General features: G+C 66.0%; 84 protein-coding genes and 4 pseudogenes (2 of these 88 cut by a window edge). 35 read left to right on the top strand and 53 right to left on the bottom strand.

Translation table 11 applies throughout. From position 1 onward, the window contains the following. On the bottom strand, positions 1–398 hold the start of the coding sequence (gene ppsA / locus VEIS_RS10030) for a phosphoenolpyruvate synthase (protein WP_011809806.1). Its footprint begins 2,008 nt before the window's first position; only the first 398 of its 2,406 coding nucleotides appear in the window; it begins with the start codon at positions 396–398; the stop codon falls past the left edge of the window. A 239-nt stretch (positions 399–637) separates the two neighbouring features. Here ppsA and ppsR point away from each other — a divergent pair, with 239 nt between their 5' ends. Further along, a complete protein-coding gene (gene ppsR, locus VEIS_RS10025) occupies positions 638–1,459 on the top strand; it encodes a posphoenolpyruvate synthetase regulatory kinase/phosphorylase PpsR (protein ID WP_011809805.1) in 822 nt (273 codons plus the stop codon). 17 nt (positions 1,460–1,476) lie between these two features. On the opposite strand, the gene VEIS_RS10020 is transcribed toward ppsR, so the two are convergent. From VEIS_RS10020 to VEIS_RS29690, 3 genes are read right to left on the bottom strand one after another with little or no spacing between them, the layout of a single operon-like run. Then, entirely contained in the window at positions 1,477–2,193 is a 717-nt protein-coding gene (locus VEIS_RS10020) for an HAD family hydrolase (RefSeq protein ID WP_011809804.1), read from the bottom strand. Positions 2,194–2,241: 48 nt separating this feature from the next. Next, entirely contained in the window at positions 2,242–4,080 is a 1,839-nt protein-coding gene (dhaL, locus tag VEIS_RS10015; protein ID WP_011809803.1) for a dihydroxyacetone kinase subunit DhaL, read from the bottom strand. A 37-nt stretch (positions 4,081–4,117) separates the two neighbouring features. Then, positions 4,118–4,333 carry a hypothetical protein gene (locus VEIS_RS29690; protein ID WP_198137978.1) on the bottom strand — a complete coding sequence of 72 codons (216 nt, stop codon included), beginning with the start codon at positions 4,331–4,333 and terminating at the stop codon, positions 4,118–4,120. Positions 4,334–4,381: 48 nt separating this feature from the next. Here VEIS_RS29690 and VEIS_RS10010 point away from each other — a divergent pair, with 48 nt between their 5' ends. From VEIS_RS10010 to VEIS_RS09975, 8 genes are all read left to right on the top strand, one after another. Continuing rightward, on the top strand, positions 4,382–5,878 hold the full coding sequence (locus VEIS_RS10010; protein WP_041949947.1) for a sugar ABC transporter ATP-binding protein: 1,497 nt from the start codon (positions 4,382–4,384) through the stop codon (positions 5,876–5,878). A 17-nt stretch (positions 5,879–5,895) separates the two neighbouring features. Continuing rightward, positions 5,896–6,924, top strand: a complete 1,029-nt coding sequence (locus VEIS_RS10005) for an ABC transporter permease (protein WP_011809801.1) — start codon at positions 5,896–5,898, stop codon at positions 6,922–6,924. A 108-nt stretch (positions 6,925–7,032) separates the two neighbouring features. Further along, positions 7,033–8,043, top strand: coding sequence for a substrate-binding domain-containing protein (locus VEIS_RS10000; RefSeq protein WP_041949946.1), 1,011 nt, complete (start codon positions 7,033–7,035; stop codon positions 8,041–8,043). Between the two features lie 42 nt (positions 8,044–8,085). Next, the gene (locus tag VEIS_RS09995) at positions 8,086–8,850 is read left to right on the top strand and encodes an SDR family oxidoreductase (protein ID WP_011809799.1); all 765 of its coding nucleotides are present in this window, start codon (positions 8,086–8,088) and stop codon (positions 8,848–8,850) included. A gap of 8 nt (positions 8,851–8,858) precedes the next feature. Beyond that, positions 8,859–9,326: an RpiB/LacA/LacB family sugar-phosphate isomerase gene (locus VEIS_RS09990; protein WP_041950723.1), complete on the top strand. Its 468-nt coding sequence runs from the start codon at positions 8,859–8,861 to the stop codon at positions 9,324–9,326. A gap of 103 nt (positions 9,327–9,429) precedes the next feature. Next, positions 9,430–10,389 (top strand): sugar-binding transcriptional regulator, encoded by a 960-nt coding sequence (locus tag VEIS_RS09985; RefSeq protein ID WP_041950722.1) that lies wholly within the window; start codon positions 9,430–9,432, stop codon positions 10,387–10,389. 111 nt (positions 10,390–10,500) lie between these two features. After that, on the top strand, positions 10,501–10,755 hold the full coding sequence (locus tag VEIS_RS09980; protein WP_011809796.1) for a type II toxin-antitoxin system Phd/YefM family antitoxin: 255 nt from the start codon (positions 10,501–10,503) through the stop codon (positions 10,753–10,755). Continuing rightward, positions 10,752–11,174, top strand: coding sequence for a type II toxin-antitoxin system VapC family toxin (locus VEIS_RS09975; RefSeq protein ID WP_011809795.1), 423 nt, complete (start codon positions 10,752–10,754; stop codon positions 11,172–11,174). The genes VEIS_RS09980 and VEIS_RS09975 overlap by 4 nt, the downstream gene beginning before the upstream one ends. 595 nt (positions 11,175–11,769) lie before the next feature. Here VEIS_RS09975 and VEIS_RS31800 read toward each other — a convergent pair. The 10 genes and pseudogenes from VEIS_RS31800 to VEIS_RS09930 all read right to left on the bottom strand — a co-directional run. Beyond that, positions 11,770–13,371: pseudogene (locus tag VEIS_RS31800) on the bottom strand (SwmB domain-containing protein); the annotation flags it as partial. Beyond that, positions 13,292–14,158 (bottom strand): Ig-like domain-containing protein, encoded by an 867-nt coding sequence (locus tag VEIS_RS29685; protein WP_232287932.1) that lies wholly within the window; start codon positions 14,156–14,158, stop codon positions 13,292–13,294. The gene VEIS_RS29685 and the pseudogene VEIS_RS31800, both read right to left, overlap by 80 nt. Before the next feature lie 832 nt (positions 14,159–14,990). Continuing rightward, positions 14,991–15,548, bottom strand: a complete 558-nt coding sequence (locus VEIS_RS30445; RefSeq protein WP_232287892.1) for a hypothetical protein — start codon at positions 15,546–15,548, stop codon at positions 14,991–14,993. 145 nt (positions 15,549–15,693) lie between these two features. Next, positions 15,694–17,070 (bottom strand): annotated as a pseudogene (locus VEIS_RS09955) (SwmB domain-containing protein); the annotation flags it as partial. Positions 17,071–17,776: 706 nt separating this feature from the next. Then, on the bottom strand, positions 17,777–18,931 hold the full coding sequence (locus VEIS_RS09950) for a class II aldolase/adducin family protein (RefSeq protein ID WP_011809788.1): 1,155 nt from the start codon (positions 18,929–18,931) through the stop codon (positions 17,777–17,779). A 2-nt stretch (positions 18,932–18,933) separates the two neighbouring features. Beyond that, positions 18,934–19,242 (bottom strand): hypothetical protein, encoded by a 309-nt coding sequence (locus VEIS_RS30440; RefSeq protein ID WP_232287995.1) that lies wholly within the window; start codon positions 19,240–19,242, stop codon positions 18,934–18,936. Then, the gene (locus VEIS_RS30435) at positions 19,143–19,481 is read right to left on the bottom strand and encodes a helix-turn-helix domain-containing protein (protein ID WP_232287931.1); all 339 of its coding nucleotides are present in this window, start codon (positions 19,479–19,481) and stop codon (positions 19,143–19,145) included. The genes VEIS_RS30440 and VEIS_RS30435 overlap by 100 nt, the downstream gene beginning before the upstream one ends. Before the next feature lie 84 nt (positions 19,482–19,565). Beyond that, on the bottom strand, positions 19,566–19,895 hold the full coding sequence (locus VEIS_RS28510) for a hypothetical protein (protein ID WP_011809787.1): 330 nt from the start codon (positions 19,893–19,895) through the stop codon (positions 19,566–19,568). A gap of 2 nt (positions 19,896–19,897) precedes the next feature. Beyond that, positions 19,898–20,833, bottom strand: coding sequence for an aldose 1-epimerase (locus VEIS_RS09935; RefSeq protein WP_011809786.1), 936 nt, complete (start codon positions 20,831–20,833; stop codon positions 19,898–19,900). A 14-nt stretch (positions 20,834–20,847) separates the two neighbouring features. After that, entirely contained in the window at positions 20,848–21,645 is a 798-nt protein-coding gene (locus VEIS_RS09930) for a phytanoyl-CoA dioxygenase family protein (protein WP_041949944.1), read from the bottom strand. Positions 21,646–21,804: 159 nt separating this feature from the next. On the opposite strand from VEIS_RS09930, the gene VEIS_RS09925 reads away from it, so the two are divergent. The 5 genes from VEIS_RS09925 to VEIS_RS09905 all read left to right on the top strand — a co-directional run bounded on the left by VEIS_RS09925 (position 21,805) and on the right by VEIS_RS09905 (position 27,575). Further along, entirely contained in the window at positions 21,805–22,845 is a 1,041-nt protein-coding gene (locus VEIS_RS09925) for a LacI family DNA-binding transcriptional regulator (RefSeq protein ID WP_011809785.1), read from the top strand. A gap of 129 nt (positions 22,846–22,974) precedes the next feature. Continuing rightward, complete coding sequence (locus tag VEIS_RS09920) at positions 22,975–23,937, top strand: ABC transporter substrate-binding protein (RefSeq protein ID WP_011809784.1); 963 nt, start codon at positions 22,975–22,977, stop codon at positions 23,935–23,937. Between the two features lie 49 nt (positions 23,938–23,986). Continuing rightward, positions 23,987–25,516, top strand: coding sequence for a sugar ABC transporter ATP-binding protein (locus tag VEIS_RS09915; RefSeq protein WP_198137977.1), 1,530 nt, complete (start codon positions 23,987–23,989; stop codon positions 25,514–25,516). Continuing rightward, entirely contained in the window at positions 25,509–26,507 is a 999-nt protein-coding gene (locus tag VEIS_RS09910; protein WP_011809782.1) for an ABC transporter permease, read from the top strand. Before VEIS_RS09915 ends, VEIS_RS09910 begins: the two co-directional genes overlap by 8 nt. Before the next feature lie 69 nt (positions 26,508–26,576). After that, positions 26,577–27,575, top strand: coding sequence for an ABC transporter permease (locus VEIS_RS09905; RefSeq protein WP_011809781.1), 999 nt, complete (start codon positions 26,577–26,579; stop codon positions 27,573–27,575). 45 nt (positions 27,576–27,620) lie between these two features. On the opposite strand, the pseudogene VEIS_RS31565 reads toward VEIS_RS09905, so the two are convergent. Then, positions 27,621–27,789, bottom strand: a pseudogene (locus VEIS_RS31565) (tripartite tricarboxylate transporter substrate binding protein); the annotation flags it as partial. Between the two features lie 165 nt (positions 27,790–27,954). On the opposite strand from VEIS_RS31565, the gene VEIS_RS09900 reads away from it, so the two are divergent. Continuing rightward, positions 27,955–29,430, top strand: coding sequence for a Fic family protein (locus tag VEIS_RS09900; protein ID WP_232287890.1), 1,476 nt, complete (start codon positions 27,955–27,957; stop codon positions 29,428–29,430). Positions 29,431–29,542: 112 nt separating this feature from the next. Here VEIS_RS09900 and VEIS_RS31560 read toward each other — a convergent pair. The 14 genes and pseudogenes from VEIS_RS31560 to VEIS_RS09835 all read right to left on the bottom strand — a co-directional run. Continuing rightward, a pseudogene (locus tag VEIS_RS31560) lies at positions 29,543–29,720 on the bottom strand (cysteine hydrolase); the annotation flags it as partial. After that, positions 29,711–30,589 (bottom strand): TIGR01459 family HAD-type hydrolase, encoded by an 879-nt coding sequence (locus VEIS_RS09895; RefSeq protein WP_011809779.1) that lies wholly within the window; start codon positions 30,587–30,589, stop codon positions 29,711–29,713. The pseudogene VEIS_RS31560 and the gene VEIS_RS09895, both read right to left, overlap by 10 nt. Next, positions 30,586–32,073: an FGGY-family carbohydrate kinase gene (locus VEIS_RS09890; protein WP_232287889.1), complete on the bottom strand. Its 1,488-nt coding sequence runs from the start codon at positions 32,071–32,073 to the stop codon at positions 30,586–30,588. Before VEIS_RS09890 ends, VEIS_RS09895 begins: the two co-directional genes overlap by 4 nt. Further along, a complete protein-coding gene (locus tag VEIS_RS09885) occupies positions 32,070–32,780 on the bottom strand; it encodes a class II aldolase/adducin family protein (protein ID WP_011809777.1) in 711 nt (236 codons plus the stop codon). Before VEIS_RS09885 ends, VEIS_RS09890 begins: the two co-directional genes overlap by 4 nt. An 18-nt stretch (positions 32,781–32,798) precedes the next feature. Then, positions 32,799–34,544: a glycerol-3-phosphate dehydrogenase/oxidase gene (locus VEIS_RS09880; protein WP_011809776.1), complete on the bottom strand. Its 1,746-nt coding sequence runs from the start codon at positions 34,542–34,544 to the stop codon at positions 32,799–32,801. A gap of 42 nt (positions 34,545–34,586) precedes the next feature. Continuing rightward, positions 34,587–35,645, bottom strand: coding sequence for a 2-hydroxyacid dehydrogenase (locus VEIS_RS09875; protein ID WP_011809775.1), 1,059 nt, complete (start codon positions 35,643–35,645; stop codon positions 34,587–34,589). Continuing rightward, on the bottom strand, positions 35,642–37,252 hold the full coding sequence (locus tag VEIS_RS09870) for an FGGY-family carbohydrate kinase (protein ID WP_011809774.1): 1,611 nt from the start codon (positions 37,250–37,252) through the stop codon (positions 35,642–35,644). The genes VEIS_RS09875 and VEIS_RS09870 overlap by 4 nt, the downstream gene beginning before the upstream one ends. A 42-nt stretch (positions 37,253–37,294) precedes the next feature. Continuing rightward, entirely contained in the window at positions 37,295–38,482 is a 1,188-nt protein-coding gene (locus tag VEIS_RS09865; protein ID WP_011809773.1) for an ABC transporter ATP-binding protein, read from the bottom strand. A gap of 13 nt (positions 38,483–38,495) precedes the next feature. Further along, entirely contained in the window at positions 38,496–39,584 is a 1,089-nt protein-coding gene (locus VEIS_RS09860) for an ABC transporter ATP-binding protein (RefSeq protein ID WP_011809772.1), read from the bottom strand. A 15-nt stretch (positions 39,585–39,599) separates the two neighbouring features. Next, positions 39,600–40,457, bottom strand: a complete 858-nt coding sequence (locus VEIS_RS09855) for a carbohydrate ABC transporter permease (protein WP_011809771.1) — start codon at positions 40,455–40,457, stop codon at positions 39,600–39,602. Between the two features lie 22 nt (positions 40,458–40,479). Then, positions 40,480–41,412, bottom strand: coding sequence for a carbohydrate ABC transporter permease (locus tag VEIS_RS09850; RefSeq protein ID WP_011809770.1), 933 nt, complete (start codon positions 41,410–41,412; stop codon positions 40,480–40,482). A 115-nt stretch (positions 41,413–41,527) separates the two neighbouring features. Further along, positions 41,528–42,970, bottom strand: coding sequence for an ABC transporter substrate-binding protein (locus VEIS_RS09845; RefSeq protein ID WP_011809769.1), 1,443 nt, complete (start codon positions 42,968–42,970; stop codon positions 41,528–41,530). Beyond that, on the bottom strand, positions 42,963–43,991 hold the full coding sequence (locus VEIS_RS09840; RefSeq protein WP_011809768.1) for a sugar-binding transcriptional regulator: 1,029 nt from the start codon (positions 43,989–43,991) through the stop codon (positions 42,963–42,965). Before VEIS_RS09840 ends, VEIS_RS09845 begins: the two co-directional genes overlap by 8 nt. Before the next feature lie 312 nt (positions 43,992–44,303). Then, positions 44,304–45,089: a citryl-CoA lyase gene (locus VEIS_RS09835; RefSeq protein WP_011809767.1), complete on the bottom strand. Its 786-nt coding sequence runs from the start codon at positions 45,087–45,089 to the stop codon at positions 44,304–44,306. Between the two features lie 207 nt (positions 45,090–45,296). Here VEIS_RS09835 and VEIS_RS09830 point away from each other — a divergent pair, with 207 nt between their 5' ends. The 3 genes from VEIS_RS09830 (at position 45,297) to VEIS_RS09820 (ending at position 50,317) form a co-directional block, all read left to right on the top strand. Beyond that, positions 45,297–47,798: an acyl-CoA dehydrogenase gene (locus tag VEIS_RS09830; protein WP_011809766.1), complete on the top strand. Its 2,502-nt coding sequence runs from the start codon at positions 45,297–45,299 to the stop codon at positions 47,796–47,798. A 137-nt stretch (positions 47,799–47,935) separates the two neighbouring features. Beyond that, entirely contained in the window at positions 47,936–49,132 is a 1,197-nt protein-coding gene (locus VEIS_RS09825; RefSeq protein WP_011809765.1) for an MFS transporter, read from the top strand. 147 nt (positions 49,133–49,279) lie between these two features. Continuing rightward, on the top strand, positions 49,280–50,317 hold the full coding sequence (locus VEIS_RS09820; RefSeq protein ID WP_011809764.1) for a Bug family tripartite tricarboxylate transporter substrate binding protein: 1,038 nt from the start codon (positions 49,280–49,282) through the stop codon (positions 50,315–50,317). A gap of 40 nt (positions 50,318–50,357) precedes the next feature. Here the strand turns inward: VEIS_RS09820 and VEIS_RS28505 are convergent, their stop codons facing one another. From VEIS_RS28505 to VEIS_RS25940, 11 genes are all read right to left on the bottom strand, one after another. After that, entirely contained in the window at positions 50,358–50,600 is a 243-nt protein-coding gene (locus VEIS_RS28505; protein ID WP_157048455.1) for a hypothetical protein, read from the bottom strand. A gap of 7 nt (positions 50,601–50,607) precedes the next feature. Beyond that, the gene (locus VEIS_RS28500) at positions 50,608–50,814 is read right to left on the bottom strand and encodes a hypothetical protein (RefSeq protein WP_157048454.1); all 207 of its coding nucleotides are present in this window, start codon (positions 50,812–50,814) and stop codon (positions 50,608–50,610) included. After that, a complete protein-coding gene (locus VEIS_RS09810; protein WP_011809763.1) occupies positions 50,811–52,469 on the bottom strand; it encodes a dipeptide ABC transporter ATP-binding protein in 1,659 nt (552 codons plus the stop codon). Before VEIS_RS09810 ends, VEIS_RS28500 begins: the two co-directional genes overlap by 4 nt. Positions 52,470–52,471: 2 nt before the next feature. Next, on the bottom strand, positions 52,472–53,368 hold the full coding sequence (locus VEIS_RS09805; protein ID WP_011809762.1) for an ABC transporter permease: 897 nt from the start codon (positions 53,366–53,368) through the stop codon (positions 52,472–52,474). Between the two features lie 7 nt (positions 53,369–53,375). Beyond that, positions 53,376–54,323, bottom strand: coding sequence for an ABC transporter permease (locus VEIS_RS09800; protein WP_011809761.1), 948 nt, complete (start codon positions 54,321–54,323; stop codon positions 53,376–53,378). A gap of 1 nt (position 54,324) precedes the next feature. Further along, a complete protein-coding gene (locus VEIS_RS09795) occupies positions 54,325–55,908 on the bottom strand; it encodes an ABC transporter substrate-binding protein (RefSeq protein WP_011809760.1) in 1,584 nt (527 codons plus the stop codon). Positions 55,909–55,977: 69 nt separating this feature from the next. Then, positions 55,978–57,228, bottom strand: a complete 1,251-nt coding sequence (locus VEIS_RS09790) for a D-amino acid dehydrogenase (protein WP_011809759.1) — start codon at positions 57,226–57,228, stop codon at positions 55,978–55,980. A gap of 12 nt (positions 57,229–57,240) precedes the next feature. Further along, entirely contained in the window at positions 57,241–57,744 is a 504-nt protein-coding gene (locus VEIS_RS25945; protein ID WP_011809758.1) for a thiamine pyrophosphate-binding protein, read from the bottom strand. Further along, the gene (locus VEIS_RS09780; protein WP_011809757.1) at positions 57,741–58,400 is read right to left on the bottom strand and encodes a TetR/AcrR family transcriptional regulator; all 660 of its coding nucleotides are present in this window, start codon (positions 58,398–58,400) and stop codon (positions 57,741–57,743) included. The genes VEIS_RS25945 and VEIS_RS09780 overlap by 4 nt, the downstream gene beginning before the upstream one ends. Then, positions 58,387–59,313, bottom strand: coding sequence for a DUF6963 family protein (locus tag VEIS_RS09775; protein WP_011809756.1), 927 nt, complete (start codon positions 59,311–59,313; stop codon positions 58,387–58,389). Before VEIS_RS09775 ends, VEIS_RS09780 begins: the two co-directional genes overlap by 14 nt. 221 nt (positions 59,314–59,534) lie before the next feature. After that, positions 59,535–59,687 carry a hypothetical protein gene (locus VEIS_RS25940; RefSeq protein WP_157048349.1) on the bottom strand — a complete coding sequence of 51 codons (153 nt, stop codon included), beginning with the start codon at positions 59,685–59,687 and terminating at the stop codon, positions 59,535–59,537. Between the two features lie 276 nt (positions 59,688–59,963). On the opposite strand from VEIS_RS25940, the gene VEIS_RS09770 reads away from it, so the two are divergent. From VEIS_RS09770 to VEIS_RS09725, 10 genes are all read left to right on the top strand, one after another. After that, positions 59,964–60,947 (top strand): AraC family transcriptional regulator, encoded by a 984-nt coding sequence (locus VEIS_RS09770; RefSeq protein ID WP_011809754.1) that lies wholly within the window; start codon positions 59,964–59,966, stop codon positions 60,945–60,947. 177 nt (positions 60,948–61,124) lie between these two features. Then, positions 61,125–62,453 (top strand): aromatic ring-hydroxylating dioxygenase subunit alpha, encoded by a 1,329-nt coding sequence (locus tag VEIS_RS09765; protein WP_041949940.1) that lies wholly within the window; start codon positions 61,125–61,127, stop codon positions 62,451–62,453. Next, the gene (locus VEIS_RS09760; protein ID WP_011809752.1) at positions 62,443–62,985 is read left to right on the top strand and encodes an aromatic-ring-hydroxylating dioxygenase subunit beta; all 543 of its coding nucleotides are present in this window, start codon (positions 62,443–62,445) and stop codon (positions 62,983–62,985) included. Before VEIS_RS09765 ends, VEIS_RS09760 begins: the two co-directional genes overlap by 11 nt. Next, entirely contained in the window at positions 62,985–63,617 is a 633-nt protein-coding gene (locus VEIS_RS09755) for a cysteine hydrolase family protein (RefSeq protein ID WP_011809751.1), read from the top strand. The genes VEIS_RS09760 and VEIS_RS09755 overlap by 1 nt, the downstream gene beginning before the upstream one ends. 68 nt (positions 63,618–63,685) lie before the next feature. Further along, on the top strand, positions 63,686–64,489 hold the full coding sequence (locus VEIS_RS09750; RefSeq protein ID WP_041949939.1) for an SDR family oxidoreductase: 804 nt from the start codon (positions 63,686–63,688) through the stop codon (positions 64,487–64,489). 46 nt (positions 64,490–64,535) lie between these two features. After that, entirely contained in the window at positions 64,536–65,456 is a 921-nt protein-coding gene (locus VEIS_RS09745) for a branched-chain amino acid ABC transporter permease (RefSeq protein ID WP_011809749.1), read from the top strand. Positions 65,457–65,482: 26 nt separating this feature from the next. Continuing rightward, positions 65,483–66,430, top strand: a complete 948-nt coding sequence (locus tag VEIS_RS09740; protein WP_011809748.1) for a branched-chain amino acid ABC transporter permease — start codon at positions 65,483–65,485, stop codon at positions 66,428–66,430. After that, the gene (locus VEIS_RS09735) at positions 66,427–67,176 is read left to right on the top strand and encodes an ABC transporter ATP-binding protein (protein ID WP_011809747.1); all 750 of its coding nucleotides are present in this window, start codon (positions 66,427–66,429) and stop codon (positions 67,174–67,176) included. Before VEIS_RS09740 ends, VEIS_RS09735 begins: the two co-directional genes overlap by 4 nt. Then, on the top strand, positions 67,173–67,883 hold the full coding sequence (locus VEIS_RS09730; protein WP_011809746.1) for an ABC transporter ATP-binding protein: 711 nt from the start codon (positions 67,173–67,175) through the stop codon (positions 67,881–67,883). Before VEIS_RS09735 ends, VEIS_RS09730 begins: the two co-directional genes overlap by 4 nt. Positions 67,884–68,018: 135 nt before the next feature. Next, positions 68,019–69,188, top strand: a complete 1,170-nt coding sequence (locus VEIS_RS09725) for an ABC transporter substrate-binding protein (RefSeq protein ID WP_011809745.1) — start codon at positions 68,019–68,021, stop codon at positions 69,186–69,188. A gap of 130 nt (positions 69,189–69,318) precedes the next feature. On the opposite strand, the gene VEIS_RS09720 is transcribed toward VEIS_RS09725, so the two are convergent. After that, positions 69,319–70,233 carry a LysR substrate-binding domain-containing protein gene (locus tag VEIS_RS09720; RefSeq protein WP_011809744.1) on the bottom strand — a complete coding sequence of 305 codons (915 nt, stop codon included), beginning with the start codon at positions 70,231–70,233 and terminating at the stop codon, positions 69,319–69,321. A gap of 201 nt (positions 70,234–70,434) precedes the next feature. Between VEIS_RS09720 and argH the strand changes: the two genes are divergently transcribed. From argH to VEIS_RS28490, 5 genes are read left to right on the top strand one after another with little or no spacing between them, the layout of a single operon-like run. Then, a complete protein-coding gene (gene argH, locus VEIS_RS09715; RefSeq protein ID WP_011809743.1) occupies positions 70,435–71,877 on the top strand; it encodes an argininosuccinate lyase in 1,443 nt (480 codons plus the stop codon). Beyond that, a complete protein-coding gene (locus VEIS_RS09710; protein ID WP_011809742.1) occupies positions 71,871–72,746 on the top strand; it encodes an amino acid ABC transporter permease in 876 nt (291 codons plus the stop codon). The genes argH and VEIS_RS09710 overlap by 7 nt, the downstream gene beginning before the upstream one ends. Positions 72,747–72,748: 2 nt before the next feature. Further along, complete coding sequence (locus VEIS_RS09705; RefSeq protein ID WP_041950711.1) at positions 72,749–73,528, top strand: amino acid ABC transporter ATP-binding protein; 780 nt, start codon at positions 72,749–72,751, stop codon at positions 73,526–73,528. A 49-nt stretch (positions 73,529–73,577) separates the two neighbouring features. Next, positions 73,578–74,408: an ABC transporter substrate-binding protein gene (locus VEIS_RS09700; protein WP_011809740.1), complete on the top strand. Its 831-nt coding sequence runs from the start codon at positions 73,578–73,580 to the stop codon at positions 74,406–74,408. A 32-nt stretch (positions 74,409–74,440) separates the two neighbouring features. After that, positions 74,441–74,860: a polysaccharide deacetylase family protein gene (locus VEIS_RS28490; RefSeq protein ID WP_198137975.1), complete on the top strand. Its 420-nt coding sequence runs from the start codon at positions 74,441–74,443 to the stop codon at positions 74,858–74,860. 7 nt (positions 74,861–74,867) lie between these two features. Here VEIS_RS28490 and VEIS_RS09690 read toward each other — a convergent pair whose 3' ends face one another. The 3 genes from VEIS_RS09690 to VEIS_RS09665 all read right to left on the bottom strand — a co-directional run bounded on the left by VEIS_RS09690 (position 74,868) and on the right by VEIS_RS09665 (position 84,643). After that, on the bottom strand, positions 74,868–77,174 hold the full coding sequence (locus tag VEIS_RS09690; protein ID WP_011809738.1) for an Ig-like domain-containing protein: 2,307 nt from the start codon (positions 77,172–77,174) through the stop codon (positions 74,868–74,870). A 782-nt stretch (positions 77,175–77,956) separates the two neighbouring features. Next, entirely contained in the window at positions 77,957–80,269 is a 2,313-nt protein-coding gene (locus VEIS_RS09675) for an Ig-like domain-containing protein (protein ID WP_011809736.1), read from the bottom strand. Between the two features lie 783 nt (positions 80,270–81,052). Further along, a complete protein-coding gene (locus tag VEIS_RS09665; RefSeq protein ID WP_011809734.1) occupies positions 81,053–84,643 on the bottom strand; it encodes an Ig-like domain-containing protein in 3,591 nt (1,196 codons plus the stop codon). A gap of 532 nt (positions 84,644–85,175) precedes the next feature. Between VEIS_RS09665 and VEIS_RS31105 the strand changes: the two genes are divergently transcribed. Beyond that, a complete protein-coding gene (locus VEIS_RS31105) occupies positions 85,176–85,304 on the top strand; it encodes a hypothetical protein (RefSeq protein WP_265259930.1) in 129 nt (42 codons plus the stop codon). A 54-nt stretch (positions 85,305–85,358) separates the two neighbouring features. Here the strand turns inward: VEIS_RS31105 and VEIS_RS09655 are convergent, their stop codons facing one another. After that, complete coding sequence (locus VEIS_RS09655; protein ID WP_011809732.1) at positions 85,359–107,663, bottom strand: Ig-like domain-containing protein; 22,305 nt, start codon at positions 107,661–107,663, stop codon at positions 85,359–85,361. Positions 107,664–108,194: 531 nt separating this feature from the next. Here VEIS_RS09655 and VEIS_RS29680 point away from each other — a divergent pair. Next, entirely contained in the window at positions 108,195–108,416 is a 222-nt protein-coding gene (locus VEIS_RS29680; protein WP_232287888.1) for a hypothetical protein, read from the top strand. Between the two features lie 169 nt (positions 108,417–108,585). On the opposite strand, the gene VEIS_RS09645 is transcribed toward VEIS_RS29680, so the two are convergent. The 8 genes from VEIS_RS09645 to VEIS_RS09610 form a co-directional block, all read right to left on the bottom strand. After that, a complete protein-coding gene (locus tag VEIS_RS09645; RefSeq protein WP_011809730.1) occupies positions 108,586–109,407 on the bottom strand; it encodes an ATP-binding cassette domain-containing protein in 822 nt (273 codons plus the stop codon). Continuing rightward, positions 109,404–110,291 (bottom strand): ABC transporter ATP-binding protein, encoded by an 888-nt coding sequence (locus tag VEIS_RS09640; RefSeq protein ID WP_011809729.1) that lies wholly within the window; start codon positions 110,289–110,291, stop codon positions 109,404–109,406. The genes VEIS_RS09645 and VEIS_RS09640 overlap by 4 nt, the downstream gene beginning before the upstream one ends. Then, entirely contained in the window at positions 110,288–111,166 is an 879-nt protein-coding gene (locus VEIS_RS09635; protein ID WP_011809728.1) for an ABC transporter permease, read from the bottom strand. Before VEIS_RS09635 ends, VEIS_RS09640 begins: the two co-directional genes overlap by 4 nt. Further along, the gene (locus tag VEIS_RS09630) at positions 111,163–112,158 is read right to left on the bottom strand and encodes an ABC transporter permease (protein WP_011809727.1); all 996 of its coding nucleotides are present in this window, start codon (positions 112,156–112,158) and stop codon (positions 111,163–111,165) included. Before VEIS_RS09630 ends, VEIS_RS09635 begins: the two co-directional genes overlap by 4 nt. A gap of 51 nt (positions 112,159–112,209) precedes the next feature. Then, complete coding sequence (locus VEIS_RS09625; protein WP_011809726.1) at positions 112,210–113,766, bottom strand: ABC transporter substrate-binding protein; 1,557 nt, start codon at positions 113,764–113,766, stop codon at positions 112,210–112,212. Between the two features lie 67 nt (positions 113,767–113,833). Next, on the bottom strand, positions 113,834–114,832 hold the full coding sequence (locus VEIS_RS09620; protein ID WP_011809725.1) for a Bug family tripartite tricarboxylate transporter substrate binding protein: 999 nt from the start codon (positions 114,830–114,832) through the stop codon (positions 113,834–113,836). Between the two features lie 43 nt (positions 114,833–114,875). After that, positions 114,876–115,076 carry a hypothetical protein gene (locus VEIS_RS09615; protein ID WP_041949930.1) on the bottom strand — a complete coding sequence of 67 codons (201 nt, stop codon included), beginning with the start codon at positions 115,074–115,076 and terminating at the stop codon, positions 114,876–114,878. After that, positions 115,073–115,343: the end of an indolepyruvate oxidoreductase subunit beta family protein gene (locus VEIS_RS09610; protein WP_011809724.1), read on the bottom strand. Its footprint extends 1,262 nt past the window's final position; 271 of the gene's 1,533 nt are visible here — the last part of the coding sequence; its start codon lies off the right edge, out of view; its stop codon occupies positions 115,073–115,075. Before VEIS_RS09610 ends, VEIS_RS09615 begins: the two co-directional genes overlap by 4 nt.

The raw sequence follows: 115,343 nt of genomic DNA, 5'->3' as shown, positions 1-115,343 counted from the left end.
TCGGCGGTGGCGGACGAGCGCACGGCAAACGATGCGCCGGGGTTGCCGGCGCTGAGCCGGGCAAATTCGCTGGCCAGCGCCTGCCGCAGTTCGTCCGGGAAGGGCTGGGCTTGCACCAGCGCGCGAATCTCGGCCCCCGCAGCCGCAAGGGCGCGCATGTCCTCGGTGTCGAGGCGGCTGAGCCTGGCATCGATGCGCTCGGCCAGCGCGCCGTGCTTGAGGAATTCGCGAAACGCATGGGCCGTGGTGGCAAAGCCCGTCGGCACACGCACGCCCTGCGGTAGCTGCGAGATCATCTCGCCGAGGCTGGCGTTTTTCCCGCCCACGGCCTCGACATCGGTCATTCTCAGGTTTTCAAACGGTACGACCAGGGCGGTCGGGCTGAAAAGTGCAGACATGGAAAAACTCCAGAAGTTGAAACCGGGTCTGCGCGCCGCCCCCTGGCACACCGGGGGCGGGCGGCCATGCACGGGCTGCGGCTTTGTCGTTGTGCTGGTGTGGCGCAGTGCATGGTGAGAATGCGGGGGTGCATGGCGAGAATGCGGGGCAGGGATAATTCGTGCCGATTGTAGGCTCCGCCATCGGCGGCCGGCGCCGGGCCGGGGCATCGGCCAAGGCTTTGAACCCAAGGAATTGCATGCACTCGCGCACCGTATTTTTCGTCTCCGACGGCACCGGCATCACCGCCGAGACCTTCGGCAACGCCATCCTCGCCCAGTTCGAGATGAAACCGCGCCATGTGCGCCTGCCCTTCGTCGACACCGTGGACAAGGCCCACCAGGCCGTGCGGCAGATCAACCACTGCGGCGAAGTGGAAGGCAAAAAGCCCATCGTCTTTACCACGCTGGTGAACATGGAAGTGCTCAAGACCCTGCAAGACGGCTGCCAAGGCATGCTGCTGGACATGTTCGGCACCTTCGTGCACCCGCTGGAGCAGGAACTGGGCATCAAGTCGCACCACCGTGTGGGCCGTTTCAGCGACGCCAGCCACAGCAAGGAATACAGCGACCGCATCGCGGCCATCAACTTCAGCCTGGCGCATGACGATGGCCAGAGCCACCACGACCTGGCCGGCGCCGACGTGATCCTGGTCGGCGTCAGCCGCAGCGGCAAGACCCCGACCAGCCTGTACCTGGCGATGCAATGCGGCCTGAAGACCGCCAACTACCCGCTGATTCCGGAGGACTTCGAGCGCCGCCAACTGCCGCCGGCGCTGGAGCCGCACCGCAAGAAGATCTTCGGCCTGACGATCCAGGCCGAGCGGCTGGCGGAAATCCGCAACGAGCGCCGCCCGAACTCCCGCTATGCCAGCCTGGACAACTGCCGCGCAGAAATCGCCGGGGCCGAGGCCATGATGCGCCGATCGAGCATCCGCTGGCTGTCGACCACCACCAAATCGATCGAAGAAATCGCCACCACCATCTTGCAGGAGCTTCGGCCCGAGCGGCTGGTGTACTGAAGGCCGAAAAGCCCGCGCTATCCGGGCGTGCGACTGCGCAGGCGCCCGGCGCGCCGATGCCCTATGTCCCGGACCATGTCCAGGCTCAATTCGGTCATCGATCCAATGCACCCGTCGGCCAGCGCGAGCAACTCGTCGGTCAGCGCAAACTCGGGGCCGGGCGCGGCAATGATGCCCATGCCGGCGGCGTGCAGCGAGCGGATGCCGTTGCCTGAATCTTCCACGCCCAGCGCGTGCTGCGGTGCAACGCCGATTTTCCTGAGCACGTCCAGGTAAATGTCGGGCGCGGGCTTGCCCTGCGCCACATCGTCGCCGTAGGTGGCGGCCAGGAACACCCGGTCCAGGCCCGTCACCCGCATCACATGGGCCGCGATGTCGTTCGGCGAGCCCGAGGCCAGCGCCACCTTGTAGCGCGTCGCAACGCGCTGCACTGCGGCAATCGCACCCTCGCGCTCGGGCAGCCTGGCCTGGTACTTGCTCAGCAGGCGCGCCTTGATTTCGCGCGCGATGGCGGCCTCGTCCATTCCCAGTCTGGCGCGCAGTTGCAGGCGCTGCACCATGATGCGCGACCACATCGCGGTGTTGCAGCCCATCGTCGATTCCTGGTCTGCGGCGCTCCAGCACATGCCGTTTTCGGCGCAAAACTCGGTGCGCACCTGGCGCCAGATGACTTCGGAGTCGATCAGGACGCCGTCCATGTCGAAGACGACGGCTTCCATTTCAATGGCAGGCATGGGGTTCCTTCCGGTGGACGAGGCTGGCTCGGCAGCACGCCGGCAGCATCACGCCGACAGTTGGCGCTGCAGCGAGCGCGCCATCGATTGCAGGATCAAAAAGCAGGAGCTCGCGCCCGCGTCGAGCACGCCGATCGAGCGCGCTCCGAGCCGGGCCGAGCGGCCTACGCGCGCCTGTAGCGCGCGCGTGGATTCCTTGCCGGCTTCGGCCGCGTCGCGCATGGCATCGAGCGCTTGCGCGAAGTCCCGGCCTTCTTCGAGCGCCTGGCGGTAGGCGGCGCAGGCCGGCACCAGCGTGTCGATCAGCGTCTTGTCGCCCGGCTGCGCGTTGCCCATGGCCTGCACGTTCGCCACTGCGGCGGCCAGCGCCTGGCCGAACAGGGCGGCGTCGAGCTGCGCATGGTGCTCCAGCGTGCTGACGAAGCCCATGAAAAAGCGGCCGTACAGCGGGCCCATGGAGCCGCCGATGTCGTCCATCAGCGCCTGCGACAACTGCTCCAGCGCCTTGGGCAATTGCAGCGCCTCGGCCTCGCCCAACCGGTCGAGCCGCTCGCCGCACCCGGCAAAGCCCTTGCTCATGTTGATGCCGTGGTCGCCATCGCCGATCAACCCGTCGATCTCGCTCAGGTACTGGCGATGGGCGCAGATGGTATCTATCAGTTCGCGCACCAGAGCGCCGCAGCGGGCCATGTCCAGCGCCGGCCCCTGCACGCTGCGGGCGGTGCCGGGCTGGGGCCTGGCGGCTGGCCCGGTGGCCGCCGCCAGGCCCGCCTGCTGCCGCATGGCGGCGCCCGCCACCGGCAAGCCTGCCGGCGGGTGCGGCGCCAAGGCGGCCGATGGCTGCGGCGCGAAACCTGCCGATGGGTACGGTGCCGAACCTGATGGGCGCAGGGCGAGACCCACCGATTGGCACGCAGCGCCAAGGCAAGCCTGCAATTCATCGTCGAGCTTCATCAACGTCAGCGTCACGCCCATCATCTCCAGCGACGTGAAAAGGTTGCCGACCCTGTTGAACGCGACCGTGATGCCGGCGGCCTGCAGGCGCCGGGTGACTTCAGCATAGAGGATGTATTGCTCCATCAGCGGCGTGGCGCCCAGCCCCGAGACCAGCACCGCCACGCGGTCGCCGGCGCCAAAGGGCAGGTCGGGCAGCACCATGTCGAGCATCTGCTGCGCCATCTGCGCCGCGCTGGCCGTGGCGCACACGGCGACGCCGGGTTCCCCGTGGTGGCCGATGCCCATTTCCATGCTGCCGGCTTCGATCGTGAAGTTGGCCTTGCCCACCGCCGGGATGACGCAGGCCGACAGGCCGATGCCGACGCTGCGCGTGTGCTCGATGGCCTTGCGCGCGACGGCGATCACCTCGGCCAGCGAGCCGCCCTGCGCCGCCTTGGCCGCCCCCACCTTCCACATCAGTATCTCGCCGGCCACGCCACGGCGGCGGCCTTCGTCGCCCCGGGGGGCGGAGGCCACATCGTCGTTGGCAACCACGGTCTGCACCGTGATGCCCTCGCGTTCGGCCATCCGGGTGGCCAACTGCACGTTCATGTTGTCGCCGGCGTAATTGCCGTACAGGCAGGCCACGCCGGCGCCGCCGTCGGCCGCGCGTATCGCGTCCATGAAACTGCGAGCGGTGGGGGAGGAAAAAATCTCGCCGATGGCCACCGCGTCCAACAGGCCATCGCCCAGATAGCCCAGGAACGCAGGCTCATGCCCGGAGCCGCCGCCGGTGACCACGCCCACCTTGCCGGCCTGCGGCGCCGCGCGGCGCCGGAGCACGCGCGGGTTGTCGGTGGCGACCACCGTGTCGGCATGGGCGAGCAACCACCCGGCCAGCATGTCTTCGACCACATGGTCGGGGTTGTTGATGACACGATTCAACGGCACGGCAGGTCTCCTATGGGTTGTCTGTTGGTTGTCTGTTTCATTTGTTCAAAGTTTGGTTGAATGTAATGGCTTGTCGATCGGCTGCCAAGCGGCCAATGCCTGAAAATGCCCGGCCTGAGCGCGCTGAAAGAGCGGTGCCGGCCTGAAGATCGTTGATTTCATGGGGATTTTTCCGGCACATGGTGGGCTGGCGCTGCTCCCATGGGTTTTCCCCAGGTTGACGCATTCGCTCACCAGTCGCGTAATTGCTCACACAAAGAGCGAATTTCGACCCCGATTTCCGACCCCGACCCCGATTCCGATGCCTGCCTCCCCCGCCGCCCCGCTGTTGCTCCACGCCCAGGGCATCGCCAAGAGCTTCAACGGCGTTGCGGCCCTGCGCGACGGGCGTCTGGCGTTGCGGGCCGGTTCGGTGCATGCGCTGTGCGGCGGCAACGGCGCGGGCAAGTCGACCTTTTTGAACATCCTGATGGGCTTGCTGCGCCGCGACGCGGGCACGCTGCAGGTGGACGGCGTTGCGGTCGATTTCGCCAGCCCGGCCGAGGCGCTGGCGGCCAGGATTTCCATCATCACGCAGGAGCTTTCGCCGATTCCGGGCATGACCGTGGCCGAGAACATCTTTCTCGGCCGCGAGCCGCGCAAGGCCGGCGTCATGATCGACTACAAGCGGCTGTTCGCCGTGGCCGGCGCGCTGTTGCAGCGGCTGCGCTTTGGCATCGATCCGCGCGCGCCGATGCACCGGCTGAGCCTGGCGCAGACCCAATTGGTGGAGATCGCCAAAGCCTTCAGCCATGCCAGCCGCGTGCTGATCATGGACGAGCCTACCTCGGCCATTGGCGAGCAGGAGGCGCAAACGCTGTTCCAGGCCATCCGTGGGGTCACGGCCCAGGGCGCGGGCGTGATCTATGTCTCGCACCGGCTGTCGGAGATTTTCGCCATCGCCGACAGCTACACGGTGCTGCGCGACGGCGACTTCGTCGAAACCGGCAGGCTGGCCGACATCGACCGGCGCCACCTCGTGCGCCAGATCGTCGGGCGCGAGTTGCACGCCAGCGCGCACCAGCCAACGGGCAGCAGCGCGCCGGCGCTGCTCTCGGTCCAGGGCCTGGGCCGCGCCGGCGAGTTCGACGACATCAGTTTGCAGGTCGCGCCCGGCGAAGTGCTCGGCATTTACGGGCTGATGGGTTCGGGTCGCAGCGAGTTTCTGCACTGCGTCTACGGCATCACCGCGCCCGACAGCGGTTCGGTTCGGCTCGAGGGCCGGATCCTGCCGGCCGGCCGGCCGCACCAGGCCATCCGCCGGGGCCTGGCGCTGGTGACCGAGGACCGCAAGGCCACCGGCCTGGTGCTGACCGCGTCGGTGGCCGACAACGTGAGCCTGGCGGCATTGCCGGCGCTGACCCGCGCCGGCGTGGTGCGGCGCGGCCGCGAGCGCGCGCTGGTGGCCCGCATGGTGGAGCGCCTGCGCATCAAACTGGCGACGCCGCGCATGGCCGTCTCGGGCCTGTCGGGGGGCAACCAGCAAAAGGTGGTGCTGGCGCGCTGCCTGGCGACCGATCCGCTGTGCCTGCTGTGCGACGAGCCTACGCGCGGCATCGATGAAGGCGCCAAACGCGAGGTCTATGCGCTGATCGGGCAGTTCACCGCCCAGGGTGGCGCGGCGATCGTGGTCTCGTCCGAAGCGCCCGAACTGCTGACCCTGAGCGACCGCATCGCCATCTTCAATAAAGGCCGGCTGGCACAAGTCGTTGCGGTCGCAGACGCCACGCAAGAACAATTGCTGCACCTGGCATCCTGAGATGCCTACGCCCCACCATGTCCATGTCCACGCCGCCCACCTCGCCGCCGGCCACGCCACTGGCTGCATCACAGGCCACGCAGGCGCCGGCGGTCAGCGCCAGGCCAGCGCGCCGCTGGCGCCATCTGCTGGCCGACTACGGCATCTTCATCGCCTTTGCCGTGCTGTGCGTGGTTCTTGGCATCGCGCAAGAGAGCTTCCTGACCTGGGGCAACTGGGTCAACGTGCTGCGCCAGACCTCGATCAACGCCATCCTCGCGATCGGCATGACCTGCGTCATCCTGACCCGGGGCATAGACCTGTCGGTAGGCTCGCTGCTGGCGTTCTCGGGGCTGGTGGCGGCCAGCTTCGTCAGCGGCGACAACGTCAGCCTGGCGCTGGCGCTGGCTGGCGGACTGGGCGCCGGGCTGCTGCTCGGCATGCTCAACGGCGCGCTGGTGGCAAGGCTGTCGGTGCAGCCCTTCGTGGTCACGCTGGGCATGTTGAGCGTGGCCCGCGGCCTGACCTTCATCTACAACGACGGCATGCCGATCGCGGGCCTGGCGCCATCGTTTCGCTTCATCGGCCAGGGCATGATCGGCGGTCTGCCGGTGCCGGTGCTGATTCTGGCCGCCACCTTCGGGCTGTTCTGGTTCGTGCTCAAGTACACGGCCTTTGGCCGCTACATCTACGCCGTTGGCGGCAACGAGAAAAGCGCGCGCACCAGCGGCATCCGCACCAAGTGGGTGATCTTCTGGGTGTATGCGATCTCGGGCCTGCTGTCGGCGCTGGCCGGGATCATTCTGGCTGCGCGCACCACGTCGGCGCTGCCGCAGGCCGGCGTGGCCTACGAGCTGGACGCGATCGCCGCCGTCGTCATCGGCGGCACCAGTCTGAGCGGCGGCGTCGGCACGCTCAGCGGCACGCTGGTCGGGGCCTTGATCATCGGCGTCATCAACAACGGCTTGGATCTGCTGGGCGTGTCTTCGTACTACCAGCAGGTCATCAAGGGCGTGATCATCGTGGTGGCCGTGCTGCTCGATGTGTCGCGCAAGCAGCAGGGCTGAGACCCGGCATTGCCCCGGCACTGTCCCGGCATTGCCCCGTCAGTGTCCCGGCAAGGCCCCCGGCAATACCCCCCCCGAAAAACCATCCCCCAACCCAAGGAGCACGAGTTGAAAACCATCATCCGACTGGCCGCGCTGGCGCTGGCGCTGTCCCTGTCCGCCACCGGGCCTGCGCTGGCCCAGCAGGCCAAGAAAACCTGGAAGGTCGGCGCTGCGGTGTACGGCCTGAAGGCCGAATTCGCGCAGCTATGGGTGAATGCGCTGAAAAAGCACCCGCTGGTCAAGGACGGCACCGTCAAGCTCACGGTGTTCGACGGCAAGTACGACGCGCTGACGCAGAACAACCAGTTCGAGACCATGATCACGCAAAAGTACGACGGCATCCTGTTCGTGCCGATCGACCTGCAGGCCGGCGCCGATGCGGTGTCCAAGGCGGCCGAGGCGAACATCCCGGTGGTCGGCTCCAACGGCCGCGTCAACAGCGACAAACTGCTGTCGTATGTCGGCTCGAACGACGTGATCGCCGGCGCCATGCAGGCGCAGGCGGTCGTCGATGCGATGGGCGGCAAGGGCAACGTGGTGATCCTCGAAGGCCCGATCGGGCAGTCGGGGCAGGTCGAGCGGCGCCAGGGCAACCTGAGCGTGCTGGCCAAATACCCGAACGTGAAGGTGCTGGAAATGAAAACCGCGAACTGGTCGCGCGCCGAGGCGCTGTCGCTGACCGAGAACTGGCTCACCGCGCATGCCGGCAAGATCAACGGCATCATCGGCCAAAACGACGAGATGGCGCTCGGCGCAATCGAGGCGGTCAAGGCCAAGGGGCTGGACCCCAAGACCATTCCGACCGCCGGCATCGACGGCGTCAGTGATGCAGTGCGCGCGGTCAAGGCCGGCATCATGGCCAGCGTGCTGCAAGACGCCAGCGCGCAGTCCCAGGGGGCGCTCGACGTGCTGCTGCGCAAGCTGATCGGCGCCAGCTACAAGCCGCGCTCGGCCATGTGGGCGCAGTACGGCGCGGCCGGCCTGCAATGGGACGACGGCGCGGCCCGGGCCTACAACATCCCGTGGACCCCGATCACGCTGCAAAACGCCGACGCGCTGCTGGCGCAACGCAAATGACGGCAAATAACGGCAAATAACGGCCCAACGGAGGCGACGCACATGCATTTCGAACAGGCATTCAAGCTCGACGGCCAAACCGCCGTCATCACCGGCGCCGCCGCAGGCATCGGCCTGGCGGTGGCCGAACTCTTTGCGCGCCAAGGCGCCACGCTGGTGCTGCTCGACCGCGACGCGACGGTGCAGCAGGTGGCGCAGCGCCTGTCGTCCGGGGCCGGCGCGCAGTCTGTCGGCCTGGTCTGCGACGTGACCTGCTCCGACGCGATCGAGGCGGCCGTGGCGCAGGCCGTCGCGGTCAGCGGCCGCCTGGACATCCTGGTCAACAACGCCGGCGTGGGCCTGCTCGCGCCGGCGCTGGAAGCGACCGAGGCCGACTGGGACAAGACCATGGCCATCAACCTCAAGGCGCCTTTCCTGCTCGCGCGTGCCGCAGCCCGCGTGATGCAACGCCAAGGCCGTGGCCGCATCGTCAACCTGGCCTCGCAGGCCAGCGTGGTGGCGCTGGAGCGCCATGCGGCCTATTGCGCCAGCAAGGCCGCGCTGGTGGCCATGGGCCAGGTGCTGGCCATCGAATGGGCGCCCTACGGCATCACCGTCAACGCCGTCTCGCCGACCGTGGTCGAGACCGCGCTGGGCAAGCAGGCCTGGTCCGGCGCGGTGGGCGAGGCGATGAAGAAAAAAATCCCCGTCGGCCGCTTCGCGCAGCCCGATGAAATTGCCGCCGCCATTTTGTACCTGGTCAGCGGCCACGCCGGCATGGTCACCGGCGCCAACCTGCTGATCGACGGCGGCTACACCGTGCAATGAAAACCCCCATGAAAATCGCCATCGGCTGCGACGAGGCCGCCAACGCCATGAAAGACTGCCTGAAGGCCGCATTGCTGGCCCAGGGCCACCAGGTGACGGACTTCGGCACCCATGACCACCAGCCGGTGCTGTACCCGGACATCGGCATCGCGGTGGCGCAGGCCATCGCGCGCGGCCAGGCCGAGCGCGGCCTGCTGCTGTGCGGCACCGGCATCGGCATGGCGATTGCAGCGAACAAGGTGCCGGGCATCCGCGCCGCGCAGGCGCACGACACCTACAGCGCCGAGCGCGCCGCGCTCAGCAACGACGCGCACATCATCACCATCGGCGCGCGCGTGATCGGCATCGAACTGGCCAAGAGCATCGTGCAGACCTTCCTGGCCGCGCAGTATGTTGCCGGGCCGCGCTCGCAACCCAAGCTCGACGCGCTGGCAGCGCATGAGCAGCGGCTGCGGCAGGCCGGAGACAGCGGCTGACCCCCCGGCACGGCCCCCGCCGGGGCCGGCACGACCTGTGTGACCGCGCCATGCGGCGTATATGACGACCGATGCCACCCGTTCCCGCAGCGCCGCCCCGAGCATGTCGACCGAGGAGTTGACGCGCCTGGCCACGCTCTACTTCATCGACGGGCAAACCCAGGACGAGTTGTCGCGCCGCCTGGGCATCAGCCGCGCGACCGTGGGCCGCATGATCAAGCGGGCACAGGACCTGGGCATCGTCGAGATCCGCGTCAGGCACCACCCGACGCTCACGGTCGACCTGGAGCGCGAACTGATCGACCACTTCGGCATCAGCCGCGCGCTGCTGTCGGTAGACCACGCCAACCCCGACAAATGCCGCGCATTGCTGGCCGGCCTGGTGGCGACCTGGCTGGACCGCAACCTCAGCGACGGCGCCATCGTCGCAGTGGGCATGGGGCGCAACGTCAGCGCGGTCAGCGAGCACGCGATGAGCGCCACGCGCCGCGCGGCCACCTTCGTCTGCGCCATCGGCGGCAGCTACCGGGGCGGCGAGACCATGAACCCCGACCATATCTGCCGCCGGCTGGCCGCGCGCTTCGGCGGTGAAAGCCAGACCCTGTACGCGCCGGCCATGATCGACGACGCGGCGGTGCGCAGCGCGCTGCTGGAAAACGACACCGTGCGCCAGAGCCTGGACAAGGCGCGCCGGGCCGATGTGGCGCTGGTCGGCATCGGCGACATGAGCGAAGACAGCAACATGGTGCGCATGGGCTGGTTCAGCGCGCAGGAAATCAGCCAGGCCAAGCGCGCCGGCACCGTCGGCGACATGATGGGCTACGACTTCATCGACATCCACGGCCAGCCGGCAAAAACACCGATACAGGACCGCGTGATCGGCCTGAGCGCCAACGACCTGCGCCGCATCCCGAACGTGATCGCGATCGCCGCCGAATCGAGCAAGGTCACGGCCATGCTCGGCGCGCTGCGCACCGGCACCATCGACACGCTGGCGACCACCGCCAGCAACGCCATCGCCGTGCTGCACCTGAACGACGCGACCACGCAGCGCGGGGGCTGATGCGCGCAGCGCGGGGGCTTGAACAGGTATGCCCGCGTGCAACGAAAATTCTTGCCCCTGCCCGAGAGTTGTAGTAACGTTTCTACCCCATTCGGACATGCGAGGCGCGCCATGACCATCACTACCCTATCCAGCCGCGAGTTCAACCAGGGGGCGAGCGAGGCGAAACGGGCCACAGACCGGGGGCCGGTGTTCATCACGGACCGGGGCAAACCCGCCCATGTGCTGTTGAGCTTTGCCGACTATCAGCAACTCACGAAGCAGCGGCGCAATATCGCCGACGCGCTGGCCATGCCGGGCAGCGCCACCATCGGGTTTGGGCCACCGCGTGCAGCCATCCAAAGCCGTCCGGTCGATTTCTCATGATGTACGTGCTCGACACCAACGTAGTGTCCGAACTACGCAAGGTGCGGCTTGGCAAGGCGGATGCGGGCGTGACGGCATGGGCGCAAAGCGTCGATGCCGCCGACCTCTTTGTGTCGGCCATCACCATCATGGAATTGGCGCTTGGCGTTTCGTCGATCGAGCGCAAGGACGCGACCCAGGGCGCCATGCTGCGCTCGTGGCTGGAGCAGCAGGTGCTGCCCGAATTTTCCGACCGCACCCTGCCTGTCGATACCGCCGTGGCACGGCGCTGCGCCCGGCTGCATGTGCCCGACAAGCGCGGCGAGCGCGATGCACTCATCGCGGCAACGGCCCTTGTGCATGGCATGACGGTGGTCACCCGCAATGTGGGCGATTTCAGATTCACAGGCGTGATCGTCCTCAACCCCTGGAATGGCTGATTTCATTTCCAAATCGTTCGTGCACGCGAAGCGCAGACAGTACGAATGTATGGCAAGCGACGCCGGCAAATTGCACGGACGATTCAGGAATGGAATGGGCACAGCACTGATTTCGGCTTGGCGTGCTTTGAATTCCGTTTTCTGACGCGATCCCGGGCTGGTCTTTTCTTGGCAGCTTCGGGGGAGCAATGGAACAAAATGGAACAGCCCATCGACTTATGGTGTCCTCCAAGTTACTGACTGCCGAGTCATCTTGGCAAACCGTTTTCCGTTTTGGCCCCCGCAAGGCAGCACACGTTCGTCCATACCTGCGCAAAGCTACGCTCAGGCCATTGGCTGCTGGACAGATCACTGCCAGCATATGCGAGACGGTATGGGCCGATCGAGCGTGCAATACGTGGGCACAGGCGATCGGGCGCTGGCCTCCTGGCAATCGCCAACGAACGAACGGCTGCAACGCAGGCGCGGCGCCGTCATCGCCCGCCGGATCTGCCGGCGCAACGCGATGGGGTTCATCCCGCGCGGCGCGTTGCGCCGGACTTTCCAGCGGGTTGACATGCATCAGCCATTGGCGCCTGCGCAACCCTCAGTGCCCTCAGTACCAAAAGCCATTGGACTCGGCCTGCGGCTGCGCCTGCCCGACGATGGACAGCGGCATCTTCGCTGCGGCGCCAAAGGCGGTGATGCTGCCATTGGCCAGTCCGTCGGCATCGTACTGGCCGCCGTCCTCGATCTGAAAGTCCAGCCGCGTGCGCCCGCCTTCGCTGGCCACCTTGCCGCCGTAGGGTTCGCTGGCCAGGTTCACCCAGGTGCCGGTGCCGTCCTTGGCCCAGAAGCCGTTGACGCCAAGCGCCGTGTCTACGTACAGGCTGAAGCTCTCGGTGCTGCGGCCTTCGGTCAGGCCGACCTTGAATTGCGTCAGGCCGAGCGGCGTCTCCATGCCCTTGGGCTGACTGGCGGGGGGTTCGTTGAACGCCATTTCGCTGATGCGCGCGTTGCTGTCGGGGATCAGTTTGCCGTCCCGGCTGCCGGCCACCAGGGTCTGGTCGCGGGTTGAAGCGATGGCGATCTGCTGGCTGTCCTGGACATCGTCGCCGTTGCCGTCGCCGTCCCGGCCGGCCGAACCATCGGGGCGCAGCAGACCGGGGGCCAGTTCCTCCTGGACGTTGAGCACACTGTCGTGGTCGGAGTCCCGCGTCGACGCATCGTCGTCAAAGTACTTGGGTGATTTACGACGGTCGGGGTTCGTTCTGTTCGTGCCCGTACCCGTGCCCGTGCCCGTACCCGTACCCGTACCCGTGCCAGTCTCCGTGCCCGTGCCCGTACCCGTCTCCGTCCCAGTACCCGTGCCCGTACCAGTCCCTGTCCCCGTGCCAGTTCCCGTCCCCGTTTCCGCCGGAGCCGGGCTGAGGTTGGTCACCGGTCTGGCTGCGAAACTGGCCGCGTCGTGGCCGCTGCCGGCCTCCTGCACCGCTTGCAGGTCGTCGCCGGTGCTGGGGTCGTTGTAGGCGACGGTCACCGGCTGGTCCCGGAACACGGCGTTGGCCAGCGTCAGCGTGACGGTCTTGGACGCTACATCCACGACCACGCCGGTGACAGCGTTGCGCACGCCACCGACCAGCACCACAAAGGCATCGTTGGGCGCGTTATGTGCCTGCTCCGGGTCCAGCGTGGTTTCATCGCTGTAGCGCAATACCAATTGCCTGCCGTTCACCGTGGCGTCGTTGACGGCAAAGACCTTGGTGTCGATGACGATGGAGTTGTTGAATGACACGGCACCCGTGCTGATGTTGCCGACGCGATCTCCGATGCCGTCCAGATTTATTCTGATCGAGCTGCTGGTGCGCGACAGGTTGGCCGTGGGGGTGAAGGTGGCTGTCCAGATGCGGCTGTTGGAGCCGGCAACCGGCGTCGGGTCGCTCACAGAACCGTTGGGGATTTGAAAGGTGCCTTGGGTGACGTTACTGACGCTCTCGTTGAAGGTGAGGGTGACGGTGGCGGTTTCGCCAGCGGTGAGGCGCTGTTTGTCAAACATGGCGCTGGTGAGATAGGCCTCCTGGGTGTCGATCTCGTAGTTGCCGCTGGTGTGGTTGCCCGTTGCGGCGTGCCCTGTGGCGTCACGGATGGTATCGAGGTTGCGCAGGCTGATGGTGTTGGTGGCATCCTCGATGCCCGCAGCGGCCGTCGGCTGAGCTGTTCAGCGCTCCTATCCGGTTGCTGCCATAGGGCGTGACATTGGCGTTGCTGAAATCGATGTTGTCTACCGTGAAGCCGGTGACTGCCTCGTCGAAGGTGATGGTGACGGTGACCTGGCGGTTGTTTTTCGTGACGGGGTTGGGTGTAACGACAATGGTGGAATCGGGCGGCTTGGTGTCGATGTTGTAGGTGACGAGGTGGATTGCGTCGCCGAACGCGCCCGCGTTGCCCGCGATATCGCTGAGGCCGGACATGTTGACCCCGATCTGCAGGCCCTTCGCGTCGGTGTTTGGCGCCAGGTTCACCGGGGCCCTCAGATCGACCCGCCAGGTCATGCCGTTGTCGGTGGTGCGCAGGTTCTCCAGCGTGCCCCTGCCCGGCGCTATCGTCAGGTCATCCGTTGTGAAGGTGGTCTGATTTATCCGCTCGTGGAAGGCAAAGGTGATGGTGGTTACTTGGTTGGCGCTGGTTAAGTTGGGGTTATCGATCGTGGGGGTGCCCACGAGAGTGGGCCGCTTGGTGTCAATGTCGAAGGTGTCGCTGAGCACCTCCTTGGCCTCATAACGGCGCCCGTTGCTGTCAGTAAAGGCGGTGGTGACTTTGTAGCGGATTCGGTTGCCGGTGACCTCTGTTTCCCGGTCGGGGATGAAGGTGGCACACCACTGGCCTTCACTGCGCGTGTACCGCCAATCGTCCCTGATGTGGCCATTGGCCTGATATCTCTCTACCCCCACAGCGTTTTCGCGCTTGTCATCGACGGAAATGTCGAATGTGAAGCGGATTTCCATTGTTTCGCCGATTGTCAGCGTGCGGTCGTCAATCAGTCTGATGCGGTCAGTCAAGGCCATGGTGCCCTCTTTCGTCAGGAGTCAGGATGAGGAGATCGATCGGGTTCCGGTCATGCGCCGTGGTCGGCACCACGGCGCAAGCGTGTCGGTGCTGTCCCTTTTCTGCCCGGTTGCAATGCAACGGCTTTGACCATCAGGAACGGCCAAAGATTAGCGAAAACGAATTCCAAAATACAGCAATTTGGATCACATGTTACATCAATTTGATCTCCATCGACCCAGGGGAAAAAACACCCCCCGCCCGGCCCGCACCGGCCCGGCAGCAGACCGGCCAGCGCAGGCCACTGCCAGCGGCAGTTACCCGATCTGCCAGCGGCAGCGCCCGGTCTGCCAGCACCCGATCCGTTCGACCCTGACCTCTGAGCAGAAGCCGCCGGGCCAACGCGCCAGCAACGACGCAGCAGCAGCCCGGCCCAGCGCACCGCTGAACGGATCAGATGACAAAAGCCAAAACCGGACGCCCAAAACCGGACGCGGTAGCGCCCGCAAGCAAGCCGGCGCCGTCTGCGGGCATGGCCGGGTCACCTGCGGCGAGGCCGTGGCGCCGACCGGAACGGGCCGCAGCACGCTCTTGGCCTCTTGGCCTCTTGGCCTCTTGGCTTCTTGGCTTCTTGGCATTTGCGTGCGCCGGTCCGCGCGGCACGCGGAAACCGGCAGGGCAGCGGCCTAGGTGGGGAGGTGGTGTGCGCTGCGCGGACGGGCTTGCGCACGCGGGTTCGGGTTCAGGCTTGGGCGCCGGCATCCGGTGGCGGGGGCTTGGCCCGATGCAGGGTCAGCGCGGCTGCGCCTGGCGAAATTGCCCGGCTTCCCGGTGGGCCTGGGCTTGCTCGTCTGGCAGGCAGACCGGCGCGCCGGACAGCGGCAGGCGCTGCAACACATCGGCCAGGCAGGTGAGCATCTCGCACGCGGCTTCGGACGGCTCGTCGCGCAGCAGAACGCCGCGCCCGGGCACGGCGATCGATGGAATATGCAACGGCATGGGCCGATCGAGCGTGCAATGGCGGCGGCACAGGCGATTGGGCGCCAATGTCGCATCGCCGGTCAGATGTCGTAGCCTGCGCGCAGCCATCGGAGCACAGCGCGAGGCGCAGCACGCGGCCCATACCGAGCGTATTGGCAAGCGATGCAACGCCGCGCTGCGCTTCGATGGCCAGCGCAGACCGACAGATGATCGGTGGCGCGACACTGGCTTGGCAGCGCCAACGATCGAACGGCGGCAACGCAGGCGCGGTGCCGCCGTCATCGCCCGTCGGGTCTGCCAGCGCAACGCGATCGGGCCTATCCCCGCGCAGCGCATTGCGCCGGACTTTCCAGGCGGGTTGCCGCGCATCGGCATTGGGCGCCTGCGCAACCCGCAGAACCCTCATTCCATTCCTGAATCATCCGTGCACTTGTGCACTTTGTCGGCGCCGCTTGCCGTGCATTCGTACTGTCTGCGCTCCGCCTTCGCGCTCACGAATGATTTGGCAACGGAATCAGAACCAAAGCGAATCGCCCTGGGGCGCCGTCTGCCCGATGATGGACAGCGGCATCTTCGCCACGGCGCCGGGCGCGCTGATGCTGCCGTTGACCTGGCCGTCGGCATCGTACTGGCCGCCGTCCTGGATCTGAAAGTCCAGCCGCGTGCGCCCGCCTTCGCTGCTCACCTTGCCGCCGTAGGGTTCGCTGGCCAGGTTCACCCAGGTGCCGGCGCTGTTCTTGACCCAGTAGCCGTTGGCGCCGAGCGCCGAATCTACGTACAGGCTGAAGCTCTCGGTGCTGCGGCCTTCGGCCAGCGATACCTTGAATGAGGTCAGGCCGAGCGGCATCTCCATGCCCTTGGGCAGCTTGGTCGGGGCATCGCTGCGCACCAGTTCGGTAATGCGCGCGTTGCTGCCGGGGATCAGCTTGCCGTCCTGGCTGCCGGCCACCAGGGTCTGGTCGCGGGTCGAAGCGACGGCGATCTGCTGGCTGTCTTTGATGCCGTCGCCGTTGCCGTCGCCAGCCATGCCGGCCGAGCCATCAGAGCGCAGCAGGCCGGGGGCCAGGTCCTCCTGGGCGTTGGACAGGCCGTCGCTGTCGAAGTCCGACGTATTCGACGCGCCGCTGTTGCGACCGGAGTCCGACGTATTCGTCGTGGCGCCTTTGCTGCTGGACTCCGTCTCGGGCGGAGGCTCGGGTGGAGGCTCGCCGAGGAGGTTGACCACCGGCATGGCCGCGAAACTGGCCGCGTCTTTGCCGCTGGTGCTGCCGGTGCCGGCTTCCTGCACCGCTTGCTGGTCGTTGCCGGTGCTGGGGTCGTTGTAGGCGACGGTCACCCGCTGGCCCCCGCGCACGGCGTTGACCAGCGTCAGCGTGATGGTCTTGGCCGCTGCATCCACGGCCACGCCGGCGACATCGTTGCGCACACCATCGACCATCACCACAAAGGCATCGTTGGGCGCGTTATGTGCCTGGTCCGGGTCCAGCGTGGTTTCATCGCTGTAGCGCAAGATCAACTGCTTGTCCTCCACCGTGGCTTTGTTGATGACAAAGGCTGCGGTGTCGACGATGTAGCTGCGGGCTGCGCTCAGACCACTGGCGGCGTTGCCGCGGCTATCTGTGATGCCGTCCAACTTCAGCCGAAGTTGGCTGCGGGTGTTGGACAGGTTGACCGTGGGCGTGAAGGTGGCTCTCCAGATTCTGCCGTCGGTTGCGTCCTGCGTCAGGTTGCTCAGAGTGCCGTTGGCGTCGGCGAGTATGACGGAACCGCTCGTGGCGCTGGTATTGAAGCCGGTGACAATCTCGCTAAAGGTGATGGTGACGGTGGCGGTTTCGCCAGCGGTGAGGCGCTCTTTGTCGATTTCGATCGTGACACTGGGTGCTGTTGTGTCGGTAGTCGTGCTGGCAGGCATGGTGTTTTCCTTTCGTCAGGATGAGGGGATTGATGGGGTTCCGGTCATCCGCCGTGGTCGGCACCACAGCGCAAGCGTGTCGGTGATGTCCCTTTTCTGCTCGGCAGCGGCGTGACATCTTTGACAACTGGAAATGTCCAAAGTGTAGATGTTACGTAGTCCGTAAGACTATTTTCTGTGTCACCAATTTGTATCAATTTGATATCCAACCATTAGGAAAACTACCACCATTCGTCAGAAATCCGGTCAGCGCAGACCACTGCCAACGGCAGTGCCCGATCTGCCAGCGGCAGCGCCCGATCCGTTCGACCCTGACCCTTCGAGCAAAAGCCGCCGGGCCAACGTGCCAGCAACGACGCAGCAGCAGCCCGGCCAAGCAGCGCAGCGCTGAACGGATCAGATGGCAAAGGCCAAAACCGGACGCCCAAAACCGGGCGCGGCAGCGCCGGCAAGCAAGCCGGCGCCGCCCGCAGGCATGGCCGGACCACCCCCGGCGAGGCCGTGGCGCCGCCCGGAGCGGGCCGCTACACGCTCTGGGCATTTGCGCGCACTGCTCCGGCGCGGCACGCGGAAACCGGCCTCGGCGGCGGCCGGGGGATGTGCCATGCGCTGCGCCGATGGGCTTGCGCAGGCGGGTTCGGGCACCCCGGCATCCGGCGGGCGGGGGGCTTGGCCCGATGCAGGATCAGCGCGCCTGCGCCTGGCGAAATTGCTCGGCTTCCCAGTGGGCCAGGGCCTGGGCTTCCTCGTCCGGCAGGTAGACCGGCGCGCCGGACGGCGGCAGGCGCTGCAACACATCGGCCAGGCAGGTGAGCATTTCGCACGCGGCTTCGGACAGGTCGTCGCGCAGCAGAACGCCGCGCCCGGGCACGGCGATCAGCGGTGCCGGCCCCGCGCTGCGGCGTTGCGCGCGCAGCCAGTCGCTCAGCGCCGGCCCGCCACGCGCCAGCGCAGCGGGGGCGACGCTCATCTGGTGCCCGAGGAACACCACATGGTCGGGATAGAGCACGCCGCGCACGGCGCGCTCCAGGTTCACGGGGTCGGTCGCCACCGCATGGCCGCGCGCGTTGCCGGGCAGCCGCCAGCCGGTGGCTGCGGCATCGAGCGCCAGGCCGGCGCCATCGGCAGCGGGCGCGGCGCGCACGGGCCGGCGCAGGCGGCTTGCGACCTCGGCCAGTCGTTGCTCGGCGTGCAGCACCGAAGCGCCGCCCACCACCAGGCCGTGGTTGCCCAGCAGCAGCACATCGATCGACGGCGGCGCATCCACCGACCGCTGCGCCGGCAGCCCATCCACTGGCGGCGGCACGGGCAGCCCATCCTCCGGCGGCTGTGCCGACGACGCATCCATCGGCGGCTGCGCCAGCCGTTGCGCCACCGCGCGCGTGAGCGGCAGTCCGGGCCGGTGGTAGTCGACCCAACCCCAGCGGATGCCGTCCAACAGCGCGGCCAGCGCGGTCTGCGCGCCGGGTTGCACGGCCCAGGCGATGGCATCGACCGAATGCACATGCAGCACCACCCGGTGCGGCATCAGCGCATGCAGCGTGGTTTCTATCGAGGGGCGCAGGCCGGCGGCGGTTTGCGCGTGCAATAGCGCCGGCCCCACCGGGTCGGCTGCGCCGGCGGCCACCAGCGCGCGCACCCGCGACAGCGACACCGGCACGAACATCGGCCGCTGCAGCGCATCGCGCAGCCACAGCCCGGAGGCTTTGACCCACAGGCAGTCTTGCTCCTTGATGGAGCTGTTGCCGCCTGCTGCCTGTATCAGCAGCGGATCGCTGCCCAGGCGCTGCGAGGCTTGGGCCAGCCGCCGGACGGCCGGCGGGTCTGTCAGGAATCGCATGGCTAGTTGTCTGTAATGATTGAATAAGGAGTAATCCTCCGAGTGGGGTCGAAGTACTTCCACTGCACGGACTTGGCTTGCTCGTTGTACTTGCGGATGTAGCGCATGGGCTTTCTCTTGAGATCGGGTACCGAGGTGAATACGCCGCGAGCGATCACGTCGCGCTCGATCTTGGCGAACCACAGCTCAACCTGGTTGGGCCATGACACGATCATGTGCGAAATGTCGCCACCAAGTTCGGCAGCGAGCTTGCGCGTGGACCAGTGCGTGGAACCATCGGCGGGCTTGTGCTTGGTCGTGCGCGCCAGCACACGCGCCTCAAGGCGGTCGGTGACCTTGTAGCGCTGGCGACCGGCAGGCGAGAAAACAAGCCTGCCAAACGGTCTGCGGCAAAGCGCTTGCTCCAGAGAGCAATGTAGCTGTCATTGCAATCGAGCTTGGCCCTGATGGCGCTCCAGGTCAGTCCCTCGGCAAGCAGCAAGATCAGACGCGCACGACGCGCCAAATCCGCTCGAACGGCCCTTCCATTGGCTTGCTGGCGCAGTTCCATGATTTCGGCTTCGGTCAAGTTCATCGTGTCCTCCAAGGAGGTAATTTACTATCTATTTAAACGTTATGATCCACTAGTGTCGCGTCACCGATCAGATGTCGTAGGCTGCGCGCAGCCATCGGAGCGCAGCGCAAGGCGCATCGCGCAGCCCATACCGAGCTGTATTGGCAAGCGATGCAACGCCGCGATGCGCTTCGATGGCCAGCGCAGACCGACAGATGATCGGTGACGCGACACTAGCACCCTTCGCAGGACTTGATCGTTCGGGATGTCGGAAAACAGGAGTTGCCCGCTGTCGGGAAGCCACAGCGGGCCTTCCAGCCAGCGGCCGCCTTCATACAGGCACTCCAGTTCGGCGTTCGGCAAGACCAGTCGGTGGAAGCGCGCGTCCAGAGCTGAATAGAGGAAGGACATGCTCAACTCCAGCGAGGCAGCAAAGCGAACTCGGCGACCAGCGTTTCGCCCGGCGCCAAACTGGCGCCGCCCAGGTCCGCTGCAGAATGCTCGGCGCGCAGGTTGACCCAATCGGTGCACTGACTGACCGGCTCTGCGCAGAAGTGGTCCGCACGCGACGGGCTGTACAGCACGAAAAAGTCCAAGGGGGCCTGCGCTCGCATCACCAGCGACCGCGCTGGCCCGTTCGCATCGTCACTCCATTCGATGTACGCCTCGCGGCCCCAGCCGGTGAAGTTGTTGTCCAGCACGAGATCCGCCACGGCAGTGCCACCTGCCAAGCGGGCAACTGCCTCATGGGTTGACAATGCGACCGGCAGGACGTCCTGGTCGCCTTCCCACATCGCTCTGGTGCGCACTGTGATGCGGGTCCGGTCGTCGCGCGGAAAGTAAGGGTGATGCCCGATGCCGGCCGGCATAGGCACGGTGTCCCGGTTTGTCACTGCCATCGACACCGTCAGCGCGTTGGTGGAGAGATTGAAAGTCTGCGACGCACTGAACGACCACGGCCATTGGGCATCGGCTTCGACTGCCAATTGCAAGGTCGCCTGCGTGTTCGAAGCCGCAGCCGTGCGCCAGGGGCGCTGCCAACCGATGCCGTGCAGTGGATGCGGCGAATCACTGCCCGGATGGTTCGGGCGCATGCGGATCTCCCGACCGGCGAACATCGCCGAGCCATTGCGGATGCGATTGCAAAATGGCACCAGCGGGAAGCTGCCCATGCCCAGCGGCTCTCCGCTCAGCATGCTCTGCACTGTGGCCGGACGCAGCCAGTGCGTCCGGCGAAGCGCACCCGCCTCGCGCCATTCGCGGCTGAAGTGCGCAATGGAGCCGCCCACCGTCGGACTCAGGCCCAGGCGCAGTTCGCCGGCCGTCAGTTCAATGAAGTCTTGCGCCACGGTGCGCCGTTGGTTCAGTATGCGAACGTGCGGTAGCTTTCGCTTTCCTGGCGCAGGTTCGCCTCATCCACGATCGGGTTGTTGCGCAGCAATTGTTTACCAATCGGCGACAGCATGTTCCACGCCTCGCGCGGCACGCGGATGTGCACCTCTGGACGATGCAGCCAGCGGCGGCTGTAGCCCAGTACCACCATCGGTCGTGGTGTCTCGGTGCGATTGGGCGTGCCGCGGTGGATGGCGCGCACGTCGCGGATCATCACATCGCCCAGCGCCATCTTCAGCGAATGCACTGGCAGCGAACCGTCATTCAACCCTGCCATCACTTCCGTCTTGTTCATCCGGTGTGTTCCGAAGGTGGTTTCGAACGGACCGTTGTCGTCGGTGACATCGCACAAGGGAAAGTTGACCGCCAACTGGAACGAGGGCGTGTCGTTGTCATTGAGTTCCGGGAACAGCGGTGGCGTATCGGAATGCCAGAGCTGGTAGTCGGATCCTTTGAGTGGCGTGTCGGTTGCCAGTTGGCACAGCACCGGCTCCGGACCGGCCACGCGCTCGATGATGGACAGGATGTCGCGGTCCTCGTAAATCTCAGGGTCGGCAAACGGCGGGACAAATGGCAAGGTGACGTAGTAGCGCTCTGCGCCTCGGTTGGGCTTGCCGCGTTCGGCCTCGATGCCCGCGTCCAGCAGAGGCTGGAAGGCTTCCCGCCAACGCTGAAGCTTGTCTCGCGGGATATGGTTGCGCAGGATGACGAGGCTGTCGCGATTGAAATCGCGCGCAAAGGCGTCGTGTTGGGCAGAAGTATAGCGCATGCGAACTCCGAATTGATATTAGCTCAGACCCTCAACTTTATGATTCATATTTCTTGTGCACCATCGGGTTATTACCTAGATGGATGCATCGGCAGCATGAATAATGGCGTCGTGAATAAAAACGACAGCACTACCGCCAGACCCAAACAGCGCCCGACGATGACCGATATCGCCCAAAAAATTGGCGTGTCGCAATCCACGGTCTCGTTGGTTCTCAACCAGATGACCGGCGCCAAGGTGGCGCAGGCGACCCGCGACAAAGTGTTTGCCGTTGCGGCCGAGCTTGGTTACGAGTTGCCGCGGCGCAAGACCCGCCTGCCTGCTGCGCCGCCTTCAGCCGGCGGGGCGCGTCGCAACATGGTGGTCTATATCGCCGATGAAATTTCCACATCGCCCCATCCGGCGCTGAGCATCGACGGCGCGCGTACCGCGGCTTGGGAGCACAACTGCCTGCTGTCGGTGCAGGTGACCGGCGGCGACCACGAGTTGGAGGACGCCATCGTGGAGGCGACTTTGGGCAATCCGGCGGTCTTGGGTGTGGTGTACGCCACGATCTTCACGCGCGAGGTTGAGCTGCCGCGCGCATTGCAGACCGGACCCCTGGCGTGCGTCCTGCTGAACTGCACGACTCGCCTGCGCCGCCGGTCCAGCGTGGTTCCCGGCGAAGTGGGCGGCGGATTCGCGGGAGCCGAGCACCTGATCGCAAGCGGCCATACCCGGATCGGCTTTATCAACGGTGAACCCTGGATGGATGCAGCGCGCGATCGCCTGCGTGGCTACCGCCAAGCGCTGGCCACGGCCGACCTGCCATTCGACCCCGATTTGGTGCGCGACGGCGACTGGATGAGCGGCTCCGGCTTCGAGCACGCCACCGCGCTGATGCAGCTCAAGCGCCCGCCGACGGCCATTTTCTGCGCCAACGATCCGATGGCGCTGGGTGCGCTGGAGGCCATCAAAGCCTTGGGTTTGGCGGTGCCGGGCGATGTGTCGGTGCTCGGTTACGACGACCAGGAGGCCGCCAGTCACGCGCACCCACCGCTGACCACGGTGCTGCTTCCGAACTTCGCGATGGGTCAGTGGGCGGTCGAGCGGCTGATCGAGGAAGCCAACGGGACCGATGGCGCTGCCGGATTGCGGCATATCAAGATGGACTGTCCGTTGGTCCAGCGCCAGTCAGTCTCCGAACGCGGAGATTCATAACTAAGTGATTTCCCTTGTTTATTATTAATATTCAATGAGTAAACTTGGCTGAATCCGGAAATATGAGCCGGCCGGTTGTGGGGACGGTTCCCCCCTTTTGTCCCTTTTGTTTATCTCACTGGAGTCGTCATGCGTTTCGCTTCGTTGACCGCAATTGCTTTGGCCGCCACTTTCGGAGTCTCCGCTTACGCCGAATTGCCCAAGTTGAAGCAGAAGGACACCTACAAGGTCGGCTTTGCCCAGACCGAAAGCAACAATCCCTGGCGCATTGCGGAGAGCAAGTCGATGCAGGATGTAGCCAAGACCTGCGGCTGGAACCTTGTCTACACCGATGCGGCCGGCTCGGCGGCCAAACAGGTGGCCGACGTGGAAAGCATGATCGCCCAGAAGGTGGATTTGATCGTGCTCGCCCCGCGCGAGGAAAAGCCACTGATCCCCGCTGTGAGGAAGGCGAAGAAGGCAGGCATCCCGGTGATCCTGATCGACCGCGATGTCGATCCCAAGCTCGCCAAGGTAGGCGTCGACTATGTCACGTTCATCGGTTCCGACTTCGTCGACCAGGGCCGCCGCGCCGCGGAATGGTTGGTCAAGGCGTCGAAGGGCCAAGGGAAGATCGTCGAGCTTGAAGGTTCCACCGGCTCATCGCCGGCCAACAACCGCAAGAAGGGCTTCGACGACGTGATCGCCAAAAACACGGGGCTGAAGATTGTCGCTTCCCAGTCCGGTGATTTTTCCCGGGACAAGGGCCGCCAGGTGATGCAGACCCTGCTCCAGGCCCATCCGGACGTCACCGCCGTCTACGCGCACAACGACGAGATGGCCATCGGTGCGATTTCGGCGCTCGAAGCGGCCGGCAAGAAGCCGGGTCAGGATGTGGTGGTGGTGTCGATCGACGGCACCCGGGACGCGCTGACTGCGATCGCGTCCGGCAAGATGGGCGCCACCGTCCAGTCCAGCCCGTTCTTCGGCCCCATCGCTTGTGAGACCGCAAGGAAGTACGCCAGGGGCGAAAAAATTCCGGGCTGGGTCAAGGTGGAAGACAAGTTCTACGACAAGAGCAACGCTCAAGCCAACATGGCCGACGGCTACTGATCGATCATTTCTAGTGAGCATGAACGCCCCCCGGACGCCGCTGCTGGAGATGCGCGGCATCGATAAGGCCTTCGGCGGCGTGCCGGCTCTGCGCCAGAGCCGGCTGTGCGTAGGCCGTGGCGAGGTGCATGCCCTGATAGGACAGAACGGCGCCGGCAAGTCCACGCTGATCAAGATCCTGACAGGTGCCTACGCGCGCGACGCCGGGACCATCGTGTTCGATGGCAAGGGGGTCGATTTCAAAGTTCCCATTGCGGCGCAGCGCGCTGGATTGAGCACGATCTACCAGGAGCTCAATCTGGTGCCGCAACGCTCGGTCGCCGAAAACATTTTTCTCGGTCGCGAGCCCACCCGCTTCGGCCTGATCGATTGGCGCCATGTGGAAGTCGAGAGTGCACGCATCCTGGCGGGCTTTGGCATGTCGGTCGATGTCAGCCGGCCGCTGCGGTCGTGCAACACCGCCACCCAGCAGATGACGGCCATTGCCCGCGCCGTCAGCATGCGCGCCAAGCTGGTCATCATGGACGAGCCCACCTCGTCGCTGGACGAAACCGAGGTGAGCACCTTGTTTGGCGTGATCCGAAAACTCAAGGCCGATGGCGTTTCGGTCGTGTTCGTCAGCCACCGGCTGGATGAGCTCTACGCCGTGTGCGACCGCATCACCGTCATGCGTGATGGACAGACAGTGGCCGAGCGCGAGATGGCGGGCTTTCCAAAGCTGGATCTGGTCGCCGCCATGCTTGGCAAAGAGCTGTCGGTGTTGCAGGGCACGCGCCGAGCCGGTCCCGATGCATCGATGCCTGAGGTGCTGGGCGTCCAGCACTTGCGCAGCGGCACGCGTGTGAAGGATGCCAGTGTCACCGTGCGGCGCGGCGAGATTGTTGGCTTGGGGGGGCTACTCGGCTCGGGCCGCACCGAGCTCGCGCGCGCGGTGTTCGGCGCCGATGCGGTCGATGCGGGGCAGATCCGAATCAAGGGCAAGCTGGTCAAGCTGGACGAGCCGGCCGACGCCATTGCCCGCGGCGTGGCCTTCTTGTCGGAAGACCGCAAGACCGAGGGCATCATCGCCGACCTGTCGATCCGCGAAAACCTTTGCCTTGTTCTGTCGCCCCGCCTGGCGCGACTGGGCATCGTTGATAACCGCAAGCAGCACGAGATCACGGAAGAATTCATCCGCAAGCTGGGCATCCGCTGCGCTGGGCCGGACCAGCCGATTCGGGAATTATCTGGCGGCAATCAGCAAAAGGTGCTGCTGGCGCGTTGGCTGGCCGCCGGCATCGATCTGCTGCTGCTGGACGAGCCCACGCGAGGCATCGACGTCGGCGCCAAGGCTGAGATCCTCGAACTGATTCGCGGGCTGGCCGATTCGCAAGGGCTGTCGGTCTTGATCATTGCCAGCGAACTGGAAGAACTCGTCGCTGCCAGCGACCGCGTGGCGGTGCTGCGCGATGGCCACACAGTGGCCGAGCTGACCGGCGACGACATCAACGAAAGTGCCGTGATGGCAGCGATGGCCAACGGAACGGCTAACGCGGCTGCGCCGGCGCAGGCGGGAATTCAGGAGGTGGCACATGGCTGAATCGGCACCCGCAACAGCCCCGCTGGCTACGAACGGCGCCGAGCGTCGCGGCCGGGCCTGGTTGAAGGGTGGGCGCACCCTGATTGCGCTGGTGGCGCTGCTTGCGTTCAACGCACTGTTCACACGCGACTTCCTGACACTGCAAACCCTGACCATCAATCTCTCGCAGGTGGCGCAGGTTGTCGTGGTGGCGATGGGCATGGCACTGGTGATCGCCACCGCAGGTATCGACCTCTCGGTGGGCGCCGTAGCGGCGTTCGCGGGCACGCTGGCCGCAGTTCTGCTGACCCAAGACTCGGGCGCACTCGCGCAGCCCGGCGTGGCACTGCTGGCGGCACTTACATTGCCTTTGCTGGCTGCGGCGTCGTTCGGCGGAATGAACGGTCTGCTGATCACACGTTACGGGGTGCAACCCATCGTGGCCACCCTGGTGTTATTCATCGCCGGCCGCGGCCTCGCAGAAATGCTCACGAACAGTAACCTGCGGACCTTTGCGCCCGAGCGGCTGGAATGGCTGCGCAGCAATCTGCTCGGCCTGCCGACCCAGGCTTGGGTGATGGCGGCAGTGGTCGCTGTCACGGCCTGGGTGGTGCGCCGAACGCTGTTCGCGCGTCGCTTGTTGGCCGTGGGGGGCAATCCGCGGGCAGCGCATCTTGCCGGCGTGCCGGTGGCCCGCGTGAAGCTGATCGCCTATGGTGCCTGCGCAGCGTTGGCCGGACTGGCTGGCCTGATGAACGTAGCCATGATTTCGGCCGCCGACCCCGCCAAGATCGGTCTGAACATCGAGCTGGACGCCATTGCGGCGGTGGCCGTCGGCGGCACGCTGCTTTCCGGCGGAAGGGTCGACATCTTCGGCACGCTGCTGGGAGCACTGACCATCCAATTACTCGACTACACCCTGCTTGCTCACGGGGTGGCCGATGAGTACGCACTGATCGCCAAGGCGACGATCATCCTGTTGGCAGTGATTCTGCAGCGGCGCGGCAAGTAGACGCCGGACGATCGAGAACTCACGATGAATTTGCAGTCTTCCAGCAGCACGTCACAAGAGGGAGCCTGTGTGTCGCCCGTTGCAAGGCCGACACAGGAGCCCTCCGTCTGGAAGCGACGCATCCAGTCGCAGGGTGCGCTGGCAGCCTTGGCGTTGCTCCTTCTGTTCGGCGGTCTTCGCTACGACGAATTTCTGGGGACACAGAACATCGCGTTCTTGTCGGCCAGCACGTCCAAGTTCGGCCTGATCGCCATCGGCATGGCATTTGTGATCATGAGCGGCGGCATCGATCTATCGGTGGGAACGGTGGCGGTGCTGGCGAGCGTGGTCGCTGCCCAACTGTCACACCACGGTGTCATACCGGCGATGGTGGGCGGCGTGGCCGCAGGCTTGCTGGCGGGCCTGTTCAACGGCATCGCGATTGCACGATTCAAGCTGATGCCTTTCGTCGTCACGCTGTGCACCTTCATTGCGGCGCGCGGCTTGGCTTTGGCCATCTCCAATCGAGAAACCGTCGCCATCAGTTATGAGACCGGCTTTGACCAGTTGGCAGACGGCGTGCTGCTGGGTGTGCCAGTGCCCGTGTGGATTGCCGGTCTGGCCTTCGCTCTGGGCGCGTTGGCCTTGCGTTTTTCGCGGTTCGGCCGCGGTGTGCTGGCGGTCGGTGGCAACGAGGAAGCCGCGCGTCTGATGGGCTTGCCGGTAGAGCGGATCAAGGTCTCGGTCTACGCACTGTCGGGTGCCTTGGCCGGCTTGGCCGGCGTCCTGTTGGCCGCGCAAACCTCGGGTTCCCCGACCGAAGGCGCGGGCTGGGAGTTGATTGCCATTGCAGCAGTGGTCGTCGGCGGCACGCTGCTCACCGGCGGCGAAGGTTCGATCCTCAACACTCTCACCGGCGTACTGCTACTGGCCGTGATCCTGAACATGATCAATTTCGAAAACGGCTACACCGACGGGCCGCACCTGACGCTGGGTTCTTACTGGCAGACCATCGTGCGCGGGGCGTTTCTGCTGGCCGTGGTGGTGCTGCAGGCCAAGCTGACGCGGCGCGGGGCCGCAGTGCACTGAACGACTTCATCTCTCTTCGCATGATTGAAACCCATTACCCCAGCGTAGTGTCGCGTCACCGATCATCTGTCGGTCTGCGCTGGCCATCGAAGCGCATCGCGGCGTTGCATCGCTGGCCAATACAGCTCGGTATGGGCTGCGCGATGCGCCTTGCGCTGCGCTCCGATGGCTGCGCGCAGCCTGCGACATCTGATCGGTGACACGACACTAGAAGTCGCATCTCCCGCCGGGGACGTCCGCTGCTGGTGCCAGTGAACGACGACATATAAAAAATCCTCTTCGGAAAGCCTAAAATACAAAAAAAACATGGCTCCCTACAGATTTTTCGAGGTGATCGATGGTCGGGTACGAATTCTTGCTGTCAAAGATCCCGTTGCGCATGCCGGAACTGGACAAGCCCGCCCGGATCAAGCCAGTGACCCGTGTGGAGGAGATGGCCGACCTGATCGCGATACCCAAGGCGATCGCGCCCGCCACCGACTCCATTCTCCCGCACCTGCTCTTCGCGCTGAAGCACGAGTCGGTGAAATTGGCAATCCTGCATGAGGCGCTGCGGCTGCTGCCGGCCCAGGACATCGTCGACGCCATCGTCGACGCGCCGGCGGGCGCCTACGTGCGCCGCGCGGCCTACCTATGGGAAAAGGTCCATGGCGTCGAACTGGATCTGCCGCTGGCGGGGCCTGCGGGCAACTATGTCGACTTCTTCGATTCGAAGGTGTACTTCACCGGCCAGGTCTGGGAGCGCAGCCAGAAGTACCGGATCAATTTCAACGGCATCGGGCCCTACGAGTTCTGTCCAGTCGTTCGGCGCGATGACGAGCTCGAGCAGGAGGGCGAGTCCATCCTGCGCTCGTTGCGCGAATGGGCGACGGCGCCGGAGAACGAGCCGCTGATGGACCGGGTGATGGACTGGGCCTACCTCAGCGAGACCCGCGACTCCTATGCCATAGAGAACGAAGTGCCGAGCCCGGAGAAGGAAAAGGCGTTTCTGCAGGCGATGGCGCATCTTCGCGACCGCGCGCCGCTGACGGAAGGCTACCTGGTCGGACTGCAGAACGCCGTCATCAGCTCGCCTCTGCGGGCAGAGAGGGGCTTGCGCGGTACCCAGAACTGGCTGCAGCGTGGCGGGCGCGGCGCGTTGGCCGTCCGCTATGTTCCACCTTCGCCGGAGCACATGCTGCCCTTGATCGACGGGCTGATGCGCATGGCGAACGCCAAGGACGACGTTCCTCCGCTGATCAAGGCGGCGCTGGTGAGTTTCGGCTTCGTCTTCGTCCACCCCTTCATGGACGGCAATGGCCGGCTCTCGCGGCTGCTGGCGCACCACTGCCTGCACATGAAGGGGGCGCTGCCGGACGTGAAGGGCAGCCCGGCCATCCTGCCGCTGTCGGTGGCCATGAAGCAAGAGGAGCGGAGGTACCTGGCTGCGTTGGAGCGCTTCAGCACACCGGCGCGTGCGCTGTGGGACGTGCAGTTCATCGGCGACGGAGACTTCGTCTTCGACTTCCGCTCTACGCCGATGGTCTATGCCCACTGGTCGGGGGCCCATGCCGCGGCCTTCGTGACCCGATGCGCGCGTGTCGCATTGCAGCAGTCCCTTGTCGATGAGGCGCAGTACCTTCAGGCCTACGATCTGGCCTATGAGCGTATCGACAAGCAGTTCGACCTGCCGAACCGGACGATCAATCTGCTGATCCAATGGATCCACCGGAACAACAACAGAATGCCGGAGCAGCGCAAGACGGCCAAAGAAGTGGCCTATGTCCTCTCCGCAAAGGAGCTGAGCCGGATCGAGGCCATCGTCGCGCAGGCCTTTGCGTCCCATGAAGGAGGCCCTGCCCAGGAAGAGCACTGAGCCTGGATGCGTCCTCGCCGGCGTGCGCTTGGGGGAAGAAGTGGTGCTTGCAGCCGGATGTTCGCAACGGCAGTTGCCCCCGCAATGCGTTGTAGCCGCCCATGGGCTTGACTACCACTAGTGTCGCGTCACCGATCATCTGTCGGTCCGCGCTGGCCATCGAAGCGCATCGCGGCGTTGCATCGCTTGCCAATACAGCTCGGTATGGGCTGCGCGATGCGCCTTGCGCTGCGCTCCGATGGCTGCGCGCAGCCTACGACATCTGATCGGTGACGCGACACTAGCTCCATTGCAGGCGCGGCAGCGCCCAGGCCGGCGCGGGCGCGCCATGGGCAGCGGGCAGCGCGAGCAGGCGTTGCAGTTCGGCAGCGCGGTTCGCGGCGCCGGCGCGCTCGAAGTCCTGCGCATGCAGGCCGCCGGCGACAAAGCAGGTGGCCAGCCCGGCGCGGCTGCCGCCGAGCAGGTCATGCTCGATCGAGTCGCCGAGCGCGCAGATGCGCTCGGCGCCGAGACCGGCCAGCCGCTCGCGGCAGGCGGCGTAAATCAGCGGATACGGCTTGCCCACCCAGACCACCATGCCGCCCATTTGTTCGTAATGCGCGGCCACGCTGCCACTGCCGGGGGCTATGCCATGCAGCGTCAGGCGCTGCCGGTCGGGGTTGGCGCAGACCAGCGGCAGGCGGCGCGCTGCGGCCGCGTCGAGCAGCGCTTGCAGGCTGGCCGGCTGCATGCCGTCGGCCAGGCTGGCCAGCAGGATGAAGTCGGCCTGCTCGACGCTATCGACGGCATCGAGCGCCAGCGCGTCGATCAGCGGCCGGTCCTGCCCGGGGTCGAGCAGCAGCACGCGCCGGCCCAGCGTGGCCCAGGGCGCGCGGTCGCGGCGCGCGAGCATCTGCCGGCATAGTTCGCCGGAACTGATGAGGTCGTCGTACAGCCCGGGCGTGATGCCAAAGCCTGCCAGCCGCTGGCGGTTGTACGCGGCGCGCTTGCCGGAGTTGCTCAGCACCAGCACGCGCTTGGCATGGGCGCGCAGTTGGCGCAGCGCGTCGGCAACGCCGGGGTATGGCGCCTGGCCGTCATGGAGCACGCCGAACTGGTCGAGCACGAAGCCGTCGAAATGCGGGGCCAGTTCCGCCAAGCCTGCGGCCCAGCGCGTCATGCCGGCGCTCCCCGGCGCGCCGGCGCCGCATCGTCGCGCGCCCGCCGCGCCCGATCTTCATCTCCACGCGCCGACTGCGCCGGCGGCTCGGCCTGCCCACACGCGCGCCGCGCCATGGCCTCACGCGCCAGCCGCGCCGCGCCGCAGGCCGCTTGTTCATGCGCCGGCGTGGCCATGGCGCAACCGAGCCTGCGCGCGCGCAGGCGGCTCCAGGCGCTGTTGCCAGCGCCGCCGCCGACCGTGAACAGCCGCTGCGGGTACGGTGCGCCCAGTTCGGCGATGCGCTCGAAAGCCATGCGTTCGACATCGGCCACGCCTTCGAGCAGCGCCTGGAAAAACACCGCGTCGTCCGCCGGGCGCGGTGTGGTGCGCGAAGGCCAGTGCGGGTCGTGCACCGGAAACCTTTCGCCGGGCGCGGGCAACGGGTAGTAGCCCAGGCCGGTGGGTTCGTCGGGCCGCAGCCGGGGGGTCAGCTGCGCCATCTGCTCGGCGCTGAAATGCCGCAGCAATGCGCCGCCGCCGCTGTTGGAGGCGCCGCCGGCGAGCCACAGGTCGCCCAGGCGGTGGCTGTAGATGCCGTAGGCCGGCGCAAAGACCGGCGCGCTGCTCAGCACCTTGACCACCAGCGTGGTGCCGAGCGAGGTGACGGCGTCGCCCGGGTGCTGCGCGCCGGTGGCCAAAAAGGCGGCCACGCCGTCGGTGGTGCCGGCGACGATGCACGCCTGCGGCGGCAGGCCGAAAGCGGCGGCCAGTTGCGGCGCCACTGGGCCTATCGGCGTGCCCGGGCGCTGCACGCGCGGCAGCCAGTCGCGGCGCACGCCGAGCGCGTCCATCCAGTCGGGCCAGGTTTCGCTGACCGGATCGAAGCCGAGTTTCAGCGCGTTGTGCGTGTCGCTGGCGCCGAAGCGGCCGGCCAGCCGGCCGGCGATCCAGTCGGCCTGGTGCAGCACCCGCGCAGCCCGGGGATGGAGGTGCTGCAACCGCAGCATGCGCGCCAGCGGGGAACTGCCGCCCTGCGCGGCCGATTCGGCCGGCGCATGGCGTTGCAGCAGCCGGGCTTCGTCGGCGCAACTGGCGTCGTGGTACATCCAGCCGTCGGAAACCGGTTGGCCGCCGGCATCGGTGGCCAGCAGCGTGCCCGAGGTGCCATCCACCGCCAGCGCTTGCACGCGGCGCGCAGCGACTTGCGCGAACAAGGCGGCCAGCGCCGTGTGCACCGCCGTCCACCACAGCGCGGGCGATTGCCGCCGCGCTGCGCCGTCCGAGCGCGGCGGCTCCAGCGGCGCGCTGCCCTGGCCCTGCTGCCTGCCGGCGGCGTCGATGGCCACTGCGCGCACGCCCGAGGTGCCGATGTCGATGCCGACGAACAGCGCTGCGCCGGTGTCGGCCACGGGATCGGCCACGGGGGCGTTCACGGGATCGGTCACGGGGTTCACGGGGTGACCGGCGGGCTGGTTCACGGGGCGGTCGACGCGGTGGTTCACGCGGCGGCTGAGGGGGCAGTTTGGGCGTTGACGCCGTAGGACTTGAACTTTTCCAGCACCCGGTCCATTTCCTGCGCCTCCAGGATCACCGGCGTGCCGGTGGCGCGCGCCAGCAGATATTGGTGCGCCAGCGTCTCGACCTCGATGGCCAGCGCGAATGCGCGCCGCAGGTCGGCGCCGAAGGCGATCATCCCGTGGTTGGCCAGCAGGCAGGCGCGGCGGCCTTCGAGCGCGGCCAGCGCGTGCTGCGACAACTCCTCGGTGCCGTAGGTGGCATAGCGCGCGCAGCGGATGTCATGCCCGCCGGCGGCGGCCACCATGTAGTGAAAGGCCGGTATCGCCAGGCGCTGCACGGCCAGCGCGGTGGCATGTGTCGGGTGGGCATGGACGATGGCGCCGGCCTCGGGCCGGGCGACGTAGATGTCGCGGTGAAAGCGCCATTCCGAACTGGGCTTGAGCGGCCCGCTCCAGCGCCCGTCCAGGTCCATCCAGACCAGCGACTCGGGGCGCAGATCGGCATAGTCCACGCCGCTCGGGCTGATCAGCAGGCCGGCGCTGGCGCCTTGCGCGCAGCGCGCGCTGATATTGCCCGACGTGCCGGCGGACAAGCCGGCGCCAGACAGCCGCTGGCAGTGCTGCACGATGGCGGCGCGCAGCCGGTTCTCGTCGGTAGATGACGTGGGTGGCGTGGATGTCATGGATGTCATGGATATATGTCCTGTGGTTCAGCGGGTGGCGGGTGTTCCGGCAGCGGGCGCTGCCGGGGTCGGTGGCTGGCTGTGCAGGGCCTGCAACGCGGCGCGCTCGCGCTGGATCAGCCGCTCATACGCATGCAACTCGGCCTGCTCGCGCTGCGCCGACCAGCCCAGATGCGGCGCGATCAGTTCGGCGACGAACGGCGCCAGGGCCAGCGCGCCGTCGGCCAGTTCGATCGACAGGTGGGTGCGCCGCACCAGCACGTCGATCAATGTCTGCGCGCCTTCGGCCTGCACCGCATAGACCAGTTCGGCGGCCAGGTACTGCGCGGCGCCCGGCAGCGCGCGCGCCAGCTCGGGCTGCGCTTCGGTCAGCGCCAGCAGGTCGCGCACGCGGTCGCCGTGGCGTTGCAGCAGCAGCCCGGCAGCGGCGGGCGTGATGCGCAGGCGCTGCGCCAGCGCCGCGCCGCTGTCGCGCACGGCGGCCCATTGCCCGGCGCCCACCAGCGGCAAGGTGGCGGTGCCCGAGGGCCGGCTGACGCCCAGCGGCCGCACTGCGGCATCGACTGCGTCGCGGGCCATGCGGCGGTAGGTGGTGTATTTGCCGCCGACGATGGTGGTCAGCCCCGGCGGGCCGGCGATCACCGCGTGGTCGCGCGACAGCGCGCTGGTGCTGTCGGCGTTGTCGCCCACCGGCTTGAGCAGCGGCCGCAGGCCGGCGTAGACGCCGAGCACGTCGGCGCGGCCGACCTTGCGCGCCAGGTAGCGGTTCAGGTTGTCCAGCAGGTAATCGACATCGGCGGCTTCGGCCACCGGCTGCGCTTTGCCGCCGCTCCACAGCGAGTCGGTGGTGCCCACCAGCCAGTAGCCGTACCAGCGCCGGGCGATGATCACCGAGTCGGTGGCGCGCGCCAGGATGCCGCTGTCCGACTGCAGCGCTTCGGGCCGCAGCAGCAGATGCACGCCCTTGGCCGGCTGCACGCTGAAGCTGTTGGCGCCGGCGAGCTGTTGCACTTCGTCGGCCCAGATGCCGGTGGCGTTGATCACCGCGCGCGCGCCGATGCGGTGCTGGCTGCCGCTCCAGGTGTCGCGCAGCACGACGCCGGCCACCTGGGCGCCGTCCTTGATGAATTCGACCACCGGCGCGCGCGTCACGACCTTGACGCCATGGCCTGCGGCGCTGCGCACCACGGCCAAGGTGTGGCGCGCATCGTCCATCAGCGCGTCGTAATACTGTATGCCGCCGACCACGCGCTGCGCGTCGATCGAGGCGATGCATGCCTTGAGCCCCTTGCGGCTGAAATGACGCTGGCGCGGCATGGCCCCGCCCTTGAGGCCGAACAGGTCGTACAGCAGCACGCCCGCGCCGACATAGGGGCGCTCCCACCACGGGTGCGTCAGCGGGTAGACGAACGCCTCGGGCCGCGCCATGTGCGGGCACAGGGTCTTGACCATCAGGTCGCGCTCCGCGATCGCATGCGCGACCAGCCGGAAGTTCAGTTGCTCCAGGTAGCGCAGGCCGCCGTGGAAGGTCTTGCCCGAGCGCGAGGAGGTGCCCACGGCAATGTCGCCCGCCTCCACCAGCAGCACCGCCAGGCCGCGCGTGGCGGCATCGAGCGCCGCGCCGGCCCCGGTGACGCCGGCGCCGATCACCACCAGGTCGACCGGCGCGGCGCTGGCTGCGGCCAGATCGCGGCTGCGCTGGGCGGGGTTCAGCCAGGTCGGGTCGGCGGCTTCTTCGGCGCCGGGCGCGCGCGGGCGAACAGGCTCGGTCATGGCGCTTTTTCGGCAGGTGGCGCTGGCGTCTCTCGACAGGGGTCAGCAGGGGTTGGCAAAGGCCTGGCCTTGCAGGTAGCGGCGGACTTCTTCGGCGCACAGGCCGGCGGCGTACCTGACGGTCTTGATCGACGCGCCGGCGATATGCGGTGTCAGCGTCACGTTCGGGTGGCGCAGCAGCGGGTCGGCAGGGTCGCAAGGCTCGACGCCGAAGGTCTCCAGCGCGGCGCCGCGCAGCCGCCCGCTTTGCAGCGCGGCGTACAGCGCGGCGTAGTCGACCATCGGGCCGCGCGCGGTGTTGATGAAATGAGCGCCGTCCTTCATTTGCGCGAACGCGGCGGCGTCGATGAAGCCGGTGGTCTCGGGCGTCACGCGCGCGTGCAGCGACACCACGTCGGACTGCGCCAGCAAGGCGGCCAGGCCGACCTGCGCGACGCCTGCGGCGCGGTCGGCGGCGTCCAGTTGCGCATACGGGTCGCTGACCAGGATGCGGCAGCCAAAGGGCCGCAGCAGCTTGGTGACACGGCTGCCGATATGGCCGTAGCCGATCAGGCCCACGCTCTGGTTGCACAGTTCTTCGCCGGTGCGGTCGGCGCGGTACAGGTCGCCGCGCCACTGGCCGCGCATCAGCGCCACATGGCCCAGGGTGATGAGCCGCGTCTGCGCCAGGATCATGCCGATGGTGAACTCGGCCACCGCGCTGGCATTGCGGCCCGGCGCGTTGACCACTTGCACGCCGCGCCGCCGCGCGGCCTGCATGTCGATGTTGACCGGCCCGCCGCGCGACACGGCCACCAGTTTCAACTGCGCGCAGCGCTGCAACATGCCGTCGGTGACCGGCGCGAGATGGTTCACCAGCACCTCGGCGTCAGCGATGAAGGCGGCCATCGCGCCGGGCGCGCCCATGTATTCCTTGAGGCCCTGCAACTGCGGGTCGCCGGCATCGGCGCCGTAGCCATGCGCCATCGGCGTGTCGGGCCAGTCGAGCTCCAGCGTGCGGATGTCCAGCGCCGTTTGCGGCAGCGCGGCCTGTAGCGCCTCGGTGAAGTAGCGCGCTTTCATGAACTGGTCGCCGATCACGGCCACTTTGAGTGCTCTCATGCGATGCTTTCTTTGCTTGGTGATGCGCTCCATGCGCGGCTGCGCAGCGCGCCCAATGCGGCCCAGATCGGGCGGTTGCTGGCGGCGGCCTGCCGGTACAGCGCAAACAGCTCGTCGTACAGCGCGACTTCGGCCGGATCGGGCATGGTGCAGTGCTCGTCGAGGCAGGATTCGGTCCAGTCCGGCAGCGCGGCGCGCAGGCTGGCGTAGTGGCCCATGGCCACGCTGGCCACCATGGCCGCGCCGGCCGCGCCGCATTCCTGGCGCTGGCTGACGCGCACCGGCCGGCCGGTGACGCTGGCCAGCAGTTGCCGCAGCGCAGGGCTGCGCGCCGCGCCGCCGAGCAGGCGGATCTCCTCGGGCAGCGGGCCGCCCAGCGCCGCATAGCAGTCGCGCGCGGCCAGCGCAATGCCCTCGAACACCGCGCGCGCCAGCCCGGGCAGGCCGAGGCCGGCGCTGAAGCCGCTCAGTTGCGCCCGCGCGGTGACATCGACGAAGGGGCCGCGTTCGCCGCTCTCGGCCACATAGGGGTGGTAGATCGCCTGGCCCGGCGCGGCGGCCAGCACCGCTGCGTCGAGCCGCTCCAGCAGCCGGGCGCCCGGCGGCGCGGCGCCACCGGCCAGTTCCACGGCCTGGGCCAGCAAGCCCAGCAGCCAGTCGATGTTGAGCGTGGCCGCCATGTGCGACATCAGTTGCATGCGCACCGCCGGCAGCGGCATCAGCATGATGTAGCCGGACTGGGCATTCGGCCGCAGGCCCTGTGTGCCTTCGCTGGCCCAGCCGTGCATGCCGGTGCTGCCCAGCACCGAGCAGCCGACGCGGCGCAGGCCCGCCGGCCCGTAGGCCACGCCGCCGCCGCCGAGCAAGGTGGCGGGCACGTCCATCGGCGCCAGCACCACCGGCGTGCCCTCGCGCAAGCCGGTGGCCTGCGCCGCAGCGCGCAACAGCGGCGCCCGGGCTTGGCCCGGCTCGACGATGGGGGGCAGCAGCCGCTTGAGCGACGACAGTCCGAGCAAGGCCAGCACCTCGTCGTCATAGGCGCCGCTGTGGTAGTTGCCGAAGGTAAAGACGCTCTCGGCATGGCAGGTGCTGCGCTCGCCGGTGGCTTTGAAGTACAGCCAGTCCTTGCAATGCAGCGCGGTGCTGGCCTGCGCCAGGCGCTCGGGCTGGTGGCTGCGCAGCCACAGCAGTTGGCCGCTTTGCATCGACGGCACCAGCGCCGCGCCGGTGCGTTGCGTGATCGACTCTGCGGCCGGGCTGGCGCGCAGTGCGCCAATGGCGCTGGCGGCGCGCGCGTCCAGCCACAGCATCGCAGGCCCTACCGGCTGGCCTGCGGCATCGATCAGCCAGGTGCCGTCGCCCTGCGCCGTGGCGGCCAGCGCCACGGTGCGCGCGGCCAGGTTCGGCAGCCGTTGCGCCAGCGCTTGCAGCGTGGCGGCGGTGTCGTGCCAGGTGCGCTCCATGTCCTGCTCGGCCGCGCCATGCGCGCCAAACAGCACTTGGTTCGGGGTGCTGGCGGCGGCGATTTGCCGGCCTGCGAGGTCGAAAGCCACGGCCTTGATGACCGAGGTGCCGGCGTCGATGCCGATGATCAGGTCCTGGTGCATGGTGCGATGTGGTGTGGTGTGTGTGGTGCTGCGCGGGGGGCGTCAGAGATCGGCGCCGTGCAGCACGGCCTGCTGCGTGTGGCTGTCGAACAGGTGCAGCGCCGCCAGCGGCAGCTCCAGCGTGACGCGGCTGTGCGGCGCCAGGTCGAGCGCGCCGTCGGTCACCACCAGCAGCGTGTGCCCGCCGAGTTCGACGCCGATATGGCTCTGGTCGCCCTGCCATTGGTTGAAGGCCAATGGGCCTTGCACGATGTTATCGCCCGCCGGCTGTGCGTTGCCGCCGGCTGCAGGCATGTCGCCGCCCGGCGGCTGTGTGTCCAGGCGCACCTTGTGCGGCCGCACGCCGAGTTGCACCGCCTGCCCGTCTTGCAGGCCGGCGGCAGCCGCAATGCGCGCGGCGGGGCCAAAGCCCACGCGCAGCGCCTCGTGCCCTTGCCGGCCGCCGAGCAGCACCTCCAGCCGGCCTGCGCGGTGCGCCACCACGGCCGGGAGCAGGTTCATCGCCGGCTCGCCGATGAAGCCGGCGACGAACAGGTTGGCCGGCCGCTCCTTGAGCGCTTCGGGCGAGGCGAACTGCTGCAGCACGCCGTCCGACATCACGGCGATGCGGTCGGCCAGCGCCACGGCCTCGGTCTGGTCATGGGTCACGAACACCGAGGTCATCCGGTGCGCGATCAGGTAGTCCTTGATGCGCCCGCGCAGCAGCGAGCGCAGTTGCGGCTCCAACTGCGACATCGGCTCGTCGAGCAGGTACAGGTCGGCCGGGCGCACCAGCGCGCGCGCCAGGCTCACGCGCTGCTGCTGGCCGCCGGACAGCATGGGCGGGTAGCGCTCGAGGATGTCGGCGATCTCCAGCAGTTCGGCCACATGGCGCACGCGGCGGCGCACTTCGTCGCGCGCCACCTTGCCGCGCAGCAGGCCAAAGGCGATGTTGTCGTAGACCGTCAGCGGCGGGTACAGCGCATAGCCCTCGAAGGCCATGGCCACGTTGCGCTCGGCCGGGGCGAGCGCGTTGACGGTCTTGTCGCCGATGCGGATGCTGCCCTGGCTGACCGACTCGAAGCCGGCGATCATGCGCAGCGTCGAGGTCTTGCCGCAACCGGAGGAGCCGAGCAGGGCGATGATTTCGCCGTCATCGATGGCCATGCTGACCGACTTCACGGCCCAGTTGTCCGCGCGGCCTTTGCGCGTGTAGATCTTGCTCACGTCTTGCAGGCTCAGCGATGCCATGGCGACTCCGGGTTCAGATGCGGGCGCCGCTGGCGCGGTCGAAGAACATGCAGCGGCCCGGCACCAGCGTGGCAAAGCCGCCCAGGCGCTCGCGCCGCGCGGCCAGCACCGGGTCTTCGGGCCGGCTGGCCAGCAGTTCGGCGCCATCGCCGGCCTTGAGCAGCGCCACGGTGCGCACGTTGATCGGCATCGCCGCTTCCATGGTCACGGGCAGCGCGCCCGGCTGCGCTTCGGTGGAAAACAGCAGGTCTTCAGGGCGCACGCCGAGCACGCAGGCGCGCCCCTGCAACCCGGTGCAGGGGTCGGGCAGCACCAGCGTCTGGCCGCCGATCTGCACCTGCATCGCCCCGCCGGGGCCGCGCTGCGGCGTGACCTCGAACAGGTTGATCGGCGGGTCGCCAAACAGGCGCGCCACCTCGCGGCTTTGCGGATTGCGGTACACCCCGGCGGGCGAGTCGATCTGCGCGAAGCACCCGTCCACCAGCACGCCGATGCGGTCGCCCAGTGCCAGCGCTTCCCGGTAGTCCTGCGTCACGTACAGCACGGTGGAGCCGAAGGCCTTGAACAGCTTGGGAAACTCCAGCCGCATCTCGAAGCGGATCTTCGCGTCCACATTGCGCAGCGGGTCGTCGAGCAAAATCATCTGCGGCTTGTGCACCAGGCTGCGCGCCAGCGAGGTGCGCTGCTTTTGCCCGTTGGACAACTGCCGGGGGCTGTGGTCGAGCACATGCGCGATGCGCAGCAGTTCGGCCACCTCCTGCACCTGCCTGGCGATCCGGGCCTCGTCGATGGCGCGCGCGCGCAGCGGGCTGGCGATGTTCTCGAAAGCCGTCATATGCGGGTAGAGCGCGAAGTTCTGGAAAGCCATGGCCACGCCGCGCTGCTGTGCGCTGACGTCGCCGGCCCGCTGGCCGTCGATCAGGACCGTCCCGGCGTCAGGCTCCAGCAGCCCGGCGATATGGCGCAGCAAGGTGGTCTTGCCGGAGCCGGAGCCGCCGAACACCACCAGACATTCGCCGCGCTCGACCGCCAGGTCGAGCCCGTCGAGCAGCTTTTTCTTGCCGAAAGCCTTGCACAGGCCGCTGATGCTCAGATGGGGCATGCGTGGTTCCTCGATTCAGCCCTTGACCGCGCCGAGGCTCAGGCCTTCGACGAGGTAGCGCTGCGCGAACATCGCGATGGTGGCCGTGGGCAGCACGCTGAGCATCAGCGCTGCGGCGATCTGGCCGTATTGGATGCCCGAGGCGGTGATGAACGCCAGCGCGCCCACGGTGACCGGCTGCACGCTCGACGAGCCCAGGATCAGCGCAAAGACGAAGTTGTTCCACGCGAAGATGAACGCCAGCAGGCCGGCGGCGGCAATGCCGGGGCGGGCCAGCGGAATCGCGATCTTGACGAAGCTGCGCAGCCAACTGTGGCCGTCGAGCCGGTAGGCATGCTCGATGTCGGGGCTGATGTCCTCGAAATAGCCGCGCACGATCCACAGGATCAGTGGCAGCGTGATCAGTTGGTAGACCCAGATCAGGCCGACGTAGGTGTCATACAGGCCGATCTCCTGAAAGTACAGTTGCAGCGGCAGCAGCACCAGAATCGGCGGCGCGAAACGAAAGCTCAGCAGCGTGAACGCAATGTCCTCGCCGAGCCTGAACTTGAAGCGCGCAAACGCATAGGCCGCCGGCACGCCCAGCAGCAGCGACAGCGCCACCGACGCGCTCGACAGCAGCAGGCTGTTCCACAGGTTGTGCATGTAGTCGCTCGGCAGCGGCGCGCCGACATCGGTCTTGAGCTGGCCGGCCATCAGCGAGGCGTAGTTGTCCAGCGTCGGCGTGAAGGCCAGCGTCGGCGTGCTGCGCAGGATGTCCTGGTTGGACATGAAGGACATCAGCAGCACCCAGACGAACGGGAACAAAAAGAACAGCCCGACGGCCGTCAGCAAAACGGGGCGCGCGACGCGCCAGAAGGTGGCAGATCTCATGGTGTGTGCGTCTCGCCTCAGCTCAGACTTGGCCGCCCCGGGCGCGTTGCCGCAGTTTGAGCCAATGCCGGATGAACAGGGTCGACAGCGCGTAGGTGATGACCCACAGGATCAGCACCAGCGCCGCCGATTTGCCGATGTTCGAGAAGCTGAACGCCTCCAGGTACGCCTGCACCTGGAACACGGTGAGCGCGTCGCCGGGGCCGCCCTGCGTCATCGAGTAGATGATGTCGAACTGCTGCATGCTGTCGAGCATGCGGAACATGCAGGCCGTCAGGATGTAGGGCGTGAGCATCGGCAGCGTGATGCGAAAGAACACGAAGCTGGCCGGCACGCCGTCGAGCTGCGCGGCCTCGAAGGGCTGCGGCGGCAGCGCGCGCAGACCGGCCAGCAGCAGCACGACGATGAAGGGCGTGTAGACCCAGGTGTCGACCAGCACCACGGTGAACATCGCGGTATCGGGGTGCGAGGACCAGCCGAAGTCGCGGATGCCGAGCAGGCCGAGCAGGTAGTTGAGCACGCCGAAGCCGGGGTTGGTCATCAGCTTCCACATCAGGCTGGCGATGGCCGGCGCCACCATCAGCGGCAGGATCAGCAGCACGCTCAACGCGTTGTTGACGCGGTTGCGCTCCTTGAGCAGCAGCGCAATGCCCATGCCCAGCAGCAGTTGCACGCCCACCGTGGCCAGCATGTAGACCAGCGACACGCGCACGGTGTTCCAGAACGCGCCATCGGTGAGCAGGTCGATGTAGTTGTCAAACCAGATGTACTCGCGCTGGTCGGGAAAGGACAGGTTGTAGCGCTGCAATGAGTAGCCGACCGCAACGAAAAACGGGATCAGGATGCCAATGCACACCAGCAGGGCCGGGAGGCTGAGCAGGTACGGCAGCAGCGTCTGAAAACGCAGGCGCCGGCGCGGCCGCTGCGGCAAGGCGAGCCTGGTGGTGGCGGTCATCACGGTGACTCCGGGGGGGATGAGGTTCGATGCCAGTGTGCGCGGCGCGCCGGGCTTTGCGGCCCGCAGCACGGCCGCGAGCGGTCGCGCCGGGGCCGCTGGCGCCCTGGGGGCTTCAGGCCAGGCCCACGCCCTTGAGCTTGCGGGTCAGCGTCTCGGCCAGTTTGTCCAGCCCCTCGCCGACCGGCACCGTGCCGCCGTACATCTGTTGCAGCATCGACGCCCACTCGGTGGTGAATTCGGGAAACAACTGCTGCGGCGTGAAGTAGATCTTCGCGCCCTCCACGCTGGCCTGGTATTGCCGCAGGTAGCCGGGGTAGGACTTGTCCAGCCGCTCCTTGAACTGGGCGTTTTCCCAGACCGATTTGCGCACCGGGTTCACCAAGTCGCCCTGGGTGGCGCCGAAGGTGGTGTTCTGCGTGCCGGTGGCCCATTGCAGCAGGAACCAGGCGGCCTCCTTTTGTTTGGAGAACTCGCTCATCGCCAGCGACCAGATCCAGATATTGGGCGTGGGCGCCTTGGCGGCCGGGTTCGGCGTGAACGCGGCGTAGGCCAGGTTGCCGGCTTCCTTGTTGCTGCCGCTGTTGAAGAAGTAGCCCATGATGTCGGCGTCGTAGATCATCGCGCTATTGCCCGCGCCCAGATCGTTGCCGACCTCATACCAGGTGTAGTTGGTCCAGTTCTTCGGCCCGCCGTTCTTGATCATGTCGATCCACTGCTGGTGAAACTGCTTGCTCTGCGGCGTGTTCATTGCCGGCGTCAGCTTGCCGCCCGCGCTGTGGAAGTCCTTGTTGCCGAAGTTGGTGTACGCCGACAAAAAGCCGGCATGGATCGTGGCCCAACTGCGCGAGCCGCGCACGCCGATGCCGTAGCCCTTGCCGCTCTTGCTGATGCTGGCGGCCTTGTCCGCCAGGTCCGCCAGGTGGGTCGGCACGCCCAGTTTCAGCGCATCGAACAGGCGCTTGTTGTAGGCCAGGCTGTTGAGCTCGAAGCCCCAGGGCAAGGCCCATTGCTTGGCGCCCGGGCCGCCGAGTGCGGAGCCGGCCTTGCCGTCCCAGGACGTGGCGGCGCGCAGGTTCTGGTAGATATCCTCCCAGGCGTAGTTGGCCGAGGTGAGCTTGGGGTCTTGCAGGTACTGGTTCAGGTCGACGATCTGGCGCGCCGGGCCGTACTTCCAGGTCTGGTAGGCGCCGGTCATGAAAGCGTCGTACTGGCTGCTCTTGCTGGCCAGGGCTGCGGTCACCTTGTCGAAGTAGACATCTTCCGGAAAGATGTCGTAGCTGACATTCAAGCCGGTCAGGGCCTTGAAGTTCTCGATGTTCTTGACCATCGCATCCACATACGGATGCTTGTTCAGCAGCAGTTTGACGGTCTTGCCCTTGTGCTTCATGAAGTCGACGCCGCCGTCCTGGGCGAGGGCCCGGGTCGACACGGCATTGAGCATCAGGCCGGCGGCGCTGCTGCCAAAACCGAGGGCGCTGGCGCGCGCCAGAAACTCGCGACGCTCCAGCCGCCGATCGTGGCATGCCCGTGCGAGGGCTTTGAGTGCTTCAGACATTGGGTGAGTCTCCTGTTTTCAAACCATGCGAACGGGGTCGGCCAGCGGCTGTGGTCTGCGCCTTGCCGCCGCCCCCCGGGGTACGAAGCACGGCCTTGGCCGTCGCCTCGTCCACGATCAAGGCCGTCAGCACGCCGGTGCGCAATACCGCCCGGATCGCATCCGCCTTGTCCTTGCCACCCGCCACGGCCAGCACATCGCGGCCGCGCAGGTCATCGAGCGCAACGCCGACCGCGCGTTCGTTCATCTCATGCGTGATCGGGCTGCCATCGACGGCGATGAAGCGGCCCAGCAATTCGCCCACGGCGCCCGCAGCGCGCACCGACCGGAACTCCTCGGCGGTCAGCGTCTGGCTGCGCAGCAACTGCGTGTCGGATGTCAGGCTGGCGATGCCGACCACGCACAGCTGGCATTCACGCGCCAGCCGGAACACGTCCTGCACACCGCGCTGGGCGCGCAGCACCTCGGCGTCGGCCATGCTGTCGGCGACGACGGGCACGGGCAAGAAGTAGCATTCGCCGCCGGTGCGCTCGGCCAGTTTGGCGATCACGTCGTAGGGGTTGGCCGACGAGCGCCGCGTCAGGCTGCCGAGCACCGAGACGAAGCGCGTGCCGGGCAGTTGCAGGCTCGGCAGCCGCTCGACCATCGCGGCCAGCGTGCGGCCATGGCCGATGCCGACCGTGTGCAGGTCGCCCTTGCCGAGCAGGCGGTGCAGGTAGCGCGCAGCGGCCACGGCCAGGGCGGCGATGGTCGATTCCGGTTGCTCCGGGCCGCCCATGTCGGGCACGACCACGCAGCGCCTGAGGCCGCAACGACGCATCAGTTCGTCTTCGAGCGCCATGCACTCGGCGGGCACGCCCTCGACGAAGAACTTCACCAGCCCGTTTTCCATCGCCGAGGCCACCAAGCGCTGCACCTTGACGCGGGAAATCGCCAGGCGCTCGGCAATCACCTCCTGCGTGTAGCCGCCGACATAGGCCAGCCAGGCGGCACGAATCGCCAGGCCGCGCTCAGCGTCCATGACCGGCCCCGGGCAGCACGGGCAGCAGGTTGCGAATAATTGTTCTTTGTCTATTCATTTGTTCAAGAGTATGCGCATGTGAACGCCGCATCGAAATGGTGATTACCCTTAGGCTCCGTCAGCCGCCCGGCGCGCGCGCGAGTCGACGAATTGGCCGGCGAGCTGGGGCAGTGGGGCAGTCACCCGCCAGACGCTGCCCGATCTGCCCGCCACCGCCGCCACGCGCCAAGCGACGGGGCTATCGTTCCGGCGCTGCCGGGGCTCGATGGTTCAGGGGGCTTGGGGGCTTGGGGGCTTGGGGGCCGGGGCGGCTCACCCATCCTGGCGCGGGCCGCCCGCCTCGCGCTCGACGCGCTGCCAGATCTCGACGCCCATCGGGTCGTCGATCTCCTCCAGGATATGGCCCACCAGGCCGACCGCGCGCGCCATCACGCCCAGGCCACGGATGATGCGCCACGGAAAACCGAACTCGCAGGCAATCGCGCCGATGGCGCCGGTGGCATTGATCGGCAAAGATTTGCCCGACACGCGCTCAGCCTCGGACTGCACCGCCTGCATCAGCGCCACATAGTGGCCCGACAGGCCGTTCTCGGCCGCGATCTGGAACAGGCGCGGCGTGCGCGGGTCTATCGGCTTGTGCAGCGGATGGCCCAGGCCGGGCACGATCTCCTTGCGGCTGCGATGGTCCGCCACGATCGCGCGCGCCAGCACATCGGGCGCCTGCGTCGGCGCGCTGCCGGCGGCGATGGCCTGGTACAACATGCGCGCCGCGCCCTCGGTGCTGCCGACGAAGACGCTGCCAAGCCCGCACAGCCCGGCGGCCACCGCTGCCTGCAATGATTCGGGAGCGCCGGCGTAGGTCAGGCGCGCCACCAGCGCACTGGGGGTGATGCCATGCTCGACCAGCGTCACCAGGATGGCGTTGAAGGTCACGGACTGCTGCGGCGTCGGGGCGCGGCCGGTCAGTTCCAGGAAGGCCATGTCGCCCAGATTGAAGTGGCCGAGGATCTCCGAAGGCAGATCCCGCCCGCGCACGGTGATCTTGTCCGGCGTGCTGTGGCCGAGTTCGGTATGCAGGGACTTCTTGATTTTGCTCATCGCGGGCCTGAAGGTGGAAAGGGACAAGAGGGACGAAAGGGACGGTGCGATGAATCTATCCCCCCGGCAGGACGCGCCGTTCAGTGATTGCCAAACCCTTCCTTTGGCAAAAGCGAATGCCGGGCCAGGCCGTCTTCTGGCACGCTCGCCGGCACACTGATTGATGGCACGCGATGGCACGATTGCCGAGACAAAGGCGCACAGCCCATGGACCACGAATCACAGGCAGCGATCCGCGAGGCGGCGCTCGACTACTTCACCCGCAGCGACAGCATCGGGCGCTGCCGCGCGTGGGTCGAGCCGCCGCCCGGCATTGCCGCAGGCGCTGCAAGCCCGGGCTGGGCCGCTTTGGCCGAGCTCGGCTGGCCCGGCATGTTGGCGCCCGAGTCGGTCGGCGGCCTGGCGCTGGGCCTGACCGGCGCGGCCGAAATCCTGTGCGCCGCCGGCACGCATGTGGCGCCAGAGCCGCTGCTGGCGGTTGCCGGCCTGAGCGCCGTATTGCTGGCGCGCCTAGTGTCGCGTCACGGATCAGATGTCGTAGGCTGCGCGCAGCCAATACCGAGCGTATTGGCAAGCGATGCAACGCCGCGATGCGCTTCGATGGCCAGCGCAGACCGACAGATGATCGGTGACGCGACACTAGAGCGGACCGGCGCGCGTGCGCTGCTGGCCGAGTTGGTGGCAGGCCGCAGCCTGCCCGCGCTGGCCTGGCAGGAAAGCCCCGGCGACCTCAGCGCCGTGCCGCTGAACTGCGGCTGCGAGCCGCGCACCGGGCCTGAAGGCGGCGTGCTGCTGCAAGGCGAAAAACTGATGGTGCTGCCTGGCGCCGCCGCCAGCGGCTGGCTGGTGTCGGCGCGCGGCGATGGCGATGGCGACACCGTGCTGCTGTGGGTTCCCCGTGGCACGCCGGGCGTGAGCGAGACCCTCACCACCCTGGTCGACGGCACGCAGGCGGCGGCGCTGCGCCTGGAGCAGGTGGCGCTGCCCGCCAGCGCCTTGCTGGCCCAGGGCAACGCCGCGCAGGATGCGTTGCGCCAGGCGCTCGCCTGCGCCCGGATTCTGCAATCGGCAGAACTGCTCGGCGTTGGCCAGGCGATGCTGGAGCAGACCCTGGCCCATCTGCGCAGCCGCTCGCAGTTCGGCGTGCCCATTGGCAGCTTTCAGGCCCTGCAGCACCGCTGCGTGGACATGTACATCCACCTGGAAGTCGCCCGCGCCACGCTGGCCGAGGTGCTGGCGCTGGCGGATGCGATGCTGGCGGAGACGACACTGGCCCTGGAGCGGCTGGAAGCGCAGGCCAGCCGCGTCAATGCGCGTTGCAGCGCGGCGGCGCTGCTGATCTCGCGTTCGGCGCTGCAATTGCACGGCGCGATCGGCTACACGCAGGAATGCGCGCTGAGCCTGTTCTACAAGCGCACGCTGCGCCTGTCGGCCTGGCTGGGCAATGCCTCGGCGCACCAGCGCCACTATGCGGCGCTCGCCGCAGCCGCGCCGACCGGCGCCGGGCCAGCCCCGGACGACGCCGCATGGGAACAGGGCTTTCCCCGCACGGCCGACTGGGCCGCGATGCCCGAGGCGCCATTCCGGCGCATGTTGCGCGCGTTCCTGCGCCAGCACTATCCGGCGCCACTGCGCTACCTGTCGCACCGTGCGCGCTGGAGCGAGATGCGCGCCTGGTACCTCAGGCTATCGGCGCAGGGCTGGATCGCGCCGGCCTGGCCGCAGGCGCATGGCGGCATGGGCCTGCCCGCCGACAAGCTGATCGCCTGGATCGAAGAATTGGAGCAGTACGGCGTGGCCCGCGCGCCGGACCAGGGCATCGTGATGATCGGCCCGCTGCTGATACAGCACGGCACGCCCGGGCAGCAGCAGCGCTTCTTGCCGAAGATCCTCAGCGGCGAGCATGTGTGGTGCCAGGGCTACTCCGAGCCGAATGCCGGCTCCGACCTGGCGGGTCTGCGCACCGAGGCCGTCCGGGCGCAAGATGCCCAGGGCGAGCACTTCATCGTCAACGGCCAAAAAATCTGGACCACGCTGGCACAGGACGCCAACCATATCTTCATGCTGGTGCGCACCGACAAAAACGCCAAAAAGCAGGCCGGCATCAGCTTTTTGCTGTGCGACCTGCGCACGCCCGGCATCACGATCCGCCCCATCCAGACGCTGGCCGGCGAGCCCGAATTTTGTGAACTGTTTTTCGACGACGTGCGCGTGCCCGCCGAGAACCTGGTGGGCCAGCTCCATGCGGGCTGGAGCATCGCCAAGGCGCTGCTCGGCTTCGAGCGCATCTTTCTCGGCAGCCCGAAACAGTCGCAATACGCGCTGGGCCAACTCGAGCGCCTGGCGCAGGCGCGCCGGCTGTTTGCCGACCCGGTATTCGTGCAGCGCTACACCGCGCTGCGCCTGGACGTGGCCGATCTGTCGGCGGCCTACGCCGGATTCGCGAACATCGTCAAAGCCGGCAAGCCACTGCCGGCATCGGTCTCGCTGCTCAAAATCTGGGCCAGCGAAACCTATCACCGCATCGGCGCCCTGCTGGTCGAGGCCAGCGAGGAGCAAGGCGCAATCGCCGGCGACCAGGAACTCGACGGCCAGACATTCAACGCGCTGGCGCCGCTGATCGGCGCCAGCAGCGCCATGATCTACGGCGGCACCAACGAGATACAGCGCAACATCCTGGCACGCCAGGTGCTGCACCTGCCTGGATAGGCGGCCCGGCCATCCATGCCCGCCGTTGCCCGGGGATTCGCTGCACCGTGGCCCGGTGCAGCCGGCGCTGCACGGTGGTAGCGGCCCGTGGCCCGGACATTTCACGAGGACTTGCGCAAATCGGCATCAGATATTCAATGACAACCACCCCATCTCCAGGCCGCCTGCCTTGGTCGATTTATTTGCTGACACTGGCCCAGGCATTCAATCTGACCGCAGCGGTCATCTCCGTCACCATTGCGGCCCTGGTCGGAACGAAACTGGCCGCGACCGCAGCCCTCGGCACGATACCCTATGGTATTCAATTTGCCGCCGTCATGCTGTTTACTTACCCGGCATCGATGCTGATGCGGCGCCATGGGCGGCGCATCGTATTTTCCCTGGGCGCAGTCTTTCTGATCAGCGCCGGTTTGGTTGGCTATATCGCCGTCACGCAAGAGAGCTTCCTGCTTTTGATCGTCGCGCATGGGCTACTGGGCATTTATATCGCCTGCGCCAATTTCTATCGATTTGCCGCCGTTGACGATCTTCCCCCTGAAACCAAGGCGCGCGCCATCTCATGGGTTGTGGCCGGTGGCGTGCTGGCGGCAATCATTGGGCCGGCCATTGCCAGTTCATTGCGCAATGTCGTCGGCCATACCGATTTTTCCCTGTGCTATGCTGCGTTTTCTGCTTTGGGCATGCTGACCTTGTTGCTGATGGCATTATGGACTCCGCCAAAGACTGCCCGAATGCATGAAGCCGGCGCAAATCCGGTGCCGGCAGTGCAATCCGGGCAATGGAACATTGCCATCGTCGCCGCCATCGTCGCGTCGGCTGGCGGCTACTTCGTGATGAATTTGCTGATGGTGCAAGCCTCGCTGGTCATGAAAAACATCTGTTCTTTCGATGCCTCTTCACGCGCCATTCAAGTTCATGTGCTGGCAATGTTCGTTCCCTCATTCTTTACCGGCTCACTGATCGGCGCCATCGGCCTGCGGCAAGTCCTGATCACCGGATTCATGCTGCTGCTCGGTGCGGCGGGATTTGGCATGATGGATATCAGTTACCATGCCGTATTCATCGGGTTGATTCTGGTTGGCTTGGGTTGGAATCTCGTTTATGTGGGCGGTGGCGCATTGCTCACCCAAAAGGTCAGCGACCAGGAACGCCATCGCTGGCAAGGAATCAACGACACCCTGATCGCCGGGTGTGCCACGCTGGGCGCGTTTCTGCCTGCTCCGCTGCTGGCCGGCTTTGGCTGGATGGGCACCAACATGATGATGGTGCCATTATGTTTTGCCGGAATGTTTTTATGCTGGAAAACATTCGCGGGAGCCCATCGTCGTGCCTGATCCGGGTTCGCCAACGCATGTTCAGGTAATGAAAATGCCAATGCAGATCGGCCGGCGCGCAGCGATTTCATTATGTGCAGCCATCGACGGAACGGCGCACGGCCCGGGTTCGGGTTGCGCAAGCTCCATCCACCAAGGAAATGATGCATGAAAAAGAATCTGAACGGCCTGTACCATTGGGACCATTGGGATCATTTCGACCGCCTGGACGGGGGGCGCCGCCGCCTGCTGGCGCTGGCCGCCGCCGGTCCGCTGCTCGGCTGGTCCGCAGGCGCTGGCGCGCAGGCCGGCGCGCACCTGCCGGGCATCATCAAGCTCGTCGTCGGCTACAGCGCGGGCGGCCCGGTGGACGGCTGTGCGCGGCTGCTGGCGCCGGCCCTGGCGGCCGAACTCGGCACCCAGGTCATCGTCGAGAACCGGCCCGGCGCGAGCGGCTCGCTCGGCGGCGACGCGGTGGCCAAGGCGCCGCCCGATGGCGCGATGATCTACTTCGGCGCCAGCCCGACCATCACCATCAACCCCAACATCCAGCGCAAGATGTCGTTCGACCCGGGCAAGGACCTGCTGCCGATCGCGCCGCTGCTGACCTACACCAATGTGCTGGTGGTCAACCCGGAACTGCCGGTGCGCAATGTCGGCGAACTGCTGGCCTATGCCCGCGCCAACCCCGGCAAGCTGTTCTACGGCTCGGCCGGCATTGGCGCCTCCAACCACATGAGCGCCGCGCTGCTGGAGCGCATGACCGGCGCGCCGCTGTCGCATGTGCCGTACAAGGGCAATGCGCCGGCAATGTCCGACGTGATGGCGGGCAATATCGCGATGATGTTCGACATCGTCGCCAGCGCGCGCGCCTACATCACGTCCGGCAAGGTGCGCGCGCTGGCCGTCACCTCGCGCCAGCGCAATCGCATGTTGCCCGGCGTGCCGACCATGATCGAGTCCGGCGTGGCCGACTACGATGTCGGCGGCTGGTATGGCCTGTACGGCCCGGCCGGCATGGACAAGGCGCTGGCGGCGCGCATCACGGCCGCAGTGCGCAAGATGCTGGCACGCGAAGACGTGGCCGCGCGCCTGCTCGACCAGGGCTACGATGTCTGGGCCGGCACGGCCGAGACGCTGGCCGCCAAGGGCCAGGCAGACCGCAAGCTCTGGGCGCTGGCGGCCAAGGGAATCGAGGCCGACTGAGCGGCTGCTGCCGGCAGCGCGGCGGCACACTAGTGTCGCGTCACGGATCAGATGTCGTAGGCTGCGCGCAGCCATCGGAGCGCAGCGCAAGGCGCATCGCGCAGCCCATACCGAGCGTATTGGCAAGCGATGCAACGCCGCGATGCGCTTCGATGGCCAGCGCAGACCGACAGATGATCGGTGACGCGACACCAGGCCCGGGTGCGATTCCGCAGTGGCCGGCGATCACGGGGTCACGCGCTGGCTGGCCTTGGCCGCCCATGTCTGCGCCAGACAATGGCATGCAGCCGTCATGCGTGTGGGCGTCGATGACGCCTGGCGCGAGCGACGACCAGCCCCGCCGCGTCGATTCCACGCCGCACGCGCTGCGCGCATGGCGCTGCGCTGCGCGCCATGCGGGCGCCGCAGATGGCGATGCCGCCATCGACGCACGCAGCGCCCGCGCCGTCAGCGATGCCCGCGTTGCGGATCAGGATGCCGCAGGCAGGCAGGGTCACGATGGCGCCCCGTGGCGCTGGCGCACTGCGCTGCGCGCGAGCGGCCTGAAATTCTTGAAGTCCCAGTCACGCCCGGGTGCGGCCTCGATCAGCGCGTTGGTGTAGGGCTGGCTCGGGGCGGTCAGCACCTGCGCGGCCGGCCCCTGCTCGATCGTTCGGCCGTGTTGCATGACCATGATGTTGTCGCAGATCTGCGCGGCGACGCGCAGGTCATGGGTGATGAACAAAATCGCCACGCCGGTCCGCTGGCGGATGTCTTGCAGCAGCGCGAGCACCTGCGCTTGCACCGAGACATCGAGCGCCGAGACGGCTTCGTCGGCCACCAGGATGTCCGGCTCCAGCGCAAGCGCGCGCGCAATGCAGATGCGCTGGCGCTGCCCGCCCGAGAACTGGTGCGGATAACGCTCCAGCAACCCGGCATCGACGCCGACGGAGGCGCACAGCGCGCGCGCCCTGTGCATGGCTTGGGGGCGAGGCATGCCGTGGCTGATCAGCCCTTCGATCATCGACTCGCCCACGCGCACACGCGGATTCAGCGATCGGTATGGATCCTGAAACACGATCTGCACGCGCTGGCGCAGCGCGCGCAGGGCACGGCCGCGCGTTCGGGCGATGTCCACGCCATGGATATGGATAGCGCCCGAACTGGGTTCTTGCAATCGGACGATGCAACGGGCCACCGTCGATTTACCGCAGCCGGATTCGCCAACGATGCCCAAAATTTCGCCGCGCCGCAGCGTGAAATGGATGTCCTGCGCTGCGGCTACACATTGGGCGCGGCCGAACCACCGCCTCTGGCTGTAGGTCTTGCCCAGGCCCGAGGCTTGCAGGACGATCGCGCCCTGACTCGGCGGCCGCGCTTCGGGCACGAGGCTGGGCACCGACGACACCAGCGTTCGCGTGTAGGCCGTCGCGGGGCGCATCAGGATGTCGTCGCGCGTGCCGGTTTCGACCACCTGGCCATGGTTCATGACGACCACCCGGTTTGCGATCTCGGCAACGACGCCGAAATCGTGCGTGATGAAGAGCACCGCCGTGCCATGCTGCTGCTGGAGTTCGCGCACGAGTGCCAGTATCTGCTTTTGCGTCGTCACATCGAGCGCCGTGGTCGGCTCATCGGCGATCAGCAGCTTGGGCTTGAGAATCAGGGCCATCGAGATCACCACCCGTTGGCGCTGGCCGCCGGACAATTGGTGCGGGTAGGCCTCATATATCCGCACCGGATCGGGCATGTGCACCGAGCGCAGCATCTCCAGCACCTGCGCGCGCCGATGCGCCTTGCTGGCGCAGCCGTGAAGGCGCAGCACCTCGTCGATCTGCCAGCCTATCTTCTCGACCGGATTGAGCGCCGTCATCGGCTCCTGGAACACCATTGCCAACTGCGTGCCGCGCAGCTCGCGCTGGCGCGCGGGGCTGGCATCGAGGAGGTTCTCGCCATCCAGCAGGATGCGCCCGGCGACGCAGCGCAGTTCGTCGGGAGCGAGCAGGCCCATGGCGGAAAAGGCCATGACGGACTTTCCCGAACCCGACTCCCCCACCACGCAGACGGTCTCGCCCGCCATGACCTGCAAGCTCACGCCCTTGACGATGGCGCGCCCGCCCGGGCCTGCAACGTTGACCTGTAGCTGCTCGATCGCGAGTACGGCATGGCCCATGGTCACCGCTTTCCGCTGCGTGGATCGAGCATGTCACGCAGCATGTCGCCAAGAACGTTCACGCTCAGCAACGTCAACGCCAAAATGATGCCGGGATACAGGATCAGGCCCGGAAAGAGCAGGAAATAGGCCCGGCCATCGGCCGTGATGTTGCCCCACGACGGCGTCTCCGAGGGCAGGCCCGCGCCCAGAAAACTCAGCGTGGCCTCGGTCAGGATGGCCGAGGCGAAGATGTACGTACCCTGGACGATCAGCGGGGCCACGGTGGCCGGCACCATATGGCGCAACAGCAACCGGGGGGCGCGCGCGCCCAGCGCGATGGCGGCCTCCACATACGGCTCCGAGCGCACGCCCAGAATCACGCCGCGCACCAGCCGGACCACCCGTGGCACCTCGGGCACGGTGATCGCCACCAGCACCGTCAGCAACGTGCTGCCGGTCAGCGAGACCAGCGCGATGGCCAAAAGGATGCCCGGAATGGCCATCACGCCATCCATGACCCGCATCACGATCGCATCGGCCACGCGAAAGTAGCCCGCCACCACCCCGATCACCAGGCCCAGCGCGATGCTCGCAACCATGGCGCCCAGGCCAATGATCAGCGACACCCGCGCGCCATACAGCACACGCGAATAGGTGTCACGCCCGAAAACATCGGTGCCAAGCCAATGGTCGGCCGAGATCGGTGCCAGCCGTTGCGACGGATCGATCGCCACCGGGTCCACCGTGCCCAGTAGCGGGGCAAACAGGGCCAGCAGCACGACCGTGGCAAAAATCGCCAAGGCGACCGCCGCCGGTCCGCGGGTCAGTTGCGCCCTGAACTGCCCCGGGCCTTTGGGTGACGGCGCCGTGTTCGGCGCGGTCGCCGGCATCGGGAGATTGAAGAAATCCGTTTTCATGCAGTCCTCAATATCGGATGCGGGGATCCAACACGGTGTAGAGCACATCGACGAGCAGGTTGATCAGGATGTAGCTGAAGGAAAACAGCAGGATCAAGCCTTGAATCACGGGGTAGTCGCGCGCCAGCACCGCCTCGACGACCAGGCGGCCGAGCCCGGGCAGATTGAACACCGACTCCGTCACCACTACGCCGGTGATCAGCGAGGCGACCCCTATGCCGATGATCGTGACGATCGACACCGCCGCATTGCGTAAGGCGTGGCGCAGCAAGATCGTGCTGTCTTTCGCGCCCTTGGCCCGGACGGTGCGGATGAAGTCCTCGCCCATCACTTCGAGGATGCTGCTGCGCGTGATGCGGGCCACCAGCGCGATATAAATGCCGCTCAGCGCCAGCGCCGGCAGCACCAGGCGCTGCGCGAACGGCCAGATGCCTTCGGCCAGCGGCTTGTAGCCCTGCACGGGAAACCAGCCCATCTTCATCGAGAACAGATAAATCAGCAGATAAGCGACAACGAAGGTGGGCACCGAAAAGCCCAGCGCCGACAGGGTCATGACCAGCCGGTCGAGCCACCTTCCACGCTGCGACGCGGCGATCACCCCCAGTGGAAGCGCCACCATGATGGTCAGCGCAATGGTGCACAGCGCCAGCGCCAGGGTCGGCCCCATGCGGATGCCGATCATTTGCCGCACCGGCGTGCCCGACAGCAGGGACACGCCGAGATCGCCGCGCATCAACTGCCCCATCCAGGACGCGAACTGGGCCGGAATGGATTTGTCCAGCCCCATGGTCTGGCGGACTTTTTCGAGCTGGGCCCCGGTGGCATCGTCGCCGGCCAAAATGGCCGCCGGATCGCCCGGCGTGAGCCGCAGCATGGCGAACACCACGACGGCCACCATGAGCATCACCGGCAGCGTTGCCAGCAACCGGCGCCCGATGTAGCTTAGCGTGCCCATGTCATTTGGCAGATTTCTTGATGTTCCAAAACACAGTCACCGGAGACTCCAGCACGCCGCTGATCGCCGTGCTGTATGCCGCTGGAATCAGAAACTGGCCCAGTGGCGCGACCACGCCGTTGTCGATCACCAGTTTCTGGAGTTCCACAGCAATGGATTGGCGTTCGGCCAGGTCGGTGGAGCGAACGTAGCGCTGCCGCAAAACCTCGATCGCCGGAACGTCGGGCCAGCCGGCCCAGGCTTTCCTGCCGTTCGATCCTACGGTCGTGTTGGTCATTGGATCGCCGCTCGTGGCCAACAGGCCGGCGGTGGCGAAGATGTTCCAGCCGCCCTCCTGCGGCGATTTCTGATTGCCCTGCTGCGTCACCACGGTTTGCCAGTCCATGGTCTTCATCTGGACCTTGAAGCCCGCCTTGCGCAAGGCCGCGCCAATCACGATCGGCTGGGCCGCCACGATGGCAACATCCGTCGGTTGCAGCACTACGATCGCCATGCCGTCGTAGCGGCCCTCTTTCAAAAGGGCCTTGGCCTTGTCGATGTCCGAGGGGATCACCCATTCGGCGCCGTAGCTGCTGCCGTTCGGATGGCCGCAACCAAACACTGCGGCGCATGTCCGGTAGAACTTCGGGTTGCCCACGAGCGCCTTGAGCACGTCCTCCTGGCCCACCGCAGCCATGGCGGCCTGGCGCACGAGCTTGTTGTCGAACGGCGGATGAAGATGATTGAAGCGGAAGTAAGTCCACGATCCGAGCTTGTCGAGCACCTGCACCGTCACGTTTTTCTGATGCTCCAGCATCGGCACCAGGTCATAGGGAACCTGCTGGATGAAGTCCACCTCGCCATTTTTCAGCGCATTGATCGAGGTCATCGCATCGGGCATGGCGATCCATTCGACCCGCTCGACGCCCACGAGCTTCGCGCCCGCAGTCCAGCTTGCCGGCTCGCTGCGCGCCACATAGTCCTTGTTCTTCTCGTACACCACCTTCAGGCCGGGCTTGAATTCCGCCCGGACCAGACGGAACGGGCCCGAACCGATGTATTCGGTCAACGGCGTGGCGGCGGCAGTGGCGGCGATGCGTTTGGGCATCATGAAGGCCGGGCGCGAACTGAGCTTGGCCAGGCCCTCGAGCAACAGCGTGGTGCGCTCTTTCAGCACCACCTCGAATACCTTGTCGTCGACAGCCTCGATGCTGTCGATCATCGGCAGCAGCACCTGGCCGCTCGAATCGACCTCGGCCCAGCGCTTGATCGACGCGATGCAATCGGCGCTGGTCACGGGCGCCCCATCGTGCCATTTGAGTCCGCTGCGCAGGGTGAAGCGGTAGCGCAGGCCATCTGCGGACGCCTTCCAGTCGGCCATCTGCGGCTGTATCTTGAAGTGGGCGTCTGTGCCGAGCAGCGTGTCGTAGATCATGTAGCCGTGGTCCCGCGTCAAAAACGCGGTGCTGGTGATCGGATCCATCACCCGCAAGCCGCCTTGCATCACGACAGTGAGCGTCTGGGCCTGCGCCCAGAGCACCGGAGCCGCCAGCGCGGCCGACAACGCGAATGTCCGCAGGGTGCGGGAAAAGCAGATGGGTTTCATGGCGTTCGTGGATACCGTGGTGTGGTGGATGAACGTGGCCTCGGGACATCTGCCCTTGGACCGCCTTGGCTACAAAGTGAACATTTCTGCCGGTATATGTGCCGACGGCCGGCCGGCGATTCGGTCGGCCAGCAACTCCGCACTACCGGCCGCCAGGGTGAAGCCCAGGGCGCCGTGGCCTACGTTGAGCCACAGGTTGCCGTAGGGCGTCGCGCCAATGAGGGGCTTGCCGTCGGGACGCGCCGGGCGCAGCCCCGTCCACGCCTCGGGCGCTGCTGCGGCGTGGAGCCTGGGCAGATAGTCCCGAACCTGTTGCCGGAGGGCGGCGACGGACTGCGGATCCATGTCCAGCGATCGAGCGCCGATCTCCACCATGCCCGCCACACGCAGACGGTTGCCCAGGCGCGCGTAAACCACTTTGTTCTGGACATCGCTGATGCTGGTGACCGGCGCACTGCTGCGTTCCGTCAATTGGTACGTCAGGCTATAGCCCTTGAGCGGATAGATGAGCGGATCGATGCCGATCCGGCGGGCCAGCGTCTGGGCGCCGACCCCGTTCGCGATGACGTATGCGTCGGCGTCCAGCGTGCCCGCCGATGTCTCCAGCGCAACGACCCGGGCCTTTTCGACCCGTAGCCGGTGCGCCTCGGTGCCGAAATGGAACTGCACCGGCATGGCCTCGGAAGACAGCACGCGCTGCAATTCGCGGCACAGCGCAAGGCAATCGCCGACATCCTCGGTGGGCGTGAAGATGCCGCCGGCGATGCGCGCTCCGATGTCCGCCAGGGCAGGCTCGTGCTTCAGGCAAGCCGCGCGGTCCAGCGCGTGCTGTTGGCAGCCCAGCGTCGCCAGGTAGGCCAATTGCACCAAGGCGGCCCGGTACGCTTGCGGGTCCTGGTAGATCAGCAGCTTGCCGCTGGATGCGAAATGGAAGGCCAGGCGCTCTTGGGCGACCAGCAGGTGCATACGCTCCCGGCTGCGCGTGCCCAGGGCCAGCAGTTCCCCGGTACTTTTCTGGCTGCAGGTGCGGGTGCAGGCCGCAAGAAAGCGCAAGCCCCAGCGCCATTGCGCCGGATCGGCGCGCAGACGCAGGCGCAGCGGCGAGTCTTTGCGCACCAGCCACGACAGCAGCCTGGGCAACACCGCCGGCTCTGCAAGCGGCGCCACGTAGCTGTAGCTGAGCTGCGCGCCATTGGCCTTGCTGGTCAGGCGCCCGGGGCCACAGCGCGCATCGAGCACACTGACCTTGTGGCCGTCGCGCCGAAGAGCGTAGGCGGTGGTCATGCCGATGATGCCGGCGCCAATCACGACGATGTGCATACGCTCAGGCCCTCAAGCCTCTTGCGGCACCGGGGGCCGGCGAAGCCGCAGTTCGTCCATGGTGGCTGCGGCCGAAACATGTTCCAGACGCGCGCGCACCGCAAGCACGGCCGCCCGGCCACAGGCCAGTGCCTGGCGCAGCGCGCCTTCGGTCAGACACGCATCGGCGAGCGCCAGGACGCCAGCAGCGCTTTCATGGCGACAGGTCGCGGCAGACATGTCCGCCGTTACAGGCGGCGAACCATCAGCCAAGCCATCCAGCACGCTGAGACAGCTTTCACCGGGGACATGGAAGATCCGCTCGACGCCGTGTCGAACTAGTGTCGCGTCACCGATCAGATGTCGTAGGCTGCGCGCAGCCATCGGAGCGCAGCGCAAGGCGCATCGCGCAGCCAATACCGAGCGTATTGGCAAGCGATGCAACGCCGCGATGCGCTTCGATGGCCAGCGCGGACCGACAGATGATCGGTGACGCGACACCAGGGTCTCGATCAACCTGTCGGCGGCGCGCTTCATGCTGCGTCTTTCTTGTCGCATGCCGGCTTGCGCAACGCTTCGAGCGTCGCCAGCGACTCGCGCTGCAAGTCCTCGGGAAACGCCCGGGCAAGGTGTTCGATGGCAGCGTAGAAACGGGCCCAGCCTTCGTTGGTGCGCAATGGAACGCCAAGAAATTGGCCCTCCGTCTTTGAGCGCAACATCAGATAGAGCACCCCGGCGAGCATGATGCTTATCATCGCCGGGACATCGGCCTCATCCGTCAAGCCATCGACCCGGTCGACGAAGGAGCGCGCAGCGCGCTCGCGGCGCTCGGCCAGGTGCGCCGTCACCTCGTTGCGTTCGATGAGCTCCCAGCGCCGCACTTCCATCAACGTCTCGTTCCCGGCAAGCGCACCGATCTGCGCGTGCAACATCGAAAGGATGAGATCGACCGGCGGGCGTTGGCTCGACTCGTCGTCCCCGAGCAGGTCAGGGTGACTGGACCAGAAATCCTGCTTTTGCATCCATGCAGACATCAGTCCGGGAAAGCCTTCGAAGTATCGATAGATCAGTTCCTTGCTGACCTTGGCGCGCTTGGCCACGGCATTGATGCCAACGCCAGCCATGCCGGTTGCGCGGATCTGCTCGCCCAGCGCCTGGAGAATCCGCGCTTCGGTCTGCTCACGACGCGACATGATCCGTCCTCATGAGAAAGGCATCGTGCGCCGCATCGCCGAACGGCATCACCATGCCATCGGCCACGTCAGCAACCAGCTCCGTCATGACACGGCCAACGCAAACACCGTGCCGCCACACTTCGCTGCCCAGATATGCCACCGTGGCACGGTGCAGGTTCGTTGGCACATAAGGGTTGGCGCTGTCGATGGCCGTGATCGCGTCGGACGGGTCGATGTGGACGCGATCCCGATGCGCGATGCGACGCGGCACTGCCGCAGCCAGACGGACCCATCCGATGGGGCCGGCAAGCCCCGTCAATTGCGCCCAGGCCAAGGCCCCGACCTGCTCGGCAAGCGGAGCGCAGGAAAAGATGGAGTTGTGCAAGATGGCCACGCGCGCCGAGCCGTCATCACGCTGGAACTGCCCCAGGTCGCTGCGGCGCAGCACACGCTCGCTGTTGCCCCAGCCGAGGACGCCTTGGGCATCGATCGCAATCAGGCCCGCATCGGCTTCGGCGTTGGCTGCGAGCACCGATGCAACGGCAGGCTGCGGCGCCGCACCCTGCCCAAGCAACGCGAGCACCGCCGCATTCAGCGCCGCGCCATCCCGGCCCGGACGGCTCGGGTGCCGATGGCCCGTCACCAAGCCGATGCCGGCTGCGCCCGGCAGAAATTGAACGAGCGGCTCGGGCCGGTCGGGGCCACTCGAGATGGCGGCAGCCGTGGGAGCGGCGAGCCAGGCATCGGGCATGTCCAGACAGGAGGCGCCGCCGCGCTGGGTCATGCAGTGGTGGAGTTGGCCATCGCCACTGAGCAGCGCCAGAACCGCAAATCCGCCAATCGCGCCACGGCCAAGCAGCTCGGCGCCCAGCACCGCATCGCGCACGGCCGCTCCTGCCCGGGATCCACTTGCAGCAATGGCTATCGTCATGCTCGACATCCTTGTGGATCGAAGCCGCAAGAAACGCGGCCACGACACGACCACGACGCGGCCATAACACGACCCTATGGCACGCACCACGCATGTGACTGATGGGTCACTTTTTCAGTGTACGAGGAATTCAAATTCGCAACAAGCCCAGGTTTTCCGACAGGAGGAAAACCGGGCAATGAGAAGAAGCCATGCGGCGTCGTATCGGGGCTAGTGTCGCGTCACGGATCAGATGTCGTAGGCTGCGCGCAGCCATCGGAGCGCAGCGCAAGGCGCATCGCGCAGCCCATACCGAGCTGTATTGGCAAGCGATGCAACGCCGCGATGCGCTTCGATGGCCAGCGCAGACCGACAGATGATCGGTGACGCGACACTAGAGGCCCGGCGCAGTTCACCGGCACGCTGGTGCATGACGGCTGGAGGCCCTGCCGGAATGCGTGCACGGCCTGACTGCCGCCCATCGCGCTCCGCCAAGCCTGGGGAGAATCGGTGGTGATCGATCACCGACCGGGAGCCAACGGCATCAGCGCCAACGAAGCCGTGGCTAAAGCAGGGGCCGATGGCTATCATGGCTTTCCTGCATCACAGGCAAAGAGCCTGCAAGCAGTTCACCGCACTGCGTTTTGCACTACCCAGCAAAGGAGGGCGCAATGGAGGCATCGCTCAAGCAGGAATTGCAACAGATGTACAAGACGCCGCTGTTCCATTCCTGCGACCCCAACGAGGTCAAGCAGCACACCGTGAAGGCGTTCAAGGAACATGAGTTGACCTGGGGCGGCGGCAAGGTCGATTCTGCCTTGTACGGGGCGCAACTGGGCACGCTGTCGTTCTTCATCCTGCGCTATGGCGCCGCAGTGCATATCAATCCGGGGGAATTGAACGGCTTCATGCTGTTCCAGGCGCCGCTGAGCGGGAACGCGCAAATCCGGGTCGGCAGGCATACGGTTGCCGCATCGCCGCAGATGGGCGCGATCATTTCGCCCAAGCTGGCGCTGCAACTGGACTGGAGCGAGGGATGCGAGCAGGTGCTGGTGAAATTTCCACGCGAGCGGGTCGAGCATGCCTGCCGGGCCTTGATTGGCAATGATCTGAAAAAAGGGGCCATCGAGTTTCATCCGGAAATGCCCCTGCATGCGGCCAGCGGGCGAAGCTGGCAATATCATCTCGGCAGCCTGCTGTGCAATCACGAATTTTCCGACCAGCCGCATTCGGAGCCGCTCGTCCATGCGCAGGTGCAGACGCTGATTCACCATCTTCTGCTGTGCCAGCCGAATAATTACAGCGACCAGTTATTGCGGCGGCCAGGCACGGCGCCGCAGCGCAAACTGCGCGTCGCCGAAGACTACATCACCAGCCATCTGCATGAGCCGCTGACGCTGGAGGCGATTGCCAATGCCTGCGGCACCGGTGTGCGCAGCCTGTGCGCTGCCTTTCGCGAGCATTATCAGTGCGCGCCGATGGCCTATGTGAGACAAAAGCGGCTGGCCGCAGCGCGCAGCGAACTGATGAATGCCGCACCGGGCGCGCATGTCACGGATATTGCCCTGCGCTGCGGTTTTTCCCACCTGGGGCGCTTTTCCCTCAGCTATCGTGCGCGTTATGGAGAAACGCCTCTGCAAACCTTGCGGCGCTGACGCAAGCGATGGCTGCGCCGATGCGGCCTTGCCCTCATCATTTCCGGAATAATCTGCGCGCCGATTCAAAAATCGGCCTAAAGATGCTGCAATCGGATAGCGCCGCCGCTGCCTGCGCCATACAGTGAGCACCCGATGCACGGGACGTTGCCCATGCCGTCATCGAAAGGAGCTTGCATGCCCTACACGAATGAGCAGATTGCCGCGCTGGTGCGCGCCGATAGTGTTCACAAGTCGGTGTATACAGACAGTGCGTTGTTCCAGTTGGAGATGGAGCGCATCTATGGCTGCGCCTGGATTTATGTGGGCCATGAAAGCCAGGTGCCCAATGCGGGCGATTTTTGCGCTACCCGCATTGGCGATCAGGATGTCATTCTGGTGCGCGCCACCGACGGCAAGGTCCACGTCCTGTACAACCGCTGCCCGCACCGCGGCGCCAAACTGGTGGCCGATGGTTGCGGCCATGCCGGAAAATTTTTCCGCTGCCCGTATCATGCCTGGACCTTCCAACTGGATGGCAGCCATCTTGCCGCGCCGCTGAAAGCCGCTTTCGAGGGCAGCTGCTTCGACCCGCAGCACCCGGATTTCTCGGTGCGGCCAGTCGCCCGCGTCGAGTCTCATCGCGGTTTCGTCTTTGCCAGCCAGGCGGCGCAAGGCATTGGGCTGAAGTCCTTTCTGGGCGGCGTCATCTCCTCGATCGACAATCTGTGCGACCGCTCGCCGGTCGGCGAGGTGGAAGTCGCCGGCGGGATGTTTCGCGTCTTGCAGACATCCAACTGGAAGGTGTTCTATGAAAATCTGCATGACACCATGCACGCGCCGGTGACCCACGAATCTTCGGTGGTGGCCGCCCGCGAGCAGGCCCAAAAAATGGGCGCGATGCCGCTGGAACTGCACATCATGGTTGGCAACGGCGAGCCTTACCGCTTTTGGGAAAACCTGGAACTATGCGCATACGCCCATGGGCATGGTTATATGGAAGGCATTTTCGACCCCGGCGCCGCCTCGCGCGACCCGGTCACGCGCGCCCATTTCGCCGTGCTGGAACAAGCCTACGGTCATGCGCGGGCGAGCGAAATTCTCGGGATGAATCGGCATAACACGATCATTTATGGCAGCGGTTCGCCGCACACCGTGTTTCAGCAATTTCGCGTCATACGGCCGCTGGCGGTCGATCGCACCATGATAGAAATTCAGCTTTTCCGGCTCAAGGGCGCGCCGGAGGCGGTGTTCAAGCGCACCTTGATGTATGCCAATATCATCAATGCCCCCTCGTCCAATGTCATGGCCGACGATGTTGAGCTTTATGCCCGCTGTCAACAGGGCAATCTCTCCCGGGGCGGCGACTGGACCAGCCTGCATCGCCATCTCGGCACCGACCGCGCCGTGCCGGGCGGGATGGTCTCCAGCAATGGAACCAGCGAACTGCCGATGCGCAACCAGTTCCAGGCATGGAAGCAATACATGCTTGGCCACCTCGTCGAGGAGAACTGCGATGCTGCTTGAAACAGACTTCGATGTATCGACCGCCGATCTGCGGCCCGTTGCCTGGTCGCTGGAACAACAGCACCGGCTGCAACAGTTTCTGTTTGCCGAAGCGCGCTTGCTGGATGAGCGCCGCCTGACGGACTGGCTGAACCTGTGGACGGACGATGGCATGTATTGGGTGCCGCAAGCGCAGCAGCAGGACAATCCCTATGACCATATCTCCCTGGCCTGGGAAGACAGGATGCTGCGCGAAATTCGCGTGCGCCGCTTGAGCGATGCGCGCAACTGGTCGCAGCAGCCGGCCACGCATACCACCCGGATGGTCGGCAATATCAGCGCTGCCGGCCTGGATGGCGCTGATAATCTGGTGGCGCATTCCGTCTTTCAAATGAGCGAATGGCGCAACATAAGGGACATGCCATTGCACCAGGTGGCAGGCCGCATCACCCACAAACTGGCAAGCCATGGCGATACCTGGCGCATTCGTTTGAAGCGGGTCGATCTGGTCAACTGCGATGCGGTGCATGGCATGTTGCAGGCTTTCTTCTGATGGCTGCGGGCACGCAGGTGGGCACGCACCAGAGCGCCGTGCTGGCGCTGCATTATCAGAACGATGTGCTGCACCCGCACGGGAAAATCCGGGTCGGCTTCCACGCCGATAGCGCACAGCGCCAGCATGTCATCGCGGCGGCACAGGCCCTGCTGAGCAAGGCCAGGGCTTGTGCGATTCCTGTCGTGCATGTGCGCATCGCCTATCGTCCCGACTATGCCGACCTGTTGACCAATGCCCCGATTTTTCGCCAGGTCGCCAGCCTTGGCGCGGTCTGCGAAGGCAGTTGGGGCGCCGGGTTTCATGCCGACCTGGCGCCGCTGCAAGACAGTCCGCGTGAATTCATCGTCAAACACACGCGCGTGAATGCCTTTCACGACTCGCCGCTGGAGGGCATATTGCGCATCCTCGCCACCCGGCGCCTGATTGTCGCTGGCGTGGCCACGCACTCCGTGGTCGAGAGCACGGTGCGCCACGCGGTGGATATGGGCTATGAGGTCGTCGTCAACGCCGATGCCTGTGCCGCAGGAAGCCCCGGAGCACACGCAGCCTCGCTGGAGAACATGCGCCTGATTGCCGAGGTGTGCGACGGCCCGGCGAGTTTGTGGCGTCTCGATGCGGGGGCCTCATGAGCGCAGGGATGGGCCGGCCGCCTGAAGGCGCTCATGCCGCAGGCGAAGGTACCCCTGTGAGCGCGGGGATGAACCGGCCGCTGGACGGCAAGGTGGCCATCGTTACCGGCAGCACCCAGGGCCTGGGCCTGGAGATTGCCCGCGTGCTGTCGGCCTGTGGCGCCCACCTGGTGGTGGTGGGCCGCAATGCCGTGGCTGGTGGCGCAGTGGCGGCGCAATTGCAGCAGCATGGTGTCCGGGCACTGTATTGCGCCACCGATATCGAGCGCGATGAGGAGATCGACAAGTGCGTGGCACGCACCATCGACAGCTTCGGCCGACTGGATATCCTGGTCAACAATGCCTGCACTTATGCCGATCGCGGCTTCGACGCGGGCCGCGCCGAATGGCTTCAGAGCTTGAATGTGAATCTGGTGTCGGCGGCAATTTTCACCCAGAAGGCCGTCGTGCACATGCGGCGCGGCAGCGTCATCGTCAATCTCGGCAGCACCGGCGGCAAGTTCGGCGCCGCTGGCCGCGCACTCTATCCTGCGGCCAAGGCGGCGCTGCTGCAAATGACGAAAAACCTGGCCGTCACGCTTGCCCCGCGCGGCATTCGCGCCGTCGCCGTCTCGCCGGCCTGGACCTGGTCGCCGGCCATCGAGACCTTGAGCCAGGGTTCGCGTGCCGCCGCCGATGCCGTCGCTGCGCCATTCCATCCGCTGGGGCGCGTGGGCGATGGCAGCGAGGTTGGCCATGCGGTCGCCTTTCTTGCTTCCGACGCCGCATCGTGGATTACTGGCGTCGATATTCCGGTGGATGGCGGCTTCTCGGTGCTCGGCCCTGACCGCGGCATTGCACCGCGTGCCTGGTTTGAGCGCAGCATCGGCTGACTGGTTTTGCTGCCTTGCCTTGAAATCCGCGCTGTGGGAGAGTGGCATGGACCTTGCTTTTGCGATTGAAAATCTGCTCAACGGCTTGCAGTTCGGCCTGATGCTGTTTCTGCTGGCGGCAGGCTTGACCCTGGTATTTGGCATCATGGATGTGGTCAATCTGGCGCATGGCTCGCTGTATATGGCGGGGGCTTATTTCGCCGCCACCTTTACCTCGCTGTGCGGCTCGTTCTGGGCCGGTCTGCTGCTCTCGGTCGCGGCCACTGCGGCAGTCGGCGTCTTGCTGGAGATGGCCGTCTTCCGCCGTCTTTATCAACGCAGCCATCTGTCGCAATTGCTCGCCACCTTCGCCCTCATCCTGATCTTCAATGAACTGGCGCGCATGATCTGGGGCGCGCAAGCCTTGACGCTCAACACGCCGCCGGTTTTTTCCCGGCCCGTCGAGTTGCTTCCCGGCTTCTCCTATTCTTCCTTCCGCCTGTTCATCATCGGCACCGGCCTGGCCGTGGCCGCGCTGATGTATCTGATCGTGGTCAAGACCCGGCTCGGCATGCTGGTGCGCGCAGGCGCATCCGACCGCGAAATGGCGATCACCATGGGCATTGACATCGCGCGCGTGTTCACGCTGCTGTTTGCCTTCGGCGCCGCCTTGTGCGCGCTGGCCGGCACCCTGCTCGGCGCGATACTGGAGGTGCAGGTTGGCATGGGCGAGAGCATCCTGATACTGGCCTTCGTGGTGATCGTGATCGGCGGCGTTGGCTCGATTCGCGGCGCCTTGGTCGGCGCCCTGCTGGTCGGCATGGTCGATACCCTCAGCCGCAGCCTGTTGCCAGCGGCCTTGCGCGCCATCATGGCGCCGGAGGCGGCCGCTGGTGTCGGCCCCTCGCTGGCATCCATCCTGATTTATGTGCTCATGGCGGCGGTCCTGTTTTTCAAACCTCGGGGACTGTTTCCGGCACGCGGTTGAGACGCAGCCAAGGAATATGCCAAACCATGACGAGCCATCTGCACCATCCCCTGCCGGCGCTGCGCATGGCGCTCTTGCTGGCCCTGATGCTGCTCTTGCCGCTGGTCGCGCAGGCATTCGGGCAAGAGTATTACATCGGCGTGGTCAGCCGTATGCTGATCTTTGCGCTGGCGGCCAGCAGCCTGAATCTGATTCTCGGATTTGGCGGCATGGTGAGCCTGGGGCACGCCGCCTACTTCGGCGCCGGCGCCTACACGGTGGGCATCCTGATGCAAAACGGCGTCCTGTCGGGCTGGCTCAGTTGGCCGCTCGCCATGCTGGTGGGCGCGCTGCTGGCCTGTCTCGTCGGCCTCATTTCGCTGCGCACCAAGGGCGTGTATTTCATCATGATCACGCTGGCTTTTGCGCAAATGATTTATTACATCGTGATCGGTCTCGAGGTGAAGGGCGGCGACGAAAGCATACGCCTGCCACAGCGTTCGTCCATTGGCCTGAACCTGTCCTCCGACACCACTTTCCATTATGTGGTGCTGGTGCTGGTCAGCATATTTCTGCTGCTGATCCATCGCCTGATCAATTCCCGCTTTGGCCGGGTGCTGCAAGCGATACGCGAAAACGAAACCCGCATGGAGGCCATCGGCTACCCGGTATTGCGCTACAAACTGGTCTGCTTTGTGATTGCCGGTGCGCTGGCCAGCTTTGCCGGCGCCTTGCTGGCCAATCAGAACCAGTTCGTCAGCCCCGGCCTGTTGCACTGGACGCAATCCGGCAGCCTGCTGGTGATGGTGATTTTGGGCGGCGCCGGGTATTTTTCCGGCGGCATCATCGGTGCCATCGCGGTGCTGATGCTGGAGGAGATTCTGTCGGCCTACACCATCCACTGGCAACTCATCCTCGGCGCCATCCTGCTGGGCGTGGTGCTGCTGTTGCCCAACGGCCTGGCGAGCTGCCTCCAGCGCGGGAGCAAGGCATGAATGCCGATGTGCTCAGCCTGCACCAACTGGTAAAACGCTACGGCGGCCTGGTCGCCACCGACCACCTGGATCTGAACATCAGGCACGGCGAGATACACGCCATCATCGGCCCCAACGGGGCTGGCAAGACGACGCTGATTCAGCAAATTTCCGGCGCCATCGCCCCCGATCGAGGCCGCATCTGCTTCCACGGCCAGGACATCACCCGCACGACGATGCACCAGCGGGTGCGACTCGGCCTGGCCCGCTCCTACCAGATCACCAGCGTTTTCCCCGCTTGCTCGGTGCTCGACAATATCGCGCTGGCAGTGCAGGCCAGGCGCGGCAGCAGCATGCGTTTCTGGAAGCCGGCGCTGGCCGATGGCGCGCTGTTTGAAGAAGCACGCGCCATCGGCTGCCGCATCGGGCTGGCAGCGCGCCTCGATATGCGCGCCGGCCATCTCGCCCACGGCGAACAGCGGCAACTGGAAGTCGGCCTGGCACTGGCGACCTCGCCCGCCTTGTTGCTGCTCGACGAACCGATGGCCGGCATGGGCGACTCCACCGGCATGATTGCCTTGCTCGACAGCCTGCGCAATCAACTGGGCATCGTGCTCATCGAACACGACATGCATGCCGTCTTCCAACTGGCCGACCGCATCTCGGTGCTGGTGTCGGGGCGCATCATCGCCACCGGCACGGCAGAGCAGATACGCAGCGACGCGCAAGTCAGAAAAGCCTACCTGGGCGACGAGGCGATGGCATGAACACCCTGTTGAGCGTCCAGGATATCGAAACGGCCTATGGCAGCAGCCAGGTGCTGTTTGGCCTCAGCTTCGAGATCAGGGAAGGCGAAACCGCAACCCTGCTGGGGCGCAACGGCGTCGGTAAAACCACCACCTTGCGTTCGATTCTGGGCCTGACCCCGGTCCAGCGCGGCGCAGTGCATTTTTGCGGCCAGCGCATCGAGGCGATGGCGACCGACCACATCGCCCGCCTCGGGATGGCCATCGTGCCCGAAGGCCGCCGCATTTTCCCCAACCTGACGGTGCGCGAAAACCTGCTCGCCTTTGCCGGCAACCGCAGCAAAAGCCAGAATCCCTGGACCCTGCAACGCATCCACGCATTATTCCAGCCGCTACAGCAACGCAGCAACCACATGGGAAACCAGCTATCCGGCGGCGAGCAGCAAATGCTGGCCATTGGGCGCGCACTGATGACCAACCCGCGCCTGCTGATCCTGGACGAAGCCAGCGAAGGATTGTCGCCGCACATGCGCGAGGAAATATGGCGCTGCCTTGGGCGTTTGCGCGAGCACGGCCAGACCATCCTGGTCATCGACAAATACGTCGAGCGCCTGCTGTCCCTGGCCGACCACCACACCGTCATCGAGCGAGGGCGCGTGGCCTGGTCCGGCAGCAGCGGGCAACTGCGCGCCGCTCCTGATATCTGGCAGCGTTATGTCGGGGTATAGGTGCAGCGGGCGAGGCTGAAATAAATTCAAAAATCGGCCTAAAGATGCTGCTATCGGATAGTGGCAACGCTGGCAGCGCCCCACACTGACATACGCCCGGCGGGTTGGTCAGAGAAATCAAACCAGGAGAAGCTCATGAAATGTCATTTCAGGCACCCCATGCTGATTGCGCTACTCTGTTGCAGCTCGGTATTTGCCGCCGACAAGATCAAAATCGGGTTCATTTCCTCCCTCTCCGGTTCCGGCGGCGCGCTCGGTGTGGACATCCGCGACGGCTTTCAGTTGGCGCTCACGAACGGCAACAACAAACTGGGCGGGCTGCCGGTCGAGCTGAGCGTGCTCGACGACCAGATGAATCCCGACATCGGGCGCCAGGCCAGCGAGCGCCTGATCAAGCGCGATCATGTCGATGTCATGACCGGCATGGTGTTCTCCAACGTATTGCTGCCCCTGCTGCCCGCCATTCTGGAAAGCGATACCGTCTACATCTCAACCAATACCGGGCCGGCCGACTATGCCGGGGAAAAATGCAACAAAAACTTCTTCGTCATCTCCTGGCAGAACGAGGATTTGCCGGGCGCGATGGGCAAATATGTCACGCAGCAAAACGAACAGAACGTGTTCCTGATCGGCGCCAATTATCCCGGCGGGCGTGAAAGCATCGCCGGCTTCAAACGCCACTACAAGGGCAAGATTGCCGACGAGGTGTATGTCAAACTGGGGCAACTCGACTTCTCGGCGGAATTGGCGCAAGCCAGGGTGTCGAAAGCGGATTCCGTGTTCTTCTTCCTGCCGGGCGCCATGGGTTCGGCCTTTCTCAAGCAAATGGATAGCGGCGGCCTGAACAAAACCATGCGGATATATGCGCCAGGATTTTCAGGCGACCAGGACTCCATCAAGGCCGTCGGCGAACCCATGCTGGGCATGTACAACGCCTCGCAATGGGCCAGCGATCTGGACAATGCGGAAAATGCCAAATTCGTGCGCGCGTTCGAAAAGCAATATGGCCGCATCCCGACCATGTATGCCGCGCAAGGCTACGACGCCGCGCTGCTGCTCGATGGCGCAGTGCGCGATGTCAAAGGCCATATCGAAGACAAGACGGCCTTCCGCAAGGCGCTGCGCGCTGCCAACTTCAAATCGGTGCGCGGCGATTTCAAATTCAATAGAAATCACTACCCGATTCACAACATCCATATGCGCGTGGTCGAGCGCGACAAACAGGGGCGCATCAGCAACCGCACCGTCGGCATGATCGCCAAGGATTACAGCGACCCTTATGCGGTCAATTGCAAGATGGATTAGACGCGCGCGGGCTCGTTCAGCCTTGCCTCGACTCCATTGCGCAAAGTGGGGGCAAAGTGGGATGCCCCATCGGGTGGGCCCCAGGTGCGCAGGGCGGCAGTGTCCGCAAAGCGCCCGGCGACACGGCGTTTCAGCCATAGCTGCGGACCCAGGTCAGCAGCCATTCGGTGAAGGCCGCCACGAGCGGGTTGGCAGACATTTCGTGGCGGCACACCATGTAATAGGCGTGCTTGGCCGGCACGCTGCGCTCGAACAGGCGCACCAGCCGGCCCTCGGCGAGGTCGTCGCCAACGAGCAAGCTGTCGCCCAGTGCGGCGCCCTGCCCATGCACAGCGGCTTCCATGGCGATATGCGCGTTGCCCATTTCGGCCATCCGGAAACCGGCCACCGGCATGCCGGCGTCCAGGAGCCAGCGGGTCCACTCCGTGCCGTTGTCCTCGCACAGCAACTGATGGTTCCTCAGTTCGTCGACGGAACGCAGGCCCGGCTGACCGTTGATCATGGCCGGGTTGCAGACCGGGAAAAGCTCCACATGCGTCAGCAGGCGAACTTGGCGGTCCGGCCATATGCCGGTGCCATAGCGCAGGCACAGATCGACTGCGGGCGAGTAGACCTCCTTGTCTTCGTTCGAGGCGATCAACCGGAACTGGACATCCGGGCATGCGGACAGGAATTCGCCGATGTGGCGCGTCAACACCCTGGAGCTCAAACCCACCGGCGCCGACACGACGAGGTTGCCGACCATTGCCGGGTCGCCGAGCTTCGCGGCTGCGTTCGCAATCATCTGGAAGGCCGAGCGCACCGAGGGCAACAGCGTCTCGCCATGCGAGGTCAATTTCAAGCGGGTCTTGTTGCGGCGAAAGAGTTGCACGCCGAGCGCATTTTCGAGCGCGCGCAGTTGATGGCTCACTGCGCTCGGGGTCACGTTCAGTTCGTCCGCTGCCTTCGCCACCGTCAGGTGGCGCGCGGTCGCGTCAAAGGCGCGCAACGCATTCAAAGGAGGCAGACGGCTTCTGGGCAGGATGCGTTTCGCGGGGTCGTGCATTTGATCTTTTTCCGATTCCGAATGCGAAATGGCTGGCGGCAAAATTCATGCCACAACCTGTCTTGCCTATGCTTTCGGCATTTCTTCGCGTGGCTTGAAATCGAGTGCTGAGATTTTTTGCAGCCAGGCGCGGCTTTAATTTCAGTTTTCATCGATGGATGTCCTTACTACGATGCCGGCTCGATTGTTCGAGGCATGTCCATGCAAACGCAAGCAGCAGGTCCAACCCAACGTCTGTGGGGCGCACGTTTCAGGTCCGAGCCATCGGCCGCATTGAAGGCGCTGTCGCGGTCGGAGCCTGGTTTTTTCCGACTGGTGCCTTATGACCTCGCAGGCTCGCGGGCACATGCACGCGAGCTGCACCGCGCAGGTATCCTCAAGAGCGACGAGCTGGAAAAACTGCTGGCTTGCGTCGATGCGCTGGAGCAAGACTACCTGACCGGCGCGGTGCGTGCCTGCGAGGCCGACGAAGATGTCCACACCTTCCTCGAACGGGTGCTGACCGAGCGGCTCGGCCCCCTCGGCGGCAAGCTGCGCGCGGGCCGTTCGCGCAACGACCAGGCGGCGAACGACCTGAAGCTCTATTTGCGCGACAAGGCGCGCGTCATCGCCGCCGCAGTGCATGATCTGCAGAGCGCGCTCATTGCGCAAGCGCAGCAGCACATCGGCACGCTGTCGGCCGGGTTCACACACTTGCAGCCCGCGCAGCCCATCGTGTTCGCGCACCATCTGATGGCGCATGTGCAGGCGGTTGGCCGCAATATCGACAGGTTGATCGACTGGGATCGGCGCAGCGCGCGTTCGCCGCTGGGCGCTGCGGCCCTGGCAGGCTCGGCGATCTGCCGCTCGCCTGAACTATCGGCCGCCGAACTGGGCTACGACGCGCCGTGCGAGAACTCGATCGACGCAGTGGCGGCCAGGGACCATGTGTGCGAGTTCCTCTTTGTCTGCAGCATGCTCGCCGTCGAACTCTCGCGGCTCTCGGAAGAGGTGGTGCTGTGGTCGTCGCGGCAGTTCCAGTGGGTGGAACTCGACGACGGCTACTGCACCGGCAGTTCGATCATGCCGCAGAAGAAAAACCCCGACATCGCGGAATTGAGCCGCGGCAAGGCGGGCCGCCTGATCGGCAACCTGGTGGGCATGCTGTCGGCACTGAAGTCCTTGCCGCTGGCCTACAACCGCGACCTGGCCGAAGACAAGAGCGCGGCCTTCGACAGCATCGATACCTTGTCGCTGGTGCTGCCGGCGCTGGCCGCAATGATCCGCACCATGCGCATCGATGTCGAACGGCTCAGGCGCCAGGCGCCGCTGGGCTTCACGCTGGCGACCGAGGTGGCGGACTGGCTGGCGCTCTCGGGTGTGCCCTTCAGCGAAGCGCATGAAATCACCGGCGCACTGGTGCAGGCATGCGAGGCCAAGGGCATCGAATTGAGCGCTGTGTCCCAGGCCCTGCTGGCGCAGGTCGATGCGCGCCTCACGCCCGAGGTGTTGCAGCACCTGACGCTCGATGCCGCGATTGGCGCGCGCACCGGGTATGGCGGCACTGCGCCGCAGCGGGTGAGCGAGCAGATCGCACGCGCGCAGGCCGCCTTGGCGCGGCAGGGCGAATGGACCCATGGCGCCTACGCAGGTCCGCGATGCTGACCGCCGGCAGCCGCCAGGCCGTGGACGCTTGCGCGCTGGCGGACATCTCCCATTTGCAGCATGTGCCTCGGCGCTACTGGGGCCGCTACATTGCGACCGCGCTGATCCTCGCCGCAGTGCTGTTCATCCTCGATGCATTCGCGCGCGGCCAGATCGAATGGCAGTATGTCGGCCGCTTCCTTACGGCCGAATCGATCCGCAGCGGCCTGGTCAATACCGTCGTCATGAGCATCCTGGCGATGGCGCTGGGTGTCGTGCTGGGCGTGGTCACGGCGGTGATGCGGGTGTCGAGCAACCCGGTGCTGGGCTGGGTTGCGCGCACCTATGTCTGGCTCTTTCGCGGCACGCCCGTAATCCTGCAACTGCTGCTGTGGTTCAACCTCGCGCTGGTGCTTCCGACCCTGGGCATTCCCGGGGTGTGGGAGGTGCGCACCGTCGACGTGATGAGCCCCTTTCTTGCCGCGCTACTGGGCCTGGGCATCAACCAGGGTGCCTATACCTCCGAAGTGGTGCGCGCCGGGCTGCTGTCGGTCGATGCCGGTCAGTACGAGGCCGCCAAGTCGATCGGCATGCCGCGCATGCTGGCACTGCGCCGTGTGATCCTGCCGCAGGCCATGCGCGTGATCATTCCACCCATCGGCAACGAGTTCGTCGGCATGATCAAACTCACCTCGCTGGCGAGCGTGATCCAGTACGCCGAGATCCTGCACAACGCGCAGAACATCTACTACGCCAACGCCCGCGTGATCGAGTTGCTGATCGTGGCGGGCATCTGGTACATCGCGGTGGTCACCGTGCTGGCGCTGCTGCAGTCGCGCGTCGAGTCCCATTTCGCGCGCGGCGCCGGCCGCGCCAGCGCGAGGCAGTGAGCATGGGCGGCCCCCACAGCGAACCCATCGTGCGCGCCGTCGATGTGTGCAAGAGCTTCGGCGCGTTCCAGGCGCTCGAGGGCATCACGGTCGATATCCCCGCCGGCGAGGTGCTGTGCGTCATCGGCCCGTCGGGTTCGGGCAAGAGCACCTTTCTGCGCTGCATCAACCAGCTCGAAACCGTGACCGCCGGCGCGCTTTGGGTGGGCGGTGAACTGGTCGGTTACCGGCGCGTCGGCAACAAGCTGTACGCGCTGTCGGAATCGGAAATCGCCCGCCAGCGGCGCAAGACCGGCATGGTGTTCCAGCGCCTGAACCTGTTCCCGCATATGACGGCGCTGGAGAACGTGACCGAAGGCCCGCTGCGGGTGCAGCGCCGCGCACGCGACCAGGTCATTGCCGAGGCGCAGGCGTTGTTGGCGCGTGTCGGCCTGGCGCACAAGAGCGATGCGTTCCCGATCGAGCTGTCGGGCGGGCAGCAGCAGCGCGTGGCCATTGCGCGCGCGCTGGCGATGCGTCCGCAACTGATGCTGTTCGACGAGCCGACCTCGGCGCTCGATCCGGAACTGGTGGGCGAGGTGCTCTCGGTCATGCGCGACCTGGCCGCCTCGGGCATGACGATGGTGGTCGTGACCCACGAACTGGGCTTTGCACGCGACGTGTCCAGCCGCGTCATATTCATGGACCAGGGCCGGATCGTCGAGACCGGCTCCCCCGGCCAGATCTTGCTGCAACCCCGGCACCCGCGCACGCGCGAATTCATTTCCGCAGTGCGCGGCTGACCCCTTTCCTTTGACCCCTTTCCTTTGCCTCACTGACTGGAGTACGCACATGGCGCGCAACACACTCACCGGCATCGGCCTCCTGGCCGTGGCGCTCGGCCTGGCCGCGCCCGCAGCCCAGGCGCAAGGAATGCGCGCCAAGGGCGCGCCGATCCGGGCGGCCGTCGTGTCGAACTATCCCCCGCTCGAATACAAGGATCCGGCGAGCGGCAAACTGGTCGGCTTCGACATCGACCTGGGCGAAGCGCTCGCGGCGCGCCTGGGCAGCACGATCAAATGGGAGGAAACCAGCTTCGACCAGATGATGAGCTCGCTCGCCACCGGGCGCGTGGACATCATCCTGTCCGGCATGACCGACATCCCGGCACGCCGCGATGCGGTGCGGTTCATCGACTACCTGAAGACCGGGCCGCAGTTTTATGTGCTCGGCGCCCGTGCCACCGAGTTTGCCAGCACCGAGGCGCTGTGCGGCAAGAAGGTGGGCGCCAGCCGCCGCACATCGTTTCTGGCCGAGATCGCCAAGTGGAGCGACGCGCACTGCGTGAAGGCCGGCAAGCCGGCCATCATCGTCGCCGGCACCGACGGATCGGCGGACGCGCGCACGCAGTTGCGCCAAGGCCGTCTCGATGCCGCCGTGCAGGGCGGCGAAACGCTGAACTACATCTTCGGGCAGGAGCCGAACACCTATGCGCTGGTGGGCAAACCCTTCGCCTTCCAGTACGTCGGTCTGGCGATCGGGCGCAAGGACGAAGCGCTATCGACAGAACTGGCCGGCGCGATGGACCAACTGATCGCCGATGGCTCGTATGCGAAGATCGCCGCCAAGTGGGGGCTGGCCGATTACACGGTGTCGAAGCTGATTCTCGACAGTGCCGACTGACGGGCGCGCCCGTGCCGATGATGGCGCAAGGAATGGTGCAAGAGCTGGCGCAACGAGCGCCGCAACAGGTGCCGCAAAGCCTGTGGCCGAACGGCGCTCCGTCGAGCGTTGCGCCCGCGTTCGATGTCGATGGCCCCACCGGCGCGGCCATGCTCGACGGCTCGATTGGGCGCAATCCCTGGCTGTTCACGCTGGGCGCCTGCGGCCCCTGGCGCGCGCTCGGTGACCTGCTGGACATGCTCCGGGAATACCGCATGCCCGCGACCTTCTTCGTGCCGGGTCGGGTGCTCGAAACCCTGGTGTCGCGTCACCGATCATCTGTCGGTCTGCGCTGGCCATCGAAGCGCATCGCGGCGTTGCATCGCTTGCCAATACAGATCGGTATGGGCTGCGCGATGCGCCTTGCGCTGCGCTCCGATGGCTGCGCGCAGCCTACGACATCTGATCGGTGACGCGACACTAGAACCAGTACCCATGCGACTCGACCTGGGGCGACTGCCCGACGATGGACAGCGGCATTTTCGCTGCGGCGCCAAGGGCGGTGATGTTGCCATCGGCCAGTCCGTCGGCATCGTACTGGCCGCCGTCCTGGATCTGAAAGTCCAGCCGCGTGCGCCCGCCTTCGGTGCTCATTTTGCCGCCGTAGGGTGCGCTGGCCAGGTTCACCCAGGTGCCGGCGCTGTTCTTGACCCAGTAGCCGGTGGCGCCGGTGGCCGGGTCCACATACAGGCTGAAGCTCTCGGTGTAGCGTCCTTCGGACAGGCCGACCCTGAATTGCGTCAGACCGAGCGGCATTTCCATGCCCTTGGGCAGGCTGGCGGGGGCATCGCTACGCACCAGTTCGGTAATGCGCGCGTTGCTGCCGGGGATCAGCTTGCCGTCCTGGCTGCCGGCCACCAAGGTCAGGTCGCGGGTCGAGCCGACGGCGACCTGCTCGCTGTCCCGGATACCGTCGCCGTTGCCGTCGCCATCCAGGCCGGCCGAGCCATCGGGGCGCAGCAGGCCGGGGGCCTGGTTTTCCTGGGCGTTGGGCACACTGTCGTAGTCGGAGTCCAGTGCGTCTGACGCATTCGATCCATTCGATCCATTCGACGCATCCGGTGCGGAGGGGGATGGGATAACGTTGGTCGCCGGTTTGGCCGCGAAGCTGGCCGCGTCGTTGCCGGTGGTGGCTTCTTGCACCGCTTGCGGGTCGTCGCCGGTGCTGGGGTCGTCGTAGGCGACGCTCACCTGCTGGCCCCGGGTCACGGCGCTGTCGAGCGTCAGCGTGATGGTCTTGGCCGCTGCATCCACGAGCACGCCGGTGACGTTGTTGCGCACGCCATCGACCAGCACCACAAACGCATCGTTGGGCGCGTTATGGGTCTGGTCCGGGTCCAGCGCGGTTTCATCGCTGTACTGCAATACCAACTGCCTGCCGTTCACCGTGGCGCTGATGATGGCAAAAACGGCGGTGTCTACGGTGTAGTTGTGGGCTGCGCTCAGACCACTTCTGCCGTTGCCGTAGCGATCTCTGATGCCCTCGTAATTCACGCTGATCTGGCTGCGGGCGTTGGACAGGCTGGCCGTGGGGGTGAAGGTGGCGGTCCAGACTCTGCCGTCGGCTGTGGTCTGCCTCAGGTTGCTCAGAGCGCCGTTGGCACCATGCATAACGATGGAAGTGTCGCCGAAGCCGGGGACGGTCTCGCTGAAGGTGAACGTGACGGTGGCGGTTTCGCCAGCGGTCAGGCGCTCTTTGTCCATCGTGACCGTGACCGTGGGCGCCCGGGCGTCGATCTCGAAGTTGTTGCTGGTGGGGTTGACCGCAACGGCGTTGCCTGCGGTGTCACGAATGGTATTGAGGTTGAACAGGCGGACGGTGTTGGTGGCACCCTCGGTGTCCGCAGCGACCGTGTAGGTGAGGGTGTAGGTGCGGCCGTCGGGTGAGCGGTTCAGCGCTCCTGTCCGGTCGGCGCCGGGACGGGCACCGACATGGACGTTGCTGAAATCGATGTTGTCTGCCGTAAAGCCGGTGACTTCCTCGTCGAAGGTGATGGCAATGGAGATCAGTCTGTCATTGTCGCTCGTGGTGGGGATGAGTGAAACGACGATGGTGGCGCTGGGCGGCTTGTTGTCGATGTTGTAGGTGACGAGGTTGACGTTGCCCGTGCCCGGGTTGCCCGCGACATCGGTGATGCCGGCCATGTTGATGCCGATCTGCAGGTCCTTCACTTCGGTGTTGGCCGCCAGGTTGGCCGGCGCCCTCAGGTCTACCTGCCAAGACCTGCCGCCGTCGGTGGTGCGCAGATTCTGCAGCCTGCCCATGCCCGCCGGTATCGTCAGGTCAGACATCGTGAAGCTGGCCTGATTCAACTGCTCGGAGAAGACAAAGGAGATGGTGGTTACTTGGTTGGCGTGGATCAGGTTGCGGTTGCCGATCGTCGGGGTGCCCGTGAGAGTGGGCGCCCGGGTGTCGACGATGAAGGTGGCGCTGGTGGCGTCGTTGGCGGTGCCGGGAGCGTCGTAGCGGATGGTGCACTCGGTTCTGTCCAGGTTCGCGGTAGGCGTGAAGATGCCTTGATAGGCCTGGGTGGTGGCTGTGCTGAGGGCATCGACGTATCGGAAGTCGTAGCCGCCTATGGTGCCGCCAGTGATGGTCACGTTCATGACTGTCCTGACGCCATCCCTATTGAGGGTGCTCATGGTGTGGGTCTTCCCGACAGTAAAGGTGACTACGGCGGTCTCGCCGGCTTTGATGGTTGTTTTGTCAAGCGTGATGGTGGCCATGGGGCTTTCCTTTTCAATGGGATGTGGATTGCGCTGGGGCGCCGAATTCAGGCAGGAGGGCTGCGGTCACGGTGCGTTCCTTTTGATGGAAGGGATGGATGCGAGAGCTTGATCCGGTCTCGTTCGCCCCTCGTGGCCAGGTCCACGGCGGACGAGGGGGGGTCAGCGATGCCCGTTGCTCACCCGGCGGTGAGTAACAATGACTTGCACTACTGACATCAGAGAAACGAATCTAACTGCGCCGTAATATAGCATCATGGAATCCAGGACATGGATTTTTGGTCTGCTATTTATCAAATCAGGCACCACAGTACATAGCGCAATGGAACACCATCACTCCAGCATGTGGTCCATGACCTGCGAAAAATGGGGCACCGCAGGGTGTTGAAAATCACGGCCAGCACGCTGCCGGCGGGGGTTTCTGCGCAAGTCCCGATGGCGCCCGATGTGGCCCTGCGTGTTGGTGGCCACCAGGCGGTGGCCGACCAGACCCTCCGTCGCGGCGGGCCCCGAACAGGTCATTCCATTCCTGAAGCACCCATGCACTTTGCCGGCGTCGCTTGCCGCATATCTGTGCTGTCTGCGCTCCGCCTTCGCGTTCACGAACGATGTGGAGATGGGGTCAGGCCACGGCGGGGCGCTCCAGGCCCGAAAAGGTCGGCGCGCAGGCCGAAAGACGGCCGTTGGCCGGCCGGGCGCCGGGCGGCCAACCCGGCGCTGGCCTGATCTATTGCGCCATCCGCTGCTGCCTGGCGCTCAGGCCGCAGCAGGGGGTTTGAACCTTAGAACCAAAAGCCATGCGACTCGACCTGGGCCGACTGCCCGACGATGGACAGCGGCATTTTCGCTGCGGCGCCAAGGGCGGTGATGTTGCCATCGGCCAGTCCGTCGGCGTCGTACTGGCCGCCGTCCTGAATCTGAAAGTCCAGCCGCGTGCGCCCGCCTTCGCTGCTCACCTTGCCGCCGTAGGGTTCGCTGGCCAGGTTCACCCAGGTGCCGGCGCTGTTCTTGACCCAGTAGCCGGTGGCGCCGGTGGCCGGGTCCACATACAGGCTGAAGCTCTCGGTGCTGCGGCCTTCGGACAGGCCGACCCTGAATTGCGTCAGACCGAGCGGCATTTCCATGCCCTTGGGCAGCTTGGTCGGGGCATCGCTGCGCACCAGTTCGGTAATGCGCGCGTTGCTGCCGGGGATCACCTTGCCGTCCTGGCTGCCGGCCACCAGGGTCTGGTCGCGGGTCGAACTGACGGCGACCTGCTCACTGTCCCGGATACCGTCGCCGTTGCCGTCGCCATCCGTGCCGGCCGAGCCATCGGGGCGCAGCAGGCCGGGGGCCTGGTTTTCCTGGGCGTTGGGCACATTGTCGTAGTCGGAGTCCAGCGCCCCAGACCCTCCAGACCCTCCAGACGCCCCCGGTGTGGCGGGTGCGACCGGGGACGGGGCGAGGTTGGTCACCGGCTTGGCCGCGAAACTGGCCGCGTCGTTGCCGGTGGTGGCCTCCTGCACCGCTTGCGGGTCGTTGCCGGTGCTGGGATCGTTGTAGGCGACGCTCACCTGCTGGCCCCAGGTCACGGCGTTGGCCAGCGTCAGCGTGATGGTCTTGGCCGCTGCATCCACGAGCACGCCGGTGACGTTGTTGCGCACGCCATCGACCAGCACCACAAACGCATCGTTGGGCGCGTTATGGGTCTGCTCCGGGTCCAGCGCGGTTTCATCGCTGTACTGCAATACCAACTGCCTGCCGTTCACCGTGGCGCTGATGATGGCAAAAACGGCGGTGTCTACGGTGTAGTTGTGGGCTGCGCTCGTACCACTGCCGCCGTTGCCGTAGCGGTCTCTGATGCCCTCGTAATTCACGCTGATCTGGCTGCGGGCGTTGGACAGGCTGGCCGTGGGGGTGAAGGTGGCTGTCCAGGTTCTGCCGTCGGCTGTGGTCTGCCTCAGGTTGCTCAGAGAGCCGTTGGCGCCACCCATAACGATGGAAATGTCGCTGAAGCCGGGGACGGTCTCGCTGAAGGTGAACGTGACGGTGGCGGTTTCGCCAGCGGTCAGGCGCTCTTTGTCCATCGTGACCGTGACCGTGGGCGCCCGGGTGTCGATCTCGAAGTTGTTGCTGGTGGGGTTGACCGCTACGGCGTTGCCTGCGGTGTCACGAATGGTATGGAGGTTGAGCAGGCGGACGGTGTTGGTGGCATCCTCGATGCCCGAAGCGACCGGGTAGGTGATGGTGTAGGTGCGGCCGTCGGGTGAGCGGTTCAGCGCTCCTGTCTGGTCGGCGCCGGGACGGGCACCGACATCGACGTTGCTGAAATCGATGTTGTCTGCCGTAAAGCCGGTGACTTCCTCGTCGAAGGTGATGGTAATGGTGATCAGTCTGCCGTTGTCGATCGTGCCGGGGAAGAGCGTAACGTCGATGGTGGCGCTGGGCGGCTTGTTGTCGATGTGGTAGGTGACGAGGTTGACGTTGCCTGTGCCCGGGTTGCCCGCGACATCGGTGATGCCGGCCATGTTGATGCCGATCTGCAGGTCCTTCGCTTCGGTGTTGGCCGCCAGGTTGGCCGGCGCCCTCAGGTCTACCTGCCAAGACCTGCCGCCGTCGGTGGTGCGCAGGTTCTCCAGCGTGCCCATGCCCGCCGGTATCGTCAGGTCAGCCGTCGTGAAGGAGGTCTGAGCCGTGAAGGAGGTCTGAGCTATCCGCTCGGAGAAGGCAAAGGTGATGGTGCTTACTTGGTTGGCGCGGGTCAGGTTGGGGTTGCTGATCGTCGGGGTGCCCGTGAGAGTGGGCGCCCGGGTGTCGACGATGAAGGTGGCGCTGGTGGCGTCATTGCCGGTGCCAGCAACGTCGTAGACGAGGCTGCACTCGGTTCTGTCCAGGTTCGCGTCAGGCGTGAATGTGGCGGTATAGACGCGGCGACCGTAGATGACTCCACGATCGATGACGTTGCGGACGGAGCCGCCAGTGGAGGTCAGACCCTGGATCAGACCGTCACTTCCGATGGCGAGGGAGTAGTCGGTATTGGGCTCGAAAGCAAACTTGACCTCGGCGGTCTCGCCGGCTTTGATGACTTCTTCGTTGATGGTGAGGGTGGTGGCCATGGCGCTTTCCTTTTCACGAGACGAGGATTGCGCCGATGGGCTGATGCAGGGAGGCGGTCACGGTGCGTTCCTTTTTTGATGGAAGGGATGGATGCGAGAGCTTGATCCGGTCTCGTTTGCCCCTCGTGGCCAGGTCCACGGCGGACGAGGGGGGTCAGCGATGCCCGTTGCTCACCCGACGGTGAGTAACAATGACTTGCACTACTGACATCAGAGAAACAGATCCAACTGCGCCGGAATATAGCACCATGGAATCCATAACATGGGTTTTTGGTCTGCTATTTATCAAATCAGGCACCACAGTACATAGCGTAATGGAACACCATCACTCCAGCATGTGGTCCATGACCTGCGAAGAATTTGGCACCGCAGGGTGCTGAAAATCACGGCCAGCACGCTGCCGGCGGGGGTTTCTGCGCAAGTCCCGATGGCGCCCGATGTGGCCCTGCGTGTCGGCGGCCACCAGGCGGTGGCCGACCAGACCCCCCGTCGCGGCGGGCCCCGAGCAGGTCATTCCGTTCCTGAAGCACCCATGCACTTTGCCGGCGTCGCTTGCCGTGCATTGGTGCTGTCTGCGCTCCGCCTTCGCGTTCACGAACGATTGGGAGATGGGGTCAGGCCACGGCGGAGCGCTCCAGGCCCGAAAAGATTGGCGCGCAGGCCGAAAGACGGCCGTTGGCCGGCCGGGCGCCGGGCGGCCAGCCCGGCGCTGGCAAGGCCGGCCTGATCTATTGCGCCATCCGCTGCTGCCTGGCGCTCAGGCCGCAGCAGGGGGCTTGAACCTTAGAACCAAAAGCCATGCGACTCGACCTGGGCCGACTGCCCGACGATGGACAGCGGCATCTTCGCCACGGCGCCGGGCGTGCTGATGCTGCCGTTGACCTGGCCGTCGGCGTCGTACTCGCCGCCGTCCTGGATCTGAAAGTCCAGCCGCGTGCGCCCGCCTTCGCTGCTCACCTTGCCGCCGTAGGGTTCGCTGGCCAGGTTCACCCAGGTGCCGGCGCCGTTCTTGACCCAGTAGCCAGTGGCGCCGGTGGCCGGGTCCACATACAGGCTGAAGCTCTCGGTGCTGCGGCCTTCGGCCAGCGATACCTTGAATGAGGTCAGACCGATCGGCATCTCCATGCCCTTGGGCAGGTTGGTCGGGGCATCGCTGCGCACCAGTTCGGTAATGCGCGCGTTGCTGCCGGGGATCAGCTTGCCGTCCTGGCTGCCGGCCACCAGGGTCTGATCGCGGGTCGAAGCGACGGCGATCTGCTGGCTGTCTTTGACGCCGTCGCCGTTGCCGTCACCAGACAGGCCGGCCGAGCCGTCGGGGCGCAACAGGCCGGTGGCCTGATCCTCCTGGTCGTTGGACAGGCCGTCGCGATCGGAGTCCGGTGCGTCCGGTGAGCCCGACGCATCCGGTGCGGGGGGGGGGGGGGGGGGGGGGGGGGGGAGGTGGGTCACCGGCCTGGCCGCGAAACTGGCCGCGTCGTCGCCGGTGCCGGCTTCCTGTACCGCCTTGTTGTCGCTGGTGTCGGTGTCCTGGTAGGCGACGGTCACCGTCTGGCCGGTGGTCACCGCGCGGGCCAGGGTCAGCGTGACCGTCCTGGCCGCTGCATCCACCGTCACCCGGCTGACATCGATGCGCGTGCCATCGACCAGCACGGTAAAGGACTCGTTGGTCGGGGCATGGTCCGCGTTCCCGTCGAGCGCCGTTGCGTCGCTGTAGCTCAGCACCAACTGGTCGCGGTTCGCCGTGGCGCTGCTGAGCGCAAAGACCATGGTGTCTACGGTGTACTGGTTGAACGCGTAGGTGTTGTTGGCGACGGTGTTGCCTGCGGCATTCCTGACATTGGCCAGGTTCAGGGTGAGCCGGTGGTTGGTGGTGCGCGCCAGGTTGGCCGTGGGTGTGAAGGTGGCTGTCCAGACTCTGCCGTCGGTGCCGACCGGCGTCAGGTCGCCGAGCGTGCCGTTGGCCTGGGACAGGTCGATGGCCTCTTTCGTGAAGCCGGTGACGCGCTCGTTGAAGGTGATGGTGATGGTGGCGCTTTCGCCAGCGGTGAGGCGGTTATCGCTGATCGTCACGTTGACCGTGGGGCGCACGGTGTCGATGCTGAAGTTGCCGCTGCTGGGGATGCCCGTTCCGGCGTTGCCCTGCGCGTCCCGGACGCCGGCGAGGTTCACGCGGATGGTGTTGTTGGCGCTCTCGGTGTCGGGCCGGGGCGTGTAGCTGGCGGTCCAGACCTTGCCGTCGGTGCCGACCGCCGTCAGAGCGCCCAGCGTGCCTTTGCTGGTGTCGTACTGGATGTCCTCGGTACCAAAGCCGGTGACGCTCTCGCTGAAGGTGAAGGTGAAGGTGGCGCTTTCGCCAGCGGTCAGGCGGTTGTCGCTGATCGTCACCGTGACCTCGGGCGGCTTGGTGTCGATGCTGAAGTTGCCGCTGGTGCCGGTGCCCTCTCCGGCGTTGCCCTGCGCGTCCCGGACGTCGCTGAGGTTCACGCTGATGGTGTTTTCGGCGCTCTCGATGTCGGTCCGGGGCGTGTAGGTGGCGGTCCAGACCTTGCCGTCGGTGCCGACCGCCGTCGGAGCGCCCAGCGTGCCTTTGCTGGCGTCGTACTGAGCCTGAGCGTATTCGAAACCCATGCCGTCGGAACCGACGAAGCCGGTGACGCGCTCGCTGAAGGTGAAGGTGATGGTGGCGGTTTCGCCAACGGTGAGGCGGTTGTCGCTGATCGTCACGTCGACCGTGGGGCGCTTGGTGTCGATGCTGAAGTTGCCGCTGCTGCCGGTGCCCGTTCCGGCGTTGCCCTGCGCGTCCTGGACGCCGGCGAGGTTCACGCGGATGGTGTTGTCGGCGCTCTCGATGCTGCTGCTGGGCGTGTAGGTGGCTGTCCAGACCCTGCCGTCGGTGCCCACCGCCGTCAGAGCGCCCAGCGTGCCTTTGCTGGTGTCGTACTGGATGTCCTCGGCAGCAAAGCCGGTGACGCGCTCGCTGAAGGTGAAGGTGACGGTGGCGGTTTCGCCAGCGCTCAGGCGCTCGTCGCTGATCGTCACCGTGACCTCGGGGCGCTTGGTGTCGATGGTGATGGTGGAGTCACGGAACGGCAGGGAGCCATTGTTGACGTTGCCGACGCTGTCCCTGAGGCCGTTCAGATTGATGCTAATCGAGCTGCTGGTGCTCGGCAGGTTCGCCGTGGGTGTGAAGGTGGCCCTCCAGATTCTGCCGTCGGTCGTGTCCTGCCTCAGGTTGCTCACTGAACCGTTGGGGATTTCAAAGGTATCTTCGGTGACGTTGTTGACGATCTCGTTGAAGGTGACGGTGACGGTGGCGGTTTCTCCGGCGGCAAGGTGGGTTTTGTCAAACGTGGCGCTGGTGGGAACGGGAGCCTTGGTGTCGATCGCGAAGTTGTTGCTGGTCGGGCTGACCGTTGCGGCGTTGCCTGCGGCGTCACGGATGGTATCGAGGTTGCGCAGGCTGACGGTGTTGGTGGCATCCTCGACGTCCGGCCCTGCCGTGTAGGTGATGGTGTAGGTGCGGCCGTCGGCTGAGCGGTTCAGCGTTCCTATCCGGTTGGTGCCATAGGGCGTGACATTGGCGTTGCTGAAATCGATGTTGTCTGCCGTGAAGCCGGTGACTGCTTCGTCGAAGGTGATGGTGACGGTGACCAGTCTGTCATTGCTGCTCGTGACGGGGTTGGGGGTCACGGCGATGGTGGCGCTGGGCGGCTTGTTGTCGATGGTGTAGGTGACGAGGTTGACGTTGCCCGTGCCCGCGTTGCCCGCGACATCGGTGATGCCGGTCATGTTGATGCCGATCTGCAGGTCCTTCGCTTCGGTGTTGGCCGCCAGGTTGGCCGACGCCCTCAGGTCTACCTGCCAAGACCTGCCGCCGTCGGTGGTGCGCAGGTTCTCCAGCGTGCCCATGCCCGCCGGTATCGTCAGGTCAGCCGTCGTGAAGCTGGCCTGATCCAACTGCTCGGAGAAGACAAAGGTGATGGTGGTTACTTGGTTGGCGCGGGTCAGGTTGGGGTTGCCGATCGTCGGGGTGCCCGTGAGAGTGGGCGCCCGGGTGTCGACGATGAAGGTGGCGCTGGTGGCGTCATTGTCGGTGCCGGAAGGGTTGTAGCTGATGCGGCACTCGGTTCTGTCCAGATCCGGAGTAGGCGTGAAGGTGCCTTGATAGACCTTGGTGGTGGGGGTGCTGAGGGCCGCGACGTATCGGAAGTCGTAGCCGGCGGATATGGTGCCGCCAGTGATGGTCACGTCATTGACTGTCCTGACGCCTCCCCTATTGGTGACGCCCATCATGTGGGATGGCTCGACAGTAAAGGTGACTACGGCGGTCTCGCCGGCTTTGATGGTTGTCTTGTCAAGCGTGATGGTGGCCATGGGCTTTCCTTTCAATGGGATGTGGATTGCGCTGGTGCGCTGAATTCAGGCAGGAGGGCGGCGGTCACGTCGCTTTCCTTTTGACACAATGGATGCACAAGAGCTTGGTCGGGTTTCGTTCGCCGCTCGCGGCCAGGGCCACGGCGGACGAGGGTGTCAACGATGTTCGTTGCCCGCCCGGTGGGGGTGCAACGGCTTGCATGGGTGACAATGTTGAAACAAACCCCGCTGCGCGGAATATAGCGCAATGGAAACCCATCAATCCGATGTGTGGGCCGGGACTTGCGCAAATTCGGCACCACGGGCCGGGTGCCGAAAATCACGGCCAGCACGCTGCCGGCGGGGGTTTCTGCGCAAGTCCCGATAGCGCCCGATGTGGCCCTGCGTGTCGGCGGCCACCAGGCGGTGGCCGACCAGGCCCCCGTCGCGGCTGGCCCCGAACAGGTCATTCCGTTCCTGAAGCATCCATGCACTTTGCCGGCGTCGCTTGCCGTGCATTGGTACTGTCTGCGCTCCGCCTTCGCGTTCACGAATGCTTTGGCAATGGCGTCAGGCCACGGCGGAGCGCTCCAGGCCCGAAAAGGTCGGCGCGCAGGCCGAAAGACGGCCGTTGGCCGGCCTGGGCCGGGCGGCCAACCCGGCGCTGGCAAGGCTGGCCTGATGACTGCGCCATCCGCTGCTGCCTGGCGCTCAGGCCGCAGCAGGGGGCTTGAGCCTAGAACCAAAAGCCATGCGAATTGACCTGGGGCGGCGCTTGCCCGACGATGGACAGCGGCATCTTCGCTGCCGCGCCAAGGGCGGTGATGTTGCCATCGGCCAGCCCGTCGGCATCGTACTGGCCGCCGTCCTGGATCTGGAAGTCCAGCCGCGTGCGCCCGCCTTCGCTGGTCACTTTGCCGCCGTAGGGTTCGCTGGCCAGGTTCACCCAGGTGCCGGCGCTGTCCTTGACCCAGTAGCCGTTGACGCCGGTGGCCGGGTCCACATACAGGCTGAAGCTCTCGGTGTAGCGGCCTACGGACAGGCCGACCCTGAATTGCGTCAGGCCGATCGGCATTTCCATGCCCTTGGGCAGGCTGGCGGGGGCTTCGTTGCGCACCAGTTCGGTAATGCGCGCATTGCTGCCGGGGATCACCTTGCCGTTCTGGCTGCCGGCCACCAAGGTCAGGTCGCGGGTCGAGCCGACGGCGACCTGCTCGCTGTCCCGGATACCGTCGCCGTTGCCGTCGCCATCCAGGCCGGCCGAGCCATCGGGGCGCAGCAGGCCGGGGGCCTGGTTTTCCTGGGCGTTGGGCACACTGTCGTAGTCGGAGTCCGGCGCCCCAGACGACCCGGACCCTCCGGACCCCCCAGACCCTCCAGACGCCCCCGGCGCCTCCGGTGTGGCGGGTGCAACCGGGGACCGGGTGAGGTTGGTCACCGCCCTGGCCGCAAAACTGGCCGCGTCATCGCCGCCATTGGCGGCGGTGCCGGCTTCCTGTAGCGCTTTGTTGTCGCTGGTATCGGTGTCCTGGTAGGCGACGGTCACCGTCTGGCCGGCAGCCACGGCGCGGGCCAAGGTCAGCGTGACCGTCCTGGCCGCTGCATCCACCGTCACCCGGCTGACATCGATGCGCGTGCCATCGACCAGCACGGTAAAGGACTCGTTGGTCGGGGCACGGTCCGCGTTCCCGTCCAGCGCCGTTTCGTGGCCGTAGCTCAGCACCAACTGGTCGCGGTTCACCGTGGCGCTGCTGAGCGCAAAGACCATGGTGTCTACGGTGTACTGGTTGAACGAGTAAGTGTTCACCGCCGGGGCGTTGCCTGCGGCATCCCTGACATTGGCCAGGTTCAGGGTGAGCCGGTGGTTGGTGGTGCGCGCCAGGCTGGCCGTGGGCGTGAAAGTGGCTGTCCAGGCTTTGCCGTCGGTGCCGACCGGCACCAGGTCGCCGAGCGTGCCGTTGGCCTGGGACAGGTCGATGGCCTCTTTCGTGAAGCCGGTGACGCGCTCGTTGAAGGTGAAGGTGACGGTGGCGGTTTCTCCAGCGCTCAGGCGCTCGTCGCTGATCGTCACCGTGACCTCGGGGCGCTTGGTGTCGATGCTGAAGTTGCCGCTGCTGACGCTGCCCGTTCCGGCGTTGCCCTGCGCGTCCAGCACGCCGGCGAGGTTCACGCGGATGGTGTTGTCGGCGCTCTCGATGTCGCTACGGGGCGTGTAGGTGGCGCTCCAGACCTTGCCGTCGGTGCCGACTGCCGTCAGCGCGCCCAGCGTGCCTTTGCTGGTGTCGTACTGGATGTCCTCGGTGCCAAAGCCGGTGACGCTCTCTCTGAAGGTGAAGGTGACGGTGGCGGTTTCTCCAGCGCTCAGGCGCTCGTCGCTGATCGTCACCGTGACCCCGGGCGGCCTGGTGTCGATGCTGAAGTTGCCGCTGCTGGCGCTGCCCGTTCCGGCGTTGCCTTGCGCGTCCAGCACGCCGGCGAGGTTCACGCGGATGGTGTTGTCGGCGCTCTCGGTGTCGGGCCGGGGCGTGTAGGTGGCTGTCCAGACCTTGCCATCGGTGCCGACCGCCGTCAGAGCGCCCAGCGTGCCTTTGCTGGTGTCGTACTGGATGTCCTCGGTGCCAAAGCCGGTGACGCTCTCTCTGAAGGTGAAGGTGAAGGTGGCGGTTTGGCCAGCGGCCAGGCGCTCGTCGCTGATCGTCACCGTGACCTCGGGGCGCTTGGTGTCGATGCTGAAGTTGCCGCTGCTGCCGCTGCCCGTTCCGGCGTTGCCCTGCGCGTCCAGCACGCCGGCCAGGTTCACGCGGATGGTGTTGTCGGCGCTCTCGGTGTCGGGCCGGGGCGTGTAGCTGGCTGTCCAGACCTTGCCGTCGGTGCCGACCGCCGTCAGAGCGCCCAGCGTGCCTTTGCTGGTGTCGTACTGGATGTCCTCGGCAGCAAAGCCGGTGACGCTCTCTCTGAAGGTGAAGGTGACGGTGGCGGTTTCTCCCGCACTCAGGCGCTCGTCGCTGATCGCCACCGTGACCTCGGGGCGTTTGGTGTCGATGCTGAAGTTGCCGCTGCTGACGCTGCCCGTTCCGGCGTTGCCCTGCGCGTCCAGCACGCCGGCCAGGTTCACGCGGATGGTGTTGTCGGCGCTCTCGGTGTCGGGCCGGGGCGTGTAGCTGGCTGTCCAGACCTTGCCGTCGGTGCCGACCGCCGTCAGAGCGCCCAGCGTGCCTTTGCTGGTGTCGTACTGGATGTCCTCGGCAGCAAAGCCGGTGACGCTCTCTCTGAAGGTGAAGGTGACGGTGGCGGTTTGGCCAGCGCTCAGGCGCTCGTCGCTGATCGTCACCGTGACTTCGGGGCGCTTGGTGTCGATGCTGAAGTTGCCGCTGCTGACGCTGCCCGTTCCGGCGTTGCCCTGCGCGTCCAGCACGCCGGCGAGGTTCACGCGGATGGTGTTGTCGGCGCTCTCGGTGCCGGGCCGGGGCGTGTAGGTGGCTGTCCAGACCTTGCCGTCGGTGCCGACTGCCGTCAGCGCGCCCAGCGTGCCTTTGCTGGTGTCGTACTGAACGTCGTTGAGATCGAAGCCGGTGACGCTCTCTCTGAAGGTGACGGTGACGGTGGCGGTTTCTCCTGCGCTCAGGCGCTCGTCGCTGATCGTCACCGTGACTTCGGGGCGCTTGGTGTCGATGCTGAAGTTGCCGCTGCTGACGCTGCCCGTTCCGGCGTTGCCCTGCGCGTCCAGCACGCCGCTGAGGTTCACGCGGATGGTGTTGTCGGCGCTCTCGGTGTCGGGCCGGGGCGTGTAGGTGGCGCTCCAGACCTTGCCGTCGGTGCCGACTGCCGTCAGAGCGCCCAGCGTGCCTTTGCTGGTGTCGTACTGAACGTCGTTGAGATCGAAGCCGGTGACGCTCTCTCTGAAGGTGAAGGTGACGGTGGCGGTTTCTCCTGCGCTCAGGCGCTCGTCGCTGATCGTCACCGTGACCCCGGGCGGCCTGGTGTCGATGCTGAAGTTGCCGCTGCTGACGCTGCCCGTTCCGGCGTTGCCCTGCGCGTCCAGGACGCCGGCCAGGTTCACGCGGATGGTGTTGTCGGCGCTCTCGATGTCGCTGCGGGGCGTGTAGGTGGCTGTCCAGACCTTGCCGTCGGTGCCCACCGCCGTCAGCGCGCCCAGCGTGCCTTTGCTGGTGTCGTACTGAACGTCGTTGAGATCGAAGCCGGTGACGCGCTCGTTGAAGGTGAAGGTGACGGTGGCGGTTTCTCCTGCGCTCAGGCGCTCGTCGCTGATCGTCACCGTGACCCCGGGCGGCCGGGTGTCGATGCTGAAGTTGCCGCTGCTGACGCTGCCCGTTCCGGCGTTGCCCTGCGCGTCCAGGACGCCGCTGAGGTTCACGCGGATGGTGTTGTTGACGCTCTCGATGTCGCTGCGGGGCGTGTAGGTGGCTGTCCAGACCCTGCCGTCGGTGCCGACTGCCGTCAGCGCGCCCAGCGTGCCTTTGCTGGTGTCGTACTGGATGTCCTCGGTGCCAAAGCCGGTGACGCTCTCTCTGAAGGTGAAGGTGACGGTGGCGGTTTCTCCCGCACTCAGGCGCTCGTCGCTGATCGCCACCGTGACCTCGGGGCGTTTGGTGTCGATGCTGAAGTTGCCGCTGCTGACGCTGCCCGTTCCGGCGTTGCCCTGCGCGTCCTGGACGCCGGCCAGGTTCACGCGGATGGTGTTGTCGGCGCTCTCGATGTTGGGCCGGGGCGTGTAGGTGGCTGTCCAGACCTTGCCGTCGGTGCCCACCGCCGTCAGAGCGCTCAGCGTGCCTTTGCTGGTGTCGTACTGGATGTCCTCGGTGCCAAAGCCGGTGACGCTCTCTCTGAAGGTGAAGGTGACGGTGGCGGTTTCTCCAGCACTCAGGCGCTCGTCGCTGATCGTCACCGTGACTTCGGGCGGCCTGGTGTCGATGCTGAAGTTGCCGCTGCTGCCGGTGCCCGTTCCGGCGTTGCCCTGCGCGTCCAGCACGCCGCTGAGGTTCACGCGGATGGTGTTGTCGGCGCTCTCGATGTTGGGCCGGGGCGTGTAGGTGGCGCTCCAGACCTTGCCGTCGGTGCCGACTGCCGTCAGAGCGCTCAGCGTGCCTTTGCTGGTGTCGTACTGGATGTCGTTGAGATCGAAGCCGGTGACGCGCTCGTTGAAGGTGAAGGTGACGGTGGCGGTTTCTCCAGCGGTCAGGCGCTCGTCGCTGATCGTCACCGTGACTTCGGGCGGCTTGGTGTCGATGCTGAAGTTGCCGCTGCTGCCGGTGCCCACCCCGGCGTTGCCCTGCGCGTCCAGCACGCCGGCGAGGTTCACGCGGATGGTGTTGTTGGCGCTCTCGATGCCGCTGCTGGGCGTGTAGGTGGCTGTCCAGATCCTGCCGTCGGTGCCCACCGCCGTCAGCGCGCCCAGCGTGCCTTTGCTGGTGTCGTACTGGATGTCCTCGGTGCCAAAGCCGGTGACGCTCTCTCTGAAGGTGAAGGTGACAGTGGCGGTTTCTCCTGCGGCGAGGCGCTCGTCGCTGATCGTCACCGTGACCTCGGGGCGCTTGGTGTCGATGCTGAAGTTGCCGCTGCTGACGCTGCCCGTTCCGGCGTTGCCCTGCGCGTCCAGCACGCCGGCGAGGTTCACGCGGATGGTGTTGTCGGCGCTCTCGGTGTCGGGCCGGGGCGTGTAGGTGGCTGTCCAGACCTTGCCGTCGGTGCCCACCGCCGTCAGCGCGCTCAGCGTGCCTTTGCTGGTGTCGTATTGAACGTCGTTGAGATCGAAGCCGGTGACGCGCTCGCTGAAGGTGACGGTGACGGTGGCGGTTTCTCCTGCGGCGAGGCTGCTGTCGCTGATCGTCACCGTGACCCCGGGCGGCCTGGTGTCGATGCTGAAGTTGCCGCTGCTGCCGGTGCCCGTTCCGGCGTTGCTCTGCGCGTCCAGCACGCCGGCCAGGTTCACGCGGATGGTGTTGTCGGCGCTCTCGATGCCGCTGCTGGGCGTGTAGGTGGCTGTCCAGACCTTGCCGTCGGTGCCGACCGCCATCAGAGCGCCCAGCGTGCCTTTGCTGGTGTCGTACTGGATGTCCGCGGTATCAAAGCCGGTGACGCGCTCGCTGAAGGTGAAGGTGACGATGGCGGTTTCGCCAGCGGTCAGGTGGTTGTCGCTGATCGTCACCGTGACCTCGGGCGGCCTGTCGACCACGGTCGGCCTGGTGTCGATGCTGAAGTTGCCGCTGCTGGCGCTGCCCGTTCCGGCGTTGCCCTGCGCGTCCTGGACGCCGGCCAGGTTCACGCGGATGGTGTTGTTGGCGCTCTCGATGCCGCTGCTGGGCGTGTAGGTGGCTGTCCAGACCCTGCCGTCGGTGCCGACTGCCGTCAGCGCGCCCAGCGTGCCTTTGCTGGTGTCGTACTGGATGTCCGCAGTATCAAAGCCGGTGACGCGCTCGCTGAAGGTGAAGGTGACGGTGGCGGTTTCGCCAGCGGTCAGGTGGTTGTCGCTGATCGTCACCGTGACCTCGGGCGGCCTGTCGACCACGGTCGGCCTGGTGTCGATGCTGAAGTTGCCGCTGGTGCTGGTGCCCGTTCCGGCATTGCCCTGCGCGTCCAGCACGCCGCTGAGGTTCACGCGGATGGTGTTGTCGGCGCTCTCGGTGTCGGGCCGGGGCGTGTAGGTGGCGCTCCAGACCTTGCCGTCGGTGCCCACCGCCGTCAGCGCGCCCAGCGTGCCTTTGCTGGTGTCGTACTGGATGTCCTCGGTGCCAAAGCCGGTGACGCTCTCTCTGAAGGTGAAGGTGACGGTGGCGGTTTCTCCTGCGCTCAGGTGGTTGTCGCTGATCGTCACCGTGACTTCGGGGCGCTTGGTGTCGATGCTGAAGTTGCCGCTGCTGACGCTGCCCGCTCCGGCGTTGCCCTGCGCGTCCTGGACGCCGGCGAGGTTCACGCGGATGGTGTTGGTGGCGCTTTCGGTGTCGCTGTTGGGCGTGTAGGTGGCGCTCCAGACCTTGCCGTCGGTGCCGACCGCCGTCAGCGCGCCCAGCGTGCCTTTGCTGGTGTCGTACTGGATATCCGCGGTATCAAAGCCGGTGACGCGCTCGCTGAAGGTGAAGGTGACGGTGGCGGTTTCGCCAGCGCTCAGGCGGTTGTCGCTGATCGTCACCGTGACCTCGGGCGGCCTGTCGACCACGGTCGGCCTGGTGTCGATGCTGAAGTTGCCGCTGCTGCCGGTGCCCGTTCCGGCGTTGCCTTGCGCGTCCAGCACGCCGCTGAGGTTCACGCGGATGGTGTTGTCGGCGCTCTCGATGCCGCTGCTGGGCGTGTAGGTGGCTGTCCAGACCTTGCCGTCGGTGCCGACCGCCATCAGAGCGCCCAGCGTGCCTTTGCTGGTGTCGTACTGGATGTCCGCGGTATCAAAGCCGGTGACGCGCTCGCTGAAGGTGAAGGTGACGGTGGCGGTTTCGCCAGCGGTCAGGTGGTTGTCGCTGATCGTCACCGTGACCTCGGGCGGCCTGTCGACCACGGTCGGCCTGGTGTCGATGCTGAAGTTGCCGCTGCTGGCGCTGCCCGTTCCGGCGTTGCCCTGCGCGTCCTGGACGCCGGCCAGGTTCACGCGGATGGTGTTGTTGGCGCTCTCGATGCCGCTGCTGGGCGTGTAGGTGGCTGTCCAGATCCTGCCGTCGGTGCCGACCGCCGTCAGCGCACCCAGCGTGCCTTTGCTGGTGTCGTACTGGATGTCCGCGGTATCAAAGCCGGTGACGCGCTCGCTGAAGGTGAAGGTGACGGTGGCGGTTTCGCCAGCGGTCAGGTGGTTGTCGCTGATCGTCACCGTGACCTCGGGCGGCCTGTCGACCACGGTCGGCCTGGTGTCGATGCTGAAGTTGCCGCTGCTGGCGCTGCCCGTTCCGGCGTTGCCCTGCGCGTCCAGCACGCCGGCGAGGTTCACGCGGATGGTGTTGTCGGCGCTCTCGATGCCGCTGCTGGGCGTGTAGGTGGCTGTCCAGATCCTGCCGTCGGTGCCCACCGCCGTCAGCGCACCCAGCGTGCCTTTGCTGGTGTCGTACTGGATGTCCTCGGTGCCAAAGCCGGTGACGCTCTCTCTGAAGGTGAAGGTGAAGGTGGCGGTTTCTCCCGCACTCAGGCGCTCGTCGCTGATCGTCACCGTGACTTCGGTCGGCCTGGTGTCGATGCTGAAGTTGCCGCTGCTGGCGCTGCCCGCTCCGACGTTGCCCTGCGCGTCCAGCACGCCGGCCAGGTTCACGCGGATGGTGTTGTCGGCGCTCTCGATGCCGCTGCTGGGCGTGTAGGTGGCTGTCCAGACCCTGCCGTCGGTGCCGACCGCCGTCAGCGCGCCCAGCGTGCCTTTGCTGGTGTCGTACTGGATGTCCTCGGTGCCAAAGCCGGTGACGCTCTCTCTGAAGGTGAAGGTGACGGTGGCGGTTTCTCCCGCACTCAGGCGCTCGTCGCTGATCGTCACCGTGACTTCGGGCGGCTTGGTGTCGATGCTGAAGTTGCCGCTGCTGGCGCTGCCCGTTCCGGCGTTGCCCTGCGCGTCCAGCACGCCGGCGAGGTTCACGCGGATGGTGTTGTTGGCGCTCTCGATGCCGCTGCTGGGCGTGTAGGTGGCTGTCCAGATCCTGCCGTCGGTGCCGACCGCCGTCAGCGCGCCCAGCGTGCCTTTGCTGCTGTCGTACTGGATGTCCCCGGTATCAAAGCCGGTGACGCGCTCGCTGAAGGTGAAGGTGACGGTGGCGGTTTCGCCAGCAGTCAGGTGGTTGTCGCTGATCGTCACCGTGACCTCGGGCGGCCTGTCGACCACGGTCGGCCTGGTGTCGATGCTGAAGTTGCCGCTGCTGGCGCTGCCCGTTCCGGCGTTGCCCTGCGCGTCCAGGACGCCGGCGAGGTTCACGCGGATGGTGTTGGTGGCGCTCTCGATGCCGCTGCTGGGCGTGTAGGTGGCTGTCCAGATCCTGCCGTCGGTGCCGACCGCCGTCAGCGCGCCCAGCGTGCCTTTGCTGGTGTCGTACTGAACGTCGTTGAGATCGAAGCCGGTGACGCGCTCGCTGAAGGTGAAGGTGACGGTGGCGGTTTCGCCAACGGTCAAGCGGTTGTCGCTGATCGCCACCGTGACTTCGGGGCGCTTGGTGTCGATGCTGATGGTGGATTCGCGGAACGGCTGGGAGCCATTGCTGACGTTGCCGGCGCTGTCCCTGATGCCGTCCTGAATGATGCTGATCGAGCTGCTGGCGCTCTGCAGGTTGGCCGTGGGTGTGAAGGTGGCCCTCCAGATTCTGCCGTCGGTCGTGTCCTGCCTCAGGTTGCTCACTGAACCGTTGGGGATTTCGAAGGTATCTGCGGTGACGTTGTTGACGATCTCGTTGAAGGTGACCGTGACGGTGGCGGTTTCTCCGGCGGTAAGGCGCGCTTTGTCAAACGTGGCGCTGGTGGGATAGGGATACTGGGCGTCGACCTCGTAGTTGTTGGTGCTGGCGCTGGAGTTAGGCACTGCGGCGTTGCCTGCGAGGTCACGCACGCCATCGAGGTTGCGGATGCTGACGGTGTTGGTGGAATCACTCGCGACATGCGGACTGGCACGGTAGGTGATGGTCCAGGTGCGGCCACCATCTGCGCTGACTGGCTCTTTCGGGCTGAAGGTGATGTAGGGAGAGGCACTGGAGTTGTCCAAATTGATGTTGGCCAACGTGAAGCCGGTGACTGCCTCGCTGAAGGTGAAGGTAATGGTGACGTCGGTGTCCCCCGTGACGATGGAGGTGGGGCCCACCACAGAGACGATGCTGGGCCGCCCGTCGACCTCGGTGGGCCTGGTGTCGATGCTGAAGTTGCCGCTGCTGGCGCTGCCCACTCCGGCGTTGCCCTGCGCGTCCAGGACGCCGGCGAGGTTTACGCGGATGGTGTTGTTGGCGCTCTCGATGCCGCTGCTGGGCGTGTAGGTGGCGCTCCAGACCTTGCCGTCGGTGCCGACCGCCGTCAGAGCGCCCAGCGTGCCTTTGCTGGTGTCGTACTGGATGTCCTCGGTATCAAAGCCGGTGACACGCTCGCTGAAGGCGAAGGTGACGGTGGCGGTTTCGCCAGCGGTCAGGCGCTCGTCGCTGATCGTCACCGTGACCTCGGGCGGCCTGTCGACCACGGTCGGCCTGGTGTCGATGCTGAAGTTGCCGCTGCTGGCGCTGCCCGCTCCGGCGTTGCCCTGCGCGTCCTGGACGCCGGCCAGGTTCACGCGGATGGTGTTGTTGGCGCTCTCGATGCCGCTGCTGGGCGTGTAGGTGGCTGTCCAGACCCTGCCGTCGGTGCCGACTGCCGTCAGCGCGCCCAGCGTGCCTTTGCTGGTGTCGTACTGGATGTCCCCGGTATCAAAGCCGGTGACGCGCTCGCTGAAGGTGAAGGTGACGGTGGCGGTTTCGCCAGCGCTCAGGTGGTTGTCGCTGATCGTCACCGTGACTTCGGGCGGCCTGTCGACCACGGTCGGCCTGGTGTCGATGCTGAAGTTGCCGCTGCTGCCGGTGCCCGTTCCGGCATTGCCCTGCGCGTCCAGCACGCCGGCGAGGTTCACGCGGATGGTGTTGTTGGCGCTTTCGGTGTTGGGCCGGGGCGTGTAGCTGGCTGTCCAGACCTTGCCGTCGGTGCCGACCGCCATCAGAGCGCTCAGCGTGCCTTTGCTGGTGTCGTACTGAACGTCGTTGAGATCGAAGCCGGTGACGCTCTCGCTGAAGGTGAAGGTGACGGTGGCGGTTTCGCCAGCGCTCAGGTGGTTGTCGCTGATCGTCACCGTGACCTCGGGCGGCCTGTCGACCACGGTCGGCCTGGTGTCGATGCTGAAGTTGCCGCTGCTGCCGGTGCCCGTTCCGGCGTTGCTCTGCGCGTCCAGCACGCCGGCCAGGTTCACGCGGATGGTGTTGTCGGCGCTCTCGATGCCGCTGCTGGGCGTGTAGGTGGCTGTCCAGACCTTGCCGTCGGTGCCGACCGCCATCAGAGCGCCCAGCGTGCCTTTGCTGGTGTCGTACTGGATGTCCGCGGTATCAAAGCCGGTGACGCGCTCGCTGAAGGTGAAGGTGACGGTGGCGGTTTCGCCAGCGGTCAGGTGGTTGTCGCTGATCGTCACCGTGACCTCGGGCGGCCTGTCGACCACGGTCGGCCTGGTGTCGATGCTGAAGTTGCCGCTGCTGGCGCTGCCCGTTCCGGCGTTGCCCTGCGCGTCCAGCACGCCGGCGAGGTTCACGCGGATGGTGTTGTTGGCGCTCTCGATGCCGCTGCTGGGCGTGTAGGTGGCTGTCCAGATCCTGCCGTCGGTGCCGACCGCCGTCAGCGCGCCCAGCGTGCCTTTGCTGCTGTCGTACTGGATGTCCCCGGTATCAAAGCCGGTGACGCGCTCGCTGAAGGTGAAGGTGACGGTGGCGGTTTCGCCAGCAGTCAGGTGGTTGTCGCTGATCGTCACCGTGACCTCGGGCGGCCTGTCGACCACGGTCGGCCTGGTGTCGATGCTGAAGTTGCCGCTGCTGGCGCTGCCCGTTCCGGCGTTGCCCTGCGCGTCCAGGACGCCGGCGAGGTTCACGCGGATGGTGTTGGTGGCGCTCTCGATGCCGCTGCTGGGCGTGTAGGTGGCTGTCCAGATCCTGCCGTCGGTGCCGACCGCCGTCAGCGCGCCCAGCGTGCCTTTGCTGGTGTCGTACTGAACGTCGTTGAGATCGAAGCCGGTGACGCGCTCGCTGAAGGTGAAGGTGACGGTGGCGGTTTCGCCAACGGTCAGGCGGCTGTCGTTGATCGTCACCGTGACTTCGGGGCGCTTGGTGTCGATGCTGATGGTGGAGTCGTGGAACGGCTGGGAGCCATTGTTGACGTTGCCGGCGCTGTCCCTGAGGCCGTCCTGACTGATGCTGATCGAGCTGCTGGCGCTCTGCAGGTTGGCCGTGGGGGTGAAGGTGGCCCTCCAGATTCTGCCGTCGGTCGTGTCCTGCCTCACGTTGCTCACCGAACCGTTGGGGATTTCGAAGGTATCTGCGGTGACGTTGTTGACGATCTCGTTGAAGGTGACGGTGACGGTGGCGGTTTCTCCGGCGGCAAGGTGGGTTTTGTCAAACGTGGCGCTGGTGGGATAGGGAGCCACGGCGTCGACCTCGTAGTTCTCGGTGCTGGCGCTGGAGTTAGGCACTGCGGGGTTGCCTGCGAGGTCACGCACGCCATCGAGGTTGCGGATGCTGACGGTGTTGGTGGAATCACCCGTGACATGCGGACTGGCACCGAAGGTGATGGTCCAGGTGCGGCCACCATCTGCGCTGACTGGCTCTTTCGGGCTGTAGGTGATGTAGGGAGAGGCACTGGAGTTGTCCAAATTGATGTTGGCCAACGTGAAGCCGGTGACTGCCTCGCTGAAGGTGAAGGTAATGGTGACTTCGGTGTCCCCCGTGACGATGGAGGTGGGGCCCACCACCGAGACGATGCTGGGCCGCCCGTCGACCTCGGTGGGCCTGGTGTCGATGCTGAAGTTGCCGCTGGCGCTGGTGCCCACTCCGGCGTTGCCCTGCGCGTCCTGGACGCCGCTGAGGTTCACGCGGATGGTGTTGTTGGCGCTCTCGATGCCGCTGCTGGGCGTGTAGGTGGCTGTCCAGACCCTGCCGTCGGTGCCGACCGCCGTCAGCGCGCCCAGCGTGCCTTTGCTGGTGTCGTACTGGATGTCTGCGGTATCAAAGCCGGTGACGCGCTCGCTGAAGGTGAAGGTGACGGTGGCGCTTTCGCCAGCGGTCAGGCGGTTGTCGCTGATCGTCACCGTGACCTCGGGCGGCCTGTCGACCACGGTCGGCCTGGTGTCGATGCTGAAGTTGCCGCTGCTGACGCTGCCCTCTCCGGCGTTGCCCTGCGCGTCCTGGACGCCGGCGAGGTTCACGCGGATGGTGTTTTTGGCGCTCTCGATGCCGCTGCTGGGCGTGTAGGTGGCTGTCCAGACCCTGCCGTCGGCGCCGACCGCCGTCAGAGCGCTCAGCGCGCCTTTGCTGGTGTCGTACTGGATGTCCGCAGTATCAAAGCCGGTGACGCGCTCGCTGAAGGTGAAGGTGATGGTGGCGGTTTCGCCAGCGGTCAGGCGCTCGTCGCTGATCGCCACCGTGACTTCGGGGCGCTTGGTGTCGATGGTGATGGTGGAGTCGTCGAACGACTGGGTGCCATTGTTGACGTTGCCGGCGCTGTCCTTGAGGCCGTCCTGACTGATGCTGATCGAGCTGCTGGTGCTCTGCAGGTTGGCTGTGGGGGTGAAGGTGGCCCTCCAGATTCTGCCGTCGGTCGTGTCCTGCCTCAGGTTGCTCACCGAACCGTTGGGGATTTCGAAGGTATCTTCGGTGACGTTATCGACGATCTCGTTGAAGGTGACGGTGACGGTGGCGGTTTCTCCGGCGGCAAGGTGGGTTTTGTCAAACGTGGCGCTGGTGGGATAGGGAGCCACGGCGTCGACCTCGTAGTTCTCGGTGCTGGCGCTGGAGTTGGGCACTGCGGCGTTGCCTGCGAGGTCACGCACGCCATCGAGGTTGCGGATGCTGACGGTGTTGGTGGAATCACCCGTGACATGCGGACTGGCACGGAAGGTGATGGTCCAGGTGCGGCCACCATCTGCGCTGACCGGCTCTTTCGGGCTGAAGGTGATGTAGGGAGAGGCACTGGAGTTGTCCAAATTGATGTTGGCCAACGTGAAGCCGGTGACTGCCTCGCTGAAGGTGAAGGTAATGGTGACGTCGGTGTCCCCCGTGACGATGGAGGTGGGGCCCACCACAGAGACGATGCTGGGCCGCCCGTCGACCACGGGCGGCCTGGTGTCGATAGTGAAGTTGCCGCTGCTGCCGGTGCCCGTTCCGGCGTTGTCCGTTGCGTCCCGGACGCCGGCGAGGTTCACGCCGATGGTGTTTTCGGCGCTCTCGGTGTTGGGCCGGGGCGTGTAGGTGGCGCTCCAGACCTTGCCGTCGGTGCCCACCGCCGTCAGCGCGCCCAGCGTGCCTTTGCTGGTGTCGTACTGGATGTCCTCGGTACCAAAGCCGGTGACGCGCTCGCTGAAGGCGAAGGTGACGGTGGCGGTTTCGCCAGCGGTCAGGCGCTCGTCGCTGATCGTCACCGTGACCTCGGGCGGCCTGTCGACCTCGGGCGGCCTGGTGTCGATGCTGAAGTTGCCGCTGCTGACGCTGCCCTCTCCGGCGTTGCCCTGCGCGTCCTGGACGCCGGCGAGGTTCACGCGGATGGTGTTGTTGGCGCTCTCGGTGTCGGGCCGGGGCGTATAGGTGGCGCTCCAGACCCTGCCGTCGGTGCCGACCGCCGTCAGAGCGCCCAGCGTGCCTTTGCTGGTGTCGTACTGGATGTCCTCGGTGCCAAAGCCGGTGACGCCCTCGCTGAAGGTGAAGGTGATGGTGGCGGTTTCGCCAGCGGTCAGGCGCTCGTCGCTGATCGTCATCGTGACCTCGGGCGGCCCGTCGCCCTCGGTGGTCTTGGTGTCGATGCTGAAGTTGCCGCTGCTGCCGGTGCCCTCTCCGGCGTTGCCCTGCGCGTCCAGCACGCCGCTGAGGTTCACGCGGATGGTGTTGTCGGCGCTCTGGATGCCTCTGCTGGGCGTGTAGGTGGCTGTCCAGACCATGCCGTCGGTGCCGACCGCCGTCAGCACGCTCAGCGTGCCTTTGCTGGTGTCGTACTGGATGTCCTCGGTACCAAAGCCGGTGACGCGCTCGCTGAAGGTGAAGGTGACGGTGGCGGTTTCGCCAGCGGTCAGGCGCTCGTCGCTGATCGTCACCGTGACTTCGGGGCGCTTGGTGTCGATGCTGATGGTGGAGTCGTGGAACGGCTGGGTGCCATTGTTGACGTTGCCGGCGCTGTCCCTGAGGCCGTCCTGACTGATGCTGATCGAGCTGCTGGTGCTCTGCAGGTTGGCCGTGGGGGTGAAGGTGGCCCTCCAGATTCTGCCGTCGGTCGTGTCCTGCCTCACGTTGCTCACTGAACCGTTGGGGATTTCGAAGGTATCTGCGGTGACGTTGTTGACGATCTCGTTGAAGGTGACGGTGACGGTGGCGGTTTCTCCGGCGGCAAGGTGGGTTTTGTCAAACGTGGCGCTGGTGGGATAGGGAGCCACGGCGTCGACCTCGTAGTTCTCGGTGCTGGCGCTGGAGTTGGGCACTGCGGCGTTGCCTGCGAGGTCACGCACGCCATCGAGGTTGCGGATGCTGACGGTGTTGGTGGAATCACCCGTGACATGCGGACTGGCACCGAAGGTGATGGTCCAGGTGCGGCCACCATCTGCGCTGACTGGCTCTTTCGGGCTGTAGGTGATGTAGGGAGAGGCACTGGAGTTGTCCAAATTGATGTTGGCCAACGTGAAGCCGGTGACTGCCTCGCTGAAGGTGAAGGTAATGGTGACGTCGGTGTCCCCCGTGACGATGGAGGTGGGGCCCACCACAGAGACGATGCTGGGCCGCCCGTCGACCTCGGTGGGCCTGGTGTCGATGCTGAAGTTGCCGCTGCTGCCGGTGCCCGCTCCGACGTTGCCCTGCGCGTCCAGCACGCCGGCCAGGTTCACGCGGATGGTGTTGTCGGCGCTCTCGGTGTTGGGCCGGGGCGTGTAGGTGGCGCTCCAGACCCTGCCGTCGGTGCCGACTGCCGTCAGCGCGCCCAGCGTGCCTTTGCTGGTGTCGTACTGGATGTCCCCGGTATCAAAGCCGGTGACGCTCTCTCTGAAGGTGAAGGTGACGGTGGCGGTTTCTCCAGCGGTGAGGCGCTCGTCGCTGATCGTCACCGTGACTTCGGGCGGCTTGGTGTCGATGCTGAAGTTGCCGCTGCTGCCGGTGCCCACCCCGGCGTTGCCCTGCGCGTCCAGCACGCCGGCGAGGTTCACGCGGATGGTGTTGTCGGCGCTCTCGGTGTCGGGCCGGGGCGTGTAGGTGGCTGTCCAGACCTTGCCGTCGGTGCCGACCGCCATCAGAGCGCTCAGCGTGCCTTTGCTGGTGTCGTACTGGATGTCCTCGGTGCCAAAGCCGGTGACGCTCTCTCTGAAGGTGAAGGTGACGGTGGCGGTTTGGCCAGCGCTCAGGCTGCTGTCGCTGATCGTCACCGTGACTTCGGGCAGCCTGTCGACCCCGGGCGGCCTGGTGTCGATGCTGAAGTTGTCGCTGCTGCCGGTGCCCGTTCCGGCGTTGCCCTGCGCGTCCAGCACGCCGGCCAGGTTCACGCGGATGGTGTTGTCGGCGCTCTCGATGTCGGGCCGAGGCGTGTAGGTGGCGCTCCAGACCCTGCCGTCGGTGCCCACCGCCGTCAGAGCGCCCAGCGTGCCTTTGCTGGTGTCGTACTGGATGTCCCCGGTATCAAAGCCGGTGACGCGCTCGCTGAAGGTGAAGGTGATGGTGGCGGTTTGGCCAACGGTCAGGCGGGTGTCGTTGATCGCCACCGTGACTTCGGGGCGCTTGGTGTCGATGCTGATGGTGGAGTCGTGGAACGGCTGGGTGCCATTGTTGACGTTGCCGGCGCTGTCCCTGAGGCCGTCCTGACTGATGCTGATCGAGCTGCTGGCGCTCTGCAGGTTGGCCGTGGGGGTGAAGGTGGCCCTCCAGATTCTGCCGTCGGTCGTGTCCTGCCTCACGTTGCTCACCGAACCGTTGGGGATTTCGAAGGTATCTGCGGTGACGTTGTTGACGATCTCGTTGAAGGTGACGGTGACGGTGGCGGTTTCTCCGGCGGCAAGGTGGGTTTTGTCAAACGTGGCGCTGGTGGGATAGGGAGCCACGGCGTCGACCTCGTAGTTCTCGGTGCTGGCGCTGGAGTTAGGCACTGCGGGGTTGCCTGCGAGGTCACGCACGCCATCGAGGTTGCGGATGCTGACGGTGTTGGTGGAATCACCCGTGACATGCGGACTGGCACCGAAGGTGATGGTCCAGGTGCGGCCACCATCTGCGCTGACTGGCTCTTTCGGGCTGTAGGTGATGTAGGGAGAGGCACTGGAGTTGTCCAAATTGATGTTGGCCAACGTGAAGCCGGTGACTGCCTCGCTGAAGGTGAAGGTAATGGTGACGTCGGTGTCCCCCGTGACGATGGAGGTGGGGCCCACCACCGAGACGATGCTGGGCCGCCCGTCGACCTCGGTGGGCCTGGTGTCGATGCTGAAGTTGCCGCTGGCGCTGGTGCCCACTCCGGCGTTGCCCTGCGCGTCCAGGACGCCGGCGAGGTTCACGCGGATGGTGTTGGTGGCGCTTTCGATGCCGCTGTTGGGTGTGTAGGTGGCTGTCCAGACCTTGCCGTCGGTGCCGACCGCCGTCAGCGCGCCCAGCGTGCCTTTGCTGGTGTCGTACTGGATGTCCGCGGTATCAAAGCCGGTGACGCGCTCGCTGAAGGTGAAGGTGACGGTGGCGCTTTCGCCAGCGCTCAGGCGCTCGTCGCTGATCGCCACCGTGACTTCGGGGCGCTTGGTGTCGATGCTGATGGTGGAGTCGTCGAACGACTGGGTGCCATTGTTGACGTTGCCGGCGCTGTCCCTGAGGCCGTCCTGACTGATGCTGATCGAGCTGCTGGTGCTCTGCAGGTTGGCCGTGGGGGTGAAGGTGGCCCTCCAGATTCTGCCGTCGGTCGTGTCCTGCCTCACGTTGCTCACCGAACCGTTGGGGATTTCGAAGGTATCTGCGGTGACGTTGTTGACGATCTCGTTGAAGGTGACGGTGACGGTGGCGGTTTCTCCGGCGGCAAGGTGGGTTTTGTCAAACGTGGCGCTGGTGGGATAGGGAGCCACGGCGTCGACCTCGTAGTTCTCGGTGCTGGCGCTGGAGTTAGGCACTGCGGCGTTGCCTGCGAGGTCACGCACGCCATCGAGGTTGCGGATGCTGACGGTGTTGGTGGAATCACCCGTGACATGCGGACTGGCACGGAAGGTGATGGTCCAGGTGCGGCCACCATCTGCGCTGACCGGCTCTCTCGGGCGGTAGGTGATGTAGGGAGAGGCACTGGAGTTGTCCAAATTGATGTTGGCCAACGTGAAGCCGGTGACTGCCTCGCTGAAGGTGAAGGTAATGGTGACGTCGGTGCTCAGCAAGACGATGGAGGTGGGGCCCACCACAGAGACGATGCTGGGCCGCCCGTCGACCTCGGTGGGCCTGGTGTCGATGCTGAAGTTGCCGCTGGCGCTGGTGCCCACTCCGGCGTTGCCCTGCGCGTCCTGGACGCCGGCGAGGTTCACGCGGATGGTGTTGGTGGCGCTTTCGATGCCGCTGTTGGGTGTGTAGGTGGCTGTCCAGACCCTGCCGTCGGTGCCCACCGCCGTCAGCGCGCCCAGCGTGCCTTTGCTGGTGTCGTACTGGATGTCCGCGGTATCAAAGCCGGTGACGCGCTCGCTGAAGGTGAAGGTGACGGTGGCGGTTTCTCCAGCGGTCAGGCGCTCGTCGCTGATCGTCACCGTGACCTCGGGCCGCCCGTCGACCACGGTCGGCCTGGTGTCGATGCTGAAGTTGCCGCTGCTGACGCTGCCCTCTCCGGCGTTGCCCTGCGCATCCAGCACGCCGGCGAGGTTCACGCGGATGGTGTTCTTGGCGCTTTCGATGCCGCTGCTGGGCGTGTAGGTGGCTGTCCAGACCCTGCCGTCGGTGCCCACCGCCGTCAGAGCGCCCAGCGTGCCTTTGCTGGTGTCGTACTGAACGTCGTTGAGATCGAAGCCGGTGACGCGCTCGCTGAAGGCGAAGGTGACGGTGGCGGTTTCGCCAGCGCTCAGGCGCTCGTCGCTGATCCCCACCGTGACTTCGGGGCGCTTGGTGTCGATGCTGATGGTGGAGTCGTCGAACGACTGGGTGCCATTGTTGACGTTGCCGGCGCTGTCCTTGAGGCCGTCCTGACTGATGCTGATCGAGCTGCTGGCGCTCTGCAGGTTGGCCGTGGGGGTGAAGGTGGCCCTCCAGATTCTGCCGTCGGTCGTGTCCTGCCTCACGTTGCTCACTGAACCATTGGGGATTTCGAAGGTATCTTCGGTGACGTTATCGACGATCTCGTTGAAGGTGACGGTGACGGTGGCGGTTTCTCCGGCGGCAAGGTGGGTTTTGTCAAACGTGGCGCTGGTGGGATAGGGAGCCACGGCGTCGACCTCGTAGTTCTCGGTGCTGGCGCTGGAGTTAGGCACTGCGGCGTTGCCTGCGAGGTCACGCACGCCATCGAGGTTGCGGATGCTGACGGTGTTGGTGGAATCACCCGTGACATGCGGACTGGCACGGAAGGTGATGGTCCAGGTGCGGCCACCATCTGCGCTGACCGGCTCTTTCGGGCTGTAGGTGACGTAGGGAGAGGCACTGGAGTTGTCCAAATTGATGTTGGCCAACGTGAAGCCGGTGACTGCCTCGCTGAAGGTGAAGGTAATGGTGACGTCGGTGTCCCCCGTGACGATGGAGGTGGGGCCCACCACAGAGACGATGCTGGGCCGCCCGTCGACCACGGGCGGCCTGGTGTCGATGCTGAAGTTGCCGCTGGCGCTGGTGCCCACTCCGGCGTTGTCCGTTGCGTCCCGGACGCCGGCGAGGTTCACGCCGATGGTGTTTTCGGCGCTCTCGGTGTTGGGCCGGGGCGTGTAGGTGGCGCTCCAGACCTTGCCGTCGGTGCCCACCGCCGTCAGCGCGCCCAGCGTGCCTTTGCTGGTGTCGTACTGGATGTCCTCGGTGCCAAAGCCGGTGACGCGCTCGCTGAAGGTGAAGGTGACGGTGGCGGTTTCGCCAGCAGTCAGGTGGTTGTCGCTGATCGTCACCGTGACCTCGGGCGGCCTGTCGACCTCGGTGGGCCTGGTGTCGATGCTGAAGTTGCCGCTGCTGACGCTGCCCTCTCCGGCGTTGCCCTGCGCGTCCTGGACGCCGGCCAGGTTCACGCGGATGGTGTTGTTGGCGCTTTCGGTGTCGGGCCGGGGCGTGTAGGTGGCGCTCCAGACCCTGCCGTCGGTGCCGACCGGCGTCAGAGCGTCCAGCGTGCCTTTGCTGGTGTCGTACTGAACGTCGTCGAGATCGAAGCCGGTGACGCTCTCGCTGAAGGTGAAGGTGATGGTGGCGGTTTCGCCAGCGGTCAGGCGGGTGTCGCTGATCGTCATCGTGACCTCGGGCGGCCCGTCGCCCTCGGTGGTCTTGGTGTCGATGCTGAAGTTGCCGCTGCTGCCGGTGCCCGCTCCGGCGTTGCCCTGCGCGTCCAGGACGCCGGCGAGGTTCACGCGGATGGTGTTGTCGGCGCTCTGGATGCCGCTGCGGGGCGTGTAGGTGGCTGTCCAGACCATGCCGTCGGCGCCCACCGCCGTCAGCGCGCTCAGCGTGCCTTTGCTGGTGTCGTACTGGATGTCCTCGGTACCAAAGCCGGTGACGCGCTCGCTGAAGGTGAAGATGATGGTGGCGGTTTGGCCAGCGATCAGGCGGTTGTCGCTGATCCCCACCGTGACTTCGGGGCGCTTGGTGTCGATGCTGATGGTGGATTGGTCGAACGACTGGCTGCCATTGTTGACGTTGCCGGCGCTGTCCCTGAGGCCGTTCAGATCGATGCTGATCGAGCTGCTGGCGCTCTGCAGGTTGGCCGTGGGGGTGAAGGTGGCCCGCCAGATTCTGCCGTCGGTCGTGTCCTGCCTCAGGTTGCTTACCGAACCGTTGGGGATTTGAAAGGTATCTTCGGTGACGTTGTTGACGATCTCGTTGAAGGTGACGGTGACGGTGGCGGTTTCTCCGGCGGCAAGGTGGGTTTTGTCAAACGTGGCGCTGATGGGACCGGGGTCCTTGGTGTCGATCGCGAAGTTGTTGCTGGTGGGGCTGGCCGTTGCGGCGATGCCTGTGGCGTCACGGATGGTATGGAGGTTGCGCAGGCTGATGGTGTTGGTGGCATCCTCGACGTCCGGCTCTGCCGTGTAGGTGATGGTGTAGGTGCGGCCGTCGACTGAGCGGTTCAGCGCTCCTATCTGGTTGCTGCCATAGGGCGTGACATGGGCGTTGCTGAAATCGATGTTGTCTGGCGTGAAGCCGGTGACTGCTTCGTCGAAGGTGATGGTGACGGTGACCAGTCTGTCATTGCTGTTCGTGACGGGGTTGGGGGTCACGGCAATGGTGGCGCTGGGCGGCCCGTCGGCCTCGGGCGGCCTGGTGTCGATGCGGAAGTTGCCGCTGCTGCCGGTGCCCGTTCCGGCGTTGCCCTGCACGTCCTGGACGCCACCGAGGTTCACGCGGATGGTGTTGTCGGCGCTTTCGATGCCGATGCGGGGCGTGTAGGTGGCGCTCCAGACCCTGCCATCGGCGCCCACCGCCGTCAGAGCGCCCAGCGTGCCTTTGCTGATGTCGTACTGGATGTCCTCGATATCAAAGCCGGTGACGCTCTTGCTGAAGGTGAAGAGGACGGTGGCGGTTTCGCCAGCGCTCAGGCGCTCGTCGCTGATCGTCACCGTGACTTCGGGCGGCCTGGTGTCGATGCTGAAGTTGCCGCTGCTGCCGGTGCCCGTTCCGGCGTTGCCCTGCGCATTCAGCACGCCGGCGAGGTTCACGCGGATGGTGTTGTCGGCGCTCTCGGTGCCGCTGTGGGGCGTGTAGGTGGCGCTCCAGACCCTGCCGTCGGAGCCCACCGCCGTCAGAGCGCCCAGCGTGCCTTTGCTGGTGTCGTACTGAACGTCGTTGAGATCGAAGCCGGTGACGCTCTCGCTGAAGGTGAAGGTGACGGTGGCGGTTTCGCCAGCGCTCAGGTGGTTGTCGCTGATCGTCACCGTGACTTCGGGGCGCTTGGTGTCGATGACGATGGTGGATCTGTAGAACGGCATGCCACCAGAGCTGGTGTTGCCGGCGCTATCCCTGAGGCCGTCCAGACTTATTCTGATCGAGCTGGTGGTGCGATCCAGGTTGGCGGTGGGTGTGAAGGTGGCTGTCCAGACTGTGCCGTTGGAGCCGGCGACCGGCGTCGGGTCGCTGACAGAACCGTTGGCGATTTGAAAGGTGCTTCGGGTGACGTTGCTGACGCTTTCGTTGAAAGTGACGGTGACGGTGGCGGTTTCGCCAGCGGTAAGGCGGGTTTTGTCAAACGTGGCGCTGGTGGGATAGGGATACTGGGCGTCGACCTCGTAGTTGTTGGTGCTGGCGCTGGAGTTAGGCACTGCGGCGTGGCCTGCGAGGTCACGCACGCCATCGAGGTTGCGGATGCTGACGGTGTTGGTGGAATCAGTCGCGACATGCGGACTGGCACGGTAGCTGATGGTCCAGGTGCGGCCACCATCTGCGCTGACCGGCTCTCTCGGGCGGTAGGTCCAGTAGGGAGAGGCACTGGAGTCGTCCAAATTGATGTTGGCCAACGTGAAACCGGTGACTGCCTCGCTGAAGGTGAAGGTGATGGTGACGTCGGTGTCCCGCAAGACGATGGAGCTGGGGCCCACCACAGAGACGATGCTGGGCGGCTTGTTGTCGATGTTGTAGGTGACGAGGTTGACGTTGCCCGTGCCCGGGTTGCCCGCGATATCGGTGATGCCGGCCATGTTGATGCCGATCTGCAGGTTCTTCGCTTCGGTGTTGGCCGCCAGGTTGGCCGGCGGCCTCAGGTCTACCTGCCAAGACCTGCCGCCGTCGGTGGTGCGCAGGTTCTCCAGCCTGCCCATGCCCGCCGGTATCGTCAGGTCAGCCGTCGTGAAGCTGGCCTGATCCAACTGCTCGGAGAAGACAAAGGAGATGGTGGTTACTTGGTTGGCGTGGATCAGGTTGCGGTTGCCGATCGTCGGGGTGCCCGTCAGAGTGGGCGCCCGGGTGTCGACGATGAAGGTGGCACTGGTGGCGTCGTTGGCGGTGCCGGGAGGGTTGTAGCTGATGCGGCACTCGGTTCTGTCCAGGTTCGGGGTAGGCGTGAAGTCGCCTTGATAGACCTGGGTGGTGGGGGTGCTGAGGGCCTCGACGTATCGGAAGTCGTAGCCGGCGGATATGGTGCCGCCAATGATGGTCACGTCAACGACTGTCCTGACGCCAGACCTATTGAGGGTGCCCATGAAGTGGGTCTTCTCGACCGTAAAGGTGACTACGGCGGTCTCGCCGGCTTTGATGGTTGTCTTGTCAAGCGTGATGGTGGCCATGGGGCTTTCCTTTCAATGGGACGTGGATTGCGCTGGTGCGCCGCATTCAGGCAGGCGGGCGGCGGTCACGGCGCTTTCCTTTTGACGGAAGGGATGCAAAGGCTTGATCTGGTCTCGTTCGCCTTTTGCGGCCAGCAAGAGGCGCGGGTGTCAGCGATGCCGGTCACCCACCCGGTGGGGTAACAACAACTTGCACTGTTGACATCCACGGAACAAATCCGATACGCCGAAATATAGCTCATTGGAAACCAATCAACCTAATGTGTTGGTCGGTATTTGCCCAAATCAGGTACAACAGGCTATGGATCAATGGAAACCCATAACCCCAGCATATGGGATGGGACTTGCGCAAAATTGGGCACCACGGGCCGGGTGCCGAAGATCACGGCCAGCGCGCTGCCGGCGGGGGTTTCTGCGCAGGTCCCCAATGGCGCCCGATGTGGCCCTGCGTGTCGGCGGCCACCAGGTGGTGGCCGACCAGGCCCCGATCGCGGCTGGCCCCGAACAGGTCATTCCATTCCTGAAGCACCCGTGCACTTTGCCGGCGTCGCTTGCCGCATATCCGTGCTGTCGCGTCACCGATCATCTGTCGGTCTGCGCTGGCCATCGGAGCGCATCGCGGCGTTGCATCGCTTGCCAATACGCTCGGTATTGGTCGGTATTGGTCGGTATTGGTGTATTGGTATTAGCTGCGCGATGCGCCTTGCGCTGCGCTCCGATGGCGGCGCGCAGCCTGCGACATCTGATCGGTGACGCGACAGTGCTGTCTGCGCCCCGCCTTCGCTTTCACGAACGCTTTGGCAATGGCGTCAGGCCACGGCGGCGCTCCAGGCCCGAAAAGGTTGGCGCGCAGGCCGGCAGTTCATGCCGCAGTAGTGATGGCGCCCGGGGTTGAACGGTCATCCATCCGTTGCCGCCGCGCTCATCGGCGTTCTATCCATGTGCTGTCCGGGTCTGGCAGCGCAATGGCGGCCAGCAGGGCGCGGGTGTAGTCATGCGCGGGTGCGGCGAACACTTGGTCGGCCGGGGCGGCTTCGACCACTTCGCCGGCGCGCAGGATCAGCAGGTCGTCGCACAGGCTGCGCACCAGCGACAGGTCGTGGCTGATGAAGATCAGCGACAGGCCGGTATCGCGGCGCAGCGATTCCAGCAGCGCCACGATGCGGGCCTGGGCCGACACGTCCAGCCCGCTGGTGACTTCGTCGGCGATCAGCACCCGGGGCGCGAGTGCGAGCGCGCGCGCGATGTTGACGCGCTGGCGCTGGCCGCCGGAGAGTTCGTGCGGCCAGCGGTTGGCCAGAGCGGGCGCAAGCCCTACGCGATCGAGCAGTTCGGCCGCCAGCGCTTCGGGGCGCCGCCCGCCCAGGCGGCCAAGGGCTTGCAGCGGGCGAACGATGCTGGAGCCGACGCGCCGCCGGGGGTTCAGTGCCGACATCGGGTCCTGGAACACGAGTTGGACCTGTGCCCGGTAGGCGGTGAGCGCCGGGCCGGTGAGCGCCGTGACATCTTGCCCGTCAAAGACGATGCGGCCGCGCTGGGGCGGCATCAGCAGGGTGAGCGCCCGCGCCAGGGTGCTCTTGCCGCTGCCCGATTCGCCGATCACGCCGAGTGCGCCACCGCGCCGGAGCGCGAAGCCGACAGCGCGCAAGAGGGTGCGCCGCGCGGGCCGGGCTTTGCCTCGGGGCGCGTTGTGATCGGGCACATCGAGGCCCAGGCCGTCGGCTTGCAGCAGGCTTGCGCTCATCGCGCGTCCTGCGCCCCATCCAGCGCCAAGGCTTCGGCCTCCAGCCGGGCGATCAGCGCGTCGTCCACCGGTTGCAGGGTCTGGCCGGGCCGGTCGAAGCGGGGCGTGGCCGCCAGCAGCGCGCGGGTGTAGGCGTGGCGCGGCTGCGCGTAGACCTCGGCCACCGGCCCTGCTTCGAGGATGCGGCCGGAGTGGATCACGCTCATGCTGCGCGCCAGTTTGGCGACCACGCCCAGGTCGTGCGTGACCAGCAGCACGCCTTGGCCGTCGCGCGCGAGTTCGTGGATCAGGCGCAGCACTTCTTTCTGGACCGTGACATCCAGGGCGGTGGTCGGTTCGTCGCACAGAATCAGCTGCGGCCGGCAGGCCCAGGCCATTGCGATGACCACGCGCTGGCGCATGCCGCCGGACAGTTCGTGCGGGTATTGCCCGAGCACGCGCTGCGGGTCGCGCAGGTGCACGCGCTCGAGCAGCGCCAGCAGCGCGCCGGCCAGGTCGCTGCCGCCCAGCCCGCGGTGCAGGCGCAGCACGTCGGCGATCTGCGCCCCGATGCGGCGCACCGGGTTGAGCGCGCTCAGCGGGTCTTGCAACACCATGTTGACCACCGGGCCGCGCACACGGCGCCACTGCGCTTCGCTCCAGCGGGTCACGTCCTGGCCGGCCAGGCGGATGCGCCCGCGCACGATGCGCGCGCCGCGCGGCAGCAGCCCGGTGGCAGCGCGTGTCACCATGGTTTTGCCGCCGCCCGATTCGCCGACCAGCGCATGCACGCCGGCGGCGGGCACGGACAGGTTCACGCCGCGCAGGATGTGGCTCGTGCGCCCGGCGCTGCAGATCACTACGTGCAGGTCTTCGATCTCCAGGACCGCAGCGCTGTGGTTCATGCGCGCAGCACCGGGTCGAGTTCCTGGCGCAGGCCGTCGCCCAGGGCGTTCAGGCCGAGCACCGCCAGCATCGTGGCGGCGACGGGCAGCACCATCAGGGACGGCGCCTGGTGGACGTACAGCCGGCCTTCGCCGAGCATGCCGCCCCAGGTCGAGGCGCCGGAGGCCACGGACAGGCCGACGAAGCTGAGAATGGCCTCGACGACGATGGCAATGCCCATCTCCAGCGTCACCAGCGTGATGAGCAGCGGCGCGACATTGGGCAGCACCTCGGTGGCGAGGATGCGCAGCGGCGACAGCCCCAGCATGCGCGCCGAGGTGACGTAGTCCAGCGCCTGCTGCGCCTGTGTCTCGGCGCGCACCACGCGCGCGAAGCGCGTCCAGTCGACGACGGCGATGGCCGCGATCACCGACAGCAGCCCGGTGCCCAGCAGCGCCACCAGCACCACGGCCAGCAGCACCGGCGGAAAGGCCATCCACACATCCACCAGGCGGGAGACGACGGCATCGACGCGGCCGCCGAAGTAGCCGGCGGCGGCGCCCAGCGCCGTGCCGGCCAGCGCGGCCAGCAATGTGGCGGCCATGGCGACGATGGCCGCCGTGCGCGCGCCCCAGATCAGCCGCGACAGCACGTCGCGCCCGAGGTTGTCGGTGCCCAGCCAGTACGGCGTGCGGCCGGTCTCGGGCGGCGCGGCCTGCGCGGACCAGGCGGGTGCTTGCAGCGGAGCGAGGAAATCCTGCTCCAGCGGATCGTGCGGGGCGAGCCAGGGCGCAAACAGCGCGCAGGCCAGCAGCAACAGCAAAACCAGGGCGCCCGACACGACCCGGGGGTTGCGCAGCAGCCGCTCGGCCAGCGCCGGGGCGCTGCGGCTCATCGCCGCGCCCCCCGCAGCCGGGGGTTGAGCGCCAGCGTCAGCGCATCCACGCCCAGGTTGATGGCGATGAACAGCACGGCGAAGGTCAGCACCACGCCCTGGATCAGCGGCAGGTCGCGCGCGATCACGGCGTTGATCGCCAGGCTGCCGATGCCGGGATAGCTGAACAGCCGTTCGATCAGCACGGTGCCGCCGAGCAGAAAGGCGAACTGCACGCCGGTGATCTGCAAGGCCGGCGTCAGCGCATTCGGCAGCGCCTCGGTCAGCAGCACGCGGGGCAGCGACAGGCCCTTCAGGCGGGCCAGCAGCACGTAATCGGCGGCCAGGGCCTCGCGCATCGAGGCCTTGAGCACGCGCGCGATGATCGCCGCCACCGGCAGCGCCAGCGCCAGCGCCGGGGCCGCCGAGTGCTGGAAGACCGAGGCCGTGACATCCCAGCGGCCGCGCAGCAGGCTCTCGAAGAAAATGAAGCCGCTGGCGGCCGAAAATTGCAGCAGCGGATCGACGCGCCCGGAGATGGGCAGCCACATCCACACCACGCCGAACAGCAAGATGAAGACCAGGCCCCACAGGAAATCGGGCACGGCCTGCACCAGCGCCGCCGCGCCGTCGATCAGCGCGGCGGCCCAGCGCCCATGCGCCGCCGCCGAGACGATGCCGGCCAAGCCCCCGGCGAGCACGGCGAACAGCAGCGCCGTCAGGCCCAGTTCCAGCGTCGCCGGCAGGCGCTGGCCGATCAGCCGCAGCACGTCCTGGCGCAGGCTGATGGAGGTGCCGAACTCGCCCTGCACGGCGCGCACGAGCCACAGCCCGTACTGCTCGGGGATGGAGCGCTCCAGGCCGTAGAAGGCGCGCAGGCGCGCGATGTCCCCGGGGCCTGCGCCTGGCGGGATCATCATCGCCACCGGGTCGCCGGGCACCACGCGGATCAGCACGAAGACCACGAGACTCACGCCCAGCAGCGTCAGCAGGAGGTGGACGGCGTGACGCAATCGTGCTCCCCGTCAGTGCCTTCCTGCCGATTCGGGCCGATTCGGGCCGATTCAGGCCCGGCCAACCGTCTGCGGCAGCACGAAGCCGGCGCCGTGCGGCGCAAAGCGCAGGCCCTTGCGGTAGACCACCGTCTGGCTGTACTGGAACAGCGGGATCACCAGCGCGTTGTCGGCGATGTACCGGTCCACCGCCTTGTAGCCGGCGATGCGCTTGGCCTCGTCCTTCTCGCCCCACAGCGGGGCGATCAGCGCGTCCAAGGTCTTGGGGTCCTTCCAGGCCGAGTGGGGCGAATGGCTGAACATGGCGAAGCCCGTCGAGGTGGACGGGTCGCCGATCGAGTTGCCCCAGTTGTAGAACGCCGCCGGTGCCAGTTTGTGCTGGGCGCGCAGCTCGTAATGCTTGGCGACCTCGTAGACCTCCAGTTCCACATCGGCGCCGATGGCCTTCCACATGCCGGCAATGGCCTGCATGACCTCGAAGTCCTTGGGCTTGAAGCCGCGCGTGGTCTGCACCTTGAACTTCAGCGGCTTGCTGCGGCTGTAGCCGGCCTCGGCCATCAGCGCGGCGGCGCGCCTGGCATCGAAGGGCACCCCGATGCCGGCGTCGAAGGCGGCGTAGTCCTTCGCCTGCAACGTGTCTATGGGGGTCACATGGCCCTTGAGCAGCCGCTCGGCCAGGCCCTTCTTGTCCACGGCCAGCGTGAGCGCCTGGCGCACCTTGTCGTTGGTCATCGGCTCGACGTTGGTCAGGAAAATCATGCCGATGTCCGACACCGGGGCGATGCTGGCGTTGAAGCCCCGTCCGCGCAGCCGCTCGGCCTCTTCGTAGGGTATCTCCAGCGTCAGGTCCGAGCGGCCGGACTCCAACTCGGCCACGCGGGCCGACGGGTCGGTCGTGAACTTCACCACCACCGTCTCGAAGGCGGGCTGGGGGCCGAAGTAGCCCTTGAACGCGCGCAGCCGCATGTGCGAGCCTTGCACGAACTCCTCGACCTGGTAGGGGCCGCTGCCCACGGGCTTGCGCTCGAAGCCGGCCGCGCCCACCTTCTCGTAGTGAGCGCGCGGCAGCACATAGCCGGTCAGGAAGGCCATCCACTTGAAGAAGGCCGGCTCGAACTCCTTGACATCGGCGATCACCTTGTCGCCCTGGGCGCGGACGTTGCCCACCTTGCTCCAGACGAACTGGATCGGGTTGCCGGTCTTGGGGTCGCCCGCGCGGCGCAGCGACCAGGCCACGTCCTCGGCGCTCACCGCGCTGCCGTCGTGCCATTTCGCGCCGCGCCGCACGGTCATGCCGATCTGGGTCTTGTCGGCGTTCCAGCCCCATTCGGACAGCAGGTCCGGCTTCAGGCTCAGGTCCGGGTTCTGGTCGATGAACTGGGAGAAAACAGCCTTGTAGAGCGACTGTATCGTCGGGTTGACGGCCGAGGGGCCCACGGTCGGGTCCCAGGACGGCAGATCCACGTTGTAGGCGATGGTCAGGGTGCTTTGCGTTTGCGCCAGCACTTGCAGCGGGCCGGCGGCGCTGCCAAGGGCGGCCAGCGCGAGGCCGCTGTGGCGCAGGAAATGCCTGCGCCCGGTACAAGGGTGGTGGATGTGGTCGTGCATGGTTTCTCCTGGGCGTCCGATGGGGGAAGGGCTTGGGGATGCGGGATGCGGGATGCTTTGCTGGCGCTCAATCGGCAGTGATCGCACGCGATTTGAGTATGTCCGTGAACAGCCGCGTTTCGGCCCGCACCATGGCCTTGTATTCGCTCGCCTGCAGGGGCACGGCCTCGGCGCCCAACTCCAGGAAGCGGGCCGCGATGGCCGGCAGTGCCAGCAGATGGTTGATCTCCCGGTTCATGCGCGCGATCACTTCGGGCGCGACATGGCTTGGCGCGTAGACGCCGAACAAGGTGTCGGCGTAGACATCCTGGAGGCCCAGTTCGGAGAAGGTCGGGATATCGGGCGCGCTGGCGCTGCGGTTGCGGCTTGCCACCGCCAATATCTTGAGCTTTGCGGCCTTGACGGCGGCAAACACCGTGCCGGGGGCCAACGAGAAGTCGATCTGCCCGGCCATCACGTCCTGGATCGCGGGGGCTGCGCCACGGTAGGGCACATGCGTGGCGCTGATGCCTGCGCTTTGCTTGAAAAGCTCGACGCCCAGGTGCGGCGTCGTGCCGTTGCCGGCCGAACCGTAGCTCAGTGTGCCGGGGTGGGCCCGGGCATAGGCGACAAACTCTTTCAGGGAGTTGGGCGCAAGGCTTGGGCGCGTGATCAGAAAGAGCTGGCTGTTGGCCAGCAATGCCACGGGTTGCAGGTCTTTGTGCGGGTCGAAGGGCATGCGCGCGAACAGCACAGGGTTCACGGACTCGGTGGTCGAGACGGTGACCAGGAAGGTGTGGCCATCGCCGCCGTTGTGCACGACCTCTGCGCCGGCCACGTTGCCGCCTGCTCCGCCCCGGTTGTCGATGACGACCGGCTGGCCGAGCGCTTGGCCCAGTGGCTGCTGGAGCAATCGCGCCATGACGTCGGCCAGCCCTCCCGAGGGGAAGGCCACGACCAGGCGCACCGGCTTCGTCGGCCACGACGGGGTCTGGGCGGCAACGCCCGTGATGCCGAAAAGAGTGCTCCATCCGGTCAATGAAGCGGCCAGCATCGCGATGGCGCGGCGGCGGGGGCGTTGGTACATGCGCAGTCTCCTGGCAAAGGGGTGGGGGTGGGGGTGGGCGGCCTCAGCCGTCATCTGCGGCGACGGCCGTGGCTTCGATCCCGGCCAGCGCCGCGCCGGGCATCGGCGCGGCGATCGACAGGGCGGCCGGCCGGCGGTCAGGGGGGGAAACCGGCGCTCGATGGCCCCCGATCGCGTCCGCGTGCCGTGGTGCCGCGAACAGGGCCGGAAGGCCAGGGAACGCCATCGGCCGGCTGCGGTTCATGGCGCCAGCCCCAGTGTCTGCAACCTCTGGCTCAGTGCCTGGCCCTCGGCGTCGCGCAGTGCGGCCTCGCGCAGCGCGCCAAGCGCCGGGCCGGCATCTGCGCGGCCGCGCAGTTCGCGCGCGGCGCGCAGCAGGCGGTCGAAGCGGCTGCTGCCGCGCGCATGCGTATCGCTGTAGCCTTTGACCAAACGGCGACAGCGCAGCAATTCGAGGGCCAGCGCGCGGTCGTGCGGCAGCACCTGCTGCACCTCGGCCAGCCAGGCCTGG

Origin of the sequence: Verminephrobacter eiseniae EF01-2, from assembly GCF_000015565.1 — a bacterium.
Lineage (GTDB): Bacteria > Pseudomonadota > Gammaproteobacteria > Burkholderiales > Burkholderiaceae_C > Acidovorax > Acidovorax eiseniae.
Note: the sequence above shows the minus strand (reverse complement) of the source record. Positions and strands in the feature narration are given on the sequence as shown.

What these genes read in the sequence shown, in the direction of transcription:
- VEIS_RS09830 (WP_011809766.1), top strand. Translation starts at nt 45,297, where the DNA reads ATGGACCACGAATCACAGGCAGCGATCCGCGAGGCGGCGCTCGACTAC.
- VEIS_RS09800 (WP_011809761.1), bottom strand. Translation starts at nt 54,323, where the DNA reads ATGGGCACGCTAAGCTACATCGGGCGCCGGTTGCTGGCAACGCTGCCG.
- VEIS_RS09665 (WP_011809734.1), bottom strand. Translation starts at nt 84,643, where the DNA reads ATGGCCACCATCACGCTTGACAAGACAACCATCAAAGCCGGCGAGACC.
- ppsR (WP_011809805.1), top strand. Translation starts at nt 638, where the DNA reads ATGCACTCGCGCACCGTATTTTTCGTCTCCGACGGCACCGGCATCACC.
- VEIS_RS09750 (WP_041949939.1), top strand. Translation starts at nt 63,686, where the DNA reads ATGAACCGGCCGCTGGACGGCAAGGTGGCCATCGTTACCGGCAGCACC.
- VEIS_RS09735 (WP_011809747.1), top strand. Translation starts at nt 66,427, where the DNA reads ATGAATGCCGATGTGCTCAGCCTGCACCAACTGGTAAAACGCTACGGC.
- VEIS_RS30435 (WP_232287931.1), bottom strand. Translation starts at nt 19,481, where the DNA reads ATGGAACTGCGCCAGCAAGCCAATGGAAGGGCCGTTCGAGCGGATTTG.
- VEIS_RS09780 (WP_011809757.1), bottom strand. Translation starts at nt 58,400, where the DNA reads ATGTCGCGTCGTGAGCAGACCGAAGCGCGGATTCTCCAGGCGCTGGGC.
- VEIS_RS10020 (WP_011809804.1), bottom strand. Translation starts at nt 2,193, where the DNA reads ATGCCTGCCATTGAAATGGAAGCCGTCGTCTTCGACATGGACGGCGTC.
- VEIS_RS09730 (WP_011809746.1), top strand. Translation starts at nt 67,173, where the DNA reads ATGAACACCCTGTTGAGCGTCCAGGATATCGAAACGGCCTATGGCAGC.
- VEIS_RS09765 (WP_041949940.1), top strand. Translation starts at nt 61,125, where the DNA reads ATGCCCTACACGAATGAGCAGATTGCCGCGCTGGTGCGCGCCGATAGT.
- VEIS_RS09895 (WP_011809779.1), bottom strand. Translation starts at nt 30,589, where the DNA reads ATGACGCGCTGGGCCGCAGGCTTGGCGGAACTGGCCCCGCATTTCGAC.
- VEIS_RS09625 (WP_011809726.1), bottom strand. Translation starts at nt 113,766, where the DNA reads ATGCACGACCACATCCACCACCCTTGTACCGGGCGCAGGCATTTCCTG.
- VEIS_RS29685 (WP_232287932.1), bottom strand. Translation starts at nt 14,158, where the DNA reads ATGGAAATCCGCTTCACATTCGACATTTCCGTCGATGACAAGCGCGAA.
- VEIS_RS09925 (WP_011809785.1), top strand. Translation starts at nt 21,805, where the DNA reads ATGACCGATATCGCCCAAAAAATTGGCGTGTCGCAATCCACGGTCTCG.
- VEIS_RS28505 (WP_157048455.1), bottom strand. Translation starts at nt 50,600, where the DNA reads ATGCCATTGTCTGGCGCAGACATGGGCGGCCAAGGCCAGCCAGCGCGT.
- VEIS_RS09835 (WP_011809767.1), bottom strand. Translation starts at nt 45,089, where the DNA reads ATGAGCAAAATCAAGAAGTCCCTGCATACCGAACTCGGCCACAGCACG.
- VEIS_RS09620 (WP_011809725.1), bottom strand. Translation starts at nt 114,832, where the DNA reads ATGTACCAACGCCCCCGCCGCCGCGCCATCGCGATGCTGGCCGCTTCA.
- VEIS_RS09900 (WP_232287890.1), top strand. Translation starts at nt 27,955, where the DNA reads ATGCCGGAACTGGACAAGCCCGCCCGGATCAAGCCAGTGACCCGTGTG.
- VEIS_RS09865 (WP_011809773.1), bottom strand. Translation starts at nt 38,482, where the DNA reads ATGGCATCGCTGAGCCTGCAAGACGTGAGCAAGATCTACACGCGCAAA.
- VEIS_RS09910 (WP_011809782.1), top strand. Translation starts at nt 25,509, where the DNA reads ATGGCTGAATCGGCACCCGCAACAGCCCCGCTGGCTACGAACGGCGCC.
- VEIS_RS09850 (WP_011809770.1), bottom strand. Translation starts at nt 41,412, where the DNA reads ATGACCGCCACCACCAGGCTCGCCTTGCCGCAGCGGCCGCGCCGGCGC.
- VEIS_RS09920 (WP_011809784.1), top strand. Translation starts at nt 22,975, where the DNA reads ATGCGTTTCGCTTCGTTGACCGCAATTGCTTTGGCCGCCACTTTCGGA.
- VEIS_RS09990 (WP_041950723.1), top strand. Translation starts at nt 8,859, where the DNA reads ATGAAAATCGCCATCGGCTGCGACGAGGCCGCCAACGCCATGAAAGAC.
- VEIS_RS09855 (WP_011809771.1), bottom strand. Translation starts at nt 40,457, where the DNA reads ATGAGATCTGCCACCTTCTGGCGCGTCGCGCGCCCCGTTTTGCTGACG.
- VEIS_RS09640 (WP_011809729.1), bottom strand. Translation starts at nt 110,291, where the DNA reads ATGAACCACAGCGCTGCGGTCCTGGAGATCGAAGACCTGCACGTAGTG.
- VEIS_RS09655 (WP_011809732.1), bottom strand. Translation starts at nt 107,663, where the DNA reads ATGGCCACCATCACGCTTGACAAGACAACCATCAAAGCCGGCGAGACC.
- VEIS_RS09995 (WP_011809799.1), top strand. Translation starts at nt 8,086, where the DNA reads ATGCATTTCGAACAGGCATTCAAGCTCGACGGCCAAACCGCCGTCATC.
- VEIS_RS09615 (WP_041949930.1), bottom strand. Translation starts at nt 115,076, where the DNA reads ATGAACCGCAGCCGGCCGATGGCGTTCCCTGGCCTTCCGGCCCTGTTC.
- VEIS_RS09795 (WP_011809760.1), bottom strand. Translation starts at nt 55,908, where the DNA reads ATGAAACCCATCTGCTTTTCCCGCACCCTGCGGACATTCGCGTTGTCG.
- VEIS_RS09770 (WP_011809754.1), top strand. Translation starts at nt 59,964, where the DNA reads ATGGAGGCATCGCTCAAGCAGGAATTGCAACAGATGTACAAGACGCCG.
- VEIS_RS09825 (WP_011809765.1), top strand. Translation starts at nt 47,936, where the DNA reads ATGACAACCACCCCATCTCCAGGCCGCCTGCCTTGGTCGATTTATTTG.
- VEIS_RS09725 (WP_011809745.1), top strand. Translation starts at nt 68,019, where the DNA reads ATGAAATGTCATTTCAGGCACCCCATGCTGATTGCGCTACTCTGTTGC.
- VEIS_RS09845 (WP_011809769.1), bottom strand. Translation starts at nt 42,970, where the DNA reads ATGTCTGAAGCACTCAAAGCCCTCGCACGGGCATGCCACGATCGGCGG.
- VEIS_RS09840 (WP_011809768.1), bottom strand. Translation starts at nt 43,991, where the DNA reads ATGGACGCTGAGCGCGGCCTGGCGATTCGTGCCGCCTGGCTGGCCTAT.
- VEIS_RS28490 (WP_198137975.1), top strand. Translation starts at nt 74,441, where the DNA reads ATGGTGCAAGAGCTGGCGCAACGAGCGCCGCAACAGGTGCCGCAAAGC.
- VEIS_RS09915 (WP_198137977.1), top strand. Translation starts at nt 23,987, where the DNA reads ATGCGCGGCATCGATAAGGCCTTCGGCGGCGTGCCGGCTCTGCGCCAG.
- VEIS_RS09690 (WP_011809738.1), bottom strand. Translation starts at nt 77,174, where the DNA reads ATGGCCACCATCACGCTTGACAAAACAACCATCAAAGCCGGCGAGACC.
- VEIS_RS09860 (WP_011809772.1), bottom strand. Translation starts at nt 39,584, where the DNA reads ATGCCCCATCTGAGCATCAGCGGCCTGTGCAAGGCTTTCGGCAAGAAA.
- VEIS_RS10010 (WP_041949947.1), top strand. Translation starts at nt 4,382, where the DNA reads ATGCCTGCCTCCCCCGCCGCCCCGCTGTTGCTCCACGCCCAGGGCATC.
- VEIS_RS09710 (WP_011809742.1), top strand. Translation starts at nt 71,871, where the DNA reads ATGCTGACCGCCGGCAGCCGCCAGGCCGTGGACGCTTGCGCGCTGGCG.
- VEIS_RS09790 (WP_011809759.1), bottom strand. Translation starts at nt 57,228, where the DNA reads ATGCACATCGTCGTGATTGGCGCCGGCATCATCGGCATGACCACCGCC.
- VEIS_RS09705 (WP_041950711.1), top strand. Translation starts at nt 72,749, where the DNA reads ATGGGCGGCCCCCACAGCGAACCCATCGTGCGCGCCGTCGATGTGTGC.
- VEIS_RS09675 (WP_011809736.1), bottom strand. Translation starts at nt 80,269, where the DNA reads ATGGCCACCACCCTCACCATCAACGAAGAAGTCATCAAAGCCGGCGAG.
- VEIS_RS09760 (WP_011809752.1), top strand. Translation starts at nt 62,443, where the DNA reads ATGCTGCTTGAAACAGACTTCGATGTATCGACCGCCGATCTGCGGCCC.
- VEIS_RS09975 (WP_011809795.1), top strand. Translation starts at nt 10,752, where the DNA reads ATGATGTACGTGCTCGACACCAACGTAGTGTCCGAACTACGCAAGGTG.
- VEIS_RS09805 (WP_011809762.1), bottom strand. Translation starts at nt 53,368, where the DNA reads ATGAAAACGGATTTCTTCAATCTCCCGATGCCGGCGACCGCGCCGAAC.
- VEIS_RS09880 (WP_011809776.1), bottom strand. Translation starts at nt 34,544, where the DNA reads ATGACCGAGCCTGTTCGCCCGCGCGCGCCCGGCGCCGAAGAAGCCGCC.
- VEIS_RS09875 (WP_011809775.1), bottom strand. Translation starts at nt 35,645, where the DNA reads ATGAGAGCACTCAAAGTGGCCGTGATCGGCGACCAGTTCATGAAAGCG.
- VEIS_RS09810 (WP_011809763.1), bottom strand. Translation starts at nt 52,469, where the DNA reads ATGGGCCATGCCGTACTCGCGATCGAGCAGCTACAGGTCAACGTTGCA.
- VEIS_RS09740 (WP_011809748.1), top strand. Translation starts at nt 65,483, where the DNA reads ATGACGAGCCATCTGCACCATCCCCTGCCGGCGCTGCGCATGGCGCTC.
- VEIS_RS09930 (WP_041949944.1), bottom strand. Translation starts at nt 21,645, where the DNA reads ATGCGCTATACTTCTGCCCAACACGACGCCTTTGCGCGCGATTTCAAT.
- VEIS_RS09700 (WP_011809740.1), top strand. Translation starts at nt 73,578, where the DNA reads ATGGCGCGCAACACACTCACCGGCATCGGCCTCCTGGCCGTGGCGCTC.
- VEIS_RS10005 (WP_011809801.1), top strand. Translation starts at nt 5,896, where the DNA reads ATGTCCATGTCCACGCCGCCCACCTCGCCGCCGGCCACGCCACTGGCT.
- VEIS_RS09985 (WP_041950722.1), top strand. Translation starts at nt 9,430, where the DNA reads ATGTCGACCGAGGAGTTGACGCGCCTGGCCACGCTCTACTTCATCGAC.
- VEIS_RS09870 (WP_011809774.1), bottom strand. Translation starts at nt 37,252, where the DNA reads ATGCACCAGGACCTGATCATCGGCATCGACGCCGGCACCTCGGTCATC.
- argH (WP_011809743.1), top strand. Translation starts at nt 70,435, where the DNA reads ATGCAAACGCAAGCAGCAGGTCCAACCCAACGTCTGTGGGGCGCACGT.
- VEIS_RS09885 (WP_011809777.1), bottom strand. Translation starts at nt 32,780, where the DNA reads ATGACATCCATGACATCCACGCCACCCACGTCATCTACCGACGAGAAC.
- VEIS_RS31105 (WP_265259930.1), top strand. Translation starts at nt 85,176, where the DNA reads ATGCTTTGGCAATGGCGTCAGGCCACGGCGGAGCGCTCCAGGCCCGAA.
- VEIS_RS09820 (WP_011809764.1), top strand. Translation starts at nt 49,280, where the DNA reads ATGAAAAAGAATCTGAACGGCCTGTACCATTGGGACCATTGGGATCAT.
- VEIS_RS28510 (WP_011809787.1), bottom strand. Translation starts at nt 19,895, where the DNA reads ATGTCCTTCCTCTATTCAGCTCTGGACGCGCGCTTCCACCGACTGGTC.
- VEIS_RS09720 (WP_011809744.1), bottom strand. Translation starts at nt 70,233, where the DNA reads ATGCACGACCCCGCGAAACGCATCCTGCCCAGAAGCCGTCTGCCTCCT.
- VEIS_RS09755 (WP_011809751.1), top strand. Translation starts at nt 62,985, where the DNA reads ATGGCTGCGGGCACGCAGGTGGGCACGCACCAGAGCGCCGTGCTGGCG.
- VEIS_RS09745 (WP_011809749.1), top strand. Translation starts at nt 64,536, where the DNA reads ATGGACCTTGCTTTTGCGATTGAAAATCTGCTCAACGGCTTGCAGTTC.
- VEIS_RS30445 (WP_232287892.1), bottom strand. Translation starts at nt 15,548, where the DNA reads ATGCGCGGCAACCCGCCTGGAAAGTCCGGCGCAATGCGCTGCGCGGGG.
- VEIS_RS09645 (WP_011809730.1), bottom strand. Translation starts at nt 109,407, where the DNA reads ATGAGCGCAAGCCTGCTGCAAGCCGACGGCCTGGGCCTCGATGTGCCC.
- VEIS_RS25945 (WP_011809758.1), bottom strand. Translation starts at nt 57,744, where the DNA reads ATGAAGCGCGCCGCCGACAGGTTGATCGAGACCCTGGTGTCGCGTCAC.
- VEIS_RS09775 (WP_011809756.1), bottom strand. Translation starts at nt 59,313, where the DNA reads ATGACGATAGCCATTGCTGCAAGTGGATCCCGGGCAGGAGCGGCCGTG.
- VEIS_RS09950 (WP_011809788.1), bottom strand. Translation starts at nt 18,931, where the DNA reads ATGCGATTCCTGACAGACCCGCCGGCCGTCCGGCGGCTGGCCCAAGCC.
- VEIS_RS09635 (WP_011809728.1), bottom strand. Translation starts at nt 111,166, where the DNA reads ATGAGCCGCAGCGCCCCGGCGCTGGCCGAGCGGCTGCTGCGCAACCCC.
- VEIS_RS09980 (WP_011809796.1), top strand. Translation starts at nt 10,501, where the DNA reads ATGACCATCACTACCCTATCCAGCCGCGAGTTCAACCAGGGGGCGAGC.